Origin of the sequence: Comamonas sp. Tr-654, from assembly GCF_011752915.1 — a bacterium.
Lineage (GTDB): Bacteria > Pseudomonadota > Gammaproteobacteria > Burkholderiales > Burkholderiaceae_C > Comamonas.
The window spans coordinates 684,284-795,422 of the sequence record NZ_VWWQ01000002.1; the positions used below are offsets into that span (position 1 = coordinate 684,284).

Sequence of the window (111,139 nt, forward strand, 5' to 3'; positions counted from 1 at the left end):
GAATCTTCTGGGGCTGATTCAGCAGGCCCGAGGCCACAAGGCCGAAGCCGAACAGTCTCTGCTCAAGGCACTGGAGCTGAATCAGGCCAGCCTGGGAACACATGCCAATACCGCATCCGTGGCCTGGAATCTGGGCAATGTGCAAAAGGCCATGCAGCAGCCGCGCGAGGCAGTGCAGAGCTACCGGCGGGCTCTCGAAGTGGCGCAGGCCCTGCCGGCCGATGCGGTCTCGCTGGCACTGCGCGAAAAAGCGCTGCAGGCCCTGGGGGATCTGCACGCAAGTCTTGGCGAGCATGACCAGGCGCAAGCCTATCTGCAGCAACTGTCGACCCTGCCGGTCGATGCTGCGGCCCGGGCCGATGTAGCGACCCGCGTGCAGGCCCTGTTGGCCCTGGCGCAAAGCCAGGAGCAGCAAGGCCGCTTGCAGCCAGCGCAGCAGGCTCTGGAGCAGGCAATGGCGCTGCAGCAGCAGTCCGGTGACGGCAACAGGGATCTGGTGCCGGTTTTGCTGGCCCGGGCCAGGCTGCATCACCGAGAGGGTAATGATGAGCAGGCCGCTGCGCAGTACGAGCGCGCCAGGGAGGTGCTGATGCAGCAGGATCCGCAAGCCCTGGTTCTGGCCCAGGTGCTGAACGAACTGGGCCTGTGGCGGGCACAGAGCAAGGACTATGCGCAAGCCAACGCATTGTTCGAGCAGGCGCAGGCCATTGCCGACCGGCATCCACCCGATGTGCTGTGGCAGGCGCATCTTCTGGCCAGCCGTGCGCGCATGGCCGAAGCCCTTCGGCACGAGGAGCAGGCGCAGACGCTATATGCCCAATCGCTGGCGCTTTACCGGCAGCAGGAAAATCCCGAGGCCCGGGTGGGCGAGGCAGGCGTTCTCAACGGCCTTGCCGGCTTGGCATACCGCAAGCGTCGTTTCCAGGAAGCGCAGCCCATGTTCATCAAGGCCTTGGGTCTGATGGAGCAGGCGCTGGGCGGCAGCGATGCACGCCTGCTGCCGCTGCTGGATAACCTTGCCGCCTTGCACCGCAGTCTGGGCCGGCCAGGCGAGTCGGAGCATGCGCGCCGGGCTGCGACATTGCGCCGGGAGCTGGACCTGGACGGCTAGTGCTGCTTCAGGCTTGTATGCGCAGCCCCGAGGCCCGGTGCCGGCCCTTGTTCAGGCTGCTGCATCGTGACGGTGCAGCAGATCCAGGAACATCTGTGCCGAGCGGCTGATGGGCCTGTCCTTGCGCACCAGGCTGCCGTAGGCCTCCAGACTGTGCTTGGTCCGATACGGCAGGATATGCAGCATGCCATGGGCGGCATGAAGATCCGCCACCGTGCGCGGAATCACGCCCACCATATTCGAGCTTCGCACCAGATTGATGGTGGTGAGTATGGAGCCGGTTTCGATCAGACCGCGCGGCAGCGGCAGACTGTGCTCGCGGAACTCCTGCTCTATCAAGCTGCGCATGGGGCTGCCAGGCGGTTGCATCACCCAGCCATGCCCCTGCAAGGCCTGCAGACCGGGCTGCTGCAGCGACAGCAGAGGGTGCTCCTCCCTCACGATGAAGGCCAGTTGCTCATCGTCAATGGCGCGAAAGCGGCAATCGCTGCCCGCTTCGTTCGTCATGCGCCCGACCACCACCTCCAGCACCCCCTCACGCAGCTGGGCCAGCAGGCGATCACTGGTGTCCACGGCCACTTCCAGCTCCAGCAGCGGGAGCTGCTGTTTCAGCTCCAGCAGGGCCCGGGTCAGCCGACCGGGTGATGCGGCCATGATGCTTCCCACGGCCAGCCGACCGGAGCTTCCCTGGCGCAGCTCGCCCAGTTCGCGATTCAGGGCCTCGATATTGCCGCGCAGCGAACGGAAGTATTCCAGCACCCGCTCTCCTGCCGCATTGCGCTGCAGACGGCGGCCCACGCGCTCGAACAACGGCTGACCCAGGGCGTCTTCGAGCTCCTGCAGCATCTTGGTGGCTGCCGGCTGGGTCAGGCCAAGCTCGGTCGCTGCTGCACGCAAGGTCTGGCGCTCGTCGATGGCCAGTATCAAGGCCACCTGACGCATGCGCAGCCGGTTCAGCAGCTGTGGCGTGTTGTCGCGTTTGTCTATCGATCCCATGGCATGGCTTCTTATTACTTCAGGTTATCGATTAATCAATAACTTTCAGTTTACGCATATCAGCGCCTTCCCTAGCATCGGGCTGCAATCGAATAAAAAAGCCAAGGAGACAAGTGTGCAAAGACGTCATCTACTTTCCATAGCCGCTCTGTGCGGCGCCGCCGCGCTGCCCTGGCCGGTTCAGGCACAGGACTCTGCGAACTGGCCCGTCAAGCCCGTGCGCATGCTGGTGGGTTCTGCTCCCGGAGGCGGCACCGATGCCATGGCTCGCGCCGTGGCCGACAGGCTGGGGCCGCTGCTCAAGCAGCCGGTGATCGTGGAGAACCGGCCCGGCGTCTCCAACACGCTGGCGGTGGACATGACGGCCAAGGCCACGGATGGCCACACCATGGTCATGGGCGTGGTCACGGCCCATGCCATCGCGCCGCATCTGCTCAAGCTTGGCTATGACAACAACCGGGATCTGGTTCCTGTGGCCTTTGTCGGCTCGGTGCCCAATGTGCTGGTGGTGGGCAACTCCGTTGCGGCCAACACGGTGGCGGAGCTGGTGGCCATGGCCAGGAAGAATCCCAATCAGATCAATTTCGCCAGCAGCGGTACGGGCAGCACCCAGCATATTGCCGCCGAAGTGTTCAAGGATGCGGCAGGCATTCAGATCACCCACGTCCCCTACAAGGGCAGCGCCGCTGCCCTGGTCGATCTGGTCAGCGGCCAGGTGCAGATGAGCTTCGACACCATGCCCTCGGTCATAGGCCAGATCAAGGCCGGCAAGCTGCGCGCGCTGGCGGTCACTTCGCCCCAGCGCAACCCGCAGCTGCCCCAGGTGCCGACCATGGCCGAAGCGGGTCTGCGCAATGTGGAAATCAGCGCCTGGTACGGCATCTACATGCCGGCCTCCACACCCAAGGCGGTTCAGCAAAGAGTGCATGACGAGGCCAACAAGGTCATCGCCATGCCCGAGACCAAGACCCGTCTCGAAGCCGTGGGTGCCGAGCTGCGGCCCATGCCCCAGGCCGACTTCGGTAGTTTTCACCTCGCCGAGTACAAGCGCTTCGGCGACATCATTCGCAAGAACAACATCAAGCTGGACTGAGCATGAGCAAGGCTTCTTTTCCCGTTGTCGCCCTGACCCTGGGCGATCCTTCCGGCATCGGCGCCGAGCTGATTGCACGTTTGCTGGCCAGGCCGCAAGCCACCGAGCAGGCGAACCTGGTGTTGATAGGCGATCCCTGGCTCTGGGAGCAAGGCCAGCGCATCGCCGGATTGCAGGTGGCAACCGCGGCGCTGGCCGGACTGTCTGCCGCGCGTGAGCGTGCCGATACGCGGCTGCCGGCCTTTGTGGCCGTGGACACCATCGCCCAGGCCGATGTGGTGCAGGGGCAGGTGGGGGCGGCAGGCGGCCGCTCGGTGCTGCAGGTGCTCGACCAGTGCATGGATGCGGCCCTGGCCGGCGATATCGACGCCATCTGCTTTGCGCCCTTAAACAAGCAGGCCATGAAGCTGGGCGGCCTGCGCCATGAGGACGAGCTGCACCACTTTGCCGAGTACCTGGGCGTGACCGGCTACTTCTGCGAGTTCAACACGCTGGGCGATCTCTGGACCTCGCGCATTTCCTCCCATGTGCCGCTCAAGGATGTGGCCGGCTATCTGAGCCAGGAGCGCATCAGCCAGGCGGCCGAACTGATCTACAACGCCTTGCGCGCCAGTGGCCTGGCTGCTCCCAAGGTGGCGATTGCCGGCTTTAACCCGCACAACGGCGACGGCGGCACCTGCGGCCGCGAGGAAATCGACATCATCGCGCCTGCTGTGCAGGCCCTGCAGGCGCGCGACTGGCCCAGCGATGCGCCGTTCCACGGCCCGTTCCCGGCCGACACCATTTTTCTCAAGGCCCAGGCCGGCGAGTACCAGGCCATTGTGACCATGTACCACGACCAGGGCCAGATCGCTATCAAGCTGCTGGGCTTCTCGCGCGGGGTGACGGTGCAGGGCGGTCTGCCGATTCCCATCACCACGCCGGCCCACGGTACGGCCTACGACATCGCCGGTCAGGGCAAGGCCAATGTGGAAGCCACCTGGCAGGCGCTGCAGATCGCGGCACGCATGGGGGCAGCCCACCGTGATCGCCAGGCGGCCCCAGCCCTCTGAGCCCATTTTCCGGGCGGTTTGGGCCGCCTGTCCTACTCACTCTTTTCTTCCGAGGTCTGTATGAAGATCAAGTCCGTCCGCGCCCGTGTCTATGAATGGAAGGGCAAGACCGTTCCGCCCCAGGGCAACTTCTGCTCCAACGCCATGGATCTGGTGTACTCCAACACCGAGTCCATGAGCACCTTCCGCTTCCATTCGTGGACCGTGGTCGAGATCGAAACCGATGACGGCATCATCGGCCTGGGCAACGTGGCCCTCGCGCCCAAGATCGCCAAGGCCGTCATCGACGAGTACCTGGCGCCCCTGGTCATCGGCCAGGACCCCTGGGACTACGAATACCTGTGGCAGCGCATGTACCGCGCCACCCACGCCTGGGGCCGCAAGGGCGTGACCATGGCCGCCATCTCGGCCGTGGACCTGGCCATCTGGGACATCCTGGGCAAGAGCGTGAACAAGCCCGTGTTCAAGCTGCTGGGCGGCCGCACCAAGGAAAAGATCCCCTGCTACTACAGCAAGCTCTACCGCACAGACCTGAAGGAGATGCAGGACGAGGCCCGGAAATTCCTGGACCAGGGCTTCAAGGCCTTCAAGATGCGCTTCGGCTACGGGCCCGCCCATCTGCAGGAAGGTGTGAAGGAGAACCTCAAGTCCGTCGAAGCCATCCGTGAAGTGATCGGCTACGACACCGACCTGATGCTGGAGTGCTACATGGGCTGGAACCTGGAGTACGCCAAGCGCATGCTGCCCAAGCTGGCCAAATTCGAGCCGCGTTGGCTGGAAGAGCCCGTGATCGCCGACGACATCGACGGCTACGCCGAGCTGAATGCCATGAACATCATGCCCATCTCGGGCGGCGAGCACGAGTTCAGCCTCTACGGTTTCAAGCAGTTGCTGGACAAGAAAGCCGTCTCCGTCGTGCAGTACGACACCAACCGCGTGGGCGGCATCACGGCGGCGCACAAGATCAATGCCCTGTGCGAAGCCTATTCAGTGCCCGTGATCCCGCATGCCGGCCAGATGCACAACTACCACCTGACCATGAGCACTCTGGCCTCACCCATGGCCGAGTACTTCCCCATCTTCGACGTGGAAGTCGGCAACGAGCTGTTCTGGTACATCTTCAACGGCGAACCCATTGCCGACAACGGCTTCCTGCAGCTGCGCGACGACGTGCCGGGCCTGGGCCTCACGCTCAAGACCGAGTACCTCGACCAGTTCCACATCATCGATTGAGGAGACGCAGCATGCCAGCACTCTCCAATCCCCGTTACCGGGGCATCTTCCCCGTCGTGCCCACCACCTTTCACGAGGACGGCACGCTGGACCTGACCAGCCAGAAGCGTTGCCTGGACTTCATGATCGACTCGGGCGTGGACGGCCTGTGCATCCTCGCCAACTTCTCCGAGCAGTTCCTGATCTCGGACGAGGAGCGCGAAATCCTCACACGCACGGCGCTGGAGCATGTGGCAGGCCGGGTGCCCGTGATCGTGACCACCACGCACACCAGTACCAAGGTCTGCGCCGAGCGCAGCCGCCGTGCCCAGGGCATGGGCGCCGCCATGGTCATGGTCATGCCGCCCTACCATGGCGCCACCTTCCGCTTCGGCGAAGCCCAGGTGCAGGCCTTCTACCAGGGTGTGTCCGACGCCATCGACATCCCCATCATGGTCCAGGACGCACCGGCCGCGGGCACGCCGCTGTCGCCCGCCTTTCTGGCCCGCATGGCCAGGGAGATAGCACAGGTCAGCTACTTCAAGATGGAAACCGCAGGCGCGGCGGGCAAGCTGCGCGAGCTGATCGCACTGGGCGGCGAAGCCATCGAAGGCCCCTGGGACGGCGAGGAGGCCATCACGCTGCTGGCCGATCTGGAGGCCGGAGCGACCGGCGCCATGACCGGCGGCGGCTTTGCCGACGGCATTCGCCTCATCATCGAGGCGCACCGCGCAGGCGACAAGGACAAGGCCTTCGAGCAGTACCAGCGCTGGCTGCCGCTGATCAACCACGAAAACCGCCAGGCCGGCTTTCTGGCCGCCAAGGCGCTGATGAAGGAGGGCGGTGTCATCACCTGCGACGCGCCGCGCTCGCCCTGGCCGCCCATGCATCCCGAGGTACGGCGCCAGCTGCTGGACATCGCACGTCGGCTGGACCCGCTGGTGCTGCGCTGGGCCCGTTGAGACCACTATGAATACAGGAGCTGGTTGCGTTTTTTTATTTGAGAACTCAGATACTTTTCATGCTGAACTCTATGAATAACGAGCGCAATAAGCTCCTCTATCAAGAGCATATCCATGACCCAACACGACAACCTCATCAACGGCCAGTGGACGGCTGCCACCACCTACAGCCCCAACACCAACCCCAGCGACCTGTCCGATGTGATCGGCGAGTACGCCCAGGGCGGAGCCGCCGATGTGCAGGCCGCCGTGGCCGCCGCTGCTGCCGCGTTTCCCGCCTGGTCCACCTCGGGCATCCAGGCGCGTTCCGACGCCCTGGACAAGATCGGCACGGAAATCCTGGCCCGCAAGGCCGAGCTGGGCGAGCTGCTGGCCCGCGAAGAAGGCAAGACCCTGCCCGAAGCCATTGGCGAAGTCGGCCGCGCCGGCCAGATCTTCAAGTTCTTTGCCGGTGAATGCCTGCGCTTGACGGGCGAGACCGTGCCTTCGGTGCGTCCCGGCATTGGCGTGGAAATCACGCGCGAACCCATCGGGGTGGTCGGCCTGATCACGCCTTGGAACTTCCCCATCGCCATCCCCGCCTGGAAGATCGCTCCGGCCCTGGCTTTCGGCAACTGCGTGGTCTTGAAGCCCGCCGACCTGGTGCCCGGCAGCGCCTGGGCCCTGGCCGACATCATCCACCGCAGCGGCATCCCCGCCGGTGTGTTCAACCTGGTCATGGGCCGCGGCCGTGTGATCGGTGAAGCCCTGGTCAACCACGCCGACGTGGCAGCCATCAGCTTCACGGGCTCGACGGGCGTGGGCCGCGGCATTGCCGAAGCCTGCGTGAAGAGCGGCAAGAAGGTGCAGTTGGAAATGGGCGGCAAGAATCCCCAGATCGTGCTGGACGACGCCGACCTGAACCAGGCCGTGGAACTGTCGGCCCAGAGCGGCTTCTACTCCACGGGCCAGCGCTGCACGGCATCGAGCCGCCTGATCGTCACCGACAAGATCTACCCCGCCTTCATCGAGGCCCTGCAGGCGCGCATGGCCCAAATCAAGGTTGGTGACGCACGCGCCGCCGGCACCGACATGGGCCCCGTGGTCAGCCAGGCCCAGCTGGAGCAGGATCTGAGCTACGTGGAAATCGCCAAGGCCGAAGGCGCGCGTCTGGCCGCCGGTGGCGCCCGCGTGGCCTGCCACACGGGCAGCGGCAAGGACGGCTTCTACATGGCACCCACGCTGTTCGTGGACACCGAAGCCGGCATGCGCATCAACCGCGAGGAGGTCTTCGGCCCCGTGGCCAGCGTGATCCGCGTCAGGGACTACGACGAAGCCCTGGCCGTTTCCAACGACACGCCGTTTGGCCTGTCGGCCGGCATTGCCACCACCAGCCTCAAATACGCCACGCACTTCAAGCGTCACAGCCAGGCCGGCATGGTCATGGTCAACCTGCCCACGGCGGGGGTGGACTACCACGTGCCGTTTGGCGGTCGCAAGGGCTCAAGCTACGGCCCGCGCGAGCAGGGCCGCTATGCCCAGGAGTTCTACACCACGGTGAAGACGGCCTATACGCTGGCGTGATGTGCTGGCCTGAGCGAGATCGTTGATTGTTGCTTCTCTTTTGCCGGGCCCTGGGCCCGGTTTTTTCATGGCGGTGGGGATCAGCCCAGCAGCGCTGCCCTGATGGTCTTGACACCGTCGGCGTTGTCCCAGACCCCTTCTTCCAGCGCATCGTGAATGGTCTTGTCCAGGGCGGTAGCCAGCTGCTCGCGTGTCTGAGCAGCCTGGGGGCTGGCGTCCAGCACGATACGCAAGGCGGTGGCCAGTGCCCTGATCTGGGCTGTGAGATTGACGACAGTGGTGTTGGAGCTCATGAGTCGGTCCTTGAAATGTCGATGAACAGGGCAGCTGGCATGGCGCGCAGTGCGGAGTGCCCAGCTGTCAACGGCCTTCAGTGTCGCGCGGGTGGATACTGCTGTTAACGTATCAACAATGAGCAGCGGCCGCGAAGATCTCGCCTGGTTTCAAGGGTGCAAGGTCTTCAGATGCTTTACGGTAAAGCACCGGCAGCTACTGTTTTTGAGAGTTCTATAAGACAGGAGAGACAAGAGCATGGGTCTGAAGAGAGTCTGTATCTACGGTGCCGGCGCCATTGGCGGCTGGCTGGGTGTGGCGCTGGCCAGGGCCGGCTGCGAGCTGAGCGCCGTGGCGAGGGGCCAGACGCTGGCTGCGCTGCAGCACAACGGCCTGACGCTGGTGCATGGCGAGGAGCGCGAGACCGTGGCCGTCAATGCGCAGCAAGACCCGGCCGCCCTGCGCGTGCAGGATGTGGTGGTGATTGCCGTCAAGGCACCGTCCATGCCCGATGTGGCCCGCGCCGTCGCACCGCTGATCGGCCCGCAGACGCTGGTGCTGACCGCCATGAACGGCGTTCCCTGGTGGTTTCTGGCCGGTGGCGTGGATGCCAGCCTGCGCGGCCTGCAGCTCAGGGCTGTGGATCCGCAGGGCGAGATCGAGCGCGCCATTCCCACCGGGCAGGTGCTCGGCTCGGTGGTGCATGCCAGCTGCTCGCTTGACGCTCCGGGTGTGGTGCGCCGTCATTTCGGCAACAGCCTCATCGTCGGCGAGCCCACGGCCCTGCCTGGCGATGCGCCCACGCTGCGTCTGCTGGCAATGACCGAGCTGCTGCGCGCGGGCGGCATCGAGGTCAGGCTCAGCGACAACATCCAGCGCGATGCCTGGTACAAGCTCTGGGGAAATATGACCATGAACCCCGTCAGTGCGATCACGGGCGCGACCACGGACAGGATTCTGGGCGATGAGCTGGTGCGCAACTTCATCACGGCCGTGATGCTGGAGGCCCGGGAAATCGGCGCGCGCATCGGCCTGCCGATTGCCGACAGCCCGCAGGATCGCCATCAGGTCACGCTCAAGCTGGGCGGCTTCAAGACCTCCATGCTCCAGGATGTGGAAGCCGGCAAGCCGGTGGAGCTGGACGCCCTGGTGGGCGCCGTGCGCGAGATGGGCGCCATGTGCGGCATGAGCACGCCGTTCACCGATGCGTTGCTGGGACTGACGCGGCTGCGCGCGCAGCAACTGGGTCTGTATCCGGTGTAAGGCGGTGGCGGGCCGGGCGGTCTTGGGCCTAGACTAGGCAGCATGAGCACCACATCTACCCAGACCGCTACACTCAAGTCCGCATCCGCGCAGGACCGCCATTGGGCCACGCTGTGCGTGGTGACGACGACCGTTGGGCATTCGGCCGAGGCCGAGGACATGGCGCGGGCGCTGGTCGCGGCCAAGGTTGCGGCCTGCGTGCAGACCGAGCGCATCACCTCGTATTACGAGTGGGACGGCGTGCTGCAGATCGCTCCTGAATGGCGGCTGGTCTGCAAGACCCTGCCCGAGGCCCTGCCGCGGCTGACCACGTTGCTGCGCAGCCATCACAGCTATGAGGTGCCCCAGATCACCATGCGCACCGAGCGCTGCCTGAACGACTATGCCAAATGGCTCAAGCAGCAGGTGCAGCTCTGAAGCCTGAATAAAAAAGGAGCGCCTTGTGCGCTCCTTCATTGGATTTCAGTGCTTAATCTATCTGAAATATCGATAGATAAAGCGCTGGAAGCTATGGGTCTTGTGCTTCAGGACAGCAGGGCCTGGGCGAATTCGCGTGCGCTGAAGGTTTCCAGATCCTCGATCTTCTCGCCCACGCCGATGAAGTAGACCGGCACTGGGCGCTCCTGCGCAATCGCGGCCAGCACGCCGCCCTTGGCGGTGCCGTCGAGCTTGGTGACGATCAGGCCCGTGAGCTGCAGTGCATCGTCGAAGGCGCGCACCTGGGTCAGAGCGTTCTGGCCGGTGTTGCCGTCAATCACCAGCAGCACCTCATGCGGTGCCGTGCCGTCGGCCTTGTTCACCACGCGCTTGATCTTCTTGAGCTCTTCCATCAGATGCAGCTGCGTGGGCAGGCGTCCGGCCGTATCGACCAGAACCACATCCTTTTTGCGCGCCTTGCCGGCGGAGACGGCATCGAAGCTCACGGCGGCGGGGTCACCACCGTCCTGGCTGATGATCTCCACGGTGTTGCGATTGGCCCAGACGCCCAGCTGCTCACGCGCGGCAGCGCGGAAGGTGTCGGCGGCGGCCAGCAGCACGGATTGCTCGTCGTCGGCCAGATGCTTGGTCAGCTTGCCGATGGAGGTGGTCTTGCCCGCACCGTTGACGCCGGCCACCATGATGACGGTCGGTGTGTGCTCGCCGATGGTCAGCGGCTTTTCCAGGGGCCTCAGCAAATCGGTCAGCGCATCGGCCAGCAGCGCCTTGACGGCGGCGGGCTCGGTGGTCTTGGTTTCCTTGACGCGGCGCTTCAGGTCTTCCAGCAGATGCTGGGTGGCCTTGACGCCGGTGTCGGCCATCAGCAGCGCGTCCTCGAGCTCTTCATAGAGCCGGTCGTCGATCTGCGTGCCGGTAAAGACGGTGGCAATGCTGGATCCGGTCTTGCGTAGACCGGCCTTCAGGCGTTCCATCCAGCTTTGACGGGAATTTGGGGCTTGCGGCTTTGCGGTAGGCTCGGGGGCTGCTACAAAATCCTGAGTAGCAGGCTGATCTTCGCCGGCCTTGGGCGTCGCACCGCCGCCAAAGGGCTTGCGCCACCAGGAGCTGTTGCCATTTTCGGCAGGCGCAGCAGGCGTATCCTGTAGAGCGGGCCTGGTTTGCGCAGCAGGAGCGGGCGCCGTGGCTGCCTCGGCAGCGGGCGTGGTGTTCACCGCATCGGGTGAATTGGGCTTTTTCTTGAAAAAACTGAACATTGGCGGGTTTTTAGAATCGCATCATTCTATGAAACATGTACGCGCACTCCCTGTACTGGGCTTAATGGCCTGTTTGAGCGCTGGGGCAGCCTTGGCTGCGCCGGTCGCATCGTCGCAACCTGTGCCTGCTGCCGCCACGGCGGCCGCGCCGCAAGTGCAGCAGTTCACGCTGAAGAACGGCATGCAGCTGATCGTGCTGCCCGACCGGCGCGCGCCCACGGCCGTGCACATGGTCTGGGTACGTGTGGGCTCCATGGACGAGGTCGACGGCACCACGGGCGTGGCCCATGCGCTGGAGCACATGATGTTCAAGGGCTCCAAAAGCGTCAAGCCCGGAGACTTCTCGCGTCGCGTGGCGGCGCTGGGCGGCCAGGAAAATGCGTTCACCTGGCGTGACTACACCGGTTACTACCAGCAGATACCGTCCAACCGTCTGGAAGACGTGATGAAGCTGGAATCCGACCGCTTTGCCAACAACCAGTGGCCGGACTCCGAATTCAAGAAGGAAATCGAGGTCATCAAGGAAGAGCGCCGCATGCGCACCGACGACCAGCCGCGCGCCATGCTGATGGAGCAGCTGATGGCGGCCACCTTCATGGCCTCGCCCTATCGCCGCCCCGTGGTGGGCTGGATGAGCGATCTGGACTCCATGACACCCGGCGATGTGCGCGACTTCCACAAGCGCTGGTATGTGCCGTCCAATGCCGCCGTGGTCGTGGTGGGAGATGTGAACGTCAACCAGGTGCGTGCCTGGGCCGAGAAGTACTACGGCAGCATTCCCGCGCGCGCCTTGCCGCAGCGCAAGCCGCAGACTGAACCCAGGCAGATCGGCGTGCGCCGTATCGAGGTCAAGCAGCCTGCCGAGCAGGCCTTTATCGCCATGGCCTATCGCACGCCCACCCTGAAGAGCGTGGACAAGCTGCAGGCCGAGGACAAGGATGCGCTGGCGCTGCTGGTGCTGTCCGCGGTACTCGATGGCTATGACGGCGCGCGCCTGGAACGCGCTCTGGTGCAGGGCGAAGGCCAGGCCAACGGCCGCGTGGCCGATAGCGCCGGCAGCTCGGCCAACATCATGGGGCGCGGGCCCAGCCTGTTCATGCTGACCGGCGTGCCGGCCCAGGGCAAGACCGTGGCCGATGTGGAAGCTGCCTTGCGCGCCCAGATCAAGAAGGTGGCCGAGGAGGGCGTGCAGGCTGACGAGCTGGAGCGCGTCAAGACGCAGTGGATGGCCTCCAACGTCTATGAGCGCGATTCCGTCATGGGTCAGGCCCAGAACCTGGGCAATTACTGGATCCAGAACATGCCGCTGGATGCCGAGGACAAGCTGCTGGCCGAGCTGCAGAAAGTCACCTCCGATGATGTGAAGGCCGTTGCCGCCAAGTATTTCGGCGACGACCAGCTCACCGTCGGCACTCTGGTGCCCCAGCCGCTGCCCGCAGGCGCCAAGCCCCAGCGTCCCATGTCCGGCAAGGCCGATGCAGGCGGTTCGGTGCATTGATGAAACACCCCCTGAGCTGCTTGCCTGGGCGGCCCCGCGCCTTCCCCTGGCCGGGCGCCCCTCTCTCTACGCGCTGCGCGCCAGGGGCGGGGGATGCAGCATTCGCTGCGGGGCGGCCCATGCAGGGCTGCTTGCGCATGGGGCATGCCCTCGCTGATACGGCGTCATGGAAAACAGAGGTTGAACACATGAAAACTATGAAGAAGATAGCTGCTGGCGCTTTTGTGGTGGGCGCTGGCATGGGTTTTCTGACCCAGTCCGCCTGGGCCTTGCTGCCCATCGAGCACTGGACCCAGCCCAGCGGTGCCCAGGTCTGGCTGGTGCAAAGCCCCGGCATTCCCATGGTGGATGTGCAGGTGGATTTTGATGCCGGCAGCCGCCGCGATCCCGAGGACAAGCTGGGCCTGGCGGCTGCCGTGGCCATGATGTCCTCCAAGGGTATCAAGGCGGCGGGCGATGCGCCTGCGCTGGATGAGAACGGCCTGGGCCAGGCCTGGGCCGACCTGGGCGCAAGCTTTGGCGCCAGCGCGGGGCGCGACAGCTTCAGCTTCGGCCTGCGCACGCTGACCGTGCCCGATCTGCAGCAAAAAGCCGTGGCCCTGGCGGCGCGCCAGATCGCGTCGCCAAGCTGGCCTGAGGCAGTGTGGCAGCGTGATCGAGAGCGCTGGAGCGCCTCCATCAAGGAAGCCGACACCCGTCCCGGCACCGTGGCCTCCAAGGCCTTCCGCAAGGCCGTGTTCGGCAGCTCTCCCTATGGCTATCAGACCACGGTCGACAGCCTGGGCCGCATCGATGTTTCGGCCATGCAGGAATTTCACCGCAAGCTGATTGCCGCCTGCCGCGCCAAGGTCAGCGTGGTGGGGGCGGTCAATCGGCAGCAGGCCGATGCCATGGTCAAGCAGTTGCTGGGGCCGCTGCAGGCCACCAATGGCAACGACTGCCCGCCGCTGCCTGCCGTGAGCAAGGTGGAGGACCTGAAGCAAGCGAAGGTCGAGAACATTCCGTTCGAGTCGGCCCAGGCCCAGGTGCTCATAGGCCAGCCCGGCATTGCCCGCAACAACCCCGATTTTCTGGCAGTGATGGTGGGCAACCATATTCTGGGCGGCGGCGGCTTCACCTCGCGGCTGATGGAAGAAGTGCGTGAGAAGCGGGGCCTGACCTACGGGGTCTCCAGCGACTTCTCGCCGGGACTGGATCGCGGCGCCTTCATCATCGGCCTGCAGACCCGTCCCGATCAGGCGGCCGAGGCGCTCAAGGTCTCGCAGGACGTGTTGCGCAAATTTATTGCCGAAGGTCCTAGCGATAAGGAGCTAAAGGCGGCTAAGGACAACCTGATCGGCGGCTTCGCCCTGCGCATAGACAGCAATCGCAAGCTGCTGGGCAATGTGGCCAACATCGCCTGGAATGGCCTGCCACTCGATTATCTGGAGCACTGGACCGATCGCGTTCAGGCTCTGACCACCAAGGATGTGAAGGAGGCGATGCAGCGCATGGTTCAGCCCGAGCGCATGGTCACCATCACTCTCGGAGCCAAGCCATGAGCCGCAGTGCCATCAAGCTACACACACCCGCAGGCCGCAAGGCGCTGGACAAGATGATTCACGAGTCCGAGCGCAAGGCGCAGGAGCTGGCGGCCAGCCGCCCGGCCCGTCCCGGGGCCAAGGCCGCCCAGCCTGCCGCCGCCAAGCCGGCGGCCACCGGGGCTGGTGAAATCCGCATCATCGGCGGGCAATGGCGCCGCACGCGTCTGGCCGTGGCCCAAAAGCCCGGTCTGCGGCCCACGCCCGATCGCGTGCGCGAGACCCTGTTCAACTGGCTGGGCCAGGACCTTAGCAACTGGAAATGCATCGATGCTTTCGCGGGCACGGGGGCGCTGGGCTTCGAGGCTGCATCGCGCGGCGCCAGCAGCGTCATCATGAACGAGCAGGATGCCGCCCTGGTGCAGCAGTTGCAGCGTCTTCAGCAAAAGCTCGATGCCAGGATGGTCAAGGTGCAGCGCGGCGATGCGCTGAGCTGCCTGAAGACCGTGGCGAGGCAGGATCTGATCTTGCTGGACCCGCCATTCGGTCAGACCGAGCTGTTCGAGCCCGCGCTCAAGGCCGCCACGGCGGCCTTGAATGATGGCGGCTTCATTTACCTGGAAGCTCCCGAAGCCTGGGCAGAGGACCGCTTGTTGGAAATGGGGCTGGAGCTGCACCGCTATCTGAAGGCCGGCGCCGTCCATGCGCATCTGCTGAAGAAGCAGTAAAGCCATGCTGCCGGACCGGGAGCTGCTGGCGCTTCGAGCAGAGGCGCCAGCAGCTCTTTTTTGCATGGTTCAGTGCTGCGCAGGCCTGAATGCATAATCTCTTTACGCTGCACTGCAGCAGCCCTCACACTCATCAAGACCCGCAGGAGAGAGATAAGCCATGAGCCAGGACCTGATTGCTGTTTACCCCGGAACCTTTGACCCGATCACGCTGGGGCATGAAGATGTGGTGCGCCGGGCTGCACAGCTGTTTGGCAAGGTCATCGTGGCGGTGGCGGCAGGTCATCACAAAAAGACGCTGTTTTCGCTGGAGGAGCGCATTGCCATGGTGCGCGAGGCCTGTGCCAATTATCCGCAGGTGCAGGTGGAGAGCTTTGACGGGCTGCTGGCGCATTTTGTGCTCGCACGCGGCGCCAAGGCCATGGTGCGCGGCCTGCGCGCGGTGACGGACTTCGACTATGAGTTCCAGCTTGCCGGTATGAACCGCACGCTGATGCCCGAAGTGGAAACCGTATTCCTCACGCCCAGCGATCGCTATCAGTTCATCAGCTCCACCTTTGTGCGCGAGATTGCCACGCTCAACGGCGATGTGGACAAGTTTGTCTCCAAGGGCGTGCATGAGCGCCTGATGGTCAAGGTCGGCCGCGAGGCCTGAGCAGTCAGTCTCCCTGGCTGGGCGATCTGTTGCGATAGCTGCTGATGGCCTCGTGGACGAAGCGCAGCTTGTCCCAGGCCGGGCCGGAAATGGCAAACGGATAGGCATCGCCATGGCCCAGGCTGCGATTGAGACTGTTGTGCAGCAGCGTGAGCGGCACCCACTGGGACTGCATCACTGAAAAGTCTGGCGGTACCGGTCCCAGCGGGTTTTGAATGAGCTGCTGGCCGGTGTTGGGGATGTCCGGCACGGTAATGCAGGTGCCGTAGCTGGCTGCAGTCTCCAGCAAGTCCACCATGTGCAGATAGTGAGCCCAGGTTTCGGCCCAGTCTTCCCAGGGGTGAGCCGTGGCATAGGCGCTGATGAACTGGTCGCGCCAGCGGTTGTCCAGCGGGTCCTTGTCGTAGTGGCGCTGCAGGGCCTGGGCATAGTCCTGATTCTCATAGCCGAACAATGCTCTGAAGCGCTCCAGATGCGCGCTGTTGGCGATCAGCTGATCCCAGTAGAAATGGCCCGATTCGTGGCGCAAATGCCCGATCAGCGTGCGATAAGGCTCGTGCAAGGCCTGGCGGCGCTTGGCTCGCTCGTCGTCGTCTGCCTCGACGACATTGAGCGTGATCATGCCGCTGGCATGGCCGGTCATGACGGGGTTCTGACCGGGAAGATCTGCGAGCAGGGAAAAGCGCGGCTCGGCCACGCGGTGCTCATGCGGGTCCAGCAGGCCCAGTCTGGCCAGGGTGTAGAACAGGCGTCGCTTGGCGACTTCGATCTTGGCCCAGCGCAGCTCGTTGGCTGGATCGCTGCCGTCGGGCAGCCACTCGGTCTGGCGGCAGGAGACGCACAGCGGCTGCGGGTCTGAAGCCTCGATCGCAAAATTGCACAGGCTGATGTTGTGGCGGTGGGCGCAGGGGCGGTAGCGGGCGTTGGGAGCTGCGGCAGGCGGCAGAATGCCGACTCGCAACTGGTCGGGCAGAAAGGCCTGGCTGGCGCCGCAATGCACGCATTGCAGGCTTTCAAAATAGATCAGGTGGCCGCAGGCCTCGCAGTTGAAAACTTGCATGCGGACACTTTAATGGCGAACTCGGCTGCCAGGGTGTAGGAAAAAACAAAGCCAGCTCGAAAGCTGGCTTTGGGCTGGAAGCGCAGCCCTCAGACAGGGGCTGGCTTCAGGTGCGCATTGTCAAGGCCTGACCACGATGCTGTTGCGCACTTCGCGCACATGCTTGGTCGTGCGGGCGATTTCGCCGGCACGGGCTTTTTCCGCTTCCGATTTGGCGAAGCCCGAAAGCTGCACGGTACCGTTCATGGTTTCCACGCTGATGGCGGTTGCCGAGACGCTCTTGTCTTCGGCCATCTTGGCCTTCACCGCAGTGGTGATGCCGGCGTCATCCACATAGGAGCCCACAGTCTGCTGGTCACGAGCCACCGAACAGGCTGTGGTACCCAGCACGGTCGTCGCGGCGACCAGACTGAAAGCCAAAGCACGAGTCAGATTTTTCATATGGTTCTCCCTTGGTTTTGAAAAGGCGCAAAGCACGCCTGCGAAAGCTGGGAACGTCGCACGTTCCAAGAGTTATTTCCTGCGCGAGCGGCCCAGAAAGAAGGCTGTCGCCAGGGCCGCGCCGGTCGCAGCGGCGATCAGCACAGAACGCCCAGGTTGTTCGGACACATACTTGGTGGTCGCATCCGCTGCGGTGTTGAACTGACGGCGTGCGCGGTGCGAGCTGTCGGCCCAGAAGTTGATGCTGCGCTCGGCCAGATCCTGTGCACGGTTGGCAAGGTTGTCGATCAGTGGGTTTTCGCTGTCGTCGATATTGCGCATGTGGCGACCGGTAGAGTCGATGGCCTCGGAAGCCGTGCGGCGCGAGCGGCGCGCGGTGTCCTCGACCTTGTCAGCGATGTCCTCGGCCACATCCCGTGCTTCGTTCACCATTTTCTGGGCAGCCTGCTTGCCGGAGTCCACTGCGTCTTGTGCTGCATCGGCCATCTTGTGTGCGGCATTCTGGGCGGATTGGGCGGCGTGCTTTGCCGTGTCCTTGACGTCTGCAGCCACATCCTTGGCGGCGCCCTTGAGATCTTCAACCGTGTCCTTGGCGTCTTTTACGGCTTGGCTCATTGTTTGGAACTCCCTGAAATCTAGAAATTTTCGTGACAGCGTGCAGTAACGCCAGTCTGCGGAACCCTGCCTCCAGGAGGCAGGAGTTGGGTGTGATCATGGCGAATACTGGTGGTTTGTGCAATGTGAGCGAACAAAGTTCTACACATTCGGTGCCGTTGCTACTTCTTCACCAGACCCATCAGGAAGGTGATGACGGCCATGACCAGGAAGACGAAAAACAGGATTTTGGCAATGCCTACGGCGCTGGCCGCAATACCGCCGAAACCGAAAACTGCAGCGATCAAGGCAATCACCAGAAAGACAATGGCGTAGTGCAACATGGTTTTCTCCTTTCGAATGCAGACCGACAGACATTGCTGTGCGACCATGTATTGACTGTAGAGAACTGAGCAGCCAGTGCCTGACGGTGAGCTTCTGCCACCTGGGTCGGGGTATTTAGAGACAGCCGTGTAGGACGACATCGACTTGCGCGGTCGAGCGCTACCCGGTTTCAGGCATTGGCCATGCTCAGGGGAATGACTGCCGAGATGGTGGTGCCCTTGCCGGGTTGCGAGGCCACGGTGAGCCTGCCGCCAACGGCTTCGACACGGTGCTTCATGCCTGCCAGGCCATGGGAGTTGGGGCGCATGCTGGCGGGCTCGAAGCCCTGGCCATCGTCCTGAATCTGGACGGCCACATAGGTGGGGTAGTTGTGCACCGTGACGATGACATGGCTGGCCCTGGCGTACTTGCCGATATTGGTCAGCGACTCCTGCACGACGCGATAGACCGTCAGCTGCGTGGACTCGGGCAGGTCCACCTGCTCCAGACTGCATTCCACCTCGATGTTGCTGCGATCGCCGAACTCCCGGGTCAGGATTTCGAGCGCGGTGGTCAATCCCAGGTTGGAAAGCGAGGAAGGGCGAAGATCCTCGATGATGCGGCGCTTGAGTGCAATGCCGCTGTTGAGTGTCTCGATCAGGTGGGTGACGCGCTCGGAGACCTCGGGTGCCGAGGTGTCGATCTTGGATTTGAGTCGCGCAACATCGAGTTTGGCCGCGGTCAGCAGCGAGCCCAGCTCATCATGCAGCTCGCGTGCCAGATGCGCCCGCTCGTCTTCGCGTACCTGCTGCAAATGGGTTGCCAGCTCGGTGAGCGCCGCGGTGCGGTCACGCACGACTTCCTCGAGGCGATTGCGTTCGTCGCGCTGGATCTCCTGCTCGCGCTGATGTGAGTGCTGCAGTGCATTGGCCTGTCGCAGATACATGAAGAAGCCCAGAATCCCGAGCGCCGTTACGGTCGCAATGCCCAGGCGCGACAGGCCCAGTGTCTGCTCGATATCCGAGAGATTGGACTTGACGCGCTGGTCGATGCTGTCCATCAGGGTCTTGATGTGGCCCCGTATGGCATCCATGTTTTCCATGCCCACATCCGTGAACATCACAAAGCGCCATGCTTCGTCGTTGCCCTGGCGATACAGGCGCAGGCTCAGCTCCATTTCGCTGGTCTTGCGCTCGACCTGGCGGGCCAGCGGCGTGAAGGTGGCCAGCTCCTTGGGGTCCATGATGAAGATGCTGCGCAGCTCGTCCATGCTGCTGCTGATGGCGGCTGAGGCGGAGTTGTAGGGCTCGAGATAGCGTTCTTCTCCCGTCAGCAGATAGCCGCGCAGACCAGTTTCAGCGTCCAGCATCTGCTGCATCAGCAAGCTGAGCTTGGCTCTGGTGCTTTGTGTCTTGGTGAGCGTGTCCAGAGCCTGCAAGGAGCGCTTATAGCCTGCCTCATTAATGCTTACCATTAAGACTGCCGCAATGACTGCGATCGTCAAACTGACTGCAATTTTGCGGATATTGGTCCAGCGCATCTACATCCTCTCACCGACAAGGCAATTACCTGATATTCTGCATAACCGTAGCGTCAACGACTGACATCATAGTGCGGGTCTTAAAATGTTATGCGCCCTGGAGACGAGCGCGGTTTCATGAAAAGAGGTGTTCATGATAAAAGTAGGCATAGTGGATGACCATGCGATCGTTCGCTCGGGATTACGCCAATTCCTGTCGGAGCATGTGGACCTGAGGGTCGTGGGAGAAGCCGGCAATGGACGGGAAGCCATCGACCTGGTTCGGGAACATGAAATCGATGTGTTGCTGATGGACTTGTCCATGCCCGGGCAAAGCGGCATAGATGCCCTGGCCATGCTCAGGGCCAAGGCACCCGACATGGGCATCCTGATACTAAGTGGATACCCTGAGGAGCATTACGCAATCAACCTGATTCGTCAGGGGGCCAGCGGATATCTCAACAAGGAGTGCGATCCCCAGGATATTGCGGAGGCCATCCGCACCGTGGCTCTGGGAAGGCGCTATCTGACGCCGGCAGTGGCCGACCTCCTGGCCCAGCAGCTCAATCGCAAGGATGATGTGCCGGCGCACGAGCAGTTGTCGGAGCGCGAGTTTCAGGTGTTTCTGAAACTTGCTCGCGGCGAGACTGCCGGAGATATTGCCAAGTCGCTTTCCCTGAGTGTGAAAACAGTGAGTACTTACCGAACCCGGCTCATGGAAAAAATGGGACTTTCCTCGAATAGCGACCTGACCTACTATGCGCTGAAAAACCGCCTTATCGATTAATGAGGCTCCAATAAAAAAGGCTTGAAAGATTCAAGCCTTTTTTACTTTTTGTTATTATCAAGAATTGCTGGTATTCAAATCCATGCAGAAATCGATAAGCGCGTCGATTTCATTGGACTTGTCAAATACAGCATCGGCATTGAGTTCCAGGCAGCGCTGACGGATATCGGCAGTCGCATAATTGCTCAGCACCAGCAGCTTTTTCTGCCGCGGTCGCTGTTGAAAGCTGGTGACAATGCCGAGGCCGCTGCCTTCGCGCAGGAACAGGTCCACGATCACCAGATCCCAGGCGTCCGGGTTATGGCTGAGCCAGCGAACGGCATCGGCTTCGGTCTCTGCCACCCCCACAGCCTCGACATCGGCAAGCTCCGCCATCGTCGCAATCAGGTTGTCGCGAATCGTAGGGTTGTCTTCAACAAAAAAGGTACGCAGTTTCACGACGGTAGCAAGTTGAGGTGGATGCCATGGATCAAGCTTTGAGAGTCGTTCAATTCTCGGTATGGGGAATCAATTACGGCCTATGAAAAATCATTGTATTGATGTTTTTTGTGATTTGTGCTTGACGTTCCACAGATATCACAGGTTTTAACCCTAGCAATTTTCATCCTACTCCACTCCATGGAACGTGCATCAAGCATTTGAAGTTGTCCGACAGAAGATCGGCCAAAACCGACAATCAGCTTCAGTGCCTCCGCTGCCTGCTGGGTTCCGATCAGTCCGACCAGCGGTGCAAAGACGCCCATGGTCGAGCACTGGACCTCTTCGAATTCAGCCTCTGGCGGAAAGACGCAGGCATAGCACGGGCTGTCGGGATCGCGCGGATCAATGACCATCAGCTGGCCATCGACACGGATGGCCGCTCCTTCTATCAGGGGCACGCCATGGCGTACGCAGGCTGCATTGATGGTGTGGCGGGTCTTGTAGTTGTCGGTGCAGTCCAGCACGATGCTGGCCTCGGGCAGCAGCTCGTCGAGCAGGCTCTCGGTCGCACGCTGCAGGATGCAGCGAATCTCGATCCCGGGGTTGATGGCATGCACGGCGGTGCGTATCGACTCCACCTTGGCCATGCCTATGCGCTCGGTCGTGTGGGCAATCTGGCGTTGCAGATTGGTCATGTCCACGACATCGTTGTCGACGATGGTGATCCGGCCCACACCTGCCGAGCCCAGATAGAGTGCGGCGGGCGAGCCCAAGCCGCCGGCTCCGATGATCACTGCATGCGTTGCCAGAATACGTTCCTGGCCTTCGATGCCGATCTCGTCGAGCATGATGTGGCGGGAATAGCGCAGCAATTGATCGTCATTCATCGGTTTGCGTCCATGGTTCCAAGAAAAAAGCCGGGCAAGCCCGGCTGATTTTGAGCGGGTTTGACGACCCGGTGCTTATTTTTTGCTCTTGTCGGAGTCACCCTTTTCGGGGGCTTTCTTTTCAGCGGGCTTTTTGTCTGCAGCCGTCGCATCCCCGGGCTTTTCTTCGGCCTTGCGCTCTGTCAGGGTCTTGCTGACCTTGACGGGCTGGCCCTTGAGCTTGTTCAGCGCCTGTTGCAACTGGAAGTCCTTGTCAGTTCCGAATTCCGGCAGGCGACGTTCGGCGGCCGGCTTCTTCGCTTCCTCTTCCAGGCGTTTGCGGGCTTCCTCGCGCGCCTTTTCCAGGGCGTCGTTCTTGACCTCGGCACCCTGTCCGCTCGACAGATGCTTCTCGAGATCCGCCTCGCGCATGCCCAGTGCGGCAAACAAGTCGCCGTCCGCCGTTTCGTCCACCATCACATCGGGCACGATGCCCTTGGCCTGAATGGACTTTCCGCTAGGTGTGTAGTAGCGCGCCGTCGTCAATTTGAGAGCCGTATCGGGGCCCAGGGGACGCACGGTTTGCACCGATCCCTTGCCGAAGGACTGGCTGCCCATGACGGTGGCGCGCTTGTGATCCTGGAGCGCTCCGGCCACGATTTCGCTGGCCGAGGCCGAGCCTTCGTTGACTAGAACCACCAGAGGCAGCTTTTTCAGGGCTGCAGGCAGGCGCTGCAGGGGATCGCCAAAGCCGCGCTGGGCATAGAACTCGGGCGATGCCTTGTAGACGGCCTTGCTTTCAGCCAGCTGGCCGTTGGTGGAAACCACGGGCACATCGGGAGGCAGGAAGGCGGCCGAAATGGCTACGGCCGCATCCAGCAGTCCGCCGGGATCGTTGCGCAGATCCAGCACCAGGCCCTTGAGATTGGGTTCCTGCTTGTAGATTTCCTCGACCTTGCGCACAAAGTCGTCCACGGTGCGTTCCTGGAACTGGCTCAGGCGAATCCAGGCATAGCCGGGCTCGATTACCTTGCCCTTGACCGACTGGGTCTTGATCTCTTCACGGGTGATGGTGACGGGGAAGCTGCGGCTTTCATCCTTGCGCAGGATGTTCAGGCGCACCTTGGTATTGGGTTCACCGCGCATGCGCTTGACGGCGTCATTGAGCGTCAGCCCCTTGACTGCCGTGTCGTCGATCTTGGTGATCAGGTCGCCGGTCTTGAGGCCGGCGCGGAAAGCGGGCGAGCCTTCGATGGGAGAGACGATCTTGATCAGCCCATCTTCCATGGTGATCTCGATGCCGACGCCAACGAACTTGCCGGAAGTGCCTTCCTTGAATTCTTTGTAGGTCTTCTTGTCGAAGTACTGGGAGTGCGGGTCCAGACTGGAGACCATGCCGGAGATGGCATCGGTGATCAGCTTCTTGTCGCTGACCTGCTCGACGTAATCGGTCTTGATCAGGCCGAAGACGGCCGACAACTGCTGGATTTCTTCAAGTGGCAGAGGTGTCACACCCCCGCGGGCCAGCGTCTGCAGGGATACGGTGGTCAACGCACCGGCGACCACGCCCACAGAGATCCAGCCTGCAATTTTGATTTTTTGACCCATAGCACCCCTTAAACCATTCGCAATATACACCTTCGACGGCAGAAGGCCCACGAGGTTCCATAGGCCTTTTGCAGTGTCAGCCCGGTTCAGACTGCATCAGCGATACGAACCGGGGTGGTGACAGGTCTCAGGCCTTGCCCTGGGCCGCGACTGCCGCTGCTGCCTTGGCGGCGGCTTCGGCATCGCCCAGGTAGTAGTGGCGGATGGGCTTGAGATCGGCGTCGAGCTCATAGACCAGAGGAATGCCATTGGGCACGTTCACGCCCACGATCTTGTCGTCGGCGATATTGTCCAGATACTTGATCAGGGCGCGGATGGAGTTGCCGTGAGCAGCAACCACCACGCGCTTGCCGGCCTTGATGGCGGGGGCGATGGACTCGTTCCAGAACGGCACGACGCGCTCGACCGTGTCCTTGAGGCACTCGGTCAGCGGGATCTGCTCGGGCTGCAGCTTGGTGTAGCGCACATCGCTGCGCTCGCTGCGCGGGTCGGTGGCTTCCAGGGCAGGAGGCGGCACATCGTAGCTGCGGCGCCAGACCAGTACTTGCTTGTCGCCGTACTGCTTGGCCATATCGGCCTTGTTCAGGCCTTGCAGGCCGCCATAGTGGCGTTCGTTGAGGCGCCAGCTATGCACCACGGGCAGCCAGGTGCGGTCCATTTCATCCTGCACATGCCACAGGGTACGGATGGCGCGCTTGAGCACGCTGGTATAGGCCACATCGAAGTCATAGCCTTCTGCCTTGAGCAGTTGGCCGGCCTTCTTGGCCTGTTCGACGCCGGTGGCAGTCAGATCCACATCGGTCCAGCCGGTGAAGCGGTTTTCAAGATTCCAGGTGGATTCACCGTGGCGGATCAGAACGAGCTTGTACATGGATTCTCTCAAAGTAGCAAAGCAGTAATGACACAAAGTCAAAAGCGTGCATTTTAGGGGCTGGGCTTTGTCCGGGCTTGAGGCAAGGAAAGCCGGCTGGGGCGAGCTGCCGGCGGCAGGCTATTCCTGTGGGGCTCTTCGGGGATTGTGCGGAGCACCCACTTGCGATGCGTGGCGCATCGGCAATGGCTATGGGCTTGCGGGCAGCAGGTCTGTGGCCTGCTGCCGCAGCCCGCTGTCAAGCCTGCCTCTAAAATCGTCCGGTTTGCCATCCCAAGGAATGACGTGAAATTCATCATTGATAACTGGTATTTGATCCTGATTGCCGTGGCTTCGGGTGTGATGCTGCTCCTGCCCGCACTGCGCGGCGCGACCGGTGGTTCGCTGTCGGCAGCGGCTGCGGTGCATCTGATTAACCGCGAAAAAGCCGTGGTGCTGGACGTTTGCGAGCCCGAAGAGTTTGCGGCCGGCCATGTCAACGGCGCGAAGAACCTGCCGCTGAGCCAGTTGGAAGAAAAGCTGCCCACCACCGTCAAGAACAAGCAGTTGCCCGTGGTGCTGGTCTGTGCAACGGGCGCCCGCGCCGCGCGTGCCGAAGCCGTAGCCAAGAAGCTGGGTTACGAAAAGGCCCAGGCGCTGGCTGGCGGCATGAAGGCCTGGCGCGATGCCGGCCTGCCGGTTGAAAAAGCCTGATCCGGCCACAACTGTGAACCCTGACGACTGCAGCGTTGCATGCTGCAGTGCAAAAACACCAAGGAAGTTGCCCATGCAAGCCGTGAAGATGTACACCACCGCCGTCTGCCCTTACTGCATTCGTGCCAAGCAGATTCTCCAATCCAAGGGCGTGGAGCAAATCGAGGAGGTGCGCATCGACTTCGATACCGCCGCCCGCGAGCACATGATGCAGACCACCGGCCGCCGCACCGTGCCCCAGATCTTCATCGGCGACACCCATGTGGGCGGCTGCGACGATCTGATGGCACTCGATGCCAAGGGCGGTCTGCTGCCTCTGCTGCAAGGCTGACGTATCTGCGCCGCCCATGTTGTCCCAGGACATGAATTTGCACTTTGTGCCGGCTGCCAGGATGCAGCCATGAGCGGCCACTGCATAATGCCAAATGCTATTTTCTGGGAAATGCCTGCTGTGAGGATAGCTGCGTGCTGATTCTCCGTGCAGGCATTTTCATTTCCCTCTCAAGATTTTTCTGAAAGACCTAGCTCATCATGGCCGAACAAGACAACAGCCCCGTGTTCCAGATCCAGCGCGTGTATCTGAAGGACCTGTCCCTGGAGCAGCCCAACTCTCCCGCCATCCTGCTGGAGCAGGAGCAGCCCAGCGTGGACATCCAGCTGGGCGTGGAAGCCACCCCCGTGGCTGAAGGCGTCTACGAAGTGGCCGTGACCGCCACGGTTCAGACCAAGATTCAGGACAAGACCGTGTTCCTGGTCGAAGCCAAGCAGGCCGGCATCTTCGAAATCCGCAACGTGCCCGAAGACCAGATGGGCGGCGTGATCGGCATTGCCTGCCCCCAGATCATCTACCCCTACCTGCGCGGCAACGTGGCCGACGTGGTGACCCGCGCCGGTTTCCCTCCCGTGCACCTGGCCGAAATCAACTTCCAGGCCATGTACGAGCAGCAGCAAGCCGCTGCCGCCGCTCAGACCGAAGGCCAACTGCCCCAGTAAGCTGACGGCAGCTTCCGGTTCCTGCGATGTGCAAGAATCGGCAGCCAGGCAAAAAAGAGGCCCTAGAGGCCTCTTTTTCTTGTGGGTTGTGCGCAAACTGCTATCAAAATTCAGGTATGAAAATTCTTGTCATCGGCGCTGGCGCCTGGGGTACGGCCATGGCCATCAGCGCGGCCACCCATAAGGACCAGGATCGCGTCAGCCTCTGGGCGCGGGATCCGGCGCAGGCGCAGTTCATGCAGACCGAGCGTGCCAACAGCCGCTACCTGCCCGGCATCCGCTTTCCGGATGCGCTCACGGTGGTCAGCGGCGATGTGATGGCCCATGTGGCGGATGCCGATCTGATCGTGCTGGGCACGCCCATGGCGGCACTGCGCCAGTGGCTGGGCCAGCTCAAGGATTGCCGCCGGCCCGTGGTCTGGCTGTGCAAGGGTTTCGAGGCCGTGGCCGCCGATGCCCCTGCCGGCAGCTACGGGCTGATGGCGCATGAAGTCTGCCAGCAGGTGGCGCCGCAGCTGCAAAGCGGTGCGCTCAGCGGCCCCAGCTTCGCGGCCGAGGTGGCGCGCCAGCAGCCTACGGCTCTGGTGGCAGCCAGCGCCCACGAGGGTGTGAGCGAGCTGCTGGTGTCGGCCTTTCACGGCGAGGCCATGCGCGTCTATGCCAATCAGGACATCGTGGGTGTGGAGGTCGGCGGAGCCGTCAAGAATGTGCTGGCCATTGCCACGGGTCTTTGCGACGGCCTGCAACTGGGGCTGAACGCGCGCGCGGCCCTGGTCACGCGCGGCCTGGCCGAGATGACGCGTCTGGGCGTGGCGCTGGGCGCGCGTGCCGAGACCTTCATGGGCCTGTCCGGCCTCGGCGATCTGGTGCTGACCGCCACCGGCGATCTCTCGCGCAACCGCAAGGTGGGCCTGTTGCTGGCCGAAGGCAAGAGCCTGGAGCAGGCCGTGACATCGCTGGGCCATGTGGCAGAGGGGGTGTACAGCGCCCGCACCGTGCTCGCCCGGGCACGCCAGGTCGGCGTGGAAATGCCCATCACCGAAACCGTGGTGGCCTTGCTGGACGGCCAGCTACCGGTCACCGAAGCCGTGCAGCATCTAATGGTGCGCGATCCGCGTGGCGAGTAAGCTCATAAAACGATAGCTTTCAGCGCCCGATATTCATAGAACTCAGATATTTTTCTATCTGAAAGTCAATGGATGCAGGCGATGGCAGCTATTGTTTTCTATGACGCTGGTCGTTGGATTCAGGCCCGCTACTTCGCCTCTCTGATGCTGAGCCAGGCACTCGCTGCCCCGCACAGCGCAATGACGACCATGCCCAGCACGGCCCATTGGTCGGGGATATGGCCATAGACCAGCCAGCCTGCCAGCAGCGCGCAGGGAATCTGGCTGTAGAGAAACGGCGTGATGGTGGCGGGCTCGGCTTTTTCATAGGCCTTGAGCAGCATCAGATGTCCCACGGCGCTGCCTGCGCCCATGGCAATCGCGGCCAGCCAGAGTGCGGCGCTGTCCGGCAACTGCCAGGCCCAGGGTAGGGTCATGCAGGTCAAGCTCAGGGCCAGCAGGCTGGTGTAGATCTGCGTGGTCAGCGGGCGCTCCTTGCCCGCCATGCGGCTGCTCAGGATCTGATAGGCCGTGTTGGCCAGCAGCTGCAGCGCAGGCCATACCAGCGCCCAGCCGCTGAACTGGCTGCCGCCCGGTCGCAGGATGACCAGCGTGCCCGCAAAGCCCAGCGCCACGAGTACCCAGCGCAAGGGGCTGACCTGCTGACCCAGCCAGAGCGCGGCCAGCAGGGTCAGGGCCAGCGGCGTCAGCGCCACGATGGCCGTGAACTCCGCCAGCGGCAGATAACGCAGGCTGAGCATGGCCAGCGCATTGCTCAGGCAAAACAGAATGGCGCGCAGGAACTGAAAGCCCGGGCGCCGGGTGCGAAAAATCTCCAGCCCGTGTCTTGCCACGCCAAAGCCCACGGTCAGCACCGACTGCAGCGCATAGCGAAGCCATAGCGCCATCAGCAGCGGAAGCAGGGCGCCCGCATATTTGGAGCCCGTATCGAGTATCGAAAAACAGGCGCAGGCCAGCACCGTGAAGCCGATGCCCGTCAGCGTATGGCGGTGGACTGAAGGGGCGGAGTGCTGTGACATGGAAGAACTTACCGGGCACTGGGCGGTGCCGAGAGAAAAGATTTCAGGTGATTTTGGCCTGAAGCCCCTGATACATAAGCGTTAGCTGCTATTGAATTCATGGCGTGAACTCAATCATGGGGCGTGACGCAAGAGAGAGAGACAGCAAGCAAGGGCCTAGCCGGCCGCGCCGCCCCGCAGCGAGGGCTGCCCCAGCGATGCTGTCGTCCCCTCCCCTTAGCGCGCAGCGCGTAGAGAGAGGGGCGCCCGGCCAGGGGAAGGCGCGGGGCCGCCCAGGCAAAGCGCCTCAGGGGAGCTTAATTACAGGCCCAGTTCCAGGGCCAGCAGTTCTTCCACCGTCTGGCGACGGCGAATCAGCTGGCTCTGTGCGCCATCGAGCAGCACTTCGGCGGCCAGCGGGCGGGTGTTGTAGTTGCTGGACATGGAGCTGCCATAGGCGCCCGTGTCGTGAATCACCAGCAGGTCGCCCACGCTGGCGCCGGCCAGCGAGCGGGGCAGCACCACGCCGCCGTCGCCCTGGGTGAAGACGTCGCCCGATTCGCACAGCGGGCCGGCCACCACGCTGTTCTGCGCGGGCAGGCTCTGGCCGTCGCGGCGCAGCACTTCCATGCCGTGGTAGCTGCCGTACATGCTGGGGCGCATCAGTTCGTTGAAGCCGGTGTCGACCAGCACGAAGTGGTTGCTGCCCGCATTCTTGGTGGCGCGCACGGTGCCCAGCAGCACGCCGGATTCGGCCACCAGGAAGCGGCCGGGTTCCAGTTCCAGGCCCAGGCTGTGGCCCACGATGCCTTCTGCCTGCTTGCGCGCGGCATCCCACAGGCCGTGGTAGTGGTTGGTGTCGATGGTGGCATCGCCAGCACGATAGGGAATGGACAGGCCGCCGCCGGCCGAAATCGCATGCAGGTCCACGCCTGCGGCCTTGGTGCGCTCGACCAGCTTGACCATGGCGCCGCAGACTTCCTGCAGATGGCCGTAGTCCACGCCCGAGCCAATATGCATGTGCAGGCCGGCCAGCACCAGGCCGCCGGCCTTGATGGCGTCCAGTGCGGCTTCCAGTTCGCTGTGCCAGATGCCGTGCTTGCTGTGCTCGCCGCCGGTGTTGGTCTTGTTGCTGTGGCCGTGGCCGAAGCCGGGGTTGATGCGCAGCCAGACATGGTGGCCCCTGGAGACGGCGGCCAGCTGGTGCAGCATGTCGATGGAGCCCGCGTTCACGGGCACCTGGTGCTCGACCACAGTGGCCAGGGTGGCCTCGTCCATCACGTCGGCCGTGAAGACGATGTCTGCCGGCTCGCCGAAGCCCGGCGTGAAGCCGGCCGCCAGCGCGCGCAGGACTTCGCCGCGCGAGACCGCATCCACCTTCACGCCCTGCTCGCGCATGAGCTTGAGGATATGGATGTTGGAGCAGGCCTTCTGGGCAAAGCGCACGGTGTCGAAAGCCTTGAGCTGGGCAATGCGCTCGCGGATGGTGGTGGCGTCATATACCCACAGCGGCGTGCCGTACTGGTCGGCCAGGTTCCAGAGCTGTGCGGGAGAGAAGGGGTTTGCCATGGCGGTCTCTTGAAAGGGAATAGTTCCGCGCATCATGCATGCGGCTATCTATTCAGTCCAATAGCTTGATTTATGAAGATTATTCAATATTGATATGCTCTGCACATGACCGATTCAGAAGCTTCGCAGCGCATCACCCACCGTCATATCGAGGTGTTCCGTGCCGTCATGACGGCCGGCAGCGTCACGGGTGCGGCGCAGCTGCTCTATACCTCGCAGCCCACGGTGAGCCGCGAACTGGCGCGCATGGAGCAATTGTTGGGCTATGCACTGTTCGAGCGTGTGCAGGGCCGGCTGCGTGCCAATGCACGTGCCTTGTTGCTCTGGGACGAGGTGCGGCGCAGCTGGCAGGGCCTGGAGCGCGTGATCGACCGCGCCGTGGAGCTGGGGCGCCCGCAAGGCGCGAGCATCAGCGTGCTGTGTCTGCCGGCCCTCAGTCATGCCTTGCTGCCGGGCGCGCTGGCGCGTCTGCATGCCAGTCACGGTGCGGTGGCCGTGAGCGTGAGCACCCAGGAGGCACCGCTGCTGCAGGAGTGGATGGCGGCACAGCGCTTCGATCTGGGCTTGTCCGAGCTGGCCGACGCGCCACCGGGCACGCGCAGCCAGCCCTTGCCGGCCATGGATGAAGTGGCCGTGCTGCCTGCCGGCCATCCGCTGGCGCAGAAGGCGCTGCTGAGCGAGCGGGACTTTGAAGGCCAGTCCTTCATCAGCCTGGCACGGGACGACCCCTACCGGGTCCAGATCGATGCGGTGTTTGCCCGCGCCGGCGTGCAGCGCCGGTTGAGCCTGGAGACCGCCAGTGCCGTCGCCGTCTGCGCAATGGTGCAGCAGGGCCTGGGTCTTGCCATCGTCAACCCGCTGACGGCGCGGGCCTGCGCGGGCCCGCAGTTGGTGGTGCGGCCGCTGGCGTTCTCGATAGCGTTTCAGGTGCATATGCTGCTGCCGCAGCACCGGCCCTCGGATGCGGGCCTGTCCTGGCTGATCGCTGCGCTTGAGCAGGAGGCGCTCAGCCTGCTGGACAGCAGGCCCTGAAGTTGCCGATAGGGCTTTCGAAAGTGAGCTTGCACAAACTTCTATGTTGCAGTGCACAATAAACACCTGCACGCAAGGAGTTACACATGCCTGAATCCGCCATTCCCCATCGCACTGCCAGCGAACTGCTGGACATCAGCATGGCTGCACCTCAGGTCATCAACCACCGGCTCACGCGCATGGCGCTCAGCGGCCCGGTGCTTTCTGCGCGCGATCAGAAGGAGTTCACCCGCATGGTGGTGGAAAAGCAGGTGGCCTTCAGCCAGGCCTGGCTGACCATGGGGGCCGAGATGTTCAAGGTGCAGCAGCAACTGTGTCTGGCCTGGATGCGCAACCCCTGGACCATGGGCCAGAAGCTGCCCGTGGCCGCCGACAGGGTGGCGGCCAGAAGCCTGGCACCGATTCGCCGCAAGGCCGTGGCCAATGCCAAGCGCCTGTCACAGACCAGCCTGAAATAGGCAAGCTAGACCCGGATGCGCTCTATCAGCCGCTGACTGGCGTCATCCAGCCCCTTGAGCTCCACGCGGCAGCCATGCTGGCGCAGACGCTCCATCACCTTGTCAAGCGCGCCCACGGCGGTGATGTCCCAGAAATGTGCACCGCTGACATCGATGTGGGCCTGCTTTCCGGCTGCAGCACGCACGTCGAAGGCCTCAATCAGGGCATCGGCTGAGGCAAAAAACACCTGACCGCTCACCGTCCAGGTATAGAGATCGCCAGCCTCGTTCAGGCTGCCCCGGACCTGCAGCATATTGGCCACCTTGAAGGTGAAGAACACGCCCGAGAGCAGCACGCCGGCCACCACGCCGGCGGCCAGATTGTGGGTGGCGATGGTGATGACCACCGTCACCAGCATCACCGAGCTGGACAGGCGTGGGTGGCGCACCAGATTGCCCAGGGACTTCCAGTCGAAGGTCGAGACCGACACCATGACCATGATGGCGACCAGGGCGATCACCGGCACCCGGGACACCCAGGGCTTGAGGGCGACCATCAGAATCAGCAGAAACACCCCGGCAAACAGGGTGGACAGACGACCGCGGCCGCCGTATTTCACATTGCCCACGGCCTGGCCTATCATTCCGCAGCCCGCGATGCCGCCGAACAGGCTGGCCGAGACATTGGCCAGGCCCAGGCCCGTGCACTCGCGGCTTTTGTTGCTGGGTGTGCCGGTCAGGTCGTCCACCACGGCTGCCGTTAGCACGGACTCCAGCAGGCCCACCATGGCAATCGCCAGGGCCGGCAGGGCGATGATGCGCAGCGTCTCCAGACTCGCAGGGATTTCGGGCAGGGCGAACAGCGGCAGGCTGTCCGGCAGATGGCCCAGATCGGCCACGGCCTTGAGCGGCAGACCCATGAAGCTGCCCAGCAGGGTCAGCACCAGCACGCAGATCAGTGGCGACGGAATGGCGGTCAGCGCCTTGAGCTGCAGCCTCTGTCCCAGCCAGGGCAGACCGTAGATCAGGGCCAGGCCCAGGGCCAGCATGGCCCAGGTGGCGGTGTTGGCGCCCTGCAGATGCGGCAGCTGGGCTGAAAAGATCAGAATGGCCAGCGCATTGACAAAGCCCGTGCGCACCGAGCTGGAGACAAAGCGCACCAGGCTGCCCATCTTGCACAGGCCGAAAGCGATCTGCATGGCGCCGGCCAGCAGGCCCGCGGCCAGCAGATACTGCAGACCATGCGATGCGACCAGCGGAGCCGCCACCAGGGCCACCGAGCCGGCCGCTGCCGAGACCATGGCCGGGCGTGCTCCGAACACGGCAATCACGATGCTGATGATGAAGGAGGCATACAGCCCCACGGCCGGGTCCACGCCCGCGACAAAGGAAAAGGCAATGACCTCGGGAATCAGCGCAAACGTGGCGACGGCGCCAGCCAGCAGCTCACGCGGCACGCTGGGCGCCCATTCGGCGCGCCATCGGCTCAGGGAAAAATGGGGATTCATATCGCAGCAGCAAGTGAGACGCTGCCTGTGCAGAGCAGGCAGCGCTGGTGCGCGATATTAAGCAGTGCCCAGCACTTTTGCTGCCTGAGGGTCAGGCCGGGCGCTTGAAGCACACCATCTTGGGCCTGAATCGCTGCAGCACCTCGCCGCGCTGGTTTTTGGTGTGGGAGAGCACGCGCACCAGGGCCCGGTTGGGTTTGGACTGGGAGGGAATGATCTCCACGATTTCGGACTCCACCTGCAGCACGTCGCCGGGGCGCGTGGGCTGGGGCCAGGCCAGCTCTTCCATACCGCCGCCGATCACGCCGTCGGCCAGGGGAATGCTCTGCGTCACTAGCAGCATGCTGATGGAGGCCGTGTGCCAGCCGCTGGCGGCCAGGCCCTGGAAGAAGGTGTGCTTGGCGGCTTCGGGGTCGAGGTGAAAGACCTGGGGGTCGAATTGCCTGGCATAGGCAATGATTTGCGCCTCATCCAGCGGGTAGCCCTCGCTGACGAACTTCTGGCCTACGTACAGGTCATCCAGATACAGTTTCTCGCTCATTGGCGTCCTCTTTCATGCCGATGTATGGGGTGGCCGACAGTATGCGCGGCAGCGGCCCTGGCCGCTGTTGCCAAGGTGCCATAGCGCTATGCTTGGACGCATGAATTTCGAGTTTGAAGATTCCGAGATCGCGGCAATCGGCCTGCACAACGGCGCGTTGCAGATCCGCTTTTCCGCTGCCCGTGTGCTTGACGGTGACCGAGCCGAGGCCGGGGAGGGCTTGTGGCAGCCGTTGCTATTGATATGCAAGCACATTGCGCAGACTGACAAAGCGCCAGAGGCGGATTTGACTCCAATCCTGGCCGCTGTGGGCCGTGTCCGGCAAGCGCAGCTGCATGTCGCCGGGCAGCGCCTGCGTCGCCTGCCCCTGCCTTTTGCCAGCGATGCGGGTTTTGTGCTGGAGCTGGAAATGGGCGACGGCCTGTTTTGCCGGCTCAAGGGGCAGGGGCTCGTGCTGCAGGCTCTGCCCAGTCAGTCGTCGGTGGACTCCTACCAATGCTGATGGCGCTCCTTGCCTCTGCATTGTTCTTGATGCTGGGCACCGCGCAGCTTGAGTCAGAGGCGCCGGGCAAGGGCCGGCATGCCCTTGCCGCCCAGCGCCTAAGAGGGAGACGGAATCCTAGAACTCCAGGTTGTCTATGAGCCGGGTGCTGCCCAGGCGTGCCGCCCCCAGGGCCACCAGATCACCGCTGCGCGCATCGACAGGTGTCTGCAGATCGTTGCGCTGGCGCACGCTCAGATAGTCGGGCTCCCAGCCCTTGGCGCGCAGCGCGGCCATGGCCTGCGCTTCGAGATCGGCAAGATTGCTGCCCTGGCGCGCGGCATCGGCCAGGGCCTTGAGCGCCTGCGACAGCGCCATGGCCTGCACGCGCTGTTCATCGCTGAGGTAGCCGTTGCGCGAGCTCAGGGCCAGGCCGCTGTCGGCGCGTGCCGTGGCGCAGCCGATGATCTCGATGGGCAGGGCGAACTGCTGCACCATGCGGCGGATCACCATCAGCTGCTGATAGTCCTTCTGTCCGAAAACGGCCGTGCCGCCACCCGTGGTGGCAAACACGGCCTGGAACAGCTTCATGACCACGGTGCAGACGCCAGTGAAGAAACCGGGGCGGAAGTGGCCTTCCAGGATGTCGGCCAGCTGCGCATCGGGCTGGACCTTGAAGGTCTGCGGCTCGGGGTAGAGGTCTTTCTCCCTGGGGGCGAAGACGATGTCGCAGCCTTCGGCTTCCAGCTTGGCGCAGTCGGCATCGAAGGTGCGTGGGTAGCTGTCGAAGTCTTCGTGAGGCAGGAACTGCAGGCGGTTCACGAAGATGCTGGCCACGGTCACATCGCCGTGCTGGCGGGCCTGGCGCACGAGGCTGAGATGGCCTTCGTGCAGATTGCCCATGGTGGGTACGAAAGCAGGGCGACCGCGACCGGCCAGAGCGGCGCGCAGGTCGGCGATGGTGTGAACGATTTGCATGACTCGAACAGTGGGGGAAAACGAAAACAAAGGCCCGGGTTCACCAAGCGTGCAGCGCATTGTCAGGGAAGCTGCCATTCTTGACCGCTTGCACATAGGCTTCCATGGCGCCCTTGACGCTGCCGGCATCGGCCATGAAGTTATGCACGAACTTGGCCATCTTGCCCAGATTCACGCCCAGCATGTCATGCAGCACCAGAACCTGGCCGGCCGTGCCATTGCCCGCGCCAATGCCGATGGTGTGGCACAGCGGCAGCTCCTCGGTCAGCTGGGCGGAGAGGGCTGCGGGCACCATCTCCAGCACCAGCATGGAGGCCCCTGCGTCCTGAAGCTCCAGCGCATGCTGGCGCAGCGTGGCTGCTGCCTGCTCGTCCTTGCCCTGGACGCGGTAGCCGCCCAGTGCATGCACGGTCTGCGGCGTCAGACCCAGGTGGGCACAGACGGGCACGCCGCGGTCGACGAGAAAGCGCACGGTGGGAGCCGTCCAGCCGCCGCCTTCGAGCTTGACCATATGGGCGCCGGCCTGCATCAGCTGGCAGGCGCTGCGCATGGCCTGCTCGGGACTTTCGGCATAGCTGCCATAGGGCATGTCGGCAATCACCCAGGCCGTAGCCTGGGCACGGTGCAGGCCGCGCGTGACGCTGGCCGTGTGATAGGCCATATCCTCAAGTGTCACCCCCACGGTGCTGTGTAGTCCCTGGCAGACCATGCCCAGCGAGTCGCCGACCAGAATGCACTCCACACCGGCCGCATCGGCCACGGCGGCAAACGTGGCGTCGTAGGCGGTCAGCATGGTGATTTTTTCACCGGCAGCGCGCATCTGGGTCAGTCGTGGCAGGCTGACGGGGCGGCGCTGGGGCTGGGGTGAAGAGGGGGGGATGGTGCCGTAAGGCGTACCGGTAGCGGTCATGGGATGTCTCCTGGTCTTGTCTATGGCGGGACCCCGCAGAAAAGCCTGCAGGCAAATTTGCCCGCGAGTCTATGCGATGCTGCGCTGCAGCGCCACGTTAAAACAGGGTATGGCTGCTGTCGTCCGCCTTACTATGCTGTGGGCTCAGCTTTGCATGGCCCTGCGTTTTCCGGCCTTTCATTTCTTTTTGCACAAGGTTGTTCATGTCCATGCTCGAGTCCCTGCAGCCGTCGGTTTCAGCGCCTGTGTCAGCCGTGGCCTGGCAGGGACTGCGCAGCGTGGGCTGGCTGGAGTCGCTGTCCGATGAGAGGCTGTCGGTGCTGGCGGGGAAATGCCTGTGGCACCGGCTGGAGGCGGGGCAGGTGCTGCACGGCGCCTACACCGATCAACGCATGTACATGCTGATCAACGGCCAGCTCAGTGTCGGCAGCTACAGCGCCAGCGGGCGGGCCATGATTCTGGGCTATCTGGAACCCGGTTTCTTTTTTGGTGCGTTCGCGCCGCAGCCCCCGGTTCGCCATGTCTCCGTGCAGGTGCAGGCCACGCATGAGAGCCTGGTTGCATCGCTATCGAATGCCGAGCTTGAAGCACTGATCATGAGCGATGTTCTGGTTATGCGGGCCGTGGTCCAGCGGCTCAGCGAGCTGGCAGGGGTGCTGGCGCGGCGCGTGGTCAGTCTGGGAACCCTCACGGTGCGCGGCCGTCTGCATGCCCAGTTGCTGGAGCGTGCCGAGATGGCGGGCGTCGAGAACGACGAGGCACTGCTGTCGCCGGCTCCGCGCCAGAACGATCTGGCGCTGATGCTGGGCACCAGCCGCGAAGAGGTCGCACGCGAGATGTCGCGGCTCACGCGCCTGGGCCTGCTCAGGCGCGAGGGACGCAATCTGCGCCTTTGCCGTGTAGATGGTCTGCGGCTTCTGCTCGAGGAAGCACATTGATTTTCCGCAATGTGGAATGAATTTTTGCGTGAGAAAACGCACAGACGGCCTGCGGGACCGGGCGCATAGTTCAGCCATACAGCAGCGAGACAGGTCTTCTTTCCGCTGCTGCGCCGTTGAAAGGATTGAAAATGCGCGCCCTTACCCGTTTGTTGACCGCCGCCGTGCTGACTGCCAGCGCCGCTGCGGCCATGGCTCAAGACCTCCCCCAAACTCCCGTAACCTCCAGCAAAAGCCGTGCCGAAGTGATGGCCGACCTCGAGATGTACCAGCGCGCCGGCCTGGGCTATATACCCACGCCAGCGGCTTACGTCGAGACTGAATTCAGCAGCGAGTACCGCAAGGCCTATGCCGAATACCAGCGCCTGCTGGCCAGCCCTGCCTACACGGCTGCCGTGGCCAAGTACCAGTCGCAGCTGGGCGGCAAGTAAAAGAGTTCTCTCTTAGCCATCCGATAGAGGTGGCCCATTGGTGGATGCGCGCTGAGGGATTCCTTCAGCGCGTTTTTTTATGCCGGCAATGCCAAGCGGATGGATATAGCAAGTTTGATAGCATTCCGCGCATGTCGACAGTGCGCTTGCAGGTGATCTGACTTGAAAACCGTTCTTGATTTCACCGCTCCCTGGCAGGCTGGAGCAGCCCGTCTGCATCATGGCTTTGGCGAGCCCGAACAAGTCTTGCAAGCGCATCGCCCCGAGGACGTGCCTGCCGTGCTGGAGGCCGTGCAGCAGGCTGCCGAGCAAGGCCTGTGGTGCGTGGGTTGGCTGGCCTACGAGGCGGCCGCAGCTTTTGACCGTGCCTATGGAGATGCTGTACATGCCTCTCCATCGGGTCAGCCGCTGGCATGGTTCGGCCTGCATCGCGCGCCGCTGGCGATGGATGTGCCGCCCCGGCCGCAACAGACCGCAGCGGTGCATTGGCAGACGGCGCTCAGCCGCGAACAGTTCGATGCCCATGTGGCACGCATCCATGCGGCGATTGCGGCGGGCGACTGCTATCAGATCAATTACACGGCCCCCCTGACTGCCGAGCTTGGGGAGCTGCAGCATGGCGATGCCAGCGCACTGGCCCAGGCGCTGTTCGCAAGGCTGCAGCAGGCCCAGCCCGGCGGCTATGCGGCCCTGGTCGATTGCGGCGACATGCAGGTGCTGTCGCTGTCACCCGAGCTGTTTTTCGACTGGGACGGGGAGCGGATTCTGACCCGCCCCATGAAGGGCACCGCGGCGCGTGGCAAGACCCCGCAAGCCGATGCACGGGCCGCGCAAACCATGCGCGAGTCGGTCAAGGAGCGGGCCGAGAACGTGATGATTGTGGATTTGCTGCGCAACGATCTGTCGCGTATTGCCGTGCCGCACAGCGTGAAAGTGCCGCAGCTGTTTCAGGTCCAGGCGCTGCCGGCCGTCTGGCAGATGACCTCGGATGTGGTGGCACGCACGCGTCCGGATGTGCGGCTGGTGGATGTGTTCGCAGCGCTGTTTCCCTGCGGCTCGATCACCGGGGCGCCCAAGCGTCAGGCCATGCGCCTGATTCGCGAGCTGGAGCCCGAGCCCCGAGGCGTCTACTGCGGCGCGCTGGGCGTGGTCCGGCCGGGGGCCGGGCCGGGGCGTATTCACGCCAGCTTCAATGTTCCCATTCGCACTGTGGTGCTCAAGAATGGGCGTCTGAGCTGCGGCATAGGCAGCGGCATCACGGCCAGCGCCAATGCGGCCGATGAATGGATGGAATGGCAACACAAGCAGGCTTTTCTGAAGGTGCTTGAACAAGGCGTCGGCGCATGAATACGAATCTTGAAATTCTCGAAACCCTGGCACTCAAGGATGGCCGCTGGCAGAACTGGGCTTTGCACTGGGCCCGTTTGCAGATCACGGCGCAGCATTTTCGCTATCCGCTGATGCAGATGCAGCTGGAGTCCGATATGGAGCGCATGGCCAGTCAGACGCATTCCATGGGCGACTGGCGCGTGCGGCTGGCGCTTTCGGCCACGGGCGAGATGCAGATCACGGCCGAGCCTCTGCCGCCGACTGCTCAGCCCGTCGCGCTGCAGCTGGCGCATCGGCCCATCGCCAATGCGGTGGCGTACAGCGATGTGGTGCGTTTCAAAACCTCGGTACGTCAGCATTACGACGCTTTCAGACCCCAGAGCGCCGGCATTTTCGATATCGTACTTTTCAACGAGGACGGCCAGATCACCGAAAGCACGCGCGGCAATATTGCCGTGCAGCTCGATGGGCGCTGGGTCACGCCGCCGCTGCAGTGCGGCTTGCTCCCGGGCGTGGGGCGGGCGCTGGCCCTGTCGCAGGGACGGCTGACAGAGCAGGTGGTGACGCTGGAACAGGCGCGTCATGCCGACGGCTGGGCCTTCATCAATAGCCTGCGCGGCTGGCTGGATGCTCGTTTGATCGCCTAGGGGCGGTTTGTTATTGTGCTGACGTAAGCAACCTGGAGGAGTCTCAGCCATGGATGACGACGACTTTGATGCCCTGTACCTGGACCTGATGAAGGAATTCCTGGCCACTGCGACACCACTGCAATGGCTGGCCGTGGTCACCACCATGAACTACGACAACGGCAGTGCCTTGCCTGACTGGATCAGCAAGCATCCCAAGCTGGAGCCCGCCGTTGCCAAGGCGCTGTATTGGTACCAGCAGCCGGGCTACTTCCAGCACTATGCCTCGCAGGACAAGGTGCCCGGCATCAACCGCCCGGGCTGGGCCCGCATACAGGCGCTGAGCCAGCGCTTCGAGCAGGACAATCTGGCTCCCGCCACCATCGGCTGGGACCCGGCCAATGATCTGGCGTCGCCCACGGGCAATGAAAAGCACCCGGGCTATGACTGGACCAGCGAAGCCGTCAAGGGCGATGAGGCCAAATGGCAGATTCCAGCCATCATGCTGCTGGCCGTGCCCGGCGAGCAACCCGATATCTATGCCTATGTCGACGAGCATGGCTGGGAAGACGGCATGCCGCCCCATGTCCAGGAAGAGCTCAATGCCGCCATGGATGGAGATGAAGTCGAGGACGAGGATTAGCGCCTGCGCGCCCGGTTGCTGCGCCCACGCAAGCCTTTGCTTGGGACACTGTGGACCGATGCCCGTGCACCGGTTGAAGCAGTTGCCACCGAGGGGCGCGGCCTGGCCGGTTCAGGTAATTCAGTGACTGACGAGCAAAACAGCTCTTTGAGTATCATTTAACGATACCTTGTGAAGAAGGGCTTGGCTTGGGCGAGCGGATTTTCTACTATCCGTTCACCACAACTTCCGAGACTCGCTCATGAACCCCCAAGCCATCACCAGCCACAAGCCTTCCGCCGCTTTTGTCGGCGCATCCTGGGCCGCCTTGCTGCTGGGCGTCGTCGCTTTCATGGCCGGGCTGTGGAATGCAGCCATGCAGCTCAACGAGAAAGGCTTTTACTTTGCCGTGCTGGTGCTGGGTCTGTACTCGGCCATCTCGCTGCAGAAAACCGTGCGTGACAAGCTGGAAGGCGTTGCTGTGACCGGCATTTACTTCGGCATCAGCTGGGTGGCGCTGATCATTGCGGTGCTGCTGCTGGGCACAGGTCTCTTCAATGCCACGTTGCAGCTCAGTGAAAAAGGTTTCTATGCCATGGCGTTTGCGCTGGCCCTGTTCGGTGCGATTGCCGTGCAGAAAAATACCCGCGACAGCCTGAGCGCCGATGATGGCACGGCAGAGCACAAGCGCGGCAAGAGTGAGCGTAGCGGGCCTGCTCTGGTGGTGACCGATCCCGCCAAGTCCGCCGATGTGCCCGAGCAGGTGGCTAATAACCGCTGAGCCGGAAAACGGGTTGACCGCTGAATCTCAGGCGCTCCTTTGGGGCGCCTGATTGCATTGGCGCAGCTGCAGCTGCTGCGCCACAAACTGACTGAAGACTTCCTGCAGCGCGGCATGGGCCGCCGCGTCCTCGGGCCGCTTCTGCAGTTGCGCCAGGGCCAGGGTCGCCGCCTCGAAGCTGGAGAGCTGCCCGGGCAGATGGGCCTTGCGGATGGCGTAGCCGGAGTCCTCCACGCCGAGCAGGGGCAGGCGCGGCAGGGCCTGCAGTGCAGGATTGAGATAGAGCATCTTGCGGCTTTTGCGCCAGGTGCCGTCGATGATCACCAGCCGCAGACGCTCTGGCGGCTGCGGCCAGGGCAAAGGCAGGGGACTGGCTGCAGCCAGTCCCAGGGTGGCATCCTGGCTTGCTGTATCGGGGTAGAGCAGAAGGTTGTGGCGGGGCGCACTATCGGTATCGGCGGTATCGGCGGTATTGGCGGTATTGGCCCTGCTGGCCCATCTTCCATGCAGAGCCGCTTCCAGTTCGGCGGCATCGAATTCCTCGCCCACCATGACCCGGCTGCGGGGCAGGCACAGATGCAGCAGATGCCCGGTGCCCTTGGCTTCGTGCACTTCCATGGGATGCATGAGGATCAGCACTTCGACCTGATGTGCGACCGGCCTGGCCAGCGTGCAGACGCAGGTGCGCAGCGCCCGGTGACAGCGGGGGCAGCGGGGGCGAGGCTCGGGTTTGCTCATGATTCAGGAGCTGCTTGCTCTTTTAGGGTAAGTGGTTGAGGCGATTTTTATCTCAAGCCAAGGCCCCCAAAACAAAAACGCCCGCAAGCATGGCTGCGGGCGCTCTGGCTTGTGTGGCCGAGGGTTTACAGGCGGCCCTTGAAGTAGGTGGCCTTGTCCATATCGGACACGTCCACGCTCAGCTGCACCAGCACATCAGCAGGCTGGGGCACCAGACGGCGCAGGACTTCGGCAATGCCGTCCGACATCTGCTTCTTGGCTTCGGTGCTGCGACCGGCCATCAGCTGCAGGTGCACATGTACGAAGCCTCGGTTCTCGGGCTGGGTGCCGATATAGACATGGTCCATGTTCAGGCGGGCAATGCGGGCCTTGACATCGGCTTCATCGAGAACGGTGGGGTGGGAGCAGACCACGGCGTTGATGTCGCGCATCAGTTCGCGTTCGTTCAGGCCGGTCAGGTTGTCGGTGTATTCAATATGCAGATGAGGCATGGAGTTCTCTCGCTCGATTTGGGAGGCAAAAGCCGTTTTTACAGCATCTGGGTGGGCACTTTGTGGCGCAGCTCGACCTGTTTGTTGCTGTCGTCCACAAAGACCAGCTGCGGCTGGTGCTCGGCCACATCGCTTTCATGAACCTGGGCGAAGGCGGCAATGATGAGCAGGTCGCCCACGCTGGCCCGGCGAGCGGCCGAACCGTTGACGGAAATCATGCCCGTGCCGCGCTCGCCCTTGATGGCGTAGGTCACAAAGCGCTCGCCATTGTCGATATTCCAGATATGGACTTGTTCGTTCTCAGCAATGTTGGCGGCATCCAGCAGATCCTCGTCGATGGCGCAGGAGCCTTCGTAGTGCAGCTCGCATTGCGTGGTCTTGACACGGTGGATCTTGGATTTGAGCAGGGTGCGGAACATGTTTGTCTCTCTGGGGCGCTTTGCGCGTTGCTGAAATGGGGCAGGCCTGTGCTTGCGAAAAATCACGCAAGTCTAAATGCGATCGGCAAAACCCATGTAGTTCATTGAGGGCATTGACAGGGAAATGCGGCGCCTTCGCATTACCGGTGTTGAAAGTTCTGCCAGTCACTGATGTAGGACGATGTGACGATTGTCGTTGTGATTGTTGTTTTGTTGCGAATTTAAGGGTTGTAACTAATGTTTCATTTTCACTTTGTTTAATGACTTCAGTCCCAGACGGGGCCCGTCCAAGGCAGGCCGTAGCCGTACTGCATGGGCTTTCTCATTTCTACAAACACAGTGAACAGCATGAAACGAACTCTTCTCGCCCTTGCAGCCCTGACCGTCTCCGCCGGTGCCCTGGCTCAATCCAGCGTTACCGTCTTTGGCGTGGCCGACGTGTCGGTGGCCCACATCTCCACGACCGGCAAAAGCGTGTCCGGTCTGGCCAACGGTGGCAACTCCAGCAGCCGTCTGGGCTTCCGCGGCGTGGAAGATCTGGGCGGCGGCCTGAAGGCCGATTTCTGGCTGGAAGGCAGCCTGAGCGTGGACGACGGCACGGCTTCCGGCTTCAAGTTCGATCGCCGCTCCACCGTCAGCCTGCTGGGCAACTTCGGTGAAGTGCGCCTGGGTCGTGACAAGACCCCCGCCTACCAGAACCTGGAAACCTTCCATGCCTTCGGTGACACCGGCATGGGCGCCATCAACGGCCATAACCTGATCAGCGGTTCGGCTGCAGGCACTTCCGAAGGCTCCAACCCCAAGCGCAACTCCAACGCCATCAGCTATCTGCTGCCCAAGCTGGGCGGCTTCTACGGTCAGGTGACCCACAGCTTTGGCGAGCAGGCCGGCGACCACAGCCTGGCCAGCTCCACCGGCCTGCGTCTGGGCTATGCCAACGGTCCCTTGAACGTTGCCGCAGCCTACGGCATCGCACGTGGCGGCACAGCTGCCGTCGGCGTGGACTACAAGACCATGAATCTGGGTGCTTCCTACAACTTCGGCGTTGTCACTCCCATGCTGCTGATCGCGTCCGACCGCGGCAACGGCAAGCGTGTCGATCTGTACAGCCTGGGCGTGAAGATGCCTCTGGGCGCCGGCGAACTGCGTGCTGCCTACACCTGGTACAAGGACAAGAAGCAAAGCGATGCGGACTCCCAGCGTCTGGCTCTGGGCTATGGCTACAAGCTGTCCAAGCGCACCGAAATCTATGCGGCCGTGGCACGCATGAGCAACGACGACAAGGCTTCCCGCAAGCTGGGTTCGTCGCTGAGCCCTACACCCGCTGTGGGCAAGAGCCTGACGGGTTACGAAATCGGCCTGCGCCACAATTTCTAAGAGCATAGGCAGTCAAGAACTGCGGCGTCTGCCGCACTCTGCTGCCTGATGATCTTGCCGAGTTAGGCCTCCTGGTGGGAAAGCCGTCTGACTCTCAGCAAGCTGGCCCCGCAATAGCGGGGCCTTTTTTTGTTGTACCTGCGCGCCTGTCCTCAGGACAGGTCAAGCACGCAGCCATCGCCGATGCTGTCGCGCCAGACGCGGATGCGGCTGGGCGCAGGCTGAAGGTCGGCCAGGGCGCTGGCGATGAAGAGACAGAGGTTTTCCAGCGTGGGCTTGCCCAGGCCGGGCACTTCATCGAGAAAGTGATGGTCTAGCTGATCGCGCAGCAGCTCCAGGCGCGCGCGCAGGTGGCCGAGGTCGATGACCATGCCGTTGTCCGGATTACGCGGGCCGCTTACGCTGACTTCCGCCCAGTAAGTATGGCCGTGAATACGGCGGCTGCTCTCGGTCTCGATAGCGCGCTCCAGGGTATGGGCGGCATCGAAGAAAAAACGCTGGTGAACGGTGAACTGCATATCAGTGATCGGTGACGCTGAGCATTGCCTTCGGCCTTTGAGCTGGGAACGGACCCCATGGCGGACGGCCAGCAAGGGCCGCCCCGTAGCAAAGGCCGTCGTCCCCCTGGGGGGAAGGCGCAAAGCGACTCAGGGGGGTCATCTAATTCCAGTGAGCTTGTGGGTTTGCAGGCTCAGGCGCCAGCCGGGGCGTTGCATGCATTGCTCGATACAAGCGGCAATATTGCCGCTCTGCTGGGCGTTGTCCATGGGCTGCAGAAAATAGTGCTGGAAATCGGTGCTGGCTTCAATGGCCGCCAGGTCGAATGTGGGCTGAGGCCAGACCAATTTGAGCTCCTGGCCGCTGCGCTGAATCCAGTCAGCACCAGCCTTGGGGCTGATGCACAGCCAGTCTATGCCCTCGGGTGCGGCCACCGTGCCGTTGCTTTCCACCGAAATACGAAAACCGCGCGCATGCAGGGCGGCGATCAGGGCAGCATCGACCTGCAGCAAAGGCTCACCGCCCGTCAGCACCACCATGCGGTGCAGGCTGTCGTCGGCAGGCCACTGGCTCAGAATGCGCTCGGCCAGCGCATCGGCCGTGGCGAACTTGCCGCCCAGCGTGCCGTCGGTGCCGACAAAATCGGTGTCGCAGAACTGGCAGACGGCATTGGGCCTATCCTGCTCGCGGCCGGTCCACAGATTGCAGCCCGCAAAGCGGCAGAACACGGCGGGCGTGCCGGCCTGGCCGCCTTCACCCTGCAAGGTGTAGAAAATTTCTTTGACGCTGTATGTCATGTCGTATGTGTCGCGTCAAGGCGCGGTGGAACAGAAGGCTGGCGTGCTACAGCCCGGGATGCGAATGTAAGCCCTTGCTGAACTTCTGGTGGGCCATAGGGTTACAAGGCGCTTGCCTTGCAGGCGGTCGCAGGCCTCAAACCGGTGTATAGGCCAGGCGCACATAAATCGGTGCGTAGGCTTCGGCCTGGGTGATTTCGATCAGCGTTTCCTTGGCCAGCTCCAGCATGGCGATAAAGGTCACGACCAGCACGGTCGAGCCTTTTTCCGGATTGAAGATGCGCTCGAACTCCACGAAACGCTGGCCCTGCAGCTGCTTGAGGATCTGGCTCATGTATTCGCGCACCGACAGCTCTTCGCGCGTGATCTTGTGGCTTTGCACCAGCTTGGCACGCTTGAGGATGTCGCGCCAGGCCGCTTGCAGCTCGCCGATTTCCACATCCGGAAAGCGCGGTTGCAGGCTTTGCTCGATATAGACCGTAGCCTTGAGAAAGTCGCGTCCGTAGGTGGGCAACTGCCCCAGCTGCTGCGCGGCCAGCTTCATCTGCTCGTATTCGAGCAGGCGGCGCACGAGCTCGGCGCGCGGATCCTCGGCTTCCTCGCCGTCCTCCTGCTTCTTGGGCGGCAGCAGCATGCGCGACTTGATCTCGATGAGCATGGCCGCCATCAGCAGATACTCGGCTGCCAGCTCCAGATTGCGGCTGCGCACCTCGTCCACATAGGTCATGTACTGGCGCGTCACGTCCAGCATGGGGATGTCGAGGATGTTGAAGTTCTGCTTGCGGATCAGATAGAGCAGCAAGTCCAGCGGGCCTTCAAAGGCTTCGAGAAAGACTTCCAGCGCATCGGGCGGGATATAGAGATCCTGGGGCAGCGCAAACAGCGGCTCGCCGTACAGGCGTGCAAGAGCCACCTGATCGACGACCGAAGGCGACGGGTCAGGGGCGTCCGGGTTCTGGCCCGGCAACAGGGTCTGTTCTTCAGCCTCGCTCATGGTCTGCTATGGATTGCAGAGCTGAGCGCGCTTGATGAGTAAGCGCTTGAGGCTGATTTCATCGAAAAGATCAGGAGTGGTTGGTCTGGTACACGTAGGGCTGTTGTTCCACGCGGCCGGCGCGCAGATCTTCCCAGACTTCATAGTTCACGTCCTTGTCCCACAGCAGGGCGCGACCGGCTTGCTGTTGCTTGTCCAGCTCGGGCTTTTGCTGCTTCAGGTCGTTGATGAAGTTGGTGGTGTCGGAACGGTAGTCGGGGCGACGGAAGAAAGACATATGTGTAAAACCTCTCAGAACAGCGGATTTTAGCCCGTCGCGGACGCTAGGCCCACACCGGGCTATTTCAGATCCTTGAGACAGATCTGCGCGAACTCCTTGCAGTCGTCCGAGGCCAGAGGCGAATCGACGATCTTGCGCAGCGCGGCGGCAAATTCGGGGGCTCCGACCGGGTTAGGGTCGCCGCGCTGAAAGTCTTCATCCACGCGCATGGTGCGGTCCAGCCAGCCTATCACCTGCACGCTGGGTTGACGCTCCAGCGACGCCAGCAAGGCCGGGGTGTAGGAGGCCATGGGGTGTTCCTCGATCAGGCTGCCGAACGGGCCGGGGCCGCCGTAGTCGAGCTCGGGATAGGCTTCGATCAGCGTCAGGATATGCGGCAGAACCTGCTCCAGTGCAGCTTCCTGCAGTGTCTCCAGGTGTTCGTAGACGGGATCGATGATCAGCCATTTGTCCTGCTGATCCCGGGCCGCCTGCGCGTCGTTGGTGAATTGGGAAAACAGTTGCTCAAGGGTTGTGTTCACGAGGGATGGCTCCGTTTTGACAAGCGTTTGCAAAAGTGGCGCGCGTGCGCGGGTGGCTTGCTGTCAGAATTCGTATTCTGTCTGGCAAGCATTGTGATTCAAGCCCATGAATATTTTTTCGCGTATGACGGCAGCCCTGGCGGCGGCTGCGATCAGCACCCTGGCGCTGCTGGGCTGCGACGAGCAGAAGATCAAGGAGCTGGAGGAGGGCCTGTCCACCGAGGCCGATGTGCGCGCGAAGTTTGGCGAGCCCGAGCGCATCTGGAACGAGGAAGACGGATCGCGCACCTTTGAGTACAACCGCCAGCCGGCCGGTGCCAAGAACTACATGATCACCATAGGCGCTGACGGCAAGATGAGTGCGTTGCGCCAGGTGCTGGCCCCGCATGTGTTTGCCAAGGTCGTGCCCGGCATGGACCAGAACCAGGTGCGCCGCATGCTGGGCAAGCCCGCCAAGATGATGACTTACAAGCTCAAGCAGGAAACCGACTGGGACTGGAACTACATTGATCCGCCCGCGCGCGAGATGCAGTTCACGGTGACCTTTGGTCCCGATGGCCGAGTGCTGCGCACGCTCAACCGCGAACGCCTGCCCGACGAGCCGCGCGGCTGATCGCCCGCAAAGCGGCCGGATCTGCGCAAAGCCCTGCCTGCGATGGTGCAGTCAGGGCTTTTTTGCATCCGGTCCAGAGTCGCCCGAGTGCCGGGTTGCTGCGCGAAGGCTGTGTATGCCATGCTTCCTTATCGATAGCTTCAAGCGCTCTACCAGCATAGGATTAGGGCCGAAAATACTGAAATTTCAGCAGCGATCGGTACCGAAATGCCCCTCTACAGTTTGTTGCGTTGCAGCAAATAATGCACATATAGCATGAGTCCATCCGTAAAATTAAGGGGTTTCCCGGTGTTACCCACGCCGGCTCGCCCTTGGTCTTTATCGAGACTTCGGGCACCCATATTGCTGTCCTACCCGACATGTCCACACCGCTATCTTCTTCCGCCGGTCCTGCTCTGGTCGGCCGCATGGATGCCCCCGCTGCTGCGGCACCGGCCACTTCGGGCCTGCGCCATGGCCGCTTCGAGGACGCACAGGCCTTGTTCACGGGCTCGCTGTTTGTCTCCATCACCATGATGCTGTTTGCCCAGGCGGGCTTGCTCACGGGCAGCACGGCGGGCATTGCCTTTTTGCTGCACTATGTGACGGGACTGCCTTTCGGCGCCATCTTCTTTGTCATCAATCTGCCGTTCTATTGGTTCGCCTGGAAGCGCATGGGCGCGGAGTTCACGATCAAGACCTTTGTCTCGGTTGCCATGCTGGCGCTGATGGCCGATGTGGGCCCGCGCTTCATTCATATCGACTACCTGAATCCGCTCTATGCGGCCGTGGCGGGCGGTTTGCTCATGGGATCGGGTTGCCTGTTCCTGGCACGGCATCGCTCCAGTCTGGGAGGAGCCACCATCGTCTCGCTCTATCTGCAGGACCGCTACGGCATTCGCGCCGGCAAGGTGCAAATGATGATCGATTGCAGCGTGGTACTGCTGGCGCTGGCCATCGTGCCGCTGGAGCGGGTGGCGTATTCGGTGCTGGCGGCGGTGATCATGAGCATGTTTCTGTGGATCAGCCATCGCCCCGGCCGCTACCAAGGTAATTGAAGTGCTTGGCCCCAACAAAAAGCCCCGTTTCGGCGGGGCTTTTTGTTGGGGCTTTCGAAGTCAGGCGACGCTGATTGTCTTCTGTGCACTCAGTGTCTGGCCCTGCTCATCCTTCCACTGCATCTGCAGTTCGCCGCTTTCCCGGGCCACGAAGGTGAACTCGATATAGGGATTCTGGGCAATCGAGATGCCGGGCTCCCAGCTGAACAGCAAGGCGTTGCCCAGCCGGGCTTCGAAACGGCTCACGATATTGCGCGGACGCACCTTGCCTGTGGCCGGGTCGGTGCGCAGACCGCTTTCCATGACATGTTCCATCTGCGCGCGCACGCGCAGCACTTCGCCTTTCTTGGGGTTGGCATTGCTGACCCAGACGCGAGCTGGCTTGTTCATTGAAATTCCTTTTAGTTCATGCAACCAGGGTGAACCTGGAAGCCACTATGTCCGAATTAGCTAGGGGCTTGAGTCCAGCAAGCGCCGCTCAAAGGCCGCCTTGCTGCGCTGGCGCTGTGCCCCTGTGGGGGAAGGCGCGAAGCGACTCAGGGGGATTCCCAGATTCACATACCGCAGCCGCTGGCTGCTACGGTCGTTGCCTGTTTGGCGACCAGGATCTTTCCGCTTTTCATGCGTGCCAGGGCATGCACGGTCTGCGACTGGGACAGGCGTATGCGGGCCGCCGCTTCGGCCGTTCCGGCCGCTGCGGTGAACTGCATGCGGCATGCCAGCGGCGAGGGGTTGAGCTCGGCCAGCACGATGATCTCCTCGCACCAGTCCTGCTCGGTGATGGGCAGCGTCACTTTGACCTTGACGGGAACGGCGCTGGGGTTGTCGGCCAGCACGGGCACATCGAGCTGCAGACCATCGGCCTGAGTGGCCTTGCCGCCGGTGAATTGCTCCATGAGCTTTTTGAACTCGGCCGGGTTCGGCGCCAGTGGCCCGACCAGCGGAGTCTTGGCCGCGCTGCTGGCTTGCGCCAGAGCCGATGCGGGCAGAGCCAGACTGGCCCCGGCTGCCGCCGCGCTCAGCACCATGCTTCTACGGGTGGTGTTCTTGAACATTGCTTCTCTTCAATCCAATTAACAAAACTTCAAAACTCACACCGGCTCCAAGTGAGAGACGCCAAGCAAGAGCCGCCTCGCGGCGGGGGCGCCTAGCAGAGGGCGTCGTCCCCCTCCCGAAGAGAGAGGGGGAAGCGGCAAAGCCGCTCAGGGGGAGATTTAAGTGCCCAGGAAATCTCCGAACTTTCCGTTGATCCAGGCAAAGTCCTCCTTGACCAGATCGGGGGTGCGCACATCCATGTCGATCTGGGTCTGGTTGACCTGGCCGCTGGCGTCCACCTCGTATTCGAACTTCACCGAAATTTCCTCCTGAGGTTCGCCGTTGACCATCATGTAGCAGAGGTTGTCGGGCAGCCGGGCCACGACCTCCTTGCCGGCCACACGCTCGGCAATGTTCTGGGCGACGATCTTGCCGATGTAGTTGGCCACATGGCCGCTCTTGGGGTAGTGGCCGAACTGGGGCGAGATCGCGCCCATCAGATCGCCGACAAAATACACGCGGTCGTCGCTTCTGGCATGGAACAGGCGGTTGTGCATATCGGCCCAGCCCGTGGGCTTGCCGGTAGCCGCATCCTTGCCGATGAGGTCTGCCTTCCAGACCATGTCTGCGGCCTGGTGGGGCGGCATGAGGATGGCATCGTCAAACTTGAAGTCGCCTGCGGCGGTCTTGATCTGCTTGTTGAAGGGGTCCACTTCCTTGACGCCGGCATTGGGCACATGGGTGATGATGTCTGCGTACAACTCCTCGAAAGCCTGCTTGTAGCCCACGCCGATAGGTGCGATCTTGGGCTTGGGGTCGAGGATCAGGATCTTGCCTGGAATCTTGTTCTTCTTGATATGCCAGGCAATCAGGCAGGCGCGCTCATAGGGCGAGGGCGGGCAGCGATGCGGCGGAGGCGGCAGCGTCATCACCAGCGTGCCGCCCTTGAAGTTCTTGACCTTGCTCTTGAGCGAGAGCATTTCCTGGTTGGGGATGTAGGCGTTGGGAAAGTGGGTGCGCGTGTACTCGATGGCGCGCTGGTCGTTGCCGAACCAGGCCTCGTAATCATTGCGAATGCCGCCCGAGAGAATGAGGAAGTCGTACTCGATCAGGCCATGGGCCGTGCGCACCAGCTTTTTGTCGCGCTCGAAGCCCGTGACTTCGGTCTGCAGCAGCGTGTAGCCGTATTTGTTGGCCGGGTGCAGCATGTCGCGGTTCACGAAGTCCGTGCCCACGATGTCCACCAGCCACTTGTTGCTCATGGGGCCGGACCAGAAGGTCGGATTGCGCTCCAGCAGCACGACGTCGGAAGCGGGAATCAGCTCGCGCAGATAGCGCGCCGCCGTGAGGCCGCCCCAGCCGCCGCCGCAGATCACGATGCGCGGACCCTTGCCCTGGCGCGGCAGGATGGGCGACTGGCTGCTGATGATGGCGGGTGCAGCCATTGCCGGGCCGGCAGCGGCGCCCAGAGCGAGTGCAGGCGGAGTCCAGAGGAAATGGCGACGTTGCATGAGCATTGCTCCTGTAATGGGAATGAGGGCCTGATCAAGGGCTCGGATTCGATGGAGGGAAGCAAGCTTGGCGCAGCGCGATGGGATTGCCTCTCAGCCGACACGCGGCACAAGCAGAGCTGGTGGCAGGAGATTCTAGGAGCAGGCCCAGATCCGGAATCGGTGAATACCCAAGCGAAGCCAGCGCTATTGCTGGCGCAGCAGGCGCAGGCTGACAAGCGTTCCGAGCAGGATGCCGGCAACGGCCACAAAGCTGGCCAGCGACAGCGTGGACAGTCCGCTCAGCCCCTGGCCGATGGAGCAGCCTGCGGCCAGCACGCCGCCAACTCCCATCAGCAGGCCGCCACCGGCGCTGGCAGCCAGGCGGCCGGTGCTGTCAAAGCCTTCCCAGCGCGCCGTGCGGCTGCCAAGGGCTGCGAGAAAGGCGCCGGCGAGGACGCCCGCCGTCAGCGCCAGGCCTATGCCGGGCTCGCGTCCCACGGACAGCTGCAGATAGAGCAGGGCCTCGGCAATCGGGCCGATAAAGCTCAGCGAGGTAAGCCGGGCCGGCTCGAACTCATCGACCCCGATATGCGCAGTCAGCCACCAGCCGGCAGCCACCAGCAGGCCTATGAGCAACGCGCTGCCCCACTGCAGGCGGCTCTGGCGCAGGCCGGGACGCAGCAAGGCATAGGCCAGCAGCAGAAGGGCCAGACCAAGCGTCAGCAGCCATGTATTCAAGGAAGACAGATAGGCAGGCAAGGTGGCGTGAGCCAGAGTGAGGGGGGTGAGGGCCTGCAGCCACAGGCGCAGAGGCGTCAGCACACCGGTCATGGCCAGTTGCGCGCCCAGCGCCAGAAACACAATGGTGACCAGAGAGCGCAGATTGCCTCCTGCCAGCAGCACCAGAGAGCGTGCGCCGCAGGCGCGTGCCAGCACCATGCCGACGCCAAACAGCAAACCGCCAATCAGCACGCCAGCGATGGAAAAGCTGGGCCGCGCGATGGCGGCCTGGCTCAGATCGAGCATTCCCAGAGCCTGCAACCCCTGCGAGGCCAGCAAGGCCACGGCCGATGCCAGGGCAAAGGCCTGCAATGCGGGTGCCTGACCCGCAGCGACTTCGGTATCTAGCCCCATTTGCTGGCGCAGCCCGCGCAGCAGACAGAAACGCCCCAGCCGCGCAGCGACGCCGAAGGCCATGCCTAGGAAAAAGATGGTCCACAACAACATATCAATGACTTAAGCAAGGCAAGCGAAAGTACAGCCTTGAAATACGGCTGCTGCAGGCCAAGGGCGCGCAGGGAGCCGCCAAGCAAGGGCCGCCCCGCAGCGATGGTGGCGTCCCCTTCCCGCAGTGCGAAGCACGCAGAGAGAAGGGGAAGGCGCAAAGCGCCTCAGGGGATGAGCCAGTTAACCACCCCAGATATCCGCGCTGATAGCCTTGTACCAGGCTGCGCCGTAGTCGGCCTCGGCCTTGCGGAAGGCCGCATCACCGTTCAAGGGGCTCACGCCGCCGGAGTCGGGCACCTCGATCAGCTTGCCCGCTGCCGTGCGGTAGACGCCGGCCACGGAGATGCCGTAGTCGGTGCCGATCAGGCTGTAGCAGGTGTTGGCAAAGGCCGCTGCAGGCAGGGGCTGGCCGCTCAGTTCGGCGGCAATCGCGGCTGCGGCCACCTTGCCTTGCGTATTGGCGGCAAAGCCGGACTTGGGCATGGGCGCAGCAATCGTGGCGTCACCCAGCACATAGACATGCTGGACCTGGGTGGATTCAAAGGATTCTGGCTTGACCGGCACCCAGCCGCTGGCATTGGTCACGCCGGCGCGGTCGGCGATAAAGCCGGCCTTCTGGGGCGGGATGACGTTGAGCACATCGGCCTTGTGCCTGGTGCCGAACGCGGTTTCCACTTCCAGGTTCTTGGCATCCACGCGCGTGACCTTGCCGTCATCGGCCTGCTTGACCCATTCGATCATGTCGCCGTAAAGCGCCTTCCAGCCCTGAATGAACAGGCCTTGCTTGGAGAAGGCATCCTTGTCGTCCAGTAGCAAAATCTTGGACTTTGGTTTGTGCTGCTTGAGGTAGTGGGCCACCATGGCCGCGCGTTCGTAGGGGCCGGGCGGGCAGCGGAAGGGGTTGGCAGGAATGACCATCACGAACTTGCCGCCATCGGGCATGGCTTCGAGCTGCTTCTTGAGCAGCTGGGTCTGCGCTCCGGCTTTCCAGGCATGTGGGGCAAGCTGGGCGGCTGCCTCGTCATAGCCTTCCAGCGCATTCCAGCGCATATCGATGCCGGGCGAGAGCACCAGCTTGTCATAGCTCAGCGCCTGGCCGTTGGACAGCAGCACGCGCCTGGAGTCGGTCAGAACCTGGTCGGCCCGCGCGTGGACCACGTTCACGCCGGCCTTGCGCAGACCACCGTAGCCGTGGCCTATGCTGTCCCAGCTGCGCAGGCCGGCCAGGTACAGATTGGAGAAAGGGCAGGTATAGAAGCGCTCGGCCGGCTCCACCAGCGTGACCTGGATATGCGGCGCGAACTGGCGCAGATAGCGCGCGGCCGTGGCTCCGCCAAAGCCGCCGCCGATCACGACCACATGGGCCGAGGCTGCCTTGGCCTGCACGATGGCGGGCATGGCGAAGCTGGCTGCACCAGCGGCTGCACCGCCGAGAATTTGACGACGATTGATCTGCATTTACTGGCCCTTCTTGCTGAACCACTGGGCCAGCGCTTTGATTTGCTCATCGTCGTAGCCCTTGGCCAGACGGGTCATGACGGTGGCGTCCTTGGCGGTGCCGGCCTTGAAGGCCTGCAGGCGCTGCAGCAGATGGGCCTCAGGCAGGCCGCGCAGCTGGGGAATGACGCCTGTGGAGCGGCCGTCCGGACCGTGGCAGTTGGCGCAGCTGGCGGCCAGCACGGCCACATCCTGCACACGCAAGGAGGTGGCGGAAGAGTTGGCCAGACCGGGCAGCGGCGCTGCCAGGGCAAAAGCCAGCCATAGCGCAGGGCGCGCTGAAGTGAGCAAGGGTTTCGATCGCATGGGGCCTCCCGTTGTCCCCACGCAAGGCCGCGTGGGGGATTTATGACCTCGATGCCTGAATGTGCGCGGCCTTTGTTATGTGTGGCGAATGTCGAGCATTCTTCTGGGCAGGGGCGGAGCAGGCAGGGCTGATGCAGTCGGATTCTAGGAAGCGGCCCCGTCCTGACAAGCTCAATATCCCGGTGGTGTAACAGGAAGTTATTGGTTATTTAGTTATGCGCCAAGCTTGTGCTTGCAAGGGCGCGCCAGGGCATGAAAAAACCGCATTGCGCTATCTGATGTGTAGCACGATGCGGTTTCCTGTGAACGGATGCCGGAGTTCTCTCAGTAATGCGGCGGCAGTCCGTCAGAGGGTGCGACAGGTGTGGTGTGGGCAGCCGTTGCCGGCATTTCTGCTGCTGCGGGAGCGGTGGCCGAGGGATCGCGGTAGCGAATATTCACGCCGCTGGTATCGGGCGGGTCGTCATCCATCAAGGCGTCAGCTGCCTTGCCCACGCCCTTGCCCACGATCTTGGCTGTGCCGATGGCGGCATCGGCGGCCAGGCCCACGGCCCCGGCCGTCACGCTGATGGCGGTGCCGGTGACGGCGATCACGGTGCAGCCCGAGAGCGCCAGGCATAAAAAAGCTCCAGCCAGCCAGAAGCCGTAGGAGCCTGATGAGGCACGCCCCCGCGAGGAGACACCGAGCAAGAGCCGCCTCGCGGCGAAGGTGTCGTCCCCCCGGGGGGAAGGCGCCGAAGGCGACTCAGGGGGGATCATAGGTGGGATCAATGAATCCGCATGCCGGGCATGGCGCCGGGGAAGGGTTCCAGCACATAGATGCCGGAATGGGCCTTCTCGTCGGCGTGGCTGGCGGCCAGCACCATACCTTCGGACAGGCCGAACTTCATCTTGCGCGGTGCCAGATTGGCGACCATCACCGTCAGCTTGCCCTGCAGCTGCTCGGGCTGGTACATGCTGCTGATGCCGCTGAACACATTGCGGGTCCTGGGCTGGCCGTTCTCGTCCTTCTCGCCCACATCCAGCGTCAGCTGCAGCAGCTTGGTCGAGCCTTCCACCGCCCTGCATTCCAGAATCCTGGCGATGCGCAGATCGACCTTGGCAAAGTCGTCGATGCTGATGGTCTCGGCCAGCGGTTCGCCGCCGGGGGCGTTGGGGTCGATCACGGGCTCAGCCTTCTTGGCGGCCTTTTTCTCGGCCTTGGCGGGTTCAGCGGCAGGGGCTGCCTGACCGGCGGGTGCTTCAAACAGGGCTTCGAGCTGCTTGGGATCGACGCGCTGCATCAGATGCTGGTAGACGCCGATCTGGTGACCTGTGCCCAGGGGCTTGACCACGTCGGCAAAGCTCTCGGGCGGCGCGATGAGGAAGTTGGCGACTTCTGCGGCCACGCCGGGCAGGATGGGGCTCAGGTAGATGGTCAGGATGCGGAAGGCTTCGATGCAGGTCGTGCACACATCGTGCAGGCGGGCATCCATGCCTTCCTTCTTGGCCAGCTCCCAGGGCTTGTTGGCGTCCACATAGCTGTTGACCTTGTCGCACAGCAGCATGATCTCGCGTGCAGCGCGGGCTGAGTCGCGGCCTTCGTAGGCGGCGACGATGGCGGCTTGCTGCTCGCGCAGCGCGGCAAGCAGGGCCTGGCCGTCTTCGCTGACCACGCCCAGCTTGCCGTCAAAGCGCTTGCTGATGAAGCCTGCGGCGCGCGAAGCAATGTTGACATACTTGCCGATCAGGTCGGAGTTGACGCGCAGCATGAAGTCTTCGGGGTTGAAGTCGATGTCTTCGTTCTTGCCGTTGAGCTTGGCACCCAGGTAGTAGCGCAGCCACTCGGGGTTCATCTTGAGCGACAGATACTTGAGCGGATCGAGGCCGGTGCCGCGGCTCTTGCTCATCTTCTCGCCGTTGTTCACGGTCATGAAGCCATGCACGCAGATCCTGGTCGGCGTCTTGCGGCCGCTGAACTTGAGCATCGCAGGCCAGAACAGCGTGTGGAAGGTGATGATGTCCTTGCCGATGAAGTGGTACTGCTCCAGATCGGGATCGGCCATGTAGGCGTCGTAGTCTTCGCCACGGCGGTTCAGCAGCTCCTTGAGCGATGCCAGATAGCCCACGGGCGCGTCCAGCCAGACATAGAAGTACTTGCCTGGCGCATCGGGAATCTCGATGCCGAAATAGGGCGCGTCGCGGCTGATGTCCCAGTCGTCCAGGCCTTCGCTGGTCGAGCCGTCGGGATTGGTGCGCACGCCGAACCATTCCTTGATCTTGGCCGCCACTTCGGGCTGCACATGCTTGCCGTTCTGCGTCCACTCGGTCAGGAATTCCACGGCGCGTGGGTCGGAGAGCTTGAAGAAGAAATGCTCGGACGACTTCATCACCGGTGTGGCACCCGACAGGGCCGAGAACGGGTTGATGAGGTCGGTGGGCGCGTAGACCGAGCTGCAGACTTCACAGTTGTCGCCGTACTGGTCCTTGGCGTGGCAGCGCGGGCATTCGCCCTTGATGAAGCGGTCGGGCAGGAACATGTTCTTCTCGGGGTCGAAGAACTGCTCGATGGTGCGGGTTTCGATGAAGCCGGCCTTCTTCAGGTCCAGATAGATCTGCTTGGACAGCTCGTGGTTTTCGGCGCTGTCGGTATTGCTCCAGTTGTCGAAGGCGATGTGGAAGCCGTCGAGGTACTGCTTGCGGCCGGCGGCGATGTCGGCCACGAACTGCTGGGGCGTCTTGCCGGCCTTTTCGGCGGCAATCATGATGGGCGCGCCGTGGGCGTCGTCGGCACCCACGAAGTTGACCGCGTTGCCCTGCATTCGCTGCGCACGCACCCAGGTGTCGGCCTGGATGTATTCCATGATGTGGCCGATGTGGAAGTTGCCGTTGGCGTACGGCAGGGCGGTGGTGACGAATAGTTTGCGTGCGGTCATGAGGAAACAGCTTTCACAGAGAACCCGTCATTCTAGAAGGGCTTGGCTCCGAGCTGCGGGCGCGGGTTTTGCGGCGGCGCCCGCCAGGGTTGCTATCGATCAGTGATTGCTTTGTTTTTTATAGCTTCTATCGCATTATTTATAGGTATTTCTATATGAAATGAATATAAATACAATGACAGGTAAGCGCTGAAAGCTTCCTTATTGATAGCGGTGGCCGGAAGGCTAGCCTATCGCAGCGAAGGCCCCTTGTTGCGGTACATGTCCTGATCGGCCACCTTCAGCAGGCTTTGCGGATCCTGGGCATCTCTGGGATACAGGGCCTGACCCACCGATGCGCCCACGGTCACGGCTTCGCCCTCGGGAATGCCCAGCAGCGTGGTCAGCGGCTCTTGCAGCGCATGCTCGATCTTCAGGCGCACGGCCTGTACCTGCTCCTCGTCGCTGACTCCGCGCAGGATGAGGATGAACTCGTCACCGCCCAGGCGCGCCACGACATCGTCGGGGCGCAGAAGGTTGCGCAGGCGCAGGCTGATCTCGGCCAGCGCCAGATCGCCGTTGTCATGGCCCCAGCGGTCATTGAGCGGCTTGAAGCGGTCCAGGTCCACAAACAGCAGGGCAAACGGGGCGGCCATGCTCTGGCCGGGAAGGGGGCGGGTGAGCGTGGCCAGAATATGCTGCAGCGCACTGCGATTGTTGGCGCCAGTCAGCGGATCGGTAAACAGGCTGTGGCGCATGCGGTGGAAGTTGTGGGCCAGCTCGCCAATTTCATCGCGGCGCTGCACCTCGATAGGCGTGTCGATCTCGCCCTGGCCCACGCTGCGCACGGCGCGGGTCAGCGAGCGCATATCGTTGGCCACGGCGCCGAAGATGCGGGTGCCGATGACGACGGCCAAGACCAGTGCCAGCAGACCCAGGCTGCCCACCAGCACCATATGGCGGTAGACGCCGGTCAGCATGTCCTTGTGCGGCACGGCCACCACGGCCATCCAGTCCTGGCCCGAGCCCAGGTTCAGGCGTCGATAGGCGATGCGAATATTGCTGTGCCTGGCATCTTCCAGCAGGGCGGTGCCCGGCGCAGCGCCGGAATTCGAGGCATTGAAAGCGCCCTGGATCTTGTCGTACACCGCCTGAATCAGCGGGTCCTGGCTGTTGGCGGCACTCATGCGCTCCAGCTGGCCGTCCTCACGGCGGTGGATGTTGGGCATGCCGGTGGCGGCGATCAGGGAGCCGTCGGCCTCGATGATGAAGGCCCGGCCATGCTCGCTCAGGTGCAGCTGGTTGACGAATTCATTGAGCGCGCGCAAGGAGATATCGGTGGCCACCACGCCTTCGAGACGGCCTTTGCTGGAAAGAATGCGGCGCGCACGCGTCAGCACCAGATCCTTGGCGCTGAAGTCGATATAGGCAGGCGTCCAGATCACGTCGGCCGACTCCGCTGCGAGCTTGAACCAGGGGCGCTGGCGTGGCTCGAACAGATTGATTTCGGTGGATTCGTAGACCGGCTCGGCATGTATGCTGGCGACCTTGAAGTAGCTGCGATGCTCGCTGGCCCGGGTCTTCAGGCGCAGCTGGCCTAGCTCCGGTGCCAGGCGCTTGAGGGCAATCCCCTGTCCCGCAACATTGGCGTAGTAGACATAGTCGTTGGGCTGGGTGTGCAGCGAGCTGGCCACCCACAGCCGCGAGATCAGGGCCGGGATATGGTCGCGGATATCGGCGGGCACCGATTCGCCGCTGGGAAACGCGGCCTCCAGCACGGCGCTGGACGGGTACAGATGCCGGTCCACGATCAGCGCAATACGCTCGGCCTTCTCTTCCATCACCTGCTCGGACAAGGCGGACACCGCGTTGCTGCCGGTCCAGTACCAGAGCATGCCCAGGGCCGAGGTCAACAGCGCAATCAGGGCGACAAAAGGCAGGATCAGCGAGAGCTTGAGCGATTTGGAGGCGCGGACGGGCTGTGGAAGTGGAGTCACTAGGCTGTGGTATTAAAGATGTTGGAGGTCAAGCAAAGTGTCTCATGCATCATTTGTCCAGCTCCTTTTGCATCATTAACATTTGTTACATCAAAGCGGCCAGCCCATGAAGTGGCAAAGTTCCTCTCTTCGAGCCAGCGTGTCTTTGCGGCCCAGTGCTATCAGTTCGCGGGTGTAGCCTTGCTCAAATAGCAGGTAGCTGGCCAGCGCGCCATCACGCACGGGGTTGCCCGTGCCGGCGCGCACGCCCAGCGTGGCCAGCAGGGTGCGTACCGGCAGCGGCAGCTTGTCTATATGGCGCGTGGCGATATCGTCGATGCGCTCGCTGGGGGTGATGGCCAGTACCTCGATAGGGCGCAGCCGGCTGTGGATGCGCTCGGTCGAAGAGATCAGGCTCAGCGTGTGATTGATGCGCTCGGCGCGCTCTATGTCCACGGCCAGCGTGTCCAGGAAGATGCTGGACAGCGCGTGCCCGGCGACCTGGGCCAGCGTGGGGTAGCTGGCATCGGCCAGTGGCTGGCTGCTCAGGGGTTCATGGCGTCTGCCCGCGCCCACGACCAGCAGCTTGCTGGCGCCCAGATGGATGGCCGGGGCCAGGGGCGCAGTCTGGCGCATGGAGCCGTCGCCGAAATGCTCAAGATGCCCGTCGATGGGCAACGGCATGGCTGGAAAGATGAAGGGCAGGGCCGACGAGGCCAGCAGGTGATCGGCGGTGAGCAGGGTCTGCACGGCCTTGCGCTGGTCGCGTATCCAGGGACTCAGGGCCTCGCGGGTCTGGAAGAAAGTGATGTGCTGGCCGCTGCTGTAGCTGGATGCCGTAATGGCCAGTGCGTGCAGATGCCCGCTGGCAATCAGCTGAGGGATGCGCTCGAACGGCATGAGGTCGCTGTTCATGAGGCTTTTGAGCGGCGTGTTGTCCAGCAGAGAGCGCGGCCGCATGCGGCTCCAGCGGGCCACTGCCCAGCCCAGCGACAACAGCGTCAGCCAGCGTGCACCGCTGCGCAGTACGCTGAGCGAGTCTGCCTTGTAGATCTGCTCGGTATGCATATGGCCCCAGACATGGAGCATGCGTCGCACGGCGCTGTCAAAGGCATCGGCATGGCAAGCCAGGGCGGCGACATTGATAGCGCCCGCCGAGGTGCCCGCCAGTACCGGAAAGGGATTGGGCCCGTGCTGCAGACCCCGTGCGCGGCGCAGCTCGGCAATGGCGGCCAGCACGCCGACCTGGTAGGCGGCCCGGGCGCCGCCCCCGCTGAGCAACAGACCGGTCTGCCCGATGCTGGAGCTCGGGCCTGTGGAGTTTTGCCGGTCTGTCTCGGCAAGACTGGGAGGGAGGGTGGGTGAGAAATGCTCTGCCGCCATGGCTGCAGTGTGCCCGGATTGGGCCGCAGGCGGTAGGTGCGGGGGGCTGCGCGGCCGGTGACGGCCTGCGATGGCCTCAACTCTTTTTCTGGTTCTTGGCGATCAGCGTGGCAATGGACTTGGCATCCAGCACCACCAGCTGATGCTGCGCGGCCCAGCTGGCGGCATTCTCGCCCAGTGGCTGCAGAGCCACGTAAACGCAGATGTCGGCTTTCAGCCGGGCTTGCGCGGCCTGCAGCTCGCGCAGCGGCTCCACGCCGTGGGCTGCGGCTTTCCAGCGGCGCGCGCCGACCACGCTGGTCTGGCCATTGCGCGTCAGCAGCAGATCGGCGCCGGCCTGGTTCAGGCGCTGAACCTCATAGCCTTCGGCTTGCCAGGCCGTCTGCAGCTGGGCACTGAAGTCGGCCCAGGACTGCTCGGCAATCACCTGCTGGATCTGTTCCAGCCTGGCCGGGCTGGGGGCCCGCAGCTGTCTATAGCAGGCGATGCAGCCCACGATGAAGAACGGGAAGGCGCCCAGGGCGGCAAAGGGCGAGATGTCCTTGGGGAACACCGCCAGCGACACCAGCACCACCGCAGCGCAGATCGCAAAGCTGATCCACCAGCGCGAGCGCATCAGGACTGCGAACAGGGAATTTTCGGCCATCTTCAGTTTCACGGCTTGTCTCTCAAATCTTGGGCAAAGGGCTGCATTGTCTCCTGTGCACAGGGGTTGGACAGCTTCGCTAGACTATCCGCCATTGAAGAAACCTCTGGAAAACTAAATCCAATGGCTGTTACAGAACAAGCGCTTCTGAGCGCGCTGGCCACGGTGCTTGATCCGCACACTGGCAAGGACTTTGTGAGCACGCGCGCCCTGCGCAATCTGCAGATTGCCGGTGATGACGTCTCGTTCGATGTGGAGATGGGCTATCCCGCCAGCAGCCTGCATCCTGCGCTGCGCAGCCAGTTCATCGCTGCGGCCAGAACGGTGGCCGGCGTGGGCAATGTCTCGGTCAACATCTTCACCAAGGTGGCCTCGCATGCCGTGCAGCGCGGCGTTCAACTGCTGCCCGGCGTGAAGAACATCATCGCCATCTCGTCCGGCAAGGGCGGCGTGGGCAAGAGCACGACCACGGCCAATCTGGCGCTGGCGCTGGCCGCCGAAGGTGCCCGCGTGGGCATTCTGGACGCCGACATCTACGGCCCCAGCCAGCCCATGATGATGGGCGTTTCGGGCAAGCCCGAAAGCCATGACGGCAAGACCATGGAGCCGCTGGAGAACCATGGCGTGCAGGTCATGTCCATCGGTCTGCTGGTCAACAACGACCAGGCCATGATCTGGCGCGGCCCCATGGCCACCCAGGCGCTGGAGCAGATGCTGCGTCAGACCAACTGGAAGGATCTGGACTATCTGCTGGTCGACATGCCTCCCGGAACCGGAGACATCCAGCTGACCCTGTCCCAGCGCGTGCCCATGACGGGTGCCGTGGTAGTGACCACGCCCCAGGACATTGCCCTGATCGATGCCAAGAAGGGCATTCAGATGTTCGAGAAGGTCGGCGTGCCGATTCTCGGTCTGGTCGAAAACATGGCTGCCCATGTCTGCACCAACTGCGGCCATGTCGAACATATCTTTGGCGCCGACGGCGGCAAGAAGATGGCCGGCGAGCAGAACATCGACTATCTGGGGGCGCTGCCCCTGTCGCTGCAGATCCGCTTGCAGGCCGATAGCGGCAAGCCCACGGTGGTGGCCGAGCCCGAGAGCGAAGCCGCCCAGGTCTACAAAAAGGTGGCGCGCGATCTGGCTGTGAAGGTGGCTCTCAAGGCCAAGGACTTCTCCAGCAAGTTCCCCACGATCACGGTGAGCAGCAATACCTGATGAACCTTCTGACCTCCATGCGTTATCTGGTGGCGCTCAATGAGCACCGCCATTTCGCAAGGGCGGCGCAGGCCTGCCATATCACGCAGCCTGCACTGTCCAATGCGCTCAAGGCGCTGGAGGAGGAGTTCGGTGTCGTCATCGTGCGCAGGGGGCGGTCGTTTGCGGGTTTCACGCCCGAGGGCGAGCAGGTGCTGGCTACGGCCCTGGCCATGCTGCGCGCAGAGGAAAGTTTGCGCCAGGAACTGAGCACCGCTGCAGGAGCACTGCGCGGCCAGTTGCGCATGGCAGCCGTGCCAACGGCCATGCCCATGCTCACGCGCTTCGCAGCCATGCTGCGCCAGCGGCATCCCGGCATCATGCCCGTGGTGCTGTCCATGAGTTCGGCCGAGATAGAAGCCGGGCTCGAGGATCTGTCCCTGGATCTGGCTTTGGGTTACAGCGCCAGACTGCCGCGGCGTGGCCCGCGCCTGCAGTCCTGGCTGCAGTACCAGGAGCACTACTATCTGCTGTGCCGGGATACACAGTGCGACAGCCGTCCCTTTGCCTTTGGGGCCGACATCGCTTGGAGCGAGGTGGCAGCCCTGCCGCTTTGCCTGCTCACGCCCGACATGCACAACCGCACGGTAATCGACGAGGCCTTCGCTGCCGTGCAGCGTGAGGTGCAGCCCGCCATGGAAACAAATTCCGTGCTGAGCCTGGTCATGGCAGTGGCCGAAAGCATCCCCGGGGATGGAGGCACCATGGTCACGGTGCTGCCAGGCGCCATGGTGGCCACGGTGCGTCACATGCCGGGTCTGATCGCACGGCCGCTGCGTTCGCCTGAGCTGGTCACCCCTATAGGCTTCATGACTCAACAGGGTATGGCACCCACGCGGGCTCTGTTGGCAGCGCTGGAGCTGCAGGCTGATGCCGAGTGGCGTTTGCAGTGCCTGCGGCACGCGGGTGCTCTGAAGGAGTAAACGTGATCAGGGGGCCTGTCCTGTCAGCATGGGGGCGCGGCATGCAGCACGGCACGCACCGCATCGGGTGTGAACGGGGCCGCATAGAACCGCCGGCCCGTGGCATCGAACAAGGCATTGGCCAGGGCGGCGGGTCCTGGCACCGAGGCTGATTCGCCGGCGCCCATGGGTGGTTCCTCCTGGCGGGGCATCAGCACCACTTCAATAGGCGGCAGATCGCGGAAGCCGATGATGGGGTAGCCACCCCATTCGCGGCTGGCCACGCCGTGGTCGTTGAAAGCCACCTTTTCCATCAGGCTGCGGCTCAGCGTCTGTATGACGTTGCCGTGGATCTGATGACGTACGCCGTCGGGGTTGACCATCATTCCCGTGTCCTGGCCCACGACCAGGCGTTGCACGGCGATGCGTCCGCTGGCGGGGTCCACGGTGATGTCGATGACCCAGGCGGCCCAGGCTGCACCAAAGCCGGGAAAGCGGCTGTGGATGTAACGCGCATAGGCCACGCCGCGTCCGTGCAGCAGGCCGTCGGCGCCGGGCCGGCCCCGGCTTCCCGTGTGATTTTGCTGCCAGCCTGCGTGGCGGGCCGTGGCCTCGATCAGCTCGACGGCGCGCGTGTCGTCCAGATTGCGAACGCGGTAGTCCACGGGGTCGGCATTGGCTGCATGGGCCAGTTCGTCGATCATGCAGTCGTGGGCAAAGGAGTTGGGCAGGGCCGAGACGCCGCGCAGCCAGGACGAACGCACGATGGGCGCCATGTCATGGCAGGTGATGCGCTGACTGGCGTAGCGGTAGGGCGGCACGGCCGTGCGGTCACCCATCTCCAGCGTGCGTGGCTGGCCCGGGATGCGGCCCGTGAGCAGCAGGGCCAGCAGTGGTGCGTCGTTGGAGGGGTAGCGCACGGCAAAGTCGTAGGCCTGCAGCTCGCCCCGGGCGTTGATGGCCGCGCTCACGTCCATGAGCTGGGCTGTGCCCTTGGGTTCCCACTGGTGTTCCTGCTCGCGTGTGAGCTGCACGCGCACGGGTGCACCCACGGCCATGGACATCAGGGCGGCGTCGGCGCAGACATCGTCGGCGCAGTTGCGGCCATAGCAGCCCGCGGCTTCCAGGCGCACGATCTCGATGCGCTCTTCGCCCAGTTGCAGCAGTCGGTCCAGGTCGGTGCGCAGCATGTGGGGGTTCTGCGTGCCTGCCCAGAGCTTGAGCCTACCCTCGCTGAAATCTGCCACGGCGCAGGATGGGCCAATGGAGGCATGCATCTGGTAGGGCCAGACATAGCTGCGGCGCAACACGGTGGTTGCGCCGGCGAAGGCGTCATCCACCGGGCCCTGATCGACCAGGGCGCGCTGCTGGGCCGGATTGGCGCGGATGGCCGAGGTGAGGTCGGACAGATCTGGCGCGGCCGGCACGGTCTTCCATTGCACGCGCAGCGCGCGCATGGCGGCAATGGCCTGTTCCTCGCGGTCAGCGACCACGCCGACAAAATCGCCTTCGGTGACGACCTGCACATTGCCGGGCAGGTGTGCCACGGATTCACGGTCCACGATCACCAGGCAGCGGCCGATGAAGTCGCCGCCGTCGCGGCCCGGATGCGGTGGGCGGATCACGCGGCCATGGCGCATGCCCGGCACGCGCACATCGTGGACAAAGCTGAGCTCGCCCGTGGCCTTGGCGGGAATGTCCACGCGCGCTGCGCCTCGGCCTACCAGCCGGTAGTCGCTGGCGGGTTTGAGTTTCACTTCCTGCTCGGGCGGGGCCAGGGTGAGTTGCAGCTGCTGGCCGCGCAGCAGCTCGCCATAGTCGAGCTGGCGGGCATCGCTGCCATTGGAAAAGCGCACCAGGCCTTCGCGTGCCTGCAACTGGTCTGCGGCCACATTCCATTGACGTGCAGCAAGCGCGAGCAGTTGCTCGCGCGCCTGGGCGGCCGCGCGGCGCAACGGCACGGCCGAGATCTGGATGCTGGCACTGGCAATGGTCGGTCCCTGGTTGGGGGCGGCAGCCGTATGGCCCAGCACCATGTCCAGGCGGTCCAGCGGCACTTCCAGTTCCTCGGCCACGATCTGCGCCAGCGCCGTGCGTATGCCCGTGCCCAGGTCCACATGGCCGTTGAAGGCCAGGGCGCGCCAGCCCTGCGGTGCATCTTCGTCGGCCAGCACGGCGACGAAGATTTCGGGGGTGGACTGCACGTAGTCGGTGGCCGTGCCGGGCTGGCCGGGCGCAGGGCGTGGCGGCGCCACGGGCTGGCGCACCACGAGCAGGGTGTCGGCGCGCGTGAGCAGCTGCGCGTGCTGGGCTTGGGGCTGGGGCAGGTTCATGGGGCGGTGTTCTTCGCTGGCAGGCCATGCAGGCATGCCGGGTGCATGTTATGCACTCTGGGGTCTGCTGTGCAGGGCAGGCCCCATAGGCACGTTGGTGCGGTGGGATCAGCCTGCGACGAAAGCGTCGGTATCGGCGATGGCTTGACTCAGCGGCATCACCGCTGCGTACTTCTGGGCCATGTCGAACAGGTTGGCTTCGTGCGGGCCCAGGGCGCGGTCGCCGCAGCAGTCGGCCACCACCAGCGGGCGAAAGCCCGACTGCATGGCATCGACCACGCTGGCGCGCACGCAGCCGCTGGTCACGCAGCCGGCCACCACCAGGGTCTGCACGCCGCGCTGGGCCAGCCAGGGCGCAAGCATGGTGCCGAAGAAGGCCGATGGCGTGCTCTTGCGCACCACGTATTCGCCAGCGGCCGGGGCCAGTTCGGGGACGATGGCACTCTCATGGCTGTCTTCCTTGAGCGTCAGCATGCCGGGCACCTTCAGACAGAAGATGTTGTGGTCGGCATCGTCGTCCGAGAACACGATGCGGCTGTGCGCCACCGGCCAGCCGCGCTCGCGCGCATGGGCCAGCAGCTGCTGCGTCTGGGCTATGGCTTCGGGGATGTTGCCGCCGCCGAAGACGGCCGGGTCGGCAAAGCCGTTGACGAAGTCGATGATGAGCAGGCCGAAGGGTGCTTTCAGCGGCAGCGGCGTGCCGAAGCCCTGGCGTGCGTAGGCGGAGATGTCGCCCTGCACGCCCTCGGTGGGAACGCTCTGCTGGCTGGTGGTAGTGGCGGTATTTGTCATGCGATGTCCTTTCGGCGCTGCGCGCGCGCCAGTCCTTCCTCGTCCTGCACCACGCCGTGGATGACCGTGGGCTTGCCGTCCAGCGCTACCGAGCAGTGGCGCATGGGGATGTCGATGTGGCAGGCCGTGGTGCGGCTGCCGCCGGCCTCGTTGTTGGGGCCCATGGACCACAGGAAGTTGCCCTCGAAGGCACGGGCGTCCATGCCGATGTGGGTTTCCTTGTTGTAGTGGGCCAGCATGGACCAGTGGGCACGCGGCTGCAGTCCCCAGCCTATGTGGGAGACGGCGTAAGCCTCGGGGTCCTCGTAGGAGGCCATGTACTCCTTGAGGATGTCGGCCTGCAGGCCGCCGCTGATGCGGGTGACATAGCCTTTTTCGATGACCAGCTCGATGGGTTCGGTCACGTAGTCCTTCATGGGCAGCAGGATGTCGCCCCGGTCCAGGATCACGCGCCCGTTGCTTTCGCCCTCGTCGGGCCAGGTCAGCACGAAGCCGCTGGGCCAGTGGTCCCAGCGGCCGGGCTGGTCCACGAAGCCGTACTCGCTGATGGCCGGAAAGCTGCCCAGTCGGCAGCGCAGATCGGTGCCTGCGGCCGATGTGATGTGCATCTGCCTCGCCGCCTCGATCCGCTTTGCCGCCGCTTGCACGCGCGTGCGGTCGGCTTCGGCGGGCACCAGGCGGCACAGCACCTCGGGCGGCTCCACGGCGAGCAGGATCTTGGTGCCGGTCTGCAGGATCTCGTGCTGCTCGGGCGAGAACAGCAGTGTCATCAGGTCCAGCACCAGATCGCTGGCCTTGAGCGCGGCGATGGCGGCGGGGTTGCCGGTCAGGGGCGTCGTGCCCAGGTAGGCCAGCGAGTCACGGCTCAGGGATTTTTCGGCGTTGACGGGTGGCAGGTCCAGACGGTTGACGCGTGCCCCCATTTCGCTGGAGGCGGCGATGGCGCAGCGCAGCGTCTGCGGGTGCGTGTCGGCGCCCGTGAGCACGGTGACGGTCTGGCCGGCTTCGAGCCGGGACAGCGTGAGCACCTGCTTCCAGGCGTGGATCAGATCGATATCGCTGACGGACATGGTCGGCTCCTTGGTGTCGCGATGAAAGGAAAAAGGCGGCTGGCGGGCATTCAGTTCACCCGCGCTCCGAGGAAATCGCCCAGGGCCTCGTAGAACCCGCCCTCGTTGTCCCAGGGAATCATGTGGCCGGCATCGGGCACGCGTACGTGCTCGGTCTGGGGTGCAAGGCCCTGCCACTCAGCCACGTCCTCACCGCGTACCACGTCGCCGCGCTCGGCCGTGACCAGCAGCAGCGGGTGCTGGATGCGGGGCAGGTCGGCATGGATGTCGTCGCGGCCAAAGTCCTCGAAGCTCTGCACGATGGCTGGCTCATGGCAGGTGTGCAGCCATTGGGCACGCAACTGGCGCTGCTCTTCTGTCCAGGTGGGGCAGAAGGCGCGCATGGCTTCGGCGTCCATGCCCAGCGTGGCCTGGCGGATGGAGTCCACATACCAGGGCAGGGCGGCCGGGTAGGCGCGGCGGCCTGGGCCGGACACCGGCGGATCGACGATGACCAGGCGCGTGAGCCCGGTCGGCTGGCTGCGTGCGGCGCGCACGGCAATGCGTCCGCCCATGGAGTGGCCGACCAATGCCCAGCGCGAAAGGCCCAGTGCCTGGGCGAAGGCGGTCACGTCGGCGGCCTGGGCATTGAGTCCATAGTCCAGGCCCGGGCCGGACGAGGACAAACCACGGCCGCGCACGTCCAGCACATAGGTGTCGAACTGCAGGCCCAGGTGCTCGGCTACGAAGCCCCATGTCACGGCCGGGCTGGTGATGCCGGGGATCAGGATGATGGCGTCGCGCTGAGCGCGCTCGCCATCGGCGCCGCCGTAGCGCAGATAGTGCTGGCGTATGCCGTTGGCATGGACGTTGCCGCCGTAGAGAAATGTGCTGGTCATGCGGTTTCTCCTCAGGCCTTGGCCGCCGTGTCGTAGGGGTAGGCGCCCGACAGCAGCGCACCTGCGCCCGGCACCACGGGGTCGAGGCCCAGTTCCTTGAGGATGGCGTAGGTGGTGGCGATGGAGGCGGTCAGCACGGGTTTGCCGGTTTCGGCCTCGACCTGGGCCACTGCCGGCAGCGAGGGCATCTGCACGCAGGCCGACAGCACGATCACGTCGGCGTCGGCGTAGTTCATGCCCGCCACGATGCCGGGTAGTTTGGATGGGTCGTGGCGGCCCACGTCGAGGTTGTCGGGGATTTCCAGTGCACGCCAGTCCACCACCTCGAAGCCTTCGGCGGCGATGTAGTTCTTGACCAGCTCGGTCAGGGGGACCATGTAGGGGGCGACCAGGGCAATCTTCTTGGCGCCCATGACCTTCAGCGCCTCCACCAGCGCACCCGCGCTGGTTATCACGGGCGCGGTGGCGCCGTTGCTGGCCGTGCGCTCGGTCAGTCGGGCCTGCGAGACGCGGTGGTAGCCGTGGCCCATGGCCATGATGGCCACGAGGCAGGCATAACCCAGCACATCCACGCGCGCATCGCTGAGTTCCAGCGCGCAGCGGTCGCTCTCGGCATCCATGGCGGCCAGCTCTTCCTTCACCACTTTCTTCATGCGCATGCGGCTGGAGTGGAAGGTGAAGCGGTCCTGGGGGCGCAGCGTGGAATGGGCCTGCAGCATGGCCGGCACTTCGGTCTCCATGGTGGTGTTGGAGCTGGGGACGATCTGGCCGATGCGGAACGTTTGGGTCATGACTTGCCTTTGCAGAGTTTTGAGGGTTTCTGATCAGAATCAATTGAGTGTGTACGCTTTATTCTTGCAAAAGATATGCCGGCTTGCAAATGAGAGTTTTCTCGGTGTTTGTACTTATTTGGTGCGAAATTTGCACCAAAAATGTTGAATTCCAATTTATTCTTCCGCTCCGTGGTGCATGTGTGGTTTTTGGAATTTAAGTGCATACACCTGAATTAAGTGTTTCGCTGCCTGGCACGCTTCCTGCTCTTAAGCATTTATGGACGCGCCGAAGCAACGGTTGCCCCGTCTGGCTTTCAACATTCCTGCAAGGAGAAAAACTGTGTCTCAATCCCCTCGAATCGCCGTTGTCGGTGCTGGTCTTGGCGGGGCCGCTGCTGCCAAGCTGCTGCTCCAGGAAGGCTTCAATGTCCGCGTCTATGAGCAGGCGCCCAGCTTCTCTCGTCTGGGAGCCGGCATCCACGTCGGTCCCAATGTGATGAAGATCCTGCGTCGCATCGGCATTGAGGACGCGCTCAACGAGCAGGGCTCCCACCCAGACTACTGGTACAGCCGCCACTGGGAGACGGGCGACGTGCTGGCCCAGATCCCGCTGGGCGACTACGCCGTCAAGGAATACGGCGCCAGCTACCTCACCGTGCACCGCGGCGACTTTCATGCGCTGCTGATCGAGGCCCTGCCCGACAGCGTGATGGCCTATGGCAAGTTCCTGACCAAGGTTGAGGATCGGGGCAATGTGGTGCTCATGCACTTCGCCGATGGAACTACCGAAGAGGCCGACATCGTCATCGGAGCCGATGGCGTGAACTCCCGCATCCGCGAAGAGCTGCTGGGCCCAGAGCTGCCAAAGTACGCCGGCTACCTGGCCCATCGCGCCGTATTCCCCACGCCCGAAGTCAAGGCCGGCATGCTGCCCTTCGACGCCTGCGTGAAGTGGTGGAGCGATGATCGCCACATGATGACCTACTTCGTCACCGGCAAGGCCGACGAGCTGTACTACGTGACCGGCGTTCCGGTCGAGAAGTGGGACCTCGAAGACCGCTGGCTGCCCAGCAGCAAGGAAGAGATGCGCGAGGCCTTCTCGGGCTGGCACCCTACGGTGCAGGCGCTGATCGACGCCACCGTGGAAGTGACCAAATGGTCGCTGTTGGAGCGCGACCCGCTGCCGTTGTGGAGCCGTGGCCGCCTGGTGCTGCTGGGTGATGCCTGCCATCCCATGAAGCCCCACATGGCCCAGGGCGCGGCCATGGCCATCGAGGACGGTGCCATGCTGGCGCGCTGCCTCAAGGAAGTCGGTGCGCACAACCATGAACTGGCCTTCGCGCTGTACGAGGCCAACCGTGCCGAGCGCGCTAGCAAGGTGCAGCGCATCTCGCACGACAACACCTGGCTGCGCACCAACGAAGATCCGTCCTGGTGCTTCGGCTATGACGTGTTCAACGTGCCCCTGATTGAGCCCAGGGTCAAGGCCGCTGCCTGATACTCGCTGCCCGCTGGACAGGGAGGAATATCCCTCTCCTGTCCGGCTGCAGAACGCCGACATCCTGAACCGCAGTTGCAAGAGCCTCGTCCCATGGGAATCCCAGTTCATTCAAGCAGTCCCTCCCACCTCACCCTCCTGCAGGTCAATGCACGCGCATGCGAGGTGCCGGCCGCGCCAGGGTCGGCGCTGCTGCATGTGCTGCGCAATGACTTGGAGCTGAACGGGCCCAAGTACGGCTGCGGACTGGGAGAGTGCGGTGCCTGCACGGTGCTGATCGATGGCGTGGCCGCGCGTTCCTGCGTGATTCCCGTGAAGGCGGCAGTGGGCCGAGAAGTGACCACGCTGGAAGGCCTGGGTTCGCGCCAGTGCCCGGGTCCCACGCAGCAGGCCTTCATTGACTGCCAGGCAGCCCAGTGCGGCTACTGTCTCAACGGCATGATCATGACAGTGGAGGCCTTGCTGCGCCGCAACCCGAACCCCACCGAGCAGGAACTGCGCAACGAGCTGCACCACAACCTGTGCCGCTGCGGCACGCATGTGGAAATCATGCAGGCGGCCCTGCGCGCCGTGCAGCTGCGTGCGGAACGGGCCACGCTGCAGGCACCCTCCGGCGTTCCATCTTCAAGCGCGGGCGGGGTCCAGTCATGAATATGGCCGACAACACTCTCGCCCTGCCTTCCGACCTGCTGCATGGCCTGGCGCTGCGCCCGCCCGTCGCGGCCTGGGACGGGCTGCGCTACCAAGGCAGCGTGCCCGTCCATGCGCGGCTGGACCAGGCGCAGGCGATGTCCGGCGTGGTGGCCGTCGTGCAGCGCGAGCATTTTCTGGGCGTGGTTGCCGTAGCGCCCGTCCATGCACGGCAGGCGCTTGCCAGCCTGGTGCCTGTATGGAAGGACGGGCAGGCGGCCTTGCTGGCTCGCCCTGTCACTCATTCATCCGGATCGCACGAGTCGATCGATACCGGCCGCTATGTCTGGCGCATGGCTGGTGCGAGCGCCGGTTCCGGCACGGCACGCGTGGCCGCGTGGTGCCTGGACGGTCATATCAGCCTCTGGCTGCCGTCGTGCGAAGCCGACGTACGCCAGATGATCGGCCGTGAATTGGTCGCGCTGCTTCAGTGCCAGGAATCCGCGCTGCGGCTGTTCAGCGTGCCGGCCATGGGCTCTGGCAGCGTGCATCCACTGGACCTCATGGATGCGGCCGCCGATGCGGCACTGCTGTCCCATGCCGTGGGCCGGCCTGTCAGCGTGGCCTGCGAGGCCGGGGCTGCGGGGGCCGGCGACAGCCGCGAGTTGGTGCTGCGTGTGGATGCGCAGACGTCGCAGGCACTTGAAGCCGGCACGATGGTGCAGGTCCATGAAGGCAATGCACCGCCGCAGCCCGAGCTGCTGCTGTCCGACACGCCCTGGGCCGTGCGACCCAGCATGGCGCGCATGCTGAGCCAGCCCGGCTTGACGCGAGCCGCCGCTCTGGCCACCGTGCTCGATGCCGGCGAAGTGCGCGAGCGCAAGGTGGTGGCCAGCCTGCGGCATGCCGGTGTCGACGATCTGAATGCCGCCCAGGTCTTTGCCCGTGAAAGCCATTGGCATGAGCAGGCCTTGGGCCTGGGGCAAGACCCTCTGCAATGGCGCCTGCAGCATCTGCCCGAAGGCCCGGTGCGCAATCTCGCGCAGCAGGTGGCTGAGCGTGCGCAGGTATCACCGCAAGACGACATTCCGCAAGACACCGATGGCCGCCTGCTGGGTCGAGGCTTTGCCACTGCCCAGTTGCAGACTCTGGATGCTCAGGGCGTCGACCTGCATGCCTGGAGCGCCTGGGTGGCCGAGGTGGCCGTGCATCCGCTCACCGGCGAGATTGAGGTGACCCGTGTGGTGGCCGGCCATGACAGTCGCAGTCTGCATGCGGCTCAGGCGGCCAGTACGCGGCCCGAAATCGTGCAGCAGGACCCGCAGTTGCTGGCCGATGCGCGCAGGTTGCTGGGCACGGCTCCCGCTTTCGACGACTGGACTGGTTCCGGCGCTTCCGCTACTGGTTTCGATGTGATCGCCAAGCCAAGTTCCGATCTGGCGCAGCATGCGCGCGGCGATGTCGGACCCATTTGCCAGGGTGGTCTGGCGCTGGACGGGGTGGCCACGCTGCCCGCCGCCGCCGCCATTGCCAACGCCATCCACCATGCAACGGGCGTGCGCCTGCGCGAAGTGCCCTTTCGGCCTGAACAACTGCGCCTGGCGCTGGCCGGCGAGGGCGCGGGCAAATCATCCATTGCAAAGTCCGGTCGTGGCTGGGGCTGGCTGGCGGCAGGTGCCGCGGGCCTTGCCGGCATGGCTGCCATGGCTTGGCCGCTGAAGCCGGCCCTGCCGCTGACGGACGGGCCAGACGTCTCCCTTTATTCGCCCCAGGCCCTGGAGCGCGGCCGCCTGGTGGCTGCCGCGGGTGACTGTGTGGTCTGCCATACGGCGCCGGGTGGTGCCTCCAATGCGGGAGGCTTGGGGCTGGAGACGCCGTTCGGCACCATCTACTCCACCAACATCACGCCCGACAACGAAACTGGCATCGGCCGCTGGTCTTATGCGGCCTTCGAGCGCGCCATGCGCCACGGCATCCACCAGGATGGACGTCAGCTGTATCCGGCATTCCCGTACACGGCCTTCGCCAAGCTCAGCGAGGGTGACCTGCAGGCCCTATATGGCTACCTGATGTCCCAGCCCGCCGTGAAGGCCAAGGCCCCCGAGACGCAACTGGCCTTTCCCTACAACCTGCGCCCGGCCATGGCCGGCTGGAATCTGCTGTTTCACGACGCCACGCCCTTCAAGGCCGACCCCGCGCGCAGCTCCGAATGGAACCGGGGTGCCTATTTGGTCGAAGGCGCGGGCCATTGCGCCGCCTGCCACTCGCCGCGCAATGCGTTGGGGGCCGAAAAGAGCGGCATCCGCTATCTGGGCGGCGGCGAGGCCGAAGGCTGGAGCGCCCCTGCGCTCAACCAGCTGGCCGGCGGCAAGCTGCCCTGGAGTCGCGAAGAGCTGTACCAGTACCTGCGCACGGGCTTCTCGGCCTGCCATGGCGTGGCGGCGGGGCCCATGGCGCCCGTCATTCACGGCTTGGCCCAGTTGCCTGAAGCCGATGTGCGCGCTATGGCCACGTATCTGATGGAACTGCCGGGCCAGACCGCACAGGATGCGCAGACCGCACCGGGCCAGGCCGCGCCCGTCGCTCCTCTGACTACAACGGTGGCCGCCCCCGTGGCCGCGTCGGCCCCGGAGATGGCGCGTCAGGTCAACGGCGAGCGCATCTACCAGAACGCTTGCGCGGTCTGCCATGAGGCGGGCAGCGGGCCCACGCTGTTCGGCGTCAAGCCTCTGCTGGCCCTGAACACCAACCTGCATGCCGCAAGCCCGGACAACCTGCTCCAGGTCATCCTGAACGGCATCCAGACACCCGCCGACGATGCGCTGGGCTATATGCCCGGCTTCAGGGACAGCCTGGACGACAGGCAGATTGCGGACCTGATCGGATATTTGCGTCAACGATTTGCACCGGAGGAAAAAGCTTGGCCAGACGATACGAAGACGATTAAGCGGCTGCGAGCGCAGGTGCAGGCGCATGCGCCCTAGGGGCTGCGGCGGGCGGCGGCATGGGCGGTGCCGCGGATATGGATCTCTTGCCCTGGAATCTCTCCAGGGGCCGGGTCCGGACATCTGATGCTGGGGACAGGGGATGGACAGCCACGGACGGGCTATCGCTATGCCGACCGTACGGAATGTGCCCATCGCCTGGATGCAGATACCGACATCTGGAATCTATTTCATCGGTCCATGGAAATGGCGCCGAGGGAGTGGTTCGCTCTGGATGTGTGATGGGTGGAAAGCAATGCACGAAGAGGCCGAGGCCGAATGGCGGTGCTTGCGAGAAAGACAGATTCAACAATTGCGATGACTAAAAAAGGAGTCCCTGCATGTCATCTACATATATTTCAGTGGAAAAAGGCATCCAGACTGCGGGTGTGGGCAAGTTTCAGTACCGGCTGTTCGTGATCTTCGGCCTGGTCTGGCTGGCGGACGCCATGCAGGTGCTGTCCATTGGTTTCAGTGCGCCATCCATTGCCAAGACTTTCGGCAAGACCGTGCCCGAGGCGCTGCAGACCGGCACCTTCTTCTTCATCGGCATGCTGATCGGTGCCTTCGTCTTCGGCAGACTGGCAGACCGCATAGGCCGCCGTCCGGTGCTGATGATGGCCGTGGTGATCGACGCCTTTGCGGGAGTTGCTTCGGCCTTTGCGCCCGATTTCGCCTGGCTGCTGGTGCTTCGCTTCATCACTGGCATTGGCGTGGGCGGCACGTTGCCCGTGGACTACACCATGATGGCCGAGTTCCTGCCCAGCGACCGCCGTGGCCGCTGGCTGGTGCTGTTGGAGTCGTTCTGGGCTGTGGGTACCATCTTCCTGGCCATCCTGGCGCTGGTAGCCGTATATTGGGGCGAGGATGCCTGGCGCGTGATCTTTTTCGTGACCGGACTGCCGGCGCTGATCGGCGTGGTGCTGCGCTTCTACATCCCCGAATCGCCCATGTACCTGAACCGTAACGGCAAGTCCGAAGAGGCGCGCAAGGTGCTGCAACGGGTGGCCAAGGTCAACGGAAACACGGTCGACATTCCGGCCCTGCAGCCTGAAAAGCAGGAGCGCAAGTCTCTCTTCTCCCTGTTCTCGCAGGATCTGCGCCGTCGCAGCTTCTCGCTGTTCCTGGCCTGGGCGCTGATCTCCATCGCCTACTACGGCGTCTTTGTCTACCTGCCCGTCAAGCTCAGCAGCGAAGGCTTTGCCTTCATGCGTGGCCAGGTCTTCCTGGTGGTGCTGGCACTGGTGCAACTGCCCGGTTTTGCGCTGTCGGCCTACGGTGTGGAGCGCTGGGGCCGCAAGCCCACGCTGATCGGCTTCCTGCTGCTGAGCGCCGTGGGCTGCATGCTCTACAGCCTGGGCTCCTCGCCCTTCGTGGTGATTGGATCGACGCTGCTGATGAGCTTCTCGCTACTGGGTACCTGGGGCGCGTTGTATGCCTTCACGCCCGAGGTCTACCCGACCGACCTGCGTGCCAGCGGCATGGGCATGGCAGGTGCTGTGGCGCGTTTCGGCGGCCTGTTCGCCCCAGCCATCATCGCGCCCCTCATGGCCACTCATTTCACCATGGCCCTGGCCGTGCTGTCGGCGATGCTGGTCGGTGGTGCGCTGTCGATCTGGGCTGTGGACGTGGAGTCGCGCAACCGGGCGCTGGATTGATGACGGTCTGAGCGGCCGGCTCAGCAAAAAGGCCAGAAGGATTGCTCCTTCTGGCCTTTGCTTTTTTGGGGGCTGCAGCAACTCATTCGGAGTCGCTGCCTTCCAGCATTTTTCTGAGCAGGAAATCCAGCGCCAGACGCTCCGCGGGATTGAGCTTTCCGTAGGTGCTTTCGGTGATCTGCTTGGCAAAGGGCTCCATGTCGTGCACCAGATCCTGACCGGCTTCAGTGAGGTTGATGACGACCTTGCGCCGGTCCGTGCGGTCATGCTCCACATGTACCAGTTCGCGCTGCTTGAGCCGGTCCACCACGCCGCGTATGGTGGCCTGATCTATCACCGTGGCCTTGACGATGTCGGCGAGAGAGCTGCCTTTGTTGTCACGCACGGAGCACAGCACCACGAATTGTGCTGCCGTAAGCTGAGAGTCGGGAATGTACTGCTGGAAAAGCGCGGCATGCCTTTGATAAACGCGTCGCAGCAGGTGGCCGATCTGGTCCGAAAAGTGATAGCCATCTTGTGGCGTCAGGGCTGATGGCGGCTGCTGAATCATGGTTCGTGTGAGCTTACCAAAAATCACGCCAATTACCGTGATTTGCGGCAAGCCCGGTGCATGGACGAGACGCTGCGAAACTGCGTCAACGGAGAGCATCGGAGCTTGCAGGTAGATCGGCGCAGGGTGTCGGCTCATTTGCGCATTGAATGGCGCAATCAGGAATATGAATTTGACGGCTTGCCGCTCAGGGCTTGAAATGGCAGACGAGACAAAGCGCCTGCGGAGCATACCGCGCTGCTTCCACAATGAAAGCCAGTTGGGACACCCATGCCAGCCATTCAAGGGAAGATCATTCCCATCGCCTTAGACGGAGCCGCCAGTGCCGGTTCCGCACTCGGTGGCCATGAGCGCGAAGCTCTCGAGCATGCCATTGCCGACCATTCATCGCGCCCTGGCTCTCTGATCGAGCTGCTGCACTCCCTGCAAAATGCGCTGGGCTTTATCCCGCGCGCTGCCGTGCCCGCCATTGCCGAGGCCCTGAATCTTTCGCGTGCAGAGGTCCATGGTGTTGTCAGTTATTACCCGCATTTGCGCGAGCAGCCGCATGGCAGGGCACTGATCCAGATCTGTCGGGCCGAAGCCTGCAAGTCGCGCGGTGCCGATGCATTGTTCGCTCATGCGCAAGCGACACTGGGCTGCCAAGCCCATGGCACGAGCGCCGATGGCAGCGTGACGCTGGAGCCTGTCTACTGCCTGGGGCTGTGCGCCCAGTCGCCGGCCGTGATGGTCGACGAGAGCGAAGTCCATGCACGCATGACTGCGGACCGGTTCGACGCCTTGCTGGCAGAAATACAGAAAAATCAGCTTGAAACCAAGGAGGATAAAGCGCAGGCAGCTCTCGAAAATGAAGCCGTCGATGCTGTACGCATCTATGTGCCGCGCGATGCCGCGGCCCTGGCCATGGGCGCGGATGTGGTGGCCGAAGCGCTGCAGCGCGAGTGCGCGACGCGAGGCCTGACGGTGGAGTTGGTGCGTAATGGCTCGCGCGGCTTGCTGTGGCTGGAGACCCTGGTCGAAGTCGAGACTGCGCTGGGCCGCGTGGCCTACGGCCCGGTTCAGGCGGCTGACGTGCCGGGTCTGCTGGACGCCGGCATGCTGCAGGGCCAGCCCCATGCGCTATGCCATGGGCTGACCGAACAGATGCCTTATCTGGCACGGCAGGAGCGCCTGACTTTTGCGCGCGTGGGCATCATCGATCCGCTGAGTCTGCGGGACTATGAGGCCCAGGGCGGCTGGCAAGGCCTCAGGGCCGCTACGGCCATGGCGCCCGAAGCCATCGTCCAGCAGGTGCTGGATTCTGGCCTGCGCGGTCGTGGCGGGGCGGCATTTCCGGCGGGGGTCAAATGGAAGACCGTGGCGGCTGCAGAAAGTGCGGGAACAAGGCCGCAGAAGTACATTGCCTGCAATGCCGATGAAGGCGATTCGGGCACGTTCGCCGACCGTCTGCTGATGGAGGGCGACCCGTTCTGCCTGATCGAGGGCATGGCGATCGCTGGTCTGGCCGTGGGAGCGACGCAGGGCTATATCTATGTGCGCAGCGAATATCCGCATGCGATTGCGGTGCTGAACGAGGCGATTGAACGTGCCAGTGCAGCGGGTTGGCTGGGTGGCAATGTGGCCGGCAGCGGCAAGGCGTTCCAGCTGCAGGTGCGAAAGGGTGCGGGCAGCTATGTCTGCGGCGAAGAGACCGCCATGCTGGAGAGCATCGAAGGCAGGCGCGGCATTGTGCGTGCCAAACCTCCGTTGCCCGCGATCGAAGGCCTGTTCGGCAAGCCCACGGTCATCAACAATGTGATCACGCTGGCGACTGTGCCCATCATCCTGGCCAGGGGCGCGGCCTTCTATCAGGGCTATGGCATGGGCCGCTCGCGCGGCACGCTGCCGTTCCAGCTGGCGGGCAATATCGCGCATGGCGGCTTGGTGGAAAAGGCTTTCGGCCTGACGTTGCGCGAGCTGGTGCAGGACTTTGGCGGCGGCACGGCCAGCGGCCGGCCCATCAAGGCCATTCAGGTGGGCGGCCCGCTGGGAAGCTATGTGGCACCCGAAGACTGGGATGATCCGCTGGACTACGAAGCCTATGCCGCCAAGGGCAATGTGGTCGGCCATGGCGGTCTGGTCGTGCATGACGATCAGGCGGATATGGCTCAACTGGCGCGCTATGCCATGGAGTTCTGCGCCATCGAGTCCTGCGGCAAATGCACGCCCTGTCGCATCGGCTCCACGCGAGGGGTGGAGGTGATAGACCGCATCACACGTCAAGGCGGCGCCGAGCATGCAGCTGATGTGGCGCTGCTCGAGAGCCTGTGCGACACCATGCAGCATGGCAGCCTGTGCGCCATGGGCGGCATGACCCCCTATCCGGTGCGCTCTGCGCTGCAGCACTATCCGCAGGACTTCGGTATCGAGTCCGTACAGACCGTGACCTCTGTCTGAGGAGAGATCCATGCTGGAACATTTGAAGAACACCGATTGCGGAACACCTGCCAGCCTGTCCGAGGAACTGGTCACGCTGCATATCGACGGCCGTGAGGTCACCGTGCCCAAGGGCACATCGCTGATGCGCGCCGCCGTCGATGGCGGCATCAAGGTGCCCAAGCTCTGTGCCACGGATTCGCTGGAGCCCTTTGGTTCCTGCCGGCTGTGTCTGGTGCAGATCGAGGGGCGCAAGGGCTTTCCTGCATCCTGCACCACGCCTGCCGAAGCAGGCATGAACGTGCGAACCCAGAGCCCGCAGCTGCAGGAGCTGCGCAAGGGCGTGATGGAGCTCTATATCTCCGATCACCCGCTCGACTGCCTGACCTGCTCGTCCAACGGCGACTGCGAGCTGCAGGACATGGCCGGAGTGGTCGGTCTGCGCGAGGTGCGCTATGGCATGGACGGAGCCAACCACTTCAAGGGCGAAGCCAAGGCGGCCGTCGATACCTCCAATCCCTATTTCAACTACGACCCCAGCAAGTGCATTGTCTGTAATCGCTGCGTGCGCGCCTGCGAGGAAACGCAGGGCACGTTTGCGCTGACGATCAGCGGACGCGGTTTCGAGTCGCGCATCACGGCAGGTCAGGGCGACGGCTTCATGGCCAGCGACTGCGTAAGCTGCGGCGCTTGCGTGCAGGCCTGCCCCACGGCCACCTTGCAGGAAAAGACCGTGGTCGAGCTGGGCCAGAGCGAGCACAGCGAGATCACCACCTGCGCATACTGCGGCGTGGGCTGCGGCTTCAAGGCCGAGATGAAGGGCGAGCAGGTGGTGCGCATGGTGCCCTGGAAGGACGGCAAGGCCAACGAAGGCCATGCCTGCGTCAAGGGGCGTTTTGCCTGGGGTTATGCCACGCACAAGGACCGCATCACCCAACCCATGATCCGCGCCAAGATCACCGACCCCTGGCGCGAAGTGAGCTGGGAGGAGGCGATAGGCCATGCGGCCAGCGAATTCCGCCGGATCCAGGCCAGGCATGGCCGGGACTCGATTGGCGGCATCACCTCGTCGCGCTGCACCAACGAGGAAACCTATCTGGTGCAGAAGCTGATCCGCGCCGCCTTCGGCAACAACAATGTCGATACCTGTGCGCGCGTCTGTCACTCGCCCACGGGCTATGGGCTGGGCCAGACCTATGGCACTTCGGCAGGCACGCAGACCTTCAAGTCGGTCGAGCATTCCGATGTGATCATGGTGATCGGAGCCAATCCCACTGCGGCGCATCCGGTGTTCGGCTCGCGCATGAAAAAGCGGCTGCGTGGCGATGCACGGCGTGCCGGCGCTGGCCTGATCGTGATCGACCCGCGCGAGATCGAGCTCGTCAACTCGCCCCATATCAAGGCCGACTATCACCTGCAGCTGAGGCCCGGCACCAACGTGGCCATGATCACGGCGCTGGCCCATGTGATCGTCACCGAAGGCTGGCTGGCCGATGCCTATATCGACGAGCGCTGCGACGCCAAGTCCTTTGCGCAATGGAAGGAGTTCGTTGCCAGGCCGGAGAACTCGCCCGAGGCCACGGCCGACATCACCGGTGTGGCCCCCGAGCTGGTGCGTGGTGCGGCGCGGCTGTATGCATTGGGCAGTGCGGATCATCCGCAGGGAAGGCAGGTCAACTCCGCCATCTATTACGGCCTGGGCGTGACAGAACATGCGCAGGGCTCGACCATGGTCATGGGCATTGCCAATCTGGCTATGGCCACGGGCAATGTGGGGCGCGAAGGCGTGGGCGTGAATCCCTTGCGCGGGCAGAACAATGTCCAGGGCTCCTGCGACATGGGCAGCTTTCCGCATGAGCTGCCGGGCTATCGCCATATCTCGGACAGCATCACGCGCGCCGAGTTTGAAGGCGCCTGGGGCGTGAGGCTCAGTCCCGAGCCGGGCTTGCGCATTCCCAATATGTTCGAGGCCGCGCTGGAAGGCAGCTTTATGGGTCTGTACTGCGAGGGCGAGGACATCGTGCAGTCCGACCCGAACACTCAGCATGTGACGGCAGCGCTTTCGGCCATGGAATGCGTGGTGGTGCAGGACATCTTCCTCAATGAAACGGCCAAGTACGCCCATGTGTTCCTGCCCGGATCGTCCTTCATGGAGAAAGACGGCACGTTCACCAATGCAGAGCGTCGCATCTCGCGCGTGACCCGGCTCATGCAGCCGCTGGCCGGCTATGCCGACTGGGAGGTGACGCAGCTTTTGTCCAATGCGTTGGGCTATCCCATGAACTACGGTCATCCGCGCGAGATCATGGCCGAGATTGCGGCCCTGACCCCCACTTTTGCGGGCGTGAGCTACGAGAAGATCGAGCGCCTGGGCAGTGTGCAGTGGCCCTGCAATGAAGGCACCGAAGAGGCGGGAACGTCCATCATGCACAAGGAAAAATTCGTGCGCGGCAAGGGCCGCTTCATCATCACGCAGTACGTGGCCACCGATGAAAAGGTCACGCAGCGCTTCCCGCTGCTGCTGACCACGGGGCGCATCCTCTCGCAGTACAACGTGGGTGCGCAGACGCGGCGTACGGCCAACAGCCAGTGGCATGGCGAGGACAGGCTCGAGGTTCATCCGCATGACGCACAGGATCGCGGCATCCGCGATGGTGACTGGGTGGGCATTGAAAGCCGCTCCGGCCAGACGGTGTTGCGCGCCACGGTGACCGAGCGCATACAGCCCGGAGTGGTCTACACCACCTTCCATTTCCCCGAGTCGGGCGCGAATGTGATCACCACCGACAGTTCGGACTGGGCCACCAACTGTCCCGAGTACAAGGTGACGGCCGTGCAGGTGTTGCCCGTGGCTCAGCCTTCAAGCTGGCAGCAAGGCTACAGGCGTTTCAACGACCAGCAGCTCGGTCATCTGGCCGCGGCGCAGCTGGAAATGGGAGGTCAGTGATGGACGTGAACAACCTGATCCGCATGGCCAATCGCATAGCCGAGTTCTTCGAAGGCATGCCTGAGCATGACGAGGCGCTGGATGGTGTGGCCCAGCATATCCGGAAGTTCTGGGAGCCGCGCATGCGGCTTCGCATTCTGGCGGCCTTGAACGAGCCTTCCGAGGCCGCTCAGCTGCGGCCTCTGGTGCGCGATGCGTTGCAAAAGCATGCCGCGCTGCTGGAGCCTGTGCAGGCATAGCGCAGTGCGCCAGACAGCTGTGCCATGCATCCATCAGGAATGTGTTGCGGGTATATCGGGTCTTTAGATCCCTGATCTGAGCCGCTGCCCGCGATCGAATGGCTGCGGCTTTTTTTGTTGGCCATCTTCATGACTTCCGAATCCGTCAAAAGCTCTTTGATGAGTGCACATCTGCGTCTTCTGGGCATGGCCCTGATGTGGGGTGCTTCCTGGCCGGCAGGCCGCATTCTGGCGCTCAACATGCCGCCGCTGGCAGCATCGGCACTGCGCTTTTTGCTGGCCGCGACCCTGTTGCTGCCCTGGCTGTATTTCTCAGGCGGGATGGGCGCTCTCAGGCACTGGTCTGCCAAGACCTGGCTGGGCATGTTTGCCGCAGGCGCGACCGGGGTGTTCGGCTACGCCAGCTTTTTCCTCACCGGTCTGCAGCATCTGCCTGCGGGCAAGGCGGCGCTGCTCATCACGCTCAATCCGGTGGTCACGCTGGCCCTTGCCGTGTGGCTGTTCAAGGAACGCATCAATGCCACCATTGCCCTGGGCATGTTGCTGGCGGCCTGCGGCGCCGTGGTGGTCATCTCGCACGGCGATCCCATGCAATTGCTCAACGGAACGGTGGGGGTGGGCGAGATGCTGATTCTGGGCTGCGTGGCCTGCTGGGTTTGCTACACGCTGATCGGCCGCGCCATGCTGGCAGGCGTGGATGCACTGGCTGCAACTACCGTGACTTCCATTTTCGGCGCCTTGCTGCTGCTGGCCGTCAGCCTGGTTCTGGAAGGTCCGCAGGGGCTGGCTTCGGCGTTCCAGGCCAGTGGCACGGCCTGGGCCGCCATGGTCTTCATGGCCTATGGCTCCACGGCCCTGGCCTATGCCTGGTACTTCGCGGGCGTCAAATCGCTGGGTGCGGGCGCCGCCTCGGGCTATATCACGCTGGTGCCGGTGATCGGCGTGCTGCTTTCGGCCTTGCTGCTGGGAGAAAGCGTTGACGGCTCCATGCTGCTGGGTGGCGCCATGGCGGTGCTGGGCACGGCAGTGATGAACTGGGGGCGCCGAACGGGAGCCTGAAGCTGCTTGCGATCTGCTTAAAGCGGATCGTATCGCGCATATTTTGGGTTGAACCAGCGCAGATCCTGTTTACCCAGGGTGTGTAGATGAGCCTTGGCCTGCAGCAGCAGCGGCCGCTGCAAGTCCTTGAACTGCAAGGCGCGTGATTTACCTGCTGCCTCCAGGCGAAGCACACTGGCCTGCGCGCTGGTGTCGCTGTAGCTGCGCACCACCAGGCTCAGGCCGCCCAGCGTGAAGCGGTAGATGTCGTATTCGTAGTAGTACTCGTAAAAGCCCTCGGCATCGGGCTCACTGGCGTCGATATGGTGGCTGCATTCCACCTGCAGGCCATCTGTGCTCATGCTTTAGCTGCAATCGGTGTGCAGCCGGTGCGCGCCGCACTTCACGCAACGAAACAGGTAGCCGCCCACCGGATCACCGGTCTTGCTGATGGCCTGCAGATAGCGCTCTGGCATGTTGGCAATGTCGGCCTGCAACTCCTGCTCCAGCTGCTTGATTTCGATATGGTCGGTGTAGCCCACAAAGGCGCAGGGCTGATCGCAATGCACTAGCCATTGCTCCTGCTGCCAGCTGTGATAGCTGGGCGTGCGTTCGCAGACTTCCAGCAGCAGCATGCGATCGATGACGATGCTGTCAGGTTCGTCGGGATCGGCGCTCACGCCTTCAATGCCCAGGTAGTCGTTGAATTCACCCTCGTAGCGCTGGGCTGCGCTGCCGTCGGCAATGCACCAGGGGCAGAGATAGTCCGGCTCTTCGCGGCTGTAAAACGAGCTGTTGTACTTGAGCTCACGCGCTTGGCCGCAGCAGGAGCAGATACCGCTTTCGGCCACAAACAGATCCAGCGCATAGGCGTTGGGGCTGAGACGAAATTTCGGTAAATCCATGGAGAGCTCCATTCAGGTCTGGCGATTCTGGGCGATGGTCTGCAGCAGGTTCTGGCAGGCGTCCTCGATCAGGTCGAGCACATGTTCAAAGCCTCGCTCGCCGCCATAGTAGGGGTCGGGAACCTCATTGTCGTCAAGGCGCTGACAGTAGTCGGTCAGCCGCTTCATGCGCTGCTGCTGGGCGGGTGTGGCGATGCGGCGCGCAGCGACTTCATTGGCGCTGTCCATCACCAGCACCAGATCGAAAGCGTCGAAATCCTGCTTCGTCAGTTGCCGCGCACGCTGCCCGCTGAGGTCATAGCCCCGGCGGCGGGCATGCTGCTGGCTGCGGGAATCGGGGGCCTCGCCCACGTGATAGCCGTGCGTGCCGGCGGAGTCCACTTGCACCCGATGCTGCAGACCCGCATTCGCGACCATTTTTTCCAGCACGCCATGGGCTGTGGGGCTGCGGCAGATGTTGCCGGTGCAGACCATCAGAACGCGAACGGGTTTGGCGGCACTCATGGCTGATCTTTCGCTGTTGTGGCTTGTACCTCGGCCATCCTGGTTTCCAGTGTGCGGATCTGGGTCTTGAGCTGGCGCATGCTGCTTTGCATGGTCACTCCCAGCAGGCGGCGCATGCCTTCGAAGAACAGCACCATGAAGAGCACCACGGGCAGCACGCCCCAGCGCAGCCAGGGCGAGGCCTGGTTGATCCAGGCTACGGCGCAGACCACCACAGCCATGGCCACGGCAAGATAGTTCCATTTCCTCGAGCTTTGCATCTTGCTCTCGTACTTCTGCGCAGTGGCCTCGAGCTGCTGTTCAGTGACTCTGAGCTTGGCAATGGATGCCTGAATCTCTTCAAGGCTGGCGGGCTTGTCTGACGGCATAGGGCAGATGATCGTTAAGAGAGGAGGCAGGTGTTATACCGGCCTGAGTCGATTTTGATAGCTGAAAGCGCTTGAAGGGCAAGCGCTTTGGCAATATTTGTTTAGAAGTGGTGTGTGCGGCTCAATGCATCGAACTCGGCGCCCCACTGCTGGCGAAGGCTGCGCTTTTCGCTCTCGTCTATCCAGGCCGCATCGATGCCGTTGAGCATGAAGTCCCTGAGGTCGGCCACTGAAAAGCCGAAGTCGCTGACCATCTTGGTCCAGGCTCCCGTGGGGTTCACATGGTGCAGCGTGGGGTCGTCGGTGTTGGGGTGCACGCGAAGGCCCAGGCCGGGCATCTGGCGTATCGGGTGATCCAGCGCCCAGCGTTCGGGGGCCAGTGTGCGCAGATAGTAGGAGTTGGTCGGCACCACGGTGAACACAATGCCCAGATCGGCGCAGCGCTGGGCCAGTTCCGGGTTGTCGATGACGGTGTAGCCATGATCGACACGATCCACCTTGAGCGTCTCGATGGCGGTCTGCAGATTGTTCCAGGGCAGGCCGAACTCGCTGGCATGGGCCGTGGTCTTGAGGCCGTTGCGACGCGCCAGCGCATAGGCTTCGACAAACAACTCGGGCGGGCGCTCGTTTTCGCGGTAGTCGATGCCGATGCCGGGCACATCGTCATGGCGGTTGTCCAGCATCCATTGCACCATCTGCACGGCGGCCTCAGCGGGGGCTTCGCGGTCAATGGACGGCACCAGGCGGCCACGTATGCCGCAATCCTTTTGCGCGGCTGCGGCGCCGGCCAGAATGGCTTGCTGGGCGACGGCATAGCTCATGCCCGAGCATTGCACCGTGCCCGTGGGGTTCCAGAAGAATTCGGCATAGCGCACATGGTGGGCGGCGGCATCCTGCAGGTATTCATAGGTAATGCGCTCCAGATCGGCCGGCGTCTGCAGCAGCCACTCGTCGAGTGCGCGCAGCACGCGCAGCACGCCCACGGGCTTTTCGCCGCGTGTGTAGAAGGCATCGATCTCTTCGGGAGCCAGCGGCGCCTTGGCGCGCTGCACCAGTTCGATGAAAGTATTTTTTCTGACCGTGCCCAGCAGGTGGCAGTGCAACTCCATCTTGGGGATGGCATGGGCAAAGGCGGTCAGTTCAGGTGTGGGGGCAGTAGGCGCGGCATTCATGCCGCAGATGGTAGTGTCTTGCGATCAGCCTTGCCGTAGGCAGTTCTACGTTACGGTGCCAGGAATAGCCGCGGCACGGATGCTGCCAGCATGGCGATGCCCGAGCAGGTCAGCAGGCTCAGCACGATCTGGCGAAAGCGCGCATCGCTCACGCCCTTGTAGACGCGGGTGCCGAAGATCACGGGCACCAGCACGGCCGGCAGCACGATGGCGAACGAGGGCCACATGGCGGGCTTGACCAGGCCGGTGGCCAGATAGCTGACCATGGTGACGGCCAGCACCGAGAGGTTGAAGTTCTGGATCACCGTGCGCTGCACATGGCGCTCAAAGCCGCGCAGCGTGCACCACAGCGTGGGCACGGTGCCGCTGAAGCCGCCCAGTCCGCCCATGGCGCCACCGATCAGGCCCGCAACCGCATCGCTCAGGCGGGCCAGAAGGCCGCCGCCCAGCGTCAGCCGGGGCAGGTGAGCGCTCAGCAGCATGGTGGGGCACCACAGCACCAGCAGGCAGCCCAGGCCGAGCTTGAACCAGTCCATATTGAGATGCGGCATCACGGCCACGCCCATGGGAATGCCGACCAGGCCGCCCGCGATGAAGGGCAGCAGCGACTTCCAGTGGAAATCGCGCCGCACTGTGAACGCCGCGATGATCTGGCCCGTGAGAGAGCCGAAGACCGAAAGCACGGCCGCTAGCTGCGGCTCCAGCACCCAGGCCCAGAAGGACATGGCCACCATGCCGAAGGCAAAGCCCGAAAGCCCCTGCACAAACCCCGCCACAGCGGCCCCCAGGGCCACGATCAACATTGCTTCCACGTTCTGGTCTCCGTCCGATGGCATCGATTATCGTCTTCGGTCGGCAGGGAATTGCCATGCAGTTTTGGCATGACTGCAGGCCGCTGCGCTATCGTGCAGACCATGCAAGCATCATCTGTCTGGATTCTGGGACTGCGCAATCTCTGGCGCGATCTGCGCGCTGGCGAGCTGCGCCTGATCATCGTGGCCGTGCTGCTGGCAGTGGCGGCACTGAGTTCGGTGGGCTTTTTTGCCGATCGCCTGCAGGCCGGCCTGCAGCGCGACGCCCGTCAGCTGCTGGGCGGCGATGTGGTGGTGGTCAGCGACAACCCGGCCCCCGCGGTTTTTGTGCAGCAGGCACAGCAGCAGGGACTGCAGACCGTGGCCACGGCCAGCTTTCCGACCATGGCACGGGCCGCCCAGGAGCAGGGCGGAGCCAGCCGCCTGGTGGCGCTCAAAAGCGTGGACCCCGGCTACCCGTTGCGCGGTGTGCTGCACCTGAATCAGGGGCCGGGCCAGCCAGACCTGGAAGTCCGGGCGATTCCCGAACGCGGCCATGCCTGGGTGGATGCACCGCTGCTGGAGGCGCTGGGCCTGAAGCTCGGCGACCGACTGCTGCTGGGCGATGCGAGCTTTCATATCTCGCACATCATTGCCATCGAGCCCGATCGTGGCGCGGGCTTCATGAGCTTTGCCCCGCGCGTGATGATCAACAGTGCGGACCTGCCCGCAACGCGCCTGGTGCAGCCTGCCAGCCGCATCACCTATCGGCTGGCTGTGGCGGTGCAGACAGATGCCGGGCGCGGCGCGCAGCGGGCCGCACAGGACTATCTGGGCTGGGCACAGGAACTGGCCAAGAGCCTGCATGGCGTGCGTGTGGAATCGCTGGAAAGCGGCCGCCCCGAAATGCGCCAGACCCTGGACAGGGCCGAGAAATTCCTGAGTCTGGTGGCTCTGCTCTCGGCGCTGCTGTCGGCCGTGGCCGTGGCACTGGCCGCGCGTGCCTTTGCCAACAGCCATCTCGATGCGTCGGCCATGCTGCGCGTGCTCGGCCAGAGTCAGCGCCGCATTGCCCTGGCCTATGTGGTGGAGTTCGTGAGCATTGCCCTGGCAGCCAGCGCGGCCGGCGTGCTGCTGGGCTGGGCCGTGCACCATGTGTTTGTCTGGCTGCTGGCCGGACTGGTCGAGTCTGCCCTGCCTGCGGCGAGCCTGTGGCCCGCATTGTTTGGCATGGGCATGGGGCTGACTCTGTTGCTGGCCTTTGGCTTGCCGCCCGTGCTGCAGCTGGCGCAGGTGCCGCCGCTGCGCGTGATGCGGCGCGACCTGGGGGCGCTCAAGCCCGCATCGTGGCTGGTGCTGGGTGTGGGCGTTACGGGTTTTGCGGCTTTGCTGATGGTGGCCAGCCGCGACATCAAGCTGGGTCTGATTGCCGTGGGCGGCTTTGCCGTCGCCGTGCTGCTGTTTGCAGGACTGGCCTGGCTGGCCGTCAAGCTGCTGCGCCAGGTCGTCAACGAGGCCACGGCGCCGCGCTGGCTGGTCATGGCTACGCGCCAGGTCTCGGCCAAGCCCGTGTATGCCGTGGTACAGGTCAGCTCGCTGGCCGTGGGGCTGCTGGCTCTGGTGTTGCTGGTGCTGCTGCGCACCGATCTGATTGCCAGCTGGCGCAAGGCCACGCCGGCCAATGCGCCCGATCGCTTTGTCATCAATGTCCAGCCCGATCAGGCGCAGGACTTTCAGGCCGCGCTGAAGAAGGCCGGCGTGCACAGCTATGACTGGTATCCCATGATTCGCGGCCGGCTGATTGCCGTCAATGGCAAGGCCGTCAGCCCTGAGGACTATGAGGAGGATCGCGCCAAGCGTCTGGTGGATCGGGAGTTCAATATCTCCACCGCCGAAACCATGCCCGATCACAACCAGATCGTGGGCGGCCGCTGGCAGGCGGGCGAGCAGGGTGCGATCAGCATGGAAGAAGGCATCGCCAAGACCCTGGGCCTGAAGCTGGGCGATACGCTGCGCTTCGATATCGGCGGCGAGGAGAACGAGGCCCGCATCACCAGCCTGCGCAAGGTGGACTGGAGTTCCATGCGTGCCAACTTCTTTGTGATCTACCCGGTGCAGCATCTGGACAACGTGGCCGTGACCTATCTGGCGGCCTATCGCGCGCCCGACATCAAGGGCTTTGACAATGCGCTGGTCAATGAATTTCCCAACATCACCAATGTTGACCTGAGCAGCACGCTGGCCCAGGTGCAGCAGGTGATGGACCAGGTCATACGCGCAGTGGAGTTCCTGTTCGGCTTCACGCTGGTGGCGGGGCTGGTCGTGCTGTTTGCCTCCGTCACCGGCACGCGTGAGGAAAGAGCGCGCGAATACGCCATCATGCGTGCCGTGGGAGCCCGGTCGGGCCTGCTGCGGCAGGTGCAGAGCGCGGAGCTGGCCGGCGTGGGTCTGATGGCTGGCTTTCTGGCTAGCTGCGTGGCCCTGGCCGTGGGCTGGGCGCTGGCACGCTGGGTGTTCGATTTCGAATGGAATGTGCTTTGGTGGGTACCGCTGGTGGGTGCGCTGGCGGGCGCATTGCTGGCCTGGCTGGCCGGCTGGTGGGCGTTGCGCGAGGTGGTCAGCCGCCCGGTGATGATCACGCTGCGCCAGGCGGCGGAATAAGAACGTGCTTACGATCTCCTCGCGCCGCGACAGAGGCTTTGCGGGATGGCATGCAAGGCGCGATACCGCAGCAATAGCTCTGCTATTGCGAGGATTCGCAACGCCGCAGACCGCCCGCAAAGCCTCTGTCCCGCAGGGTTGGCGCGAAATCGGGCGATTTCTGCGCGTTGTCTCTTGCTTGCACCCCGGTGCAAGCGGCGAGCCATTGCTTCGAACTCATCCCGATTGCGCTCCAACGCGGCTGCGTAGAGATCGTAAGCACGTTCTAAGGCTAGCCCTTGAACAGCCGCTCGCTCGCAAAGTCCACAAAAGCCCGGACCTTGGGCGAGAGCTGGCGGCTGGAGGGCCAGAGTGCCGAGAACTGCCCGCTATGCGTGAGCTGCTGCGCCAGGACCTGCTGGAGTTCGCCACGCGCCAGTGCGTCGCGGGCCAGGAAGTCGGGCATATAGGCCAGGCCCAGGCCTGAGATGGCTGCGCCCAGCATGGCTTCCATGTTGTTGCAGGCCAGGGCGATGGGCATGGCGGGCAGTCCGGGCAGCGTCCACTCCTCGAGCTTGCCGCTGTTCAGAAAGCGATAGCGCAGGCTGCTGTGTCCGGCAAGGTCGGCCGGCGTTAGCGGCAGACCGCGCTCGGCCAGATAGGTCGGCGAGGCCGCGAGAATGAAGCGAAACGGCCCGAGTCGGCGCGCCACCAGCCGCGAATCGGCCAGCTCGCCGCTACGTATGACTACATCGAGGCCGGCTTCGACGACATCGACCAGATGGTCGTTGAAGTCCAGATCCAGCTCCACCTCGGGATAGCGGGCCTGGAATTCGGGCAGCACGGGCAGCAGAAAACGGTAGCCGATGGTGGGCAGGCTCACGCGCAGCCGGCCGCGCGGCGCTTCGGCGGCGGCCTGCATGGCCGCGCGTGCATCGTGCAACTCGTCGAGAATGCGCCGGCAGCGTTCGTGAAACAGAGTCCCTTCCTGTGTCAGACGCACCTGGCGTGTGGTGCGATGGAAGAGGCGCAGGCCGAGTTGCTGCTCCAGGCGCGCCACGTTCTTGCCCACGGCCGAGGCCGAGATGCCAAGCGCGCGGCCAGCCTCCGCAAAGCTCAGAAGATCGGCGGCACGTACAAAGGACTCAAGTCCGCTGAAGCTGTCCATGATGATTGGCAACCTTAGGTTGGGATTGTTGGGAGTTTTAAAGCTATTTTCGTTTGATTGGAGCGCTTTTATCGTTCATTTCTGATTGATTCACGAAGCCAGTCCTCCATGTCCTGCTCCACTTCTCCATCCCGCCCACAGGCGGATCTTCCGATTTGCGCCCGCCGCGCATCGCCTGCCTGGGTGCTGCTATCAGTCTGCCTGGCTGCTCTGGCCATGCCGCTGAGCTTTACCGGGCCGGCCGTGGCACTGTCGGCGCTGCGCGAGGCGCTGGGCGGCGGCCCTCTGGCGCTGAACTGGGTCATCAATGCCTTCATGCTGAGCTTCGGCGCCACACTGATGGCGGCAGGAGCATTGGCCGATGTCTACGGGCGGCGGCGCGTGTTTCTTGCGGGGCTGGCCGTCGTGGTGGGCAGCGTGCTGCTGCAGGTCTGCCTGCAAGGCAAGGGGGCCATCATTGGCTTCGATCTGCTGCGGGCGCTGCAGGGACTGGGCGCGGCCGCTGCGCTGGCGGCAGGCACGGCCGGCCTGGCCCAGGCCTACGATGGTGCCGGGCGTACCCGGGCCTTCAGTTTCGTGGGCACCTCTTTTGGGGTGGGACTGGCCTTCGGACCCTTGCTGTCGGGTTGGTTGCTGCAAAGTTTGGGTTGGCGCAGCGTGATGCTCAGCGCCGCCGTCGCAGCATTCGCTGCGCTGCTGCTGGGCCTGCGCCATATGCCGGAGTCGCGCAATCCGCAGGCACAGCGGCTGGACCTGCCGGGCGCGCTGTCGTTCACGCTGGCGCTGGCTCTGTTGACCTGGGGCATGCTGCAGGTCCCGGAAACGGGCTGGTCGCATGGCCGCACATGGCTGCCCCTGGCGGCTGCCCTGCTGGCGGCAGCGGCCTTTGTGCAGATCGAGCGCCGTAGCGCCCACCCCATGCTGGACCTGTCGCTATTCCGCTATCCGCGCTTTGTCGGCGTGCAGCTGCTGGCCGCAGCACCTGCCTATGCCTTCGTGGTGCTGCTGGTGCTGCTGCCGCTGCGCTTCATCGGCGTGGAAGGCTTGGCGCCGCTCGCGGCCGGGCAGCGGATGTTCGTGCTGTCGCTGCCCATGCTGTGCGTGCCGCTGCTGGCGGGCTGGCTTGCGCGCTGGCTGTCGGCCGCCCTGCTGTGCGGGGCGGGACTGCTGATCTGTGCCATGGGCTTGCTGTGGCTGGGTCGCTGCGCCCCCGGCTCGGACCTGACGCAGATGGCTGCGCCGCTGCTGCTGATCGGTCTGGGCATAGGCCTGCCCTGGGGGCTGATGGACGGGCTTGCCGTGACCGTGGTGCCGCGCGAGCGTGCCGGTATGGCCACGGGCATCTTCAGCACCGTGCGTGTGGCGGGCGAAGGCATGGCCCTGGCCGTGGTCGGGGCCGCGCTGGCCGCGCTGCTGGCGCGGGAGTTGGCGGCTCTCTCGCCCTCCATGACGCAGGGCTCTGCCGTGGCCCAGATGCTGGTTACCGGCAATATGCAGGGAGCGCTGACGTTGATGCAGGACGCGTCGGCCGCCGATCTGCTCAAGGCCTATGGCCTGGCTTTTTCCAGCTTGCTCGATGTGCTGGCCGGCGTGACGGTGCTGACGGCCGTTGGGGTTTTCGCATTCCTGCGCTCGGGTACGGACATGCCGCATGTCCGACAATCGGGACTGACTCGCAAAGCCGCTACACATGCAGATTGAAGAAAAGCCCCCGTTTGATACCCCCTACGAATGGATAGGTGGCGAAGACAAAGTCCAGCAGCTGGTTGCCCGTTTCTATGACCTCATGGATCTGGAGCCCGGCTACAAGGAGCTGCGCGCCGCCCACGGCAGCACGCTCGACGACGCGCGCCAGAAGCTGTTCTGGTTTCTCTGCGGCTGGCTGGGCGGCCCCGACTATTACCAGGATCGTTTCGGTCATCCGCGTCTGCGCATGCGCCATATGCCGTTTTCCATCGGCATCCAGGAGCGTGACCAGTGGGTGGCCTGCATGGATCAGGCCATGGGCGAGACCGAGGTGCCCGAGGCCTTGCGCACGCGCCTCAAGGCCAGCTTCATGAACACGGCGGACTGGATGCGCAATCGCGGCGCCTGAGTTCCTGGGCCCGGTGGCAAAGCGTCAAATTTCCTTCATGACGCTGTAAAAACCCCTGCCGACACTGCCTGTTTTTCAACAAGCAGGGTCAACCATGCAGGATTTCGATTTGCCGGGCGCAAAGCTGCGTTCGGGCGGTTTCTTCTCGGCATTGCAGCAACGCCGCCATGTGCTGACGGCCGTAGGCTGTGCCGCCTTGCTGGCCGCCTGCGGCGGCAGCGACGACAGCAGCACAACGCCTGTCACCGCACAGCCTGCCACGGCGACGCTGGCCGTTCTGGAGACCACGGACCTGCACTTCAATGTGCGCAGCTATGACTATTTCAAGCTGGCCGAAGACAAGACCTATGGCTTCGAGCGCACGGCCACTCTGATCCGTGCGGCCCGCAAGGAATTTGCCAACACGCTGCTGGTGGACAACGGCGACACCATCCAGGGCACGGCCCTGGCCGACTACGAGGCCGAGATCAAGCCTATCGCCTGCACGCAGCAGCTGTCCATGTACAAGGCCATGGGCGCGCTGAGCTTTGACGCCGGCACGCTGGGCAATCACGAGTTCAATTACGGTCTGCCCTTTCTCAACCAGGTGCTGGGTGGCGGTCTGGATGTGGACGGCGTGGACGCCAGCCAGAAATGTGCGGGCAACGGCTATCCGGCCGTGCTGGCCAATGTCTACAGCAGCAAGACCAAGAAGCCGCTGGTCCAGCCCTATGCCGTGCTGGAGCGCACCATGGTGGCCAAGGGCAGCGACGGCAAGGAAGTCAAGCTGCCCATCAAGATCGGCGTGATCGGCTTCACCACGCCGGGCATCATGAACTGGGACAAGCGTTATCTGGAAGGCAAGGTCTACACCGAGGGCGCGGTCGAGGCGGCCAGCAAATACGTGCCCGAGCTGCGCGCCAAGGGCGCCGATGTGGTGGTGGCGCTGCTGCATGGCGGTCTGGATGGCTCGGCCTATTCGGCGACCATGGAGAACCCCGGCCTGTATCTGTCCAAGGTGGCGGGCATCGATGCCATGGTCATGGGCCATCAGCACAGCGTGTTTCCTGATCTGTCGGCCAAGCCCGCCTACAGCCAGAGCGGCGTGGACAACCAGGCCGGCACCATCAACGGCGTGCCTGCGGTCATGGCCAGCTCCTGGGGCAAGGCGCTGGGCGTGATCCAGCTGCCGCTGCAATGGGACGGCAAGAAGTGGAGCGTGGCCAAGACCGGCAGCAAGAGCGAGCTGCGCAACATCCAGAACAAGGATGCCGCAGGTGCCACGGCGTTTGTGGATGCCGATCCGGCCGTTGCGCCGCTGATCGAGACACAGCATCAGGCGGCCATCAGCTATGTGAAGACGCCCATCGGCAGCACGGACTTCCGCATGAGCACGCTGTTTGCCGATGTGGGCGATCCCGGTGCGATCCAGATCGTCAACCAGGCCCAGCAGGCCTATGTGGCCAGCTACATCAAGGCCAATCTGCCGCAGTACGCCAGCCTGCCCGTGCTCTCGGTGAGCGCGCCGTTCAAGTCCGGCTTCCAGGGCGGCAAGGACTTCACCGATGTGGCGGCCGGCTCGCTGGCCATCTACAACGCGGCCGACCTGTATCTGTACCCCAACACCGTGTATGCGGTGAAGGTCAATGGCGCCGACATCAAGAGCTGGCTGGAAGCTGCCGCCAAGCGCTTCAACCAGATCGACGTGAGCAAGACGGCCGAGCAGCCTTTGATCAGCAGCTTCCCGGGCTACAACTTCGACATGTTCACCACGGCCGATGTGCAGTACGAGATCGATGTCACTCAGCCTCTGGGCAGCCGTATCAAGAACCTGAGCTATCTGGGCAAGCCCATGGATACGGCGCAGGAGTTCGTGATCGCCACCAACAACTACCGTGCCACCAGCGGTGCCAGCTTCATCCCCAAGCTCGACGGCTCGTCGGCCATCTGGGCATCGCCCGATGCGAACCGCGATGTGGTGATCGGGTATGTGCGCCAGAATCCGCAGATCACCAGAGTCGCCAATGGTGCTGCCAAGAGCTGGCGCTTTACCAAGGTGACCACGGCCGGCCCGGTGGTGTTCAGCTCCGGTGCCGACGCCCTGAGCGTGGCCCAGGCCGCCGGCTTGACGGGAGTGTCCGTGCTGGCCGCGGATGATGGCTCCGGCAAGGGCATGAGCAAATATCAGCTCGATCTGTCCAAGTAGGCTGCGTTGTCGAAACAACTGCCGCCGTGGCTGCAAAAGCTACGGCGGCTTTTTTCTGGGACTGGCTATGATGCGAGAAATTTTTCAGGGATAGGGGAGAGGGTATGACGGCATATATCGCACTGGCAGTGGTGGTGGTGATCGTGATCTGGGCAATTGCCCTCTACAACCGCTTGCGCACGCACAAGAACCAGGTGGAGAACGCGTTTGCGCAGATCGATGTGCAGCTCAAGCGCCGCCATGACCTGATTCCCAACCTGGTGGAGGTTGCCCGCGGCTATATGCAGCACGAGGCTCAGACGCTGGAGGCCGTGATTCGCGCACGCGGCGAGGCCGTCAGCGCTGCCGACAAGGCGCGCCAGTCGCCGGGTAAGGCGCAAGTCATGGGGGCGCTCATGGCGGCAGAGCAGGTGCTGGGCGGCCAGATGGGCCGTCTGATGGCGCTGGCCGAGGCCTATCCCACCCTCAAGGCCGATGCCCGCATGCAGCAGCTCAGCGAAGAGATCACCAGCACCGAGAACCGCATCGGCTTTGCACGCCAGTCCTATAACGACGAGGTGCTGGACTTCAACAACCAGGCTGGACAGTTCCCGGACCTGATCGTGGCACGGCTGGTGGGGTTTGTGCATCTGGACATGCTGGCTTCGACCCAGAGCGAGCAGGAGCGCGCCGTCCCTCAGGTCAGGTTCTGAGCGCATGCGTTTTTGGGAGCGACAGCGCGAAGCCAGGCGCAGCACGCGCTGGTTGCTGCTGGTGTTCGGCCTGTGCGTGCTGGCCGTGGTGGTATCGGTGCATCTGGGCTTGATGCTGGCCTGGTGGCTGGGCACTCTGGCATTCGGCGGCTGGGACTATCCCACAGGCTTTGCGGCGGTGAATATCGGCGTGACCTTGCTGCTGGTGCTGGGCGGCTGCTGGATAGAGCTGGACCAGCTGCGCCACGGCGGGCGCAAACTGGCACAGCGCGTGGGAGCGCGCGAGGCCAGACCCGGTAGCTCGCTGGCCGAGCAGCAGCTGTGCAATATCGTCCATGAAATGTGCATCGCGGCGCAATGGCCTGCGCCCCAGGTCGCGGTGCTGGCGCGGACCGAGGCCATCAACGCCTTTGCGGCGGGCTGGGACGCGCAGGACTCCGTCATTGCCGTGACCCAGGGGGCGCTGGACCAGCTCAGCCGTGAGGAAATGCAGGGCCTGGTGGCGCATGAACTGTCCCATCTGCGCGAGGGCGACACGCGGCTGAACATGCAGCTGGCCGGCATGGTCTACGGGCTGGAGCTGATTCACAACTTCGGCCAGAGCCTGCGCGAACGCGACAGCATCCTTACGCAATGGTTTGGCCTCTTCATCCAGGCTGCGGGCTTTGTCGGCTGGCTCGGCGGTCAGTTGCTCAAGGCTGCCGTGTCGCGCCAGCGCGAATATCTGGCCGACGCGCGTGCCGTGCAATGGACACGCAGCAAGGACGGCCTGGGCGGCGTGCTGCGCAAGGTGCTCACGCAGCGTGAGCTGGCCGAGGAGCAGTACGGCAGCTGGCAGCAGGACACGCGCAGCCACCAGGGGCTGGACAAGCGCATCGTGCAGCACATGTTGCTGGCCGAAACACCCCATGCCAGCCGCCTCGAAGACTGGCTGGAGTCCCACCCCACGGTGCCCGAGCGCATACGCCGCATTTACGGCCGCGACATGCGACCGTTGCCCTTGCCGCTCAATACCGTGCCACAGGGAAGATAAGCCTTTTGGGCTCAATCCCAATGTAGATAAGCGCGAGCAGCTATCAGATCCGAAGTATGGGGCTCAGAACAGCTTGCGCTTGCCTGGCTGCAGCAGCACCACCAGCGCGCCCGCGCCTCCTTCGGCCGGGCGGGCCTGGACAAAGGCGAGAACCTCTTTCTTCTGGACCAGCCAGCGCTGCACCTTGCCCTTGAGCACGGGGGTGCGGCCCGGCGAGCCCAGGCCCTTGCCGTGCACGATGCGCACGCAACGCACGCCCGTGCGGTGCGACAGCCGGATGAACTGGCCCAGCGCCTCGCGGGCTTCGTCCGAGCGCAAGCCGTGCAGGTCCAGCTGGCGCTGGATGCTCCAGTGGCCGCCACGCAGCTTGCGCGTCACGTCGAGACCGATACCGGGGCGGCGAAAGCTCAGTTGATCGTCCACGTCCAGCAGGGTGCTGACATCGAATTCGTCGCTCATGGCTTCGCGCAGCACATTCTGTTCGTCCAGCACCATCTGCAGCGGCAGCGGCGAGGGCGCCGGCTCCAGAAAGCTGACTTCGTTGCGCGAGCGCAGCGGCGTGACCTTGCCGACGCTGAGCGCAAACAGATTGCGTTCGCGTTCGCGCGCTGCACGCGCCTCGGCCTGGGCGAGGGCCAGGGCTTCGGCCTGTTCGCGCAGCTGCTTGAGGTGGCGGGAGATGCCGGCCAGATCCTGCAGCGAGCGGTGTCCATGGCTCATAGCAAACTCTCCTCGGCCATGGAGCAGGCAGCGCCCGGTCCGACGATGATGTGGTCGAGCACGCGCACATCGATCAAGGCCAGGGCGGCCTTGAGCGTGGCGGTCAGCGCGCAGTCGGCGCTGCTGGGCTGCACGCTGCCGCTGGGGTGGTTGTGCGCGAGGATCACCGCGCCGGCCTGATGGTGCAGGGCGCGAAGCACGACTTCACGAGGGTAGACGGAGGTTTGCGTCAAGGTACCGCGAAACATTTCTTCAAGAGCCAGCAAGCGGTTCTGACTGTCCAGAAACAGCACGGCAAACACCTCGTGCGGCCTGGCTGCCAGGTGCAGCTGCAGATAGTGCTTGACGGCTTCGGGGGAGGAAAAGACTTCCCGCTCGCGCAACTGCTGCGCCGTGGCGCGTCGGGCCAGCTCCAGCACGGCCATCAGCTCGGCGCGCTTGGCCGGGCCCAGGCCTTTGACGGTTGCCAAGGCCTTGTAGTCGGCGGCCAGCAGTCCGGCCAGACCGCCTGTTCCCTGGCGATCACCGGGCAGCTCCTGCGCCATCTGCAGCACCGTCTTGCCGGCCATGCCGGTGCGCAGAATGACGGCCAGCAGCTCGGCATCCGAGAGCGCAGCCGCACCCCGCTGCGCGAGCTTTTCGCGCGGCTGGGCATCCAGGGGCAGGTCTTTGATGGGCATGGGTGTCAGTGCTTGCTCACACAAGGCAGGAAAGTCCAGGGCGGGCCGGGCATCTCAACGCAGGCTCGGAGAGGTTATAGGCTCGCTCTTACAATGCAGCCCAGTTTATCGGGACTTTCATGACCACAAGCGCAACCCCTTCGGATCTGCCCGTCGTGCAGGCAGGCTCTTTTCTCACGCTGCATTACCGCCTGGCGGGCCCTGCGGGCGATGTGATCAATACCTTCAACGAAAAGCCGGCGACACTGTCGCTGGGGGCGGGCGAGCTGTCACCGGCGATGGAAGACAAGCTGATCGGCCTGGCCGAGGGCACGCACACCACTTTCGAGCTGCCCGCAGGCGAAGCCTTTGGCGAGCGCAACCCCGACATGATGCAGTGGGTGGCCCGCAAGCTCATGAACGAGCTCGGCGACCCGCATGAGCAATACACTGCAGGCGATGTGGTGCAGTTCCCCACGCCCGACGGCCTGGGTCAATATGCCGGCGCCGTGGTGCAGGTGCGCGAGGACGGCGCCGTGCTGTTCGACTTCAACCACCCGCTGGCCGGCCAGCCCGTGACGTTTGAAGTGAAGCTGATCGGGGTACTCTGAGGTGGTGGGCGCCAAGGAAGTCCTGCTGGCCGAGCCGCGCGGCTTTTGCGCCGGGGTGGATCGCGCCATCGAGATCGTGGAGCGGGCGCTGGCCAAGTTCGGCGCGCCCATCTACGTGCGCCACGAGATCGTGCACAACACCTTTGTGGTCAACGATCTCAAGGCCAAGGGCGCCATCTTCATCGAGGAGCTCGACGAGGTGCCACCCGGCGCCACGCTGATCTTCTCGGCCCACGGCGTCTCCAAGGCCGTGCAGGAGGAGGCCGAGCGCCGGGGCTTTGCCATCTTCGATGCGACCTGCCCGCTGGTCACCAAGGTGCATGTGGAAGTCGCCAAGCTGGCCAAGGAAGGCTACGAATTCCTCATGATCGGCCACAAGGGCCATCCCGAGGTCGAAGGCACCATGGGCCAGCTCTCCGAAGGCATTCACCTGGTCGAGGACGAGGGCGATGTGGCCAAGGTGGCGCCGCGCCAGACCGAAAAGCTGGCCGTGGTGACGCAGACCACGCTGTCGGTCGATGACGCCGCAGGCATCAAGGCCGCCATCAAGGCGCGTTTTCCGCAGGTGCGCGAGCCCAAGCAGCAGGACATCTGCTATGCCACGCAGAATCGGCAGGACGCCGTGAAGGTGCTGGCACCCCAGGTGGATCTGGTTATCGTCGTCGGCAGCCCGACCAGCTCCAACAGCAATCGCCTGCGTGAGCTGGCCGATCGCCTGGGCACGCCTGCCTACATGGTGGACAACGCGCTTGAGCTCAAGCAGGAATGGTTTGCCGATGCGGCCCGCGTGGGGCTGACGGCCGGTGCCTCGGCGCCCGAAGTGCTGGTCGACGAGGTCATCGCACGCATCCGGCAATTGGGCGCAGTCGCCGTGCGCAAGATGGACGGTATCGAGGAAACCATCAAGTTCCCGCTGCCCAAGGGTCTGAAGATCGACGCGGCCACGGGCCTGGAGATTGCAGTGCGCAAGGCGCCCGAGACCGGACATTGAGTTCTGACAAGCTGATTGCTTGAAACTTCATAGCGCCTTGCGCTGGGTATTCGTTAATTTCAGATAGTTTTATGCTGAAATTCTATGAATAGCCTGCGCAAGGCGCTTTGCTTTTGATAGCTGACTGCTGCCATCCCCCGTGTATCGGCCGGGTGCGGCCAGTCGCTCTAAAATCCCCCTCTATGCTCGACATTCAACTTCTCCGCAAAGACCTGGATTCAGTCGTCGCCCGACTGCAAACCCGCAAGAACCCCCAAGCCTTCCTGAACGTGGAAGCCTTCAAGGCGCTGGAATCCGAACGCAAGTCCATCCAGACGCGCACGGAGGAGCTGCAGTCCAAGCGCAACCAGCTGTCCAAGCAGATCGGCATGTTGATGGGCAAGGGCGAAAAGGACGCCGCCGAAGCCGCCAAGGCCGAAGTGGCCGCCATGAAGACTGAGCTGGAACAATCGGCCACGCGCCTGGACCAGATCCAGACCGAGCTGCAGGCCATGCTGGTGGCCGTGCCCAATCTGCCTCATGAGTCCGTACCCGTGGGCGCCGACGAAGAAGGCAATGTGGAAGTGCGTCGCTTCGGCACGCCGAGGAATTTCGACTTCGAGATCAAGGATCACGTCGATCTGGGCGCCCCCATCGGCCTGGACTTCGAAGCCGGCATCAAGCTCACAGGCTCGCGCTTTACCGTGATGCAGGGCCAGATCGCGCGCCTGCACCGTGCGCTGGCCCAGTTCATGCTGGACCTGCAGACCGAGCAGCATGGCTATACCGAATGCTATGTGCCTTACATCGTCAACAGCGATTCGCTCAAGGGCACGGGCCAGCTGCCCAAGTTCGAAGGCGATCTGTTCGCTGCCAACAAGGGCGGTCAGGACGCCGAACCCGTGCCCGATACTGCGGCTCTGTACCTGATTCCCACGGCCGAAGTGCCTCTGACGAATCTGGTGCGCGATGAAGTGCTGGCCGAAGATCGTCTGCCCATCAAGCTGACCGCACACAGCCCCTGCTTCCGTTCCGAAGCCGGCTCCGGCGGCCGCGACACGCGCGGTCTGATCCGTCAGCACCAGTTCGACAAGGTCGAGATGGTGCAGATCGTGCATCCCGAAAAGAGCTATGAAGCGCTGGAAGAGATGACCGGTCACGCAGAAGCCGTGCTGCAGAAGCTGGGCCTGCCGTACCGCGTGATGAGCCTGTGCACAGGCGACATGGGCTTTGGCGCTGCCAAGACCTATGACCTGGAAGTCTGGGTGCCGGCACAGGGCACCTACCGCGAAATCAGCTCGGTCTCCAACTGCGAAGCCTTCCAGGCGCGCCGCATGCAGGCCCGCTTCAAGAATGCTCAGGGCAAGAACGAACTGGTGCACACGCTCAACGGTTCCGGCCTGGCCGTGGGTCGTACGCTGGTCGCCGTGCTGGAGAACTATCAGAACGCCGACGGCTCGATCACCGTGCCCGAAGCACTGGTTTCGTACATGGGTGGCAAAACTTTGCTGAAGGCCTGAATTTTTAGGCTACAATAGATGCTTCGACACAGGAGAGGTGGCAGAGTGGTCGAATGTACCTGACTCGAAATCAGGCGTACGTGCAAACGTACCGTGGGTTCGAATCCCACCCTCTCCGCCAATGCGGCTGTAGCTCAGCTGGATAGAGTACTTGGCTACGAACCAAGGGGTCGTGGGTTCGATTCCTGCCAGCCGCACCAAACGTTAAGCCTCAGAGTAGAAATACTCTGAGGCTTTTTCGTTTCTGGCGTCTGCGGGAGATAGGCGTTTGACAGAAAGGCCCGGCCACCGCAGTGTTCGGCAGGGCCTTGGCCCCAAGTCTTGCTCTATGCCTGCATCCCTGCACTGGCCAGCACGGCCAGGGCGCAGGAGGCGATGCGGCTGGCCACCGAGTCGGAGCGGCTGGTCAGCACGATGGGCACGCGCATGCCCAGCACCAGGCCGGCGCATTCGGCGTTGGCCATGTAGACCAACTGCTTGTAGATCATGTTTCCAGCTTCGAGGTTGGGCGCCAGCAGCACATCGGGACGGCCTGCGACATCGGAGACGATGCCCTTGTTGTGCGCCGAGTGCAGGGAGATGGCGTTGTCGTAGGCCAGCGGTCCGTCAAAGATGCCGCCCGTGATCTGGCCGCGGTCGGCCATCTTGCACAGGGCTGCCGCATCGATGGTTCCGGGAATGGCCGGGTTGACGGTTTCCACCGCCGACAGCAGGGCCACGCGCGGCTGGACTATGCCGATGGCCTGCGCCAGATCGACCGCGTTCTGGGCGATGTCGCGTTTTTCTATCAGGCTGGGGAAGATGTTGACCACGCAGTCGGTCATCAGCAGCGGGCGGTCGTAGCCGGGGATGTCCATGATGAATACATGGCTGGCCCGGCGGCTGCCGCGCAGACCGGCTTCGCGCGCCACGGCCGCGCCCAGCAGATCGTCGCTGTGCAGGCTGCCCTTCATCAGAGCCCGGGCCTGACCATCGCGGCACAGGGCTGCGGCATGTGCCGCAGCGATGCGGGAGTCGTCCGCCGTGGCATGGATCTCGGCGGCCGACAGATCCAGACCGGCAGAGCGGGCCGTAGCCTCGATGCGCTGGCGCGGGCCTACCAGCAGGGGCTTGATCAGGCCGGCTTCCGCCGCCTGCATGGCTGCCAGCAAAGAGCTGGCATCGCAGGGATAGGCCACGGCCACGGGAATCGGACCGCGGGCCCGGGCCTGGTTGATCAATTGCTGGAGATGGGGACGCGGCGTGGCGGGCACATCGTCGGCGGCCACGGCAAGGGAGAGTGGGGGAGTCATGAAAGCTCCTGCGGGGAAGTACAAGGCCCGGCGTGAGTAACGCAGGGGGTCTGGGAGTCGGCTTTCGAGGGCCTTGCGCTTTACCCAAGGCGCATGAAACCGGCGCGGCCCAACCCAGGGACACCGAGGAAGGGCTGCCCCGCACCGAGGGTGTCGTCCCCCTCCCCCGCGCAGCGGGTAGAGAGGGGGAAGGCGCGTAGCGCCTCAGAGGGTGTCAGACGGCGTCAGACAAAGTCTTTGTACTTGTCCAGCATGCGCACGGGCTTGGACAAGGCGTCGCGGCGGAAGGGGTCGCCGAGCTCGCGGGTACACATGATCTCGATCACGCAGGTCTTGCCTTCCTTCATCTGCATGTCGATGGCTTTTTGCAGTGCCGGGCCCACGTCCTCGATATGGTCCACCACGATGCCTTCGGCTCCCATGGCCTTGGCGATGTCGGAGAAGCTTTCGCTCTCCAGCTCGCCCGCCACGAAACGGCGGTTGTAGAAGTCCACCTGGTTCTTCTTTTCTGCGCCCCACTGGCGGTTGTGGAACACCACGGCGGTCACGGGGATGTCGTGGCGCACGGCGGTCATGATCTCCATCATGCTCATGCCCCAGGCACCGTCACCTGCATAGGCGATGGCCGGGCGATCGGGTGCTGCGCACTTGGCGCCGATGATGGTGGGCAGCGCATAGCCGCAGTTGCCGAAGCTCATGGGAGCGAAGAAGCTGCGCGGCTCGTCGAAGCGCAGATAGCTGTTGGCCACCGAATTGATGTTGCCGATGTCGGTGGATACCATGACGCGCGCCGGCATGGCTTTTTCGAGCTCTCGCAGCACCTGGCGGGGATGCAGATAGCTGCCGCCGGTCGGCGTGCGTTCGCCCTTGGCCTCTTCGATCATGTCCAGGCTGTAGGGGTCGCGCTCGTGGGTCCAGCCGTCGAGCTCCTTCTCCCAGGCGGCCTTTTCCGTGGCGATGGTGTCGGCGCGCGCTGCCTTGGTGGCATCGCAGCCCAGCGTCACATCGGCCAGGCGCCTGCTCAACTCGGCCGCCACGGCCTTGGCATCGCCGTTGATGCCCACGGCGATCTTCTTGACCAGGCCCAGGTTGGTGTGATCGGCCTCGATCTGGATGATCTTGGCGGTCTTGGGCCAATAGTCCATGCCATGCTGGGGCAGGGTGCCGAAGGGGCCCATGCGCGAGCCCAGCGCAATCACCACGTCGGCCTGGGCGATCAGCTTCATGGCGGCCTTGGAGCCCTGGTAGCCCAGAGGGCCGGCCCACAGCGGGTGCTTGGCGGGGAAGGCATCGTTGCGCAGATAGCCCGTGGCCACGGGAGCGCCCAGGCGCTCGGCCAGCTGCCTGGCTTCCTCCACGGCATCGCCCATGACCACGCCACCGCCGGCCAGGATCACCGGGAACTTGGCAGTCTTGAGCAGCTCCACGGCGGCCTGCAGGCTGGCTTCGCCGCCATGGCCGCGGTCCACGCGCATGGGCTTGGGAATCTCGCACTCGATCTCGCCGTAGAAGTAGTCACGTGGAATATTGAGCTGGGTCGGACCCATCTCGGACATGGCGCGGTCGAAGACGCGGCCCGTGAACTCGGCCATGCGCTTGGGGTTGCAGACATGGCCCTGGTACTTGGTGAACTCCTGGAACATGGGCAGCTGATTGGCTTCCTGGAAGCCGCCCAGGCCCATGCCCATGGTGCCGGTCTCGGGAGTCACGATCACCACCGGGCTGTGCGCCCAGTAGGCTGCGGCAATCCCGGTCACGCAGTTGCTGATGCCGGGGCCGTTCTGGCCGATCACCACGCCGTGGCGACCCGAGACGCGGGCATAGCCATCGGCCATATGGGCCGCTCCTTGCTCATGCACCACCGGGATCAGGCGAATGCCTGCGGGGGCGAAGATGTCCATGGCATCCATGAAGGCGGAACCCATGATGCCGAACATCTCGCTGACGCCATTGGCGACGCAGGTTTCCACGAATGCTTCCGAAGGGGTCATCTTGTGAACGCCTTCAACCACTTTACGATTGTCCGTTGCAGCCATCTCTGTCTCCTTAAGAATTTGAAACCTATGGTTCCGAAAAAAGAAATAACGATGTCAGTCTATGGCATTTTTTTGTTTTCGTGCAAGTAAATTTCTTTTTATGGAATAAATTGACTCGAAAAATGGAAATTAATATGATCGACAACGATATGAAGCACAGCGAAGACACCCCCTCGGCTCGCCTGGACGGAGACACGCCCAATCTGCGTTTGTTCGCGCTGCTGGAAGCCGTGGCGCAGAAGAGCCAGCCCTTCACCTTGCAGACCATGGTGGAAGAGACAGGGCTGCCCAAGCCGACCATGCACCGCATGCTTGCGCAGCTGGAAAGCGCCGGAATCCTGCAAAGAGATGGCAACGGTCGCCACTACGGCACGGGCCAGCGGCTGATGCGGCTGGCGGAGAACGTGTTGCTCAACAACACCACGCATGGCGCGCGGCATGCGGTGCTGACCCAGCTGGTGCGCGAGCTTGGCGAGAGCTGCAACATCACGGCTTTCTCGGGCAGCGAGGTCCTGTATCTGGACCGCGTGGAGACACCGGCGCCGCTGCGCTTTTATCTGCACCCGGGCTCGCGCGTGCCCGCGCACTGCTCGGCCACGGGCAAGCTGTTCCTGAGTCAGATGTCGCCAGCCCAGCGCCGTCGGCTGCTGGCCAATGTGCCGTTGGAGGCGTTCACCGGCAATACGTTGGCGACCTTCGAGGCGCTGGACCAGGAGCTCGATCAGGTGCGGGCGCAGGGCTACGCCTTCGACAACGAGGAGTTCCTGCCCGGGCTGCTGTGCCTTGGCGTGCTGGTGCCAGCGCCCCAGGGCAACTCCAATATGGGGCTTGCCGTGCAGGCACCCATCATGCGTTTTTCCAAGGAGAAGGCCTTGTCCTTTCTTCCCAAGCTGCAGGCGGCCGTCGCGGCGATCGCCCGCATTAACGATGACGTTCCACCGGAAGCCGATGATGACTGACCTGAGCCAGCTGCAGCCCACCCGCACCGTAAGCGTGCGCGATGTATTTGGCATCGACACGGACATGAGCGTGCCGGCCTTTGCCGAGCGCAGCGAGCATGTTCCCGCCATTGACAAGGCCTACCGCCTGAATCCGCAGGTGACGCAAGCCATCCTGGCGGGTTTCTCGCACAACCGGCGCGTCGTCATACAGGGACTGCACGGCACGGGCAAATCCACACATATAGAGCAGGTGGCGGCGAGGCTGAACTGGCCCTGCGTGCGCGTGAATCTGGACGGTCATATCAGCCGCCTGGATCTGGTGGGCAAGGACAGCATCGTGTTGCAGGATGGCAAGCAGGTGACCCAGTTCCAGGAAGGCATCCTGCCCTGGGCGCTGCAGCGGCCCGTGGCCATGGTGTTTGACGAGTACGATGCCGGACGTCCCGACGTGATGTTCGTCATTCAGCGGGTTCTGGAGCGAGAGGGCAGCTTTACCCTGCTCGATCAGAAGCGCGTGATCCAGCCGCATCCCTGCTTTCGGCTGTTTGCCACCATGAACACCCTGGGGCAGGGTAATCTCAACGGGCTCTATCACGGCACCCAGCAGCTCAACCATGCCCAGCTCGATCGCTGGAATCTGGTCACCAGCCTGAACTATCTCCCCCCGGCCGAGGAAGCGGCCATCGTGCTGGCACGCGTGCCGGAGCTGGCCACAGCCGACGGGCGCCGCAAGGTGGTCGCCATGGTGGCGCTGGCCGGGCTGACGCGCAAGGGCTTTGCGGTGGGTGATCTGTCCTTGCTGATGTCTCCGCGCACGGTGATTAGCTGGGCCGAGAACATCGCCATCTTCCACGACCTGAAGCTGGCCTTCGAGCTGTCGTTCCTCAACAAATGCGAGCCTGCCGAGCGCGCCATCGTGCGCGAGTATTTCCAGCGCTGCTTCGCCCAGGAGCTGGCGCAGCCCGAAGAAGCAGCACTGGCGTTGCTGGCATGAGCACCGAGACTTCCGGCTCTGCCTCGCTGTCTCGCATGGAGGCCTGGGGCGGCGCCATGCTGCGCGCGGTCACCGGCGACGCCAGCCTGCAATGGAGCGGCCAGACGCTGTACCGCGGCACCACGCCCATACCCCAGGCGGCGGCCCACCATAGCCAGGTGCCGGTGCAGCAGACGGATCAGCGCGGCCTGCTCGACAGCATGGGTCTGCGTCTGCAGTGGAGCGATCAAGCCCTGTTTCAGTCGCATCTGCCCCAGGACCCGGTGGAGCGCATGGTGTTCGAGCTGCTCGAGCAGTTGCGCGTGGAGAGCCTGGTACCCGAGGCCTGGCCCGGAGCGCGCGAGAACATGCGCCAGCGCTTTGTGAACTGGTGCCAGGCGTTCGTGGATTCCGGCCTGACGGAAAGCAGTCTGGGCATCTTGCTGTTCGCGGTGGCCATCACGGCCTGGAGCCGGCTGACCGGGCATGAGATACCGGAGCGCATGGCCGATCTGGTGGAGTCCACGCGGATGTCCATGGCTTCCCCGCTGGGCCGGCACTGGGATCGGCTGAGGCGCTTCAGTGACCGGCAGCAGCAGTTTGTCGAGCCTGCCCTGGCCGTCAGCCGCTGGGTCGGCATGGCGGTGCGTGCGGCGCAGGAGGATGTGCCGCGCGGTGCCGGCGGCCCCAGGCGGCGCAGCAGTTTTGCCCTGCCTCTGCACTTTGAGTCCCAGAGTCAGGACAGCATGCCCGTAGCGCAAACCGGCGACAGCCGGGCCTGGGCCGGCACTGCACAAAGCTACCGGGTTTTCACGCGCGAGTTCGATAGGGAGGTGCAGGCCGCTGAGCTGATCCGGGCGCTGCAGCTGGCCCAGTTCCGGGAGCAGATGGACGAGGAGCTGGCGCGCTCGGGATTGCTGCAGGCCGGGCGGCTGGCGCGCTATCTGCAGCAGCGTCTGGCCAGTACGCAGCGCAATGGCTGGAACTTCGGCCTGGAGGAAGGGCATCTGGACGGCAGCCGCCTGTCCCAGCTGGTGACGGACCCGCAGCAGCGCGCGATTTTCAAGGACGAGATGCAGCGTCCCGTCAACGAGACCGCTGTCACCATTCTCATGGACTGCTCGGGCTCCATGAAAACCTTTGCCAAGCCTTTGTCGCTGTTGCTTGACGTGCTGGGGCGGGCGCTGGAGATGGCTGGGGCGAGCGTGGAGATACTGGGTTTTTCCACCCAGGCCTGGAATGGCGGCAGAACGCGCCGCCGCTGGCAGCGCGCGGGCCAGCCCCAGTTTCCGGGACGTCTCAACGAGCGCCTGCACATTGTCTTCAAGGACGGTGCCAAGCCCTGGCGTCATGCCCGGCACGGCATTGCGGCGCTGCGCAAGCCCGACATCTTTCGTGAAGGCATCGACGGCGAGGCCGTGGAATGGGCGTGCCAGAGGCTGCGTGCAAAGACCGCGCAGCGTCGCATCCTGCTTGTAGTTTCCGATGGCTGTCCCATGGACACGGCGACCCATCAGGCCAATGACGAGCATTATCTGGATCAGCATCTGCGGCAGGTTCTTGCAGTCCAGGAGCGCATGGGCGGCGTGAAGGTCTGCGCCCTGGGTGTCGGACTGGATCTGGGGGTCTTCTACCGTCAAAGGCTTGCCGTCGATCTGCAGCAGGATATCGACGAGGCCTTGCTGTTTTCTGTGGCCGAGATGCTGTGCCGGCGATGACCGAGATGGCGTGCGTCAGGTGTCGCGCAAGGCCGGGCAAGCTCAGGCGACAGGCCGAAACAACGCAAAACAGAAAAGCGGGAAGGCTCAATGCCTGCCCGCTTTCTGCTTGCCGGAGCCGTCCCCGCCGGGGAATCGGCAGCACTTACATGCGTCCCTTCCATGGAACCAGGCGCTTTTCGACCCAGCGCATGAACAGGTCGAAGACATAGGCGATCACACCGATGACGATGATGCCCATGATCACGATGTCGGTGCGCAGGAAGTTCGAGGCGTTGAGCACCATCTGACCCAGACCTACATTCGCCGCGACCATTTCGGCGGCCACCAGAGTCGTCCAGCCAAAGCCGATGGCAATGCGCATGCCCACCAGAATGTCGGGCAGGGCCGCCGGCAAGATCACATGGCGGATCACCTGGAAGTAGCTTGCTCCCATCGAATAGGCGGCATTGATCTGCTCCTGTGCTGCGCTGCGCATGCCCGAGCGGGCCGCCAGGGCCAATGGGGCAAAGCAGCTCAGGAAGATCAGCAGAATCTTCGGCGTTTCATCGATACCGAACCAGATGATGATCAGCGGCAGATAGGCCAGTGGCGGCAGGGGGCGGTAGAACTCGATGGGTGGGTCGAAGACGCCGCGTGCGATGCGTGACATTCCCATCGCAATGCCCAGCGGAACGGCAATCATGAAGGCCAGCCAGAACGCCACGGTCACGCGCAGCAGACTTGCCGAGAAATGCTGCCACAGCGGTTTGTCGTTGGCCTGCCCGGTCAGGTATTCATAGAACTGCTGGAACACCGCCTGCGGGCTGGGCAGGAACAAAGGCTTGACCCAGCCGAGATTGGTGGCGGCGAACCACAGTGCCAGCAGCACGGCCACGGTGACGATGCTGATGCCGAGGCTGGAGCCTTCGCCGGGGGTCTTGAAGCGACTGGTCTTCACCGGTCCCGACGCCTGTGGCGCAGTGGCCTTGGGCTGCACGCGCGCGGTGGTGGCGGGCAGATGGTTGATTTGGACTGCTTCAGACATTGGCAGGCTCCCGGTGGTGGATCAGACTCAGAACTTCTTCGCGCATCCTGATGAAGTCGGGGCGCGACTTGACGGCACGCGCATCGCCGGTGCGCAGAAACTCATGGCAGAACGGCATGTCGTCGTAGACATGGGAGATGCGGCCCGGGCTGGGGCTCATGACGATCAGCCGGCTGGCGAGAAACAGCGCCTCTTCCACCGAATGGGTGATGAAGAACACCATCTTGTGGGTGGCATGCCAGACACGCAGCAGGATTTCCTGGACCTGCTCGCGCGTGAAGGCATCCAGGGCACCCATGGGTTCATCCATCAGCAGCAGTGCAGGATCGTTGGCCAGCGCACGGGCAATGCCGACACGTTGCTGCATGCCGCCAGACAGTTCATAGACGGCACGCCTGGCGTAGTTCTGCAAGCCGACGAGGCCCAGTTTCTCTTCGGCGATTTGCGTGCGCTGCTTCAGGTCCATGCCGCGCATGCGAAGTCCCAGCGCGACGTTGTCGACCACATTGAGCCATGGCATCAGAGCATGCTTTTGAAACACCACACCCTGATTGGCTCCGGGGCCCTGAATGGGTTTCCCGTCCAGCAGTATCTGGCCGCTGGAAGGCGCCAGAAAACCTGCCATGCAGTTGAGCAGGGTGGTCTTGCCGCAGCCGGATGCCCCCAGCGCGACCACGAAGTCGCCTTCATGCATGGTCAGGTTGACGGGCGCCAGGGCCTGCAAGTGTCCGCCCTTGACCTCGTAATTGACGGTCAGGTCGCGTATATCCAGAGTCGGCATGACATTGCCCTCCTATGTGAAAGAAAGCGGGGAGCCACGACGGGGCTGGCCGTCGTGGGCGGGCAGTCAGCGGCCGAGCGCCTGCTTGACATAGCTGCTGGTCACGTACGCGGCGTAGTCGGGCTTGACCTCCTGGATTCGTCCCTGCGACTTCAGAAACGTTGCGGTATTGGTCATTGCCTTGGCCGCACCGCCATCCAGCCATTGCGCGCCGAGTTGCTCTTCAGCGCTGGGAAAGCGGTAAAGCGCCATGGCTGCAGGCACGTCCTTGGGGTCGGCCTTGCTCCATTTGGCAATCGCCTTGATCTCGGGCGAGTCCGGAGTCCACTTGGCCAGGTTGTCGCGCACCTGGGCGCTGGCCCGATTCAGAGCCTTGATGAAAGCCACCATGAACTGGGGATTTTCCTGGGCGAACTTGCTGCTCACGGCAATGCCCTCGAAGGTCGGATAGCCCATCTGCGCAATGGAGCCGGAGGTCGCAATCACCTTGCCCTTTTGCTTGACCTTGGCCAGCACCGGGTCCCAGACAAAGGTTGCATCGATATCGCCGCGTTCCCAGGCCGCGGCAATTTCTGGCGGGCGCATATTCATGATGTTGACCTTGCGCGCGTCAACGCCCTCCTTGCCCAGGGCCGCGACCAGCTGGTAGTGCGCGGTGGAGACGAACGGCACGCCGATGCGCTTGCCTTCCATGCTCTTGAAATTGCTGATGCCGCCGCCGTCGCGTGCCACCAGGGCCTCGGCACCGGCGATGTCCGCAGAGATCCAGAGCAGCTTGATGTCCTGTCCCTGGCTGGCGGCAGCGGTCAGCGGGCTGGAGCCTACCTCTCCCATCTGCACGTCGCCCGAGGCCATTGCCCGTATCACGTCGCCGCCGCCCGAGAACATGCGCCAGTTGATCTTGTAGCCGGTCTCCTTTTCCAACTCGCCCGATTCCATGACCAGGCGCAGCGGCACCAGCATGTCCTGGTTGGCGAAGGTCACGGTTTTCTGCTGCGCCAGCGCGAAGCCGGTCATGGCCAGTGCAGCTGTTGCGACACCCGCTTTCAGCACCCATCGTTTTTGCATTTTCATTGCCAATTTCTCCATGGTTAGAGCGATATCGGTGGAAGACTTCGACCAGAGAACCCTTGCTGTGCTCACTCTTGCTGACTTGCTTTCCCATTCCCGCTTCTGGCTGAACCGGTTGAAAGCCGCATCGCGAGGCTCAAAGAGCTTTCTGAGCGGATCGTAGTGAGCAACCTTGCGCAGCCAGTAGGGCCAGTTGATGTGAATCGTTAGGTCCAGTCGCGCACGGTCCTGGATGGTGCGCGCAGCATGGGTTGGCGTGCACCGCGACCGTGCATGGCAAAGCCTTGCAGGGCGCGGCTTGCGCGGGATATCTCAGCCCTGGTGGAAGGCGCTTTTTCGGTGTCTGCATGGGCTTAGGTGTATTCACTGATCGCAGACAGATGCGGGAGGATTGGGCTGTCCGGAAGGCATGACTGCTTGCGCAATATGCGTGCCAGAGGGGCGGCTTTTTCCTGTGGCGGGGTGCCCGAGGGGGCGCTGCACCGCATTCGTAGATGGCATGAAAAAAAGCACCTTCCTGATGAAAGGTGCTTTTAGTTGCATGCGGCCGGACGGTGGCTGCAAGGGTCAGTTCTTCTCGTCGTTCATGTGATACCAGTGGTAGAGAAAGCGCTGGCCCATGCGGCGAAATGGTGCAAATGCCTCCGAGCGCACCATATTGAACACATTCGGATATTCGAGCGATGAGTTGTAGATTGGCAACTCGAAAGCCTTGTTCTTCTGGCCAGCGATGCGCTGCGCCATGCGCCGGCCTGCATGCGCAGAAAACGACACGCCATTGCCGCCATAGCCGACTGCATAGAAGACGTTCTCCGCGGGATCGGGCTGGGTGATGCGCGGCATCATGTCGTGGCTCACATCGACCCAGCCCCACCAGGAGTAGTCGACCTGGATTCCCCTAAGGGCCGGGAACTTGTGGTGGAGGCCTTCGACCAGCTTGGCCATATGGACCGGATTGGGCGCATCGGCGCCGGTGATTGCGC

109 protein-coding genes and 2 tRNA genes (2 of these 111 cut by a window edge) are annotated in these 111,139 nt (G+C 63.5%); 53 read left to right on the forward strand and 58 right to left on the reverse strand.

Annotation, left to right across the window (positions count from 1 at the left end):
- Window positions 1-1,111: the 3' portion of a tetratricopeptide repeat protein gene (locus tag F3J24_RS08765; protein WP_167004802.1), read on the forward strand. Its footprint begins 248 nt before the window's first position; the window shows 1,111 of its 1,359 coding nt (coding positions 249-1,359); its start codon lies beyond the left edge, outside the window; its stop codon occupies window positions 1,109-1,111.
- Between the two features lie 51 nt (window positions 1,112-1,162).
- Here F3J24_RS08765 and F3J24_RS08770 read toward each other — a convergent pair whose 3' ends face one another.
- Window positions 1,163-2,107 (reverse strand): LysR family transcriptional regulator, encoded by a 945-nt coding sequence (locus tag F3J24_RS08770; RefSeq protein ID WP_167004805.1) that lies wholly within the window; start codon window positions 2,105-2,107, stop codon window positions 1,163-1,165.
- A gap of 115 nt (window positions 2,108-2,222) precedes the next feature.
- Between F3J24_RS08770 and F3J24_RS08775 the strand changes: the two genes are divergently transcribed.
- From F3J24_RS08775 to F3J24_RS08795, 5 genes are all read left to right on the forward strand, one after another.
- On the forward strand, window positions 2,223-3,200 hold the full coding sequence (locus F3J24_RS08775) for a tripartite tricarboxylate transporter substrate binding protein (protein ID WP_167004808.1): 978 nt from the start codon (window positions 2,223-2,225) through the stop codon (window positions 3,198-3,200).
- 2 nt (window positions 3,201-3,202) lie between these two features.
- Window positions 3,203-4,252, forward strand: a complete 1,050-nt coding sequence (locus F3J24_RS08780; RefSeq protein ID WP_167004811.1) for a 4-hydroxythreonine-4-phosphate dehydrogenase PdxA — start codon at window positions 3,203-3,205, stop codon at window positions 4,250-4,252.
- Between the two features lie 60 nt (window positions 4,253-4,312).
- Window positions 4,313-5,485, forward strand: coding sequence for an L-rhamnonate dehydratase (locus tag F3J24_RS08785; protein WP_167004814.1), 1,173 nt, complete (start codon window positions 4,313-4,315; stop codon window positions 5,483-5,485).
- A gap of 11 nt (window positions 5,486-5,496) precedes the next feature.
- The gene (locus F3J24_RS08790) at window positions 5,497-6,426 is read left to right on the forward strand and encodes a dihydrodipicolinate synthase family protein (RefSeq protein WP_167004817.1); all 930 of its coding nucleotides are present in this window, start codon (window positions 5,497-5,499) and stop codon (window positions 6,424-6,426) included.
- A gap of 114 nt (window positions 6,427-6,540) precedes the next feature.
- The gene (locus tag F3J24_RS08795; protein WP_167004820.1) at window positions 6,541-7,989 is read left to right on the forward strand and encodes an aldehyde dehydrogenase family protein; all 1,449 of its coding nucleotides are present in this window, start codon (window positions 6,541-6,543) and stop codon (window positions 7,987-7,989) included.
- 80 nt (window positions 7,990-8,069) lie between these two features.
- On the opposite strand, the gene F3J24_RS08800 is transcribed toward F3J24_RS08795, so the two are convergent.
- The gene (locus F3J24_RS08800) at window positions 8,070-8,282 is read right to left on the reverse strand and encodes a hypothetical protein (RefSeq protein WP_167004823.1); all 213 of its coding nucleotides are present in this window, start codon (window positions 8,280-8,282) and stop codon (window positions 8,070-8,072) included.
- Between the two features lie 238 nt (window positions 8,283-8,520).
- On the opposite strand from F3J24_RS08800, the gene F3J24_RS08805 reads away from it, so the two are divergent.
- Entirely contained in the window at window positions 8,521-9,525 is a 1,005-nt protein-coding gene (locus F3J24_RS08805) for a 2-dehydropantoate 2-reductase (protein ID WP_167004826.1), read from the forward strand.
- 42 nt (window positions 9,526-9,567) lie between these two features.
- The gene (gene cutA, locus F3J24_RS08810; protein WP_167004829.1) at window positions 9,568-9,942 is read left to right on the forward strand and encodes a divalent-cation tolerance protein CutA; all 375 of its coding nucleotides are present in this window, start codon (window positions 9,568-9,570) and stop codon (window positions 9,940-9,942) included.
- Window positions 9,943-10,049: 107 nt separating this feature from the next.
- On the opposite strand, the gene ftsY is transcribed toward cutA, so the two are convergent.
- Window positions 10,050-11,216, reverse strand: coding sequence for a signal recognition particle-docking protein FtsY (gene ftsY / locus F3J24_RS08815; RefSeq protein WP_167004832.1), 1,167 nt, complete (start codon window positions 11,214-11,216; stop codon window positions 10,050-10,052).
- A 64-nt stretch (window positions 11,217-11,280) separates the two neighbouring features.
- Here ftsY and F3J24_RS08820 point away from each other — a divergent pair, with 64 nt between their 5' ends.
- The 4 genes from F3J24_RS08820 (at window position 11,281) to coaD (ending at window position 15,617) form a co-directional block, all read left to right on the forward strand.
- A complete protein-coding gene (locus tag F3J24_RS08820) occupies window positions 11,281-12,714 on the forward strand; it encodes a pitrilysin family protein (RefSeq protein WP_167004835.1) in 1,434 nt (477 codons plus the stop codon).
- Window positions 12,715-12,902: 188 nt separating this feature from the next.
- Window positions 12,903-14,255: a pitrilysin family protein gene (locus F3J24_RS08825; RefSeq protein ID WP_167004838.1), complete on the forward strand. Its 1,353-nt coding sequence runs from the start codon at window positions 12,903-12,905 to the stop codon at window positions 14,253-14,255.
- Window positions 14,252-14,962, forward strand: coding sequence for a 16S rRNA (guanine(966)-N(2))-methyltransferase RsmD (gene rsmD, locus F3J24_RS08830; protein ID WP_167004841.1), 711 nt, complete (start codon window positions 14,252-14,254; stop codon window positions 14,960-14,962). The genes F3J24_RS08825 and rsmD overlap by 4 nt, the downstream gene beginning before the upstream one ends.
- Window positions 14,963-15,122: 160 nt before the next feature.
- Entirely contained in the window at window positions 15,123-15,617 is a 495-nt protein-coding gene (coaD, locus tag F3J24_RS08835; RefSeq protein WP_167004843.1) for a pantetheine-phosphate adenylyltransferase, read from the forward strand.
- Between the two features lie 4 nt (window positions 15,618-15,621).
- On the opposite strand, the gene F3J24_RS08840 is transcribed toward coaD, so the two are convergent.
- The 5 genes from F3J24_RS08840 to F3J24_RS08860 all read right to left on the reverse strand — a co-directional run bounded on the left by F3J24_RS08840 (window position 15,622) and on the right by F3J24_RS08860 (window position 19,576).
- A complete protein-coding gene (locus F3J24_RS08840; RefSeq protein WP_167004845.1) occupies window positions 15,622-16,677 on the reverse strand; it encodes a putative zinc-binding metallopeptidase in 1,056 nt (351 codons plus the stop codon).
- A 120-nt stretch (window positions 16,678-16,797) separates the two neighbouring features.
- Window positions 16,798-17,118, reverse strand: a complete 321-nt coding sequence (locus F3J24_RS08845; protein WP_167004847.1) for a BON domain-containing protein — start codon at window positions 17,116-17,118, stop codon at window positions 16,798-16,800.
- Window positions 17,119-17,190: 72 nt separating this feature from the next.
- On the reverse strand, window positions 17,191-17,733 hold the full coding sequence (locus tag F3J24_RS08850; RefSeq protein WP_167004849.1) for a hypothetical protein: 543 nt from the start codon (window positions 17,731-17,733) through the stop codon (window positions 17,191-17,193).
- Between the two features lie 161 nt (window positions 17,734-17,894).
- On the reverse strand, window positions 17,895-18,056 hold the full coding sequence (locus F3J24_RS08855; RefSeq protein ID WP_003051882.1) for a DUF1328 domain-containing protein: 162 nt from the start codon (window positions 18,054-18,056) through the stop codon (window positions 17,895-17,897).
- Window positions 18,057-18,226: 170 nt separating this feature from the next.
- Window positions 18,227-19,576: a CHASE3 domain-containing protein gene (locus tag F3J24_RS08860; RefSeq protein ID WP_167004852.1), complete on the reverse strand. Its 1,350-nt coding sequence runs from the start codon at window positions 19,574-19,576 to the stop codon at window positions 18,227-18,229.
- Window positions 19,577-19,709: 133 nt separating this feature from the next.
- On the opposite strand from F3J24_RS08860, the gene F3J24_RS08865 reads away from it, so the two are divergent.
- A complete protein-coding gene (locus tag F3J24_RS08865) occupies window positions 19,710-20,342 on the forward strand; it encodes a response regulator transcription factor (RefSeq protein ID WP_003051886.1) in 633 nt (210 codons plus the stop codon).
- 57 nt (window positions 20,343-20,399) lie between these two features.
- On the opposite strand, the gene F3J24_RS08870 is transcribed toward F3J24_RS08865, so the two are convergent.
- From F3J24_RS08870 to gpmA, 4 genes are all read right to left on the reverse strand, one after another.
- Window positions 20,400-20,780 (reverse strand): response regulator, encoded by a 381-nt coding sequence (locus tag F3J24_RS08870; protein WP_167004856.1) that lies wholly within the window; start codon window positions 20,778-20,780, stop codon window positions 20,400-20,402.
- A gap of 80 nt (window positions 20,781-20,860) precedes the next feature.
- Entirely contained in the window at window positions 20,861-21,649 is a 789-nt protein-coding gene (locus tag F3J24_RS08875; protein ID WP_167004859.1) for a HesA/MoeB/ThiF family protein, read from the reverse strand.
- A gap of 75 nt (window positions 21,650-21,724) precedes the next feature.
- On the reverse strand, window positions 21,725-23,236 hold the full coding sequence (locus F3J24_RS08880) for a S41 family peptidase (protein WP_167004862.1): 1,512 nt from the start codon (window positions 23,234-23,236) through the stop codon (window positions 21,725-21,727).
- A gap of 127 nt (window positions 23,237-23,363) precedes the next feature.
- Complete coding sequence (gene gpmA, locus F3J24_RS08885; RefSeq protein WP_167004865.1) at window positions 23,364-24,107, reverse strand: 2,3-diphosphoglycerate-dependent phosphoglycerate mutase; 744 nt, start codon at window positions 24,105-24,107, stop codon at window positions 23,364-23,366.
- 285 nt (window positions 24,108-24,392) lie between these two features.
- Here gpmA and F3J24_RS08890 point away from each other — a divergent pair, with 285 nt between their 5' ends.
- The 4 genes from F3J24_RS08890 (at window position 24,393) to F3J24_RS08905 (ending at window position 26,920) form a co-directional block, all read left to right on the forward strand.
- Window positions 24,393-24,800: a rhodanese-like domain-containing protein gene (locus F3J24_RS08890; protein ID WP_167004868.1), complete on the forward strand. Its 408-nt coding sequence runs from the start codon at window positions 24,393-24,395 to the stop codon at window positions 24,798-24,800.
- Between the two features lie 73 nt (window positions 24,801-24,873).
- Window positions 24,874-25,131 carry a glutaredoxin 3 gene (grxC, locus tag F3J24_RS08895; protein ID WP_003051899.1) on the forward strand — a complete coding sequence of 86 codons (258 nt, stop codon included), beginning with the start codon at window positions 24,874-24,876 and terminating at the stop codon, window positions 25,129-25,131.
- Window positions 25,132-25,331: 200 nt separating this feature from the next.
- On the forward strand, window positions 25,332-25,793 hold the full coding sequence (gene secB / locus F3J24_RS08900) for a protein-export chaperone SecB (RefSeq protein WP_003051901.1): 462 nt from the start codon (window positions 25,332-25,334) through the stop codon (window positions 25,791-25,793).
- Window positions 25,794-25,909: 116 nt separating this feature from the next.
- Entirely contained in the window at window positions 25,910-26,920 is a 1,011-nt protein-coding gene (locus tag F3J24_RS08905) for an NAD(P)H-dependent glycerol-3-phosphate dehydrogenase (RefSeq protein ID WP_167004871.1), read from the forward strand.
- 128 nt (window positions 26,921-27,048) lie between these two features.
- Here the strand turns inward: F3J24_RS08905 and F3J24_RS08910 are convergent, their stop codons facing one another.
- Together F3J24_RS08910 and lysA are read right to left on the reverse strand one after the other, a co-directional pair.
- On the reverse strand, window positions 27,049-27,939 hold the full coding sequence (locus tag F3J24_RS08910; RefSeq protein ID WP_167004874.1) for a DMT family transporter: 891 nt from the start codon (window positions 27,937-27,939) through the stop codon (window positions 27,049-27,051).
- A gap of 300 nt (window positions 27,940-28,239) precedes the next feature.
- On the reverse strand, window positions 28,240-29,487 hold the full coding sequence (gene lysA / locus F3J24_RS08915) for a diaminopimelate decarboxylase (RefSeq protein ID WP_167004877.1): 1,248 nt from the start codon (window positions 29,485-29,487) through the stop codon (window positions 28,240-28,242).
- 105 nt (window positions 29,488-29,592) lie between these two features.
- Between lysA and F3J24_RS08920 the strand changes: the two genes are divergently transcribed.
- A complete protein-coding gene (locus F3J24_RS08920; protein WP_167004880.1) occupies window positions 29,593-30,519 on the forward strand; it encodes a LysR family transcriptional regulator in 927 nt (308 codons plus the stop codon).
- Between the two features lie 86 nt (window positions 30,520-30,605).
- Window positions 30,606-30,977: a polyhydroxyalkanoate granule-associated phasin gene (locus F3J24_RS08925; protein WP_167004883.1), complete on the forward strand. Its 372-nt coding sequence runs from the start codon at window positions 30,606-30,608 to the stop codon at window positions 30,975-30,977.
- Between the two features lie 5 nt (window positions 30,978-30,982).
- Here F3J24_RS08925 and F3J24_RS08930 read toward each other — a convergent pair whose 3' ends face one another.
- Window positions 30,983-32,464: a SulP family inorganic anion transporter gene (locus F3J24_RS08930; protein WP_167004886.1), complete on the reverse strand. Its 1,482-nt coding sequence runs from the start codon at window positions 32,462-32,464 to the stop codon at window positions 30,983-30,985.
- A gap of 91 nt (window positions 32,465-32,555) precedes the next feature.
- Window positions 32,556-33,005, reverse strand: coding sequence for a MaoC family dehydratase (locus F3J24_RS08935; RefSeq protein ID WP_012839648.1), 450 nt, complete (start codon window positions 33,003-33,005; stop codon window positions 32,556-32,558).
- 100 nt (window positions 33,006-33,105) lie between these two features.
- Between F3J24_RS08935 and F3J24_RS08940 the strand changes: the two genes are divergently transcribed.
- Window positions 33,106-33,507, forward strand: a complete 402-nt coding sequence (locus F3J24_RS08940; RefSeq protein WP_167004889.1) for a hypothetical protein — start codon at window positions 33,106-33,108, stop codon at window positions 33,505-33,507.
- 117 nt (window positions 33,508-33,624) lie between these two features.
- Here F3J24_RS08940 and panC read toward each other — a convergent pair whose 3' ends face one another.
- Complete coding sequence (gene panC, locus F3J24_RS08945) at window positions 33,625-34,464, reverse strand: pantoate--beta-alanine ligase (RefSeq protein WP_167004892.1); 840 nt, start codon at window positions 34,462-34,464, stop codon at window positions 33,625-33,627.
- A gap of 40 nt (window positions 34,465-34,504) precedes the next feature.
- Window positions 34,505-35,374 (reverse strand): 3-methyl-2-oxobutanoate hydroxymethyltransferase, encoded by an 870-nt coding sequence (panB, locus tag F3J24_RS08950; RefSeq protein ID WP_167004895.1) that lies wholly within the window; start codon window positions 35,372-35,374, stop codon window positions 34,505-34,507.
- Between the two features lie 203 nt (window positions 35,375-35,577).
- Here panB and F3J24_RS08955 point away from each other — a divergent pair, with 203 nt between their 5' ends.
- The 6 genes from F3J24_RS08955 (at window position 35,578) to yiaA (ending at window position 40,101) form a co-directional block, all read left to right on the forward strand.
- Window positions 35,578-36,312 carry a Crp/Fnr family transcriptional regulator gene (locus tag F3J24_RS08955; RefSeq protein ID WP_167004898.1) on the forward strand — a complete coding sequence of 245 codons (735 nt, stop codon included), beginning with the start codon at window positions 35,578-35,580 and terminating at the stop codon, window positions 36,310-36,312.
- 131 nt (window positions 36,313-36,443) lie between these two features.
- Entirely contained in the window at window positions 36,444-36,743 is a 300-nt protein-coding gene (locus tag F3J24_RS08960; RefSeq protein WP_167004902.1) for a DUF4148 domain-containing protein, read from the forward strand.
- Window positions 36,744-36,905: 162 nt separating this feature from the next.
- Window positions 36,906-38,090: an aminodeoxychorismate synthase component I gene (gene pabB, locus F3J24_RS08965; protein ID WP_167004905.1), complete on the forward strand. Its 1,185-nt coding sequence runs from the start codon at window positions 36,906-36,908 to the stop codon at window positions 38,088-38,090.
- The gene (locus F3J24_RS08970; protein ID WP_167004908.1) at window positions 38,087-38,719 is read left to right on the forward strand and encodes an aminotransferase class IV; all 633 of its coding nucleotides are present in this window, start codon (window positions 38,087-38,089) and stop codon (window positions 38,717-38,719) included. Before pabB ends, F3J24_RS08970 begins: the two co-directional genes overlap by 4 nt.
- A gap of 49 nt (window positions 38,720-38,768) precedes the next feature.
- Complete coding sequence (locus F3J24_RS08975) at window positions 38,769-39,341, forward strand: DUF4274 domain-containing protein (RefSeq protein WP_167004911.1); 573 nt, start codon at window positions 38,769-38,771, stop codon at window positions 39,339-39,341.
- Between the two features lie 241 nt (window positions 39,342-39,582).
- Complete coding sequence (gene yiaA / locus F3J24_RS08980; protein ID WP_167004914.1) at window positions 39,583-40,101, forward strand: inner membrane protein YiaA; 519 nt, start codon at window positions 39,583-39,585, stop codon at window positions 40,099-40,101.
- 27 nt (window positions 40,102-40,128) lie between these two features.
- Here the strand turns inward: yiaA and F3J24_RS08985 are convergent, their stop codons facing one another.
- The 3 genes from F3J24_RS08985 to panD all read right to left on the reverse strand — a co-directional run bounded on the left by F3J24_RS08985 (window position 40,129) and on the right by panD (window position 41,749).
- Window positions 40,129-40,839: a tRNA-uridine aminocarboxypropyltransferase gene (locus F3J24_RS08985; protein WP_167004917.1), complete on the reverse strand. Its 711-nt coding sequence runs from the start codon at window positions 40,837-40,839 to the stop codon at window positions 40,129-40,131.
- A gap of 125 nt (window positions 40,840-40,964) precedes the next feature.
- Window positions 40,965-41,330 carry a 5-carboxymethyl-2-hydroxymuconate Delta-isomerase gene (locus F3J24_RS08990; RefSeq protein ID WP_167004920.1) on the reverse strand — a complete coding sequence of 122 codons (366 nt, stop codon included), beginning with the start codon at window positions 41,328-41,330 and terminating at the stop codon, window positions 40,965-40,967.
- 38 nt (window positions 41,331-41,368) lie between these two features.
- Window positions 41,369-41,749 carry an aspartate 1-decarboxylase gene (gene panD / locus F3J24_RS08995; RefSeq protein WP_003051941.1) on the reverse strand — a complete coding sequence of 127 codons (381 nt, stop codon included), beginning with the start codon at window positions 41,747-41,749 and terminating at the stop codon, window positions 41,369-41,371.
- A 348-nt stretch (window positions 41,750-42,097) separates the two neighbouring features.
- Between panD and F3J24_RS09000 the strand changes: the two genes are divergently transcribed.
- Window positions 42,098-43,126 (forward strand): porin, encoded by a 1,029-nt coding sequence (locus F3J24_RS09000; protein WP_167004923.1) that lies wholly within the window; start codon window positions 42,098-42,100, stop codon window positions 43,124-43,126.
- Between the two features lie 152 nt (window positions 43,127-43,278).
- Here the strand turns inward: F3J24_RS09000 and F3J24_RS09005 are convergent, their stop codons facing one another.
- The 5 genes from F3J24_RS09005 to F3J24_RS09025 all read right to left on the reverse strand — a co-directional run bounded on the left by F3J24_RS09005 (window position 43,279) and on the right by F3J24_RS09025 (window position 46,216).
- Window positions 43,279-43,644 carry a 6-carboxytetrahydropterin synthase gene (locus F3J24_RS09005; RefSeq protein ID WP_167004926.1) on the reverse strand — a complete coding sequence of 122 codons (366 nt, stop codon included), beginning with the start codon at window positions 43,642-43,644 and terminating at the stop codon, window positions 43,279-43,281.
- Between the two features lie 138 nt (window positions 43,645-43,782).
- Window positions 43,783-44,421, reverse strand: a complete 639-nt coding sequence (gene queE, locus F3J24_RS09010) for a 7-carboxy-7-deazaguanine synthase (protein ID WP_167004930.1) — start codon at window positions 44,419-44,421, stop codon at window positions 43,783-43,785.
- Between the two features lie 136 nt (window positions 44,422-44,557).
- Window positions 44,558-45,415 carry a ScpA family protein gene (locus tag F3J24_RS09015; protein ID WP_003051948.1) on the reverse strand — a complete coding sequence of 286 codons (858 nt, stop codon included), beginning with the start codon at window positions 45,413-45,415 and terminating at the stop codon, window positions 44,558-44,560.
- Window positions 45,416-45,485: 70 nt separating this feature from the next.
- The gene (locus F3J24_RS09020) at window positions 45,486-45,692 is read right to left on the reverse strand and encodes a DUF3460 family protein (RefSeq protein ID WP_003051953.1); all 207 of its coding nucleotides are present in this window, start codon (window positions 45,690-45,692) and stop codon (window positions 45,486-45,488) included.
- Between the two features lie 62 nt (window positions 45,693-45,754).
- The gene (locus tag F3J24_RS09025; RefSeq protein WP_167004933.1) at window positions 45,755-46,216 is read right to left on the reverse strand and encodes a hypothetical protein; all 462 of its coding nucleotides are present in this window, start codon (window positions 46,214-46,216) and stop codon (window positions 45,755-45,757) included.
- A gap of 106 nt (window positions 46,217-46,322) precedes the next feature.
- Between F3J24_RS09025 and F3J24_RS09030 the strand changes: the two genes are divergently transcribed.
- Window positions 46,323-46,829, forward strand: coding sequence for an outer membrane protein assembly factor BamE (locus F3J24_RS09030; protein WP_167004935.1), 507 nt, complete (start codon window positions 46,323-46,325; stop codon window positions 46,827-46,829).
- 359 nt (window positions 46,830-47,188) lie between these two features.
- Complete coding sequence (locus F3J24_RS09035) at window positions 47,189-47,866, forward strand: YitT family protein (protein ID WP_167004938.1); 678 nt, start codon at window positions 47,189-47,191, stop codon at window positions 47,864-47,866.
- 60 nt (window positions 47,867-47,926) lie between these two features.
- Here the strand turns inward: F3J24_RS09035 and soxZ are convergent, their stop codons facing one another.
- The 11 genes from soxZ to F3J24_RS09090 form a co-directional block, all read right to left on the reverse strand.
- Window positions 47,927-48,256, reverse strand: a complete 330-nt coding sequence (gene soxZ, locus F3J24_RS09040) for a thiosulfate oxidation carrier complex protein SoxZ (protein ID WP_167004941.1) — start codon at window positions 48,254-48,256, stop codon at window positions 47,927-47,929.
- A 164-nt stretch (window positions 48,257-48,420) separates the two neighbouring features.
- Window positions 48,421-48,921: a thiosulfate oxidation carrier protein SoxY gene (locus F3J24_RS09045; RefSeq protein ID WP_167004944.1), complete on the reverse strand. Its 501-nt coding sequence runs from the start codon at window positions 48,919-48,921 to the stop codon at window positions 48,421-48,423.
- 159 nt (window positions 48,922-49,080) lie between these two features.
- Window positions 49,081-50,412 carry an FAD/NAD(P)-binding oxidoreductase gene (locus F3J24_RS09050; protein ID WP_167004947.1) on the reverse strand — a complete coding sequence of 444 codons (1,332 nt, stop codon included), beginning with the start codon at window positions 50,410-50,412 and terminating at the stop codon, window positions 49,081-49,083.
- A 186-nt stretch (window positions 50,413-50,598) separates the two neighbouring features.
- Window positions 50,599-51,621, reverse strand: a complete 1,023-nt coding sequence (locus tag F3J24_RS09055) for a YeeE/YedE family protein (protein ID WP_167004950.1) — start codon at window positions 51,619-51,621, stop codon at window positions 50,599-50,601.
- Between the two features lie 180 nt (window positions 51,622-51,801).
- Entirely contained in the window at window positions 51,802-53,079 is a 1,278-nt protein-coding gene (locus tag F3J24_RS09060; RefSeq protein WP_167004952.1) for an NAD(P)/FAD-dependent oxidoreductase, read from the reverse strand.
- Entirely contained in the window at window positions 53,080-53,409 is a 330-nt protein-coding gene (locus F3J24_RS09065) for a c-type cytochrome (protein WP_167005295.1), read from the reverse strand. It abuts the gene before it with no gap.
- Window positions 53,410-53,748: 339 nt separating this feature from the next.
- Complete coding sequence (locus F3J24_RS09070; RefSeq protein WP_240154289.1) at window positions 53,749-54,114, reverse strand: hypothetical protein; 366 nt, start codon at window positions 54,112-54,114, stop codon at window positions 53,749-53,751.
- Window positions 54,115-54,191: 77 nt separating this feature from the next.
- Window positions 54,192-56,339, reverse strand: coding sequence for a methionine--tRNA ligase (metG, locus tag F3J24_RS09075; RefSeq protein WP_167004955.1), 2,148 nt, complete (start codon window positions 56,337-56,339; stop codon window positions 54,192-54,194).
- Window positions 56,340-56,569: 230 nt separating this feature from the next.
- Complete coding sequence (locus F3J24_RS09080; RefSeq protein ID WP_167004958.1) at window positions 56,570-58,315, reverse strand: sensor domain-containing diguanylate cyclase; 1,746 nt, start codon at window positions 58,313-58,315, stop codon at window positions 56,570-56,572.
- Between the two features lie 90 nt (window positions 58,316-58,405).
- The gene (locus tag F3J24_RS09085) at window positions 58,406-59,677 is read right to left on the reverse strand and encodes a patatin-like phospholipase family protein (RefSeq protein WP_167004961.1); all 1,272 of its coding nucleotides are present in this window, start codon (window positions 59,675-59,677) and stop codon (window positions 58,406-58,408) included.
- Window positions 59,678-59,753: 76 nt separating this feature from the next.
- Window positions 59,754-60,323, reverse strand: coding sequence for a restriction endonuclease (locus F3J24_RS09090; RefSeq protein ID WP_167005301.1), 570 nt, complete (start codon window positions 60,321-60,323; stop codon window positions 59,754-59,756).
- A gap of 123 nt (window positions 60,324-60,446) precedes the next feature.
- On the opposite strand from F3J24_RS09090, the gene apbC reads away from it, so the two are divergent.
- Together apbC and F3J24_RS09100 are read left to right on the forward strand one after the other, a co-directional pair.
- Entirely contained in the window at window positions 60,447-61,538 is a 1,092-nt protein-coding gene (apbC, locus tag F3J24_RS09095) for an iron-sulfur cluster carrier protein ApbC (protein WP_003051981.1), read from the forward strand.
- Window positions 61,538-62,500 (forward strand): LysR family transcriptional regulator, encoded by a 963-nt coding sequence (locus F3J24_RS09100; protein ID WP_167004964.1) that lies wholly within the window; start codon window positions 61,538-61,540, stop codon window positions 62,498-62,500. The genes apbC and F3J24_RS09100 overlap by 1 nt, the downstream gene beginning before the upstream one ends.
- A 23-nt stretch (window positions 62,501-62,523) precedes the next feature.
- Here F3J24_RS09100 and F3J24_RS09105 read toward each other — a convergent pair whose 3' ends face one another.
- The 5 genes from F3J24_RS09105 to F3J24_RS09125 all read right to left on the reverse strand — a co-directional run bounded on the left by F3J24_RS09105 (window position 62,524) and on the right by F3J24_RS09125 (window position 68,343).
- Complete coding sequence (locus tag F3J24_RS09105) at window positions 62,524-64,812, reverse strand: molybdopterin cofactor-binding domain-containing protein (RefSeq protein ID WP_167005304.1); 2,289 nt, start codon at window positions 64,810-64,812, stop codon at window positions 62,524-62,526.
- Between the two features lie 108 nt (window positions 64,813-64,920).
- Window positions 64,921-65,604: an N-carbamoylsarcosine amidohydrolase gene (locus F3J24_RS09110; RefSeq protein ID WP_167004967.1), complete on the reverse strand. Its 684-nt coding sequence runs from the start codon at window positions 65,602-65,604 to the stop codon at window positions 64,921-64,923.
- A complete protein-coding gene (locus tag F3J24_RS09115) occupies window positions 65,601-66,674 on the reverse strand; it encodes a 2,5-dihydroxypyridine 5,6-dioxygenase (protein WP_167004970.1) in 1,074 nt (357 codons plus the stop codon). Before F3J24_RS09115 ends, F3J24_RS09110 begins: the two co-directional genes overlap by 4 nt.
- Before the next feature lie 50 nt (window positions 66,675-66,724).
- A complete protein-coding gene (locus F3J24_RS09120; protein ID WP_167004973.1) occupies window positions 66,725-67,552 on the reverse strand; it encodes an alpha/beta fold hydrolase in 828 nt (275 codons plus the stop codon).
- A gap of 11 nt (window positions 67,553-67,563) precedes the next feature.
- Window positions 67,564-68,343: an Asp/Glu racemase gene (locus F3J24_RS09125; RefSeq protein WP_167004976.1), complete on the reverse strand. Its 780-nt coding sequence runs from the start codon at window positions 68,341-68,343 to the stop codon at window positions 67,564-67,566.
- Between the two features lie 322 nt (window positions 68,344-68,665).
- On the opposite strand from F3J24_RS09125, the gene F3J24_RS09130 reads away from it, so the two are divergent.
- The 4 genes from F3J24_RS09130 (at window position 68,666) to F3J24_RS09145 (ending at window position 75,095) form a co-directional block, all read left to right on the forward strand.
- On the forward strand, window positions 68,666-69,823 hold the full coding sequence (locus F3J24_RS09130) for an FAD-dependent monooxygenase (protein ID WP_167004979.1): 1,158 nt from the start codon (window positions 68,666-68,668) through the stop codon (window positions 69,821-69,823).
- A 93-nt stretch (window positions 69,824-69,916) separates the two neighbouring features.
- Window positions 69,917-70,474, forward strand: coding sequence for a (2Fe-2S)-binding protein (locus tag F3J24_RS09135; protein ID WP_167004982.1), 558 nt, complete (start codon window positions 69,917-69,919; stop codon window positions 70,472-70,474).
- A 2-nt stretch (window positions 70,475-70,476) separates the two neighbouring features.
- The gene (locus F3J24_RS09140) at window positions 70,477-73,437 is read left to right on the forward strand and encodes a c-type cytochrome (RefSeq protein ID WP_370527725.1); all 2,961 of its coding nucleotides are present in this window, start codon (window positions 70,477-70,479) and stop codon (window positions 73,435-73,437) included.
- 341 nt (window positions 73,438-73,778) lie between these two features.
- Window positions 73,779-75,095, forward strand: coding sequence for an MFS transporter (locus tag F3J24_RS09145; RefSeq protein ID WP_167004988.1), 1,317 nt, complete (start codon window positions 73,779-73,781; stop codon window positions 75,093-75,095).
- A gap of 82 nt (window positions 75,096-75,177) precedes the next feature.
- Here F3J24_RS09145 and F3J24_RS09150 read toward each other — a convergent pair whose 3' ends face one another.
- Window positions 75,178-75,645 (reverse strand): MarR family winged helix-turn-helix transcriptional regulator, encoded by a 468-nt coding sequence (locus tag F3J24_RS09150; protein WP_043376850.1) that lies wholly within the window; start codon window positions 75,643-75,645, stop codon window positions 75,178-75,180.
- 270 nt (window positions 75,646-75,915) lie between these two features.
- Here F3J24_RS09150 and F3J24_RS09155 point away from each other — a divergent pair, with 270 nt between their 5' ends.
- From F3J24_RS09155 to F3J24_RS09170, 4 genes are all read left to right on the forward strand, one after another.
- Entirely contained in the window at window positions 75,916-78,081 is a 2,166-nt protein-coding gene (locus tag F3J24_RS09155) for a formate dehydrogenase subunit gamma (RefSeq protein WP_167004991.1), read from the forward strand.
- A gap of 10 nt (window positions 78,082-78,091) precedes the next feature.
- Entirely contained in the window at window positions 78,092-81,007 is a 2,916-nt protein-coding gene (fdhF, locus tag F3J24_RS09160) for a formate dehydrogenase subunit alpha (protein ID WP_167004994.1), read from the forward strand.
- Window positions 81,007-81,246, forward strand: a complete 240-nt coding sequence (locus F3J24_RS09165) for a formate dehydrogenase subunit delta (protein ID WP_167004997.1) — start codon at window positions 81,007-81,009, stop codon at window positions 81,244-81,246. Before fdhF ends, F3J24_RS09165 begins: the two co-directional genes overlap by 1 nt.
- A 129-nt stretch (window positions 81,247-81,375) precedes the next feature.
- Entirely contained in the window at window positions 81,376-82,305 is a 930-nt protein-coding gene (locus tag F3J24_RS09170) for a DMT family transporter (protein ID WP_205244661.1), read from the forward strand.
- Window positions 82,306-82,322: 17 nt separating this feature from the next.
- On the opposite strand, the gene F3J24_RS09175 is transcribed toward F3J24_RS09170, so the two are convergent.
- From F3J24_RS09175 to F3J24_RS09200, 6 genes are all read right to left on the reverse strand, one after another.
- Window positions 82,323-82,646 (reverse strand): hypothetical protein, encoded by a 324-nt coding sequence (locus F3J24_RS09175; protein ID WP_167005000.1) that lies wholly within the window; start codon window positions 82,644-82,646, stop codon window positions 82,323-82,325.
- 3 nt (window positions 82,647-82,649) lie between these two features.
- The gene (locus F3J24_RS09180; protein ID WP_167005002.1) at window positions 82,650-83,189 is read right to left on the reverse strand and encodes a CbrC family protein; all 540 of its coding nucleotides are present in this window, start codon (window positions 83,187-83,189) and stop codon (window positions 82,650-82,652) included.
- Window positions 83,190-83,201: 12 nt separating this feature from the next.
- Window positions 83,202-83,693, reverse strand: coding sequence for a low molecular weight protein-tyrosine-phosphatase (locus tag F3J24_RS09185; protein WP_167005004.1), 492 nt, complete (start codon window positions 83,691-83,693; stop codon window positions 83,202-83,204).
- A complete protein-coding gene (locus F3J24_RS09190; RefSeq protein WP_167005006.1) occupies window positions 83,690-84,061 on the reverse strand; it encodes a hypothetical protein in 372 nt (123 codons plus the stop codon). The genes F3J24_RS09185 and F3J24_RS09190 overlap by 4 nt, the downstream gene beginning before the upstream one ends.
- A gap of 101 nt (window positions 84,062-84,162) precedes the next feature.
- Window positions 84,163-85,233, reverse strand: coding sequence for an adenosine deaminase (locus F3J24_RS09195; RefSeq protein ID WP_167005008.1), 1,071 nt, complete (start codon window positions 85,231-85,233; stop codon window positions 84,163-84,165).
- A 50-nt stretch (window positions 85,234-85,283) separates the two neighbouring features.
- Window positions 85,284-86,069 carry a sulfite exporter TauE/SafE family protein gene (locus F3J24_RS09200; RefSeq protein WP_167005011.1) on the reverse strand — a complete coding sequence of 262 codons (786 nt, stop codon included), beginning with the start codon at window positions 86,067-86,069 and terminating at the stop codon, window positions 85,284-85,286.
- A 45-nt stretch (window positions 86,070-86,114) separates the two neighbouring features.
- Here F3J24_RS09200 and F3J24_RS09205 point away from each other — a divergent pair, with 45 nt between their 5' ends.
- Complete coding sequence (locus F3J24_RS09205) at window positions 86,115-88,685, forward strand: ABC transporter permease (RefSeq protein WP_205244662.1); 2,571 nt, start codon at window positions 86,115-86,117, stop codon at window positions 88,683-88,685.
- A 271-nt stretch (window positions 88,686-88,956) separates the two neighbouring features.
- Here the strand turns inward: F3J24_RS09205 and F3J24_RS09210 are convergent, their stop codons facing one another.
- Window positions 88,957-89,832 (reverse strand): LysR family transcriptional regulator, encoded by an 876-nt coding sequence (locus F3J24_RS09210; protein ID WP_167005017.1) that lies wholly within the window; start codon window positions 89,830-89,832, stop codon window positions 88,957-88,959.
- A 216-nt stretch (window positions 89,833-90,048) separates the two neighbouring features.
- On the opposite strand from F3J24_RS09210, the gene F3J24_RS09215 reads away from it, so the two are divergent.
- The 5 genes from F3J24_RS09215 to F3J24_RS09235 all read left to right on the forward strand — a co-directional run bounded on the left by F3J24_RS09215 (window position 90,049) and on the right by F3J24_RS09235 (window position 95,837).
- Window positions 90,049-91,533, forward strand: a complete 1,485-nt coding sequence (locus F3J24_RS09215) for an MFS transporter (RefSeq protein ID WP_240154308.1) — start codon at window positions 90,049-90,051, stop codon at window positions 91,531-91,533.
- Complete coding sequence (locus F3J24_RS09220; RefSeq protein WP_003052030.1) at window positions 91,523-91,927, forward strand: group II truncated hemoglobin; 405 nt, start codon at window positions 91,523-91,525, stop codon at window positions 91,925-91,927. Before F3J24_RS09215 ends, F3J24_RS09220 begins: the two co-directional genes overlap by 11 nt.
- A gap of 94 nt (window positions 91,928-92,021) precedes the next feature.
- The gene (locus F3J24_RS09225; protein ID WP_167005023.1) at window positions 92,022-94,112 is read left to right on the forward strand and encodes a bifunctional 2',3'-cyclic-nucleotide 2'-phosphodiesterase/3'-nucleotidase; all 2,091 of its coding nucleotides are present in this window, start codon (window positions 92,022-92,024) and stop codon (window positions 94,110-94,112) included.
- Window positions 94,113-94,216: 104 nt separating this feature from the next.
- Window positions 94,217-94,804, forward strand: a complete 588-nt coding sequence (locus F3J24_RS09230; protein WP_003052034.1) for a LemA family protein — start codon at window positions 94,217-94,219, stop codon at window positions 94,802-94,804.
- 4 nt (window positions 94,805-94,808) lie between these two features.
- A complete protein-coding gene (locus F3J24_RS09235) occupies window positions 94,809-95,837 on the forward strand; it encodes a M48 family metalloprotease (protein ID WP_167005026.1) in 1,029 nt (342 codons plus the stop codon).
- A gap of 63 nt (window positions 95,838-95,900) precedes the next feature.
- Here the strand turns inward: F3J24_RS09235 and F3J24_RS09240 are convergent, their stop codons facing one another.
- The gene (locus F3J24_RS09240; RefSeq protein ID WP_003052037.1) at window positions 95,901-96,557 is read right to left on the reverse strand and encodes a Smr/MutS family protein; all 657 of its coding nucleotides are present in this window, start codon (window positions 96,555-96,557) and stop codon (window positions 95,901-95,903) included.
- Window positions 96,554-97,237: a DNA repair protein RadC gene (gene radC, locus F3J24_RS09245; RefSeq protein WP_167005029.1), complete on the reverse strand. Its 684-nt coding sequence runs from the start codon at window positions 97,235-97,237 to the stop codon at window positions 96,554-96,556. The genes F3J24_RS09240 and radC overlap by 4 nt, the downstream gene beginning before the upstream one ends.
- A gap of 119 nt (window positions 97,238-97,356) precedes the next feature.
- Here radC and F3J24_RS09250 point away from each other — a divergent pair, with 119 nt between their 5' ends.
- The 5 genes from F3J24_RS09250 (at window position 97,357) to F3J24_RS09270 (ending at window position 100,517) form a co-directional block, all read left to right on the forward strand.
- Entirely contained in the window at window positions 97,357-97,827 is a 471-nt protein-coding gene (locus F3J24_RS09250; RefSeq protein WP_167005032.1) for a peptidylprolyl isomerase, read from the forward strand.
- 1 nt (window position 97,828) lies between these two features.
- A complete protein-coding gene (gene ispH / locus F3J24_RS09255) occupies window positions 97,829-98,818 on the forward strand; it encodes a 4-hydroxy-3-methylbut-2-enyl diphosphate reductase (RefSeq protein ID WP_167005035.1) in 990 nt (329 codons plus the stop codon).
- A gap of 182 nt (window positions 98,819-99,000) precedes the next feature.
- Window positions 99,001-100,317 carry a serine--tRNA ligase gene (gene serS / locus F3J24_RS09260; RefSeq protein WP_167005038.1) on the forward strand — a complete coding sequence of 439 codons (1,317 nt, stop codon included), beginning with the start codon at window positions 99,001-99,003 and terminating at the stop codon, window positions 100,315-100,317.
- A gap of 31 nt (window positions 100,318-100,348) precedes the next feature.
- Window positions 100,349-100,438: transfer RNA gene (locus F3J24_RS09265), tRNA-Ser, on the forward strand.
- A gap of 2 nt (window positions 100,439-100,440) precedes the next feature.
- Window positions 100,441-100,517: transfer RNA gene (locus F3J24_RS09270), tRNA-Arg, on the forward strand.
- 126 nt (window positions 100,518-100,643) lie between these two features.
- On the opposite strand, the gene F3J24_RS09275 is transcribed toward F3J24_RS09270, so the two are convergent.
- Both F3J24_RS09275 and xsc read right to left on the reverse strand, forming a co-directional pair.
- Window positions 100,644-101,609 (reverse strand): bifunctional enoyl-CoA hydratase/phosphate acetyltransferase, encoded by a 966-nt coding sequence (locus F3J24_RS09275; RefSeq protein ID WP_167005040.1) that lies wholly within the window; start codon window positions 101,607-101,609, stop codon window positions 100,644-100,646.
- A gap of 224 nt (window positions 101,610-101,833) precedes the next feature.
- Complete coding sequence (gene xsc / locus F3J24_RS09280) at window positions 101,834-103,645, reverse strand: sulfoacetaldehyde acetyltransferase (RefSeq protein WP_003052049.1); 1,812 nt, start codon at window positions 103,643-103,645, stop codon at window positions 101,834-101,836.
- A gap of 134 nt (window positions 103,646-103,779) precedes the next feature.
- Between xsc and F3J24_RS09285 the strand changes: the two genes are divergently transcribed.
- From F3J24_RS09285 to F3J24_RS09295, 3 genes are read left to right on the forward strand one after another with little or no spacing between them, the layout of a single operon-like run.
- On the forward strand, window positions 103,780-104,604 hold the full coding sequence (locus tag F3J24_RS09285) for an IclR family transcriptional regulator (RefSeq protein WP_167005042.1): 825 nt from the start codon (window positions 103,780-103,782) through the stop codon (window positions 104,602-104,604).
- Complete coding sequence (locus F3J24_RS09290) at window positions 104,597-105,580, forward strand: AAA family ATPase (RefSeq protein ID WP_167005044.1); 984 nt, start codon at window positions 104,597-104,599, stop codon at window positions 105,578-105,580. The genes F3J24_RS09285 and F3J24_RS09290 overlap by 8 nt, the downstream gene beginning before the upstream one ends.
- A complete protein-coding gene (locus F3J24_RS09295) occupies window positions 105,577-107,277 on the forward strand; it encodes a cobalt chelatase (RefSeq protein ID WP_167005046.1) in 1,701 nt (566 codons plus the stop codon). The genes F3J24_RS09290 and F3J24_RS09295 overlap by 4 nt, the downstream gene beginning before the upstream one ends.
- 145 nt (window positions 107,278-107,422) lie before the next feature.
- On the opposite strand, the gene F3J24_RS09300 is transcribed toward F3J24_RS09295, so the two are convergent.
- From F3J24_RS09300 to F3J24_RS09315, 4 genes are all read right to left on the reverse strand, one after another.
- On the reverse strand, window positions 107,423-108,304 hold the full coding sequence (locus F3J24_RS09300) for an ABC transporter permease subunit (RefSeq protein WP_167005049.1): 882 nt from the start codon (window positions 108,302-108,304) through the stop codon (window positions 107,423-107,425).
- A complete protein-coding gene (locus F3J24_RS09305) occupies window positions 108,297-109,085 on the reverse strand; it encodes a taurine ABC transporter ATP-binding protein (protein ID WP_167005052.1) in 789 nt (262 codons plus the stop codon). Before F3J24_RS09305 ends, F3J24_RS09300 begins: the two co-directional genes overlap by 8 nt.
- A gap of 66 nt (window positions 109,086-109,151) precedes the next feature.
- On the reverse strand, window positions 109,152-110,159 hold the full coding sequence (tauA, locus tag F3J24_RS09310; RefSeq protein WP_167005056.1) for a taurine ABC transporter substrate-binding protein: 1,008 nt from the start codon (window positions 110,157-110,159) through the stop codon (window positions 109,152-109,154).
- A gap of 564 nt (window positions 110,160-110,723) precedes the next feature.
- Window positions 110,724-111,139, reverse strand: partial view of an FAD-binding oxidoreductase gene (locus F3J24_RS09315; protein WP_167005059.1) — the end only. The gene runs 1,006 nt beyond the window's last position; the window shows 416 of its 1,422 coding nt (coding positions 1,007-1,422); its start codon lies beyond the right edge, outside the window; its stop codon occupies window positions 110,724-110,726.

Excerpts from the sequence above, each read along its gene's own strand:
- F3J24_RS08910 (WP_167004874.1), bottom strand. The coding sequence starts at position 27,939 with ATGTCACAGCACTCCGCCCCTTCAGTCCACCGCCATACGCTGACGGGC.
- soxZ (WP_167004941.1), bottom strand. The coding sequence starts at position 48,256 with ATGAACAAGCCAGCTCGCGTCTGGGTCAGCAATGCCAACCCCAAGAAA.
- F3J24_RS09055 (WP_167004950.1), bottom strand. The coding sequence starts at position 51,621 with ATGTTGTTGTGGACCATCTTTTTCCTAGGCATGGCCTTCGGCGTCGCT.
- F3J24_RS09235 (WP_167005026.1), top strand. The coding sequence starts at position 94,809 with ATGCGTTTTTGGGAGCGACAGCGCGAAGCCAGGCGCAGCACGCGCTGG.
- F3J24_RS08975 (WP_167004911.1), top strand. The coding sequence starts at position 38,769 with ATGGATGACGACGACTTTGATGCCCTGTACCTGGACCTGATGAAGGAA.
- gpmA (WP_167004865.1), bottom strand. The coding sequence starts at position 24,107 with ATGTACAAGCTCGTTCTGATCCGCCACGGTGAATCCACCTGGAATCTT.
- F3J24_RS08790 (WP_167004817.1), top strand. The coding sequence starts at position 5,497 with ATGCCAGCACTCTCCAATCCCCGTTACCGGGGCATCTTCCCCGTCGTG.
- F3J24_RS09090 (WP_167005301.1), bottom strand. The coding sequence starts at position 60,323 with ATGGCCGAAAATTCCCTGTTCGCAGTCCTGATGCGCTCGCGCTGGTGG.
- F3J24_RS08820 (WP_167004835.1), top strand. The coding sequence starts at position 11,281 with ATGGCCTGTTTGAGCGCTGGGGCAGCCTTGGCTGCGCCGGTCGCATCG.
- F3J24_RS09120 (WP_167004973.1), bottom strand. The coding sequence starts at position 67,552 with ATGACCAGCACATTTCTCTACGGCGGCAACGTCCATGCCAACGGCATA.
- F3J24_RS09305 (WP_167005052.1), bottom strand. The coding sequence starts at position 109,085 with ATGCCGACTCTGGATATACGCGACCTGACCGTCAATTACGAGGTCAAG.
- F3J24_RS09300 (WP_167005049.1), bottom strand. The coding sequence starts at position 108,304 with ATGTCTGAAGCAGTCCAAATCAACCATCTGCCCGCCACCACCGCGCGC.
- metG (WP_167004955.1), bottom strand. The coding sequence starts at position 56,339 with ATGACCGCACGCAAACTATTCGTCACCACCGCCCTGCCGTACGCCAAC.
- F3J24_RS09180 (WP_167005002.1), bottom strand. The coding sequence starts at position 83,189 with ATGGATTTACCGAAATTTCGTCTCAGCCCCAACGCCTATGCGCTGGAT.
- cutA (WP_167004829.1), top strand. The coding sequence starts at position 9,568 with ATGAGCACCACATCTACCCAGACCGCTACACTCAAGTCCGCATCCGCG.
- F3J24_RS09240 (WP_003052037.1), bottom strand. The coding sequence starts at position 96,557 with ATGAGCCATGGACACCGCTCGCTGCAGGATCTGGCCGGCATCTCCCGC.
- lysA (WP_167004877.1), bottom strand. The coding sequence starts at position 29,487 with ATGGCAAACCCCTTCTCTCCCGCACAGCTCTGGAACCTGGCCGACCAG.
- coaD (WP_167004843.1), top strand. The coding sequence starts at position 15,123 with ATGAGCCAGGACCTGATTGCTGTTTACCCCGGAACCTTTGACCCGATC.
- F3J24_RS09275 (WP_167005040.1), bottom strand. The coding sequence starts at position 101,609 with ATGACTCCCCCACTCTCCCTTGCCGTGGCCGCCGACGATGTGCCCGCC.
- F3J24_RS08825 (WP_167004838.1), top strand. The coding sequence starts at position 12,903 with ATGAAAACTATGAAGAAGATAGCTGCTGGCGCTTTTGTGGTGGGCGCT.
- queE (WP_167004930.1), bottom strand. The coding sequence starts at position 44,421 with ATGACATACAGCGTCAAAGAAATTTTCTACACCTTGCAGGGTGAAGGC.
- F3J24_RS08860 (WP_167004852.1), bottom strand. The coding sequence starts at position 19,576 with ATGCGCTGGACCAATATCCGCAAAATTGCAGTCAGTTTGACGATCGCA.
- ftsY (WP_167004832.1), bottom strand. The coding sequence starts at position 11,216 with ATGTTCAGTTTTTTCAAGAAAAAGCCCAATTCACCCGATGCGGTGAAC.
- F3J24_RS09250 (WP_167005032.1), top strand. The coding sequence starts at position 97,357 with ATGACCACAAGCGCAACCCCTTCGGATCTGCCCGTCGTGCAGGCAGGC.
- F3J24_RS09125 (WP_167004976.1), bottom strand. The coding sequence starts at position 68,343 with ATGACCCAAACGTTCCGCATCGGCCAGATCGTCCCCAGCTCCAACACC.
- F3J24_RS08880 (WP_167004862.1), bottom strand. The coding sequence starts at position 23,236 with ATGGGTCAAAAAATCAAAATTGCAGGCTGGATCTCTGTGGGCGTGGTC.
- F3J24_RS09140 (WP_370527725.1), top strand. The coding sequence starts at position 70,477 with ATGGCCGACAACACTCTCGCCCTGCCTTCCGACCTGCTGCATGGCCTG.
- F3J24_RS08850 (WP_167004849.1), bottom strand. The coding sequence starts at position 17,733 with ATGAGCCAAGCCGTAAAAGACGCCAAGGACACGGTTGAAGATCTCAAG.
- F3J24_RS08970 (WP_167004908.1), top strand. The coding sequence starts at position 38,087 with ATGAATACGAATCTTGAAATTCTCGAAACCCTGGCACTCAAGGATGGC.
- F3J24_RS09185 (WP_167005004.1), bottom strand. The coding sequence starts at position 83,693 with ATGAGTGCCGCCAAACCCGTTCGCGTTCTGATGGTCTGCACCGGCAAC.
- panB (WP_167004895.1), bottom strand. The coding sequence starts at position 35,374 with ATGACCGCTACCGGTACGCCTTACGGCACCATCCCCCCCTCTTCACCC.
- F3J24_RS09200 (WP_167005011.1), bottom strand. The coding sequence starts at position 86,069 with ATGCCATCGGACGGAGACCAGAACGTGGAAGCAATGTTGATCGTGGCC.
- F3J24_RS08925 (WP_167004883.1), top strand. The coding sequence starts at position 30,606 with ATGCCTGAATCCGCCATTCCCCATCGCACTGCCAGCGAACTGCTGGAC.
- F3J24_RS09115 (WP_167004970.1), bottom strand. The coding sequence starts at position 66,674 with ATGTCCGTCAGCGATATCGATCTGATCCACGCCTGGAAGCAGGTGCTC.
- F3J24_RS08780 (WP_167004811.1), top strand. The coding sequence starts at position 3,203 with ATGAGCAAGGCTTCTTTTCCCGTTGTCGCCCTGACCCTGGGCGATCCT.
- F3J24_RS09015 (WP_003051948.1), bottom strand. The coding sequence starts at position 45,415 with ATGAGCGAGGCTGAAGAACAGACCCTGTTGCCGGGCCAGAACCCGGAC.
- xsc (WP_003052049.1), bottom strand. The coding sequence starts at position 103,645 with ATGGCTGCAACGGACAATCGTAAAGTGGTTGAAGGCGTTCACAAGATG.
- F3J24_RS08845 (WP_167004847.1), bottom strand. The coding sequence starts at position 17,118 with ATGAAAAATCTGACTCGTGCTTTGGCTTTCAGTCTGGTCGCCGCGACG.
- F3J24_RS09155 (WP_167004991.1), top strand. The coding sequence starts at position 75,916 with ATGCCAGCCATTCAAGGGAAGATCATTCCCATCGCCTTAGACGGAGCC.
- F3J24_RS08840 (WP_167004845.1), bottom strand. The coding sequence starts at position 16,677 with ATGCAAGTTTTCAACTGCGAGGCCTGCGGCCACCTGATCTATTTTGAA.
- F3J24_RS09105 (WP_167005304.1), bottom strand. The coding sequence starts at position 64,812 with ATGAACCTGCCCCAGCCCCAAGCCCAGCACGCGCAGCTGCTCACGCGC.
- F3J24_RS08990 (WP_167004920.1), bottom strand. The coding sequence starts at position 41,330 with ATGCCTCATCTGCATATTGAATACACCGACAACCTGACCGGCCTGAAC.
- F3J24_RS09210 (WP_167005017.1), bottom strand. The coding sequence starts at position 89,832 with ATGGACAGCTTCAGCGGACTTGAGTCCTTTGTACGTGCCGCCGATCTT.
- F3J24_RS08905 (WP_167004871.1), top strand. The coding sequence starts at position 25,910 with ATGAAAATTCTTGTCATCGGCGCTGGCGCCTGGGGTACGGCCATGGCC.
- F3J24_RS09230 (WP_003052034.1), top strand. The coding sequence starts at position 94,217 with ATGACGGCATATATCGCACTGGCAGTGGTGGTGGTGATCGTGATCTGG.
- F3J24_RS09005 (WP_167004926.1), bottom strand. The coding sequence starts at position 43,644 with ATGCAGTTCACCGTTCACCAGCGTTTTTTCTTCGATGCCGCCCATACC.
- F3J24_RS09030 (WP_167004935.1), top strand. The coding sequence starts at position 46,323 with ATGAATATTTTTTCGCGTATGACGGCAGCCCTGGCGGCGGCTGCGATC.
- F3J24_RS09145 (WP_167004988.1), top strand. The coding sequence starts at position 73,779 with ATGTCATCTACATATATTTCAGTGGAAAAAGGCATCCAGACTGCGGGT.
- secB (WP_003051901.1), top strand. The coding sequence starts at position 25,332 with ATGGCCGAACAAGACAACAGCCCCGTGTTCCAGATCCAGCGCGTGTAT.
- rsmD (WP_167004841.1), top strand. The coding sequence starts at position 14,252 with ATGAGCCGCAGTGCCATCAAGCTACACACACCCGCAGGCCGCAAGGCG.
- F3J24_RS09225 (WP_167005023.1), top strand. The coding sequence starts at position 92,022 with ATGCAGGATTTCGATTTGCCGGGCGCAAAGCTGCGTTCGGGCGGTTTC.
- F3J24_RS09195 (WP_167005008.1), bottom strand. The coding sequence starts at position 85,233 with ATGAATGCCGCGCCTACTGCCCCCACACCTGAACTGACCGCCTTTGCC.
- F3J24_RS09170 (WP_205244661.1), top strand. The coding sequence starts at position 81,376 with ATGACTTCCGAATCCGTCAAAAGCTCTTTGATGAGTGCACATCTGCGT.
- F3J24_RS09175 (WP_167005000.1), bottom strand. The coding sequence starts at position 82,646 with ATGAGCACAGATGGCCTGCAGGTGGAATGCAGCCACCATATCGACGCC.
- F3J24_RS09135 (WP_167004982.1), top strand. The coding sequence starts at position 69,917 with ATGGGAATCCCAGTTCATTCAAGCAGTCCCTCCCACCTCACCCTCCTG.
- radC (WP_167005029.1), bottom strand. The coding sequence starts at position 97,237 with ATGCCCATCAAAGACCTGCCCCTGGATGCCCAGCCGCGCGAAAAGCTC.
- tauA (WP_167005056.1), bottom strand. The coding sequence starts at position 110,159 with ATGAAAATGCAAAAACGATGGGTGCTGAAAGCGGGTGTCGCAACAGCT.
- panD (WP_003051941.1), bottom strand. The coding sequence starts at position 41,749 with ATGTTCCGCACCCTGCTCAAATCCAAGATCCACCGTGTCAAGACCACG.
- serS (WP_167005038.1), top strand. The coding sequence starts at position 99,001 with ATGCTCGACATTCAACTTCTCCGCAAAGACCTGGATTCAGTCGTCGCC.
- panC (WP_167004892.1), bottom strand. The coding sequence starts at position 34,464 with ATGCAAATCGTTCACACCATCGCCGACCTGCGCGCCGCTCTGGCCGGT.
- F3J24_RS09050 (WP_167004947.1), bottom strand. The coding sequence starts at position 50,412 with ATGCAACGTCGCCATTTCCTCTGGACTCCGCCTGCACTCGCTCTGGGC.
- F3J24_RS09045 (WP_167004944.1), bottom strand. The coding sequence starts at position 48,921 with ATGTTCAAGAACACCACCCGTAGAAGCATGGTGCTGAGCGCGGCGGCA.
- fdhF (WP_167004994.1), top strand. The coding sequence starts at position 78,092 with ATGCTGGAACATTTGAAGAACACCGATTGCGGAACACCTGCCAGCCTG.
- F3J24_RS09220 (WP_003052030.1), top strand. The coding sequence starts at position 91,523 with ATGCAGATTGAAGAAAAGCCCCCGTTTGATACCCCCTACGAATGGATA.
- F3J24_RS08800 (WP_167004823.1), bottom strand. The coding sequence starts at position 8,282 with ATGAGCTCCAACACCACTGTCGTCAATCTCACAGCCCAGATCAGGGCA.
- F3J24_RS09165 (WP_167004997.1), top strand. The coding sequence starts at position 81,007 with ATGGACGTGAACAACCTGATCCGCATGGCCAATCGCATAGCCGAGTTC.
- apbC (WP_003051981.1), top strand. The coding sequence starts at position 60,447 with ATGGCTGTTACAGAACAAGCGCTTCTGAGCGCGCTGGCCACGGTGCTT.
- yiaA (WP_167004914.1), top strand. The coding sequence starts at position 39,583 with ATGAACCCCCAAGCCATCACCAGCCACAAGCCTTCCGCCGCTTTTGTC.
- F3J24_RS09035 (WP_167004938.1), top strand. The coding sequence starts at position 47,189 with ATGTCCACACCGCTATCTTCTTCCGCCGGTCCTGCTCTGGTCGGCCGC.
- F3J24_RS09295 (WP_167005046.1), top strand. The coding sequence starts at position 105,577 with ATGAGCACCGAGACTTCCGGCTCTGCCTCGCTGTCTCGCATGGAGGCC.
- F3J24_RS08805 (WP_167004826.1), top strand. The coding sequence starts at position 8,521 with ATGGGTCTGAAGAGAGTCTGTATCTACGGTGCCGGCGCCATTGGCGGC.
- F3J24_RS09215 (WP_240154308.1), top strand. The coding sequence starts at position 90,049 with ATGCCGCTGAGCTTTACCGGGCCGGCCGTGGCACTGTCGGCGCTGCGC.
- F3J24_RS08865 (WP_003051886.1), top strand. The coding sequence starts at position 19,710 with ATGATAAAAGTAGGCATAGTGGATGACCATGCGATCGTTCGCTCGGGA.
- F3J24_RS08985 (WP_167004917.1), bottom strand. The coding sequence starts at position 40,839 with ATGAGCAAACCCGAGCCTCGCCCCCGCTGCCCCCGCTGTCACCGGGCG.
- F3J24_RS08795 (WP_167004820.1), top strand. The coding sequence starts at position 6,541 with ATGACCCAACACGACAACCTCATCAACGGCCAGTGGACGGCTGCCACC.
- F3J24_RS08930 (WP_167004886.1), bottom strand. The coding sequence starts at position 32,464 with ATGAATCCCCATTTTTCCCTGAGCCGATGGCGCGCCGAATGGGCGCCC.
- F3J24_RS09150 (WP_043376850.1), bottom strand. The coding sequence starts at position 75,645 with ATGATTCAGCAGCCGCCATCAGCCCTGACGCCACAAGATGGCTATCAC.
- F3J24_RS08940 (WP_167004889.1), top strand. The coding sequence starts at position 33,106 with ATGAATTTCGAGTTTGAAGATTCCGAGATCGCGGCAATCGGCCTGCAC.
- F3J24_RS08935 (WP_012839648.1), bottom strand. The coding sequence starts at position 33,005 with ATGAGCGAGAAACTGTATCTGGATGACCTGTACGTAGGCCAGAAGTTC.
- F3J24_RS09000 (WP_167004923.1), top strand. The coding sequence starts at position 42,098 with ATGAAACGAACTCTTCTCGCCCTTGCAGCCCTGACCGTCTCCGCCGGT.
- F3J24_RS08855 (WP_003051882.1), bottom strand. The coding sequence starts at position 18,056 with ATGTTGCACTACGCCATTGTCTTTCTGGTGATTGCCTTGATCGCTGCA.
- grxC (WP_003051899.1), top strand. The coding sequence starts at position 24,874 with ATGCAAGCCGTGAAGATGTACACCACCGCCGTCTGCCCTTACTGCATT.
- F3J24_RS08920 (WP_167004880.1), top strand. The coding sequence starts at position 29,593 with ATGACCGATTCAGAAGCTTCGCAGCGCATCACCCACCGTCATATCGAG.
- F3J24_RS09060 (WP_167004952.1), bottom strand. The coding sequence starts at position 53,079 with ATGCAGATCAATCGTCGTCAAATTCTCGGCGGTGCAGCCGCTGGTGCA.
- F3J24_RS09020 (WP_003051953.1), bottom strand. The coding sequence starts at position 45,692 with ATGTCTTTCTTCCGTCGCCCCGACTACCGTTCCGACACCACCAACTTC.
- F3J24_RS08770 (WP_167004805.1), bottom strand. The coding sequence starts at position 2,107 with ATGGGATCGATAGACAAACGCGACAACACGCCACAGCTGCTGAACCGG.
- F3J24_RS09110 (WP_167004967.1), bottom strand. The coding sequence starts at position 65,604 with ATGACAAATACCGCCACTACCACCAGCCAGCAGAGCGTTCCCACCGAG.
- F3J24_RS09085 (WP_167004961.1), bottom strand. The coding sequence starts at position 59,677 with ATGGCGGCAGAGCATTTCTCACCCACCCTCCCTCCCAGTCTTGCCGAG.
- F3J24_RS09285 (WP_167005042.1), top strand. The coding sequence starts at position 103,780 with ATGATCGACAACGATATGAAGCACAGCGAAGACACCCCCTCGGCTCGC.
- F3J24_RS08875 (WP_167004859.1), bottom strand. The coding sequence starts at position 21,649 with ATGAATGACGATCAATTGCTGCGCTATTCCCGCCACATCATGCTCGAC.
- F3J24_RS08955 (WP_167004898.1), top strand. The coding sequence starts at position 35,578 with ATGTCCATGCTCGAGTCCCTGCAGCCGTCGGTTTCAGCGCCTGTGTCA.
- F3J24_RS08785 (WP_167004814.1), top strand. The coding sequence starts at position 4,313 with ATGAAGATCAAGTCCGTCCGCGCCCGTGTCTATGAATGGAAGGGCAAG.
- F3J24_RS09290 (WP_167005044.1), top strand. The coding sequence starts at position 104,597 with ATGACTGACCTGAGCCAGCTGCAGCCCACCCGCACCGTAAGCGTGCGC.
- F3J24_RS09100 (WP_167004964.1), top strand. The coding sequence starts at position 61,538 with ATGAACCTTCTGACCTCCATGCGTTATCTGGTGGCGCTCAATGAGCAC.
- F3J24_RS08960 (WP_167004902.1), top strand. The coding sequence starts at position 36,444 with ATGCGCGCCCTTACCCGTTTGTTGACCGCCGCCGTGCTGACTGCCAGC.
- F3J24_RS09190 (WP_167005006.1), bottom strand. The coding sequence starts at position 84,061 with ATGCCGTCAGACAAGCCCGCCAGCCTTGAAGAGATTCAGGCATCCATT.
- F3J24_RS09205 (WP_205244662.1), top strand. The coding sequence starts at position 86,115 with ATGACTGCAGGCCGCTGCGCTATCGTGCAGACCATGCAAGCATCATCT.